Source organism: Streptomyces sp. NPDC111656, from assembly GCF_055656965.1.
In genome coordinates this window covers 170,109-282,053 of record NZ_JBVKCA010000008.1, presented here as the reverse complement: position 1 = coordinate 282,053, position 111,945 = coordinate 170,109, and the positions used below count along the sequence as shown (strand labels likewise).

General features: G+C 71.6%; 104 protein-coding genes (2 of these 104 running past the window's edge). 50 read left to right on the top strand and 54 right to left on the bottom strand.

All coding sequences use genetic code 11. The features are described from left to right. Positions 1-229, top strand: the end of a protein-coding gene (locus tag ACZ7M3_RS24995; RefSeq protein ID WP_472065749.1) for a universal stress protein. Its footprint begins 308 nt before the window's first position; the window shows 229 of its 537 coding nt (coding positions 309-537); its start codon lies beyond the left edge, outside the window; its stop codon occupies positions 227-229. 44 nt (positions 230-273) lie between these two features. Here ACZ7M3_RS24995 and ACZ7M3_RS24990 read toward each other — a convergent pair whose 3' ends face one another. Both ACZ7M3_RS24990 and ACZ7M3_RS24985 read right to left on the bottom strand, forming a co-directional pair. After that, positions 274-1,800 carry a serine/threonine-protein kinase gene (locus ACZ7M3_RS24990; RefSeq protein WP_472065748.1) on the bottom strand — a complete coding sequence of 509 codons (1,527 nt, stop codon included), beginning with the start codon at positions 1,798-1,800 and terminating at the stop codon, positions 274-276. Positions 1,801-1,907: 107 nt separating this feature from the next. Next, entirely contained in the window at positions 1,908-3,404 is a 1,497-nt protein-coding gene (locus ACZ7M3_RS24985; RefSeq protein ID WP_472065747.1) for an esterase/lipase family protein, read from the bottom strand. Between the two features lie 106 nt (positions 3,405-3,510). On the opposite strand from ACZ7M3_RS24985, the gene ACZ7M3_RS24980 reads away from it, so the two are divergent. The 5 genes from ACZ7M3_RS24980 to ACZ7M3_RS24960 all read left to right on the top strand — a co-directional run bounded on the left by ACZ7M3_RS24980 (position 3,511) and on the right by ACZ7M3_RS24960 (position 10,268). Further along, positions 3,511-5,586 carry an AAA family ATPase gene (locus tag ACZ7M3_RS24980; RefSeq protein ID WP_472065746.1) on the top strand — a complete coding sequence of 692 codons (2,076 nt, stop codon included), beginning with the start codon at positions 3,511-3,513 and terminating at the stop codon, positions 5,584-5,586. Beyond that, positions 5,583-8,021 carry a WD40 repeat domain-containing protein gene (locus tag ACZ7M3_RS24975; RefSeq protein WP_472065745.1) on the top strand — a complete coding sequence of 813 codons (2,439 nt, stop codon included), beginning with the start codon at positions 5,583-5,585 and terminating at the stop codon, positions 8,019-8,021. The genes ACZ7M3_RS24980 and ACZ7M3_RS24975 overlap by 4 nt, the downstream gene beginning before the upstream one ends. Before the next feature lie 355 nt (positions 8,022-8,376). After that, positions 8,377-9,084, top strand: a complete 708-nt coding sequence (locus tag ACZ7M3_RS24970; protein WP_472065744.1) for an RES domain-containing protein — start codon at positions 8,377-8,379, stop codon at positions 9,082-9,084. Positions 9,085-9,397: 313 nt separating this feature from the next. Then, positions 9,398-9,817 (top strand): XRE family transcriptional regulator, encoded by a 420-nt coding sequence (locus tag ACZ7M3_RS24965; protein WP_452963179.1) that lies wholly within the window; start codon positions 9,398-9,400, stop codon positions 9,815-9,817. Between the two features lie 55 nt (positions 9,818-9,872). After that, positions 9,873-10,268: a TOBE domain-containing protein gene (locus tag ACZ7M3_RS24960; protein ID WP_054234136.1), complete on the top strand. Its 396-nt coding sequence runs from the start codon at positions 9,873-9,875 to the stop codon at positions 10,266-10,268. A gap of 355 nt (positions 10,269-10,623) precedes the next feature. Here the strand turns inward: ACZ7M3_RS24960 and ACZ7M3_RS24955 are convergent, their stop codons facing one another. After that, positions 10,624-11,556: a LysR family transcriptional regulator gene (locus ACZ7M3_RS24955; protein ID WP_472065743.1), complete on the bottom strand. Its 933-nt coding sequence runs from the start codon at positions 11,554-11,556 to the stop codon at positions 10,624-10,626. Positions 11,557-11,619: 63 nt separating this feature from the next. Continuing rightward, entirely contained in the window at positions 11,620-12,096 is a 477-nt protein-coding gene (locus ACZ7M3_RS24950) for a molybdopterin-dependent oxidoreductase (protein ID WP_351294665.1), read from the bottom strand. Positions 12,097-12,271: 175 nt separating this feature from the next. On the opposite strand from ACZ7M3_RS24950, the gene modA reads away from it, so the two are divergent. Genes modA through ACZ7M3_RS24935 form a run of 3 tightly spaced genes read left to right on the top strand, consistent with a single transcriptional unit; the run spans position 12,272 to position 15,053 of the window. Continuing rightward, the gene (modA, locus tag ACZ7M3_RS24945; protein ID WP_472065742.1) at positions 12,272-13,108 is read left to right on the top strand and encodes a molybdate ABC transporter substrate-binding protein; all 837 of its coding nucleotides are present in this window, start codon (positions 12,272-12,274) and stop codon (positions 13,106-13,108) included. Beyond that, complete coding sequence (gene modB / locus ACZ7M3_RS24940) at positions 13,105-13,971, top strand: molybdate ABC transporter permease subunit (protein ID WP_472065741.1); 867 nt, start codon at positions 13,105-13,107, stop codon at positions 13,969-13,971. Before modA ends, modB begins: the two co-directional genes overlap by 4 nt. Then, positions 13,968-15,053, top strand: coding sequence for an ABC transporter ATP-binding protein (locus ACZ7M3_RS24935; RefSeq protein WP_472065740.1), 1,086 nt, complete (start codon positions 13,968-13,970; stop codon positions 15,051-15,053). The genes modB and ACZ7M3_RS24935 overlap by 4 nt, the downstream gene beginning before the upstream one ends. A 49-nt stretch (positions 15,054-15,102) precedes the next feature. On the opposite strand, the gene ACZ7M3_RS24930 is transcribed toward ACZ7M3_RS24935, so the two are convergent. Then, the gene (locus ACZ7M3_RS24930) at positions 15,103-15,246 is read right to left on the bottom strand and encodes a hypothetical protein (RefSeq protein WP_472065739.1); all 144 of its coding nucleotides are present in this window, start codon (positions 15,244-15,246) and stop codon (positions 15,103-15,105) included. Between the two features lie 399 nt (positions 15,247-15,645). Here ACZ7M3_RS24930 and ACZ7M3_RS24925 point away from each other — a divergent pair, with 399 nt between their 5' ends. The 3 genes from ACZ7M3_RS24925 to ACZ7M3_RS24915 all read left to right on the top strand — a co-directional run bounded on the left by ACZ7M3_RS24925 (position 15,646) and on the right by ACZ7M3_RS24915 (position 17,713). Continuing rightward, positions 15,646-16,107: a cupin domain-containing protein gene (locus tag ACZ7M3_RS24925; RefSeq protein WP_472065738.1), complete on the top strand. Its 462-nt coding sequence runs from the start codon at positions 15,646-15,648 to the stop codon at positions 16,105-16,107. A gap of 200 nt (positions 16,108-16,307) precedes the next feature. Next, positions 16,308-16,730, top strand: a complete 423-nt coding sequence (locus ACZ7M3_RS24920) for an ATP-binding protein (protein WP_229889357.1) — start codon at positions 16,308-16,310, stop codon at positions 16,728-16,730. Positions 16,731-16,855: 125 nt separating this feature from the next. Beyond that, entirely contained in the window at positions 16,856-17,713 is an 858-nt protein-coding gene (locus tag ACZ7M3_RS24915; protein ID WP_472065737.1) for a hypothetical protein, read from the top strand. Between the two features lie 72 nt (positions 17,714-17,785). On the opposite strand, the gene ACZ7M3_RS24910 is transcribed toward ACZ7M3_RS24915, so the two are convergent. Together ACZ7M3_RS24910 and ACZ7M3_RS24905 are read right to left on the bottom strand one after the other, a co-directional pair. Continuing rightward, positions 17,786-18,064, bottom strand: a complete 279-nt coding sequence (locus ACZ7M3_RS24910) for an SCO5918 family protein (protein ID WP_095853580.1) — start codon at positions 18,062-18,064, stop codon at positions 17,786-17,788. A 246-nt stretch (positions 18,065-18,310) separates the two neighbouring features. Next, positions 18,311-18,514 carry a cold-shock protein gene (locus ACZ7M3_RS24905; protein WP_010986199.1) on the bottom strand — a complete coding sequence of 68 codons (204 nt, stop codon included), beginning with the start codon at positions 18,512-18,514 and terminating at the stop codon, positions 18,311-18,313. 433 nt (positions 18,515-18,947) lie between these two features. Here ACZ7M3_RS24905 and ACZ7M3_RS24900 point away from each other — a divergent pair, with 433 nt between their 5' ends. Next, complete coding sequence (locus ACZ7M3_RS24900) at positions 18,948-20,066, top strand: hypothetical protein (protein WP_472065736.1); 1,119 nt, start codon at positions 18,948-18,950, stop codon at positions 20,064-20,066. Positions 20,067-20,391: 325 nt separating this feature from the next. On the opposite strand, the gene ACZ7M3_RS24895 is transcribed toward ACZ7M3_RS24900, so the two are convergent. The 3 genes from ACZ7M3_RS24895 to ACZ7M3_RS24885 are packed head-to-tail and all read right to left on the bottom strand — an operon-like array spanning position 20,392 to position 22,122. Then, complete coding sequence (locus ACZ7M3_RS24895) at positions 20,392-20,670, bottom strand: ribosomal protein L7/L12 (RefSeq protein ID WP_472065735.1); 279 nt, start codon at positions 20,668-20,670, stop codon at positions 20,392-20,394. A 59-nt stretch (positions 20,671-20,729) separates the two neighbouring features. Beyond that, positions 20,730-21,512 carry a L,D-transpeptidase gene (locus ACZ7M3_RS24890; protein ID WP_472065734.1) on the bottom strand — a complete coding sequence of 261 codons (783 nt, stop codon included), beginning with the start codon at positions 21,510-21,512 and terminating at the stop codon, positions 20,730-20,732. Beyond that, complete coding sequence (locus ACZ7M3_RS24885) at positions 21,502-22,122, bottom strand: SigE family RNA polymerase sigma factor (protein WP_472065733.1); 621 nt, start codon at positions 22,120-22,122, stop codon at positions 21,502-21,504. Before ACZ7M3_RS24885 ends, ACZ7M3_RS24890 begins: the two co-directional genes overlap by 11 nt. Before the next feature lie 134 nt (positions 22,123-22,256). On the opposite strand from ACZ7M3_RS24885, the gene ACZ7M3_RS24880 reads away from it, so the two are divergent. The 7 genes from ACZ7M3_RS24880 (at position 22,257) to ACZ7M3_RS24850 (ending at position 29,318) form a co-directional block, all read left to right on the top strand. Beyond that, on the top strand, positions 22,257-23,195 hold the full coding sequence (locus ACZ7M3_RS24880) for a L,D-transpeptidase (RefSeq protein WP_472065732.1): 939 nt from the start codon (positions 22,257-22,259) through the stop codon (positions 23,193-23,195). An 89-nt stretch (positions 23,196-23,284) separates the two neighbouring features. Further along, positions 23,285-23,899 (top strand): SigE family RNA polymerase sigma factor, encoded by a 615-nt coding sequence (locus ACZ7M3_RS24875; protein WP_472065731.1) that lies wholly within the window; start codon positions 23,285-23,287, stop codon positions 23,897-23,899. Beyond that, positions 23,896-24,597 (top strand): hypothetical protein, encoded by a 702-nt coding sequence (locus ACZ7M3_RS24870; protein WP_472065730.1) that lies wholly within the window; start codon positions 23,896-23,898, stop codon positions 24,595-24,597. The genes ACZ7M3_RS24875 and ACZ7M3_RS24870 overlap by 4 nt, the downstream gene beginning before the upstream one ends. Positions 24,598-24,740: 143 nt before the next feature. Next, positions 24,741-26,522 (top strand): transglycosylase domain-containing protein, encoded by a 1,782-nt coding sequence (locus ACZ7M3_RS24865; protein ID WP_472065924.1) that lies wholly within the window; start codon positions 24,741-24,743, stop codon positions 26,520-26,522. Further along, positions 26,519-26,740, top strand: a complete 222-nt coding sequence (locus ACZ7M3_RS24860; RefSeq protein WP_054234148.1) for a hypothetical protein — start codon at positions 26,519-26,521, stop codon at positions 26,738-26,740. Before ACZ7M3_RS24865 ends, ACZ7M3_RS24860 begins: the two co-directional genes overlap by 4 nt. A 91-nt stretch (positions 26,741-26,831) precedes the next feature. Further along, a complete protein-coding gene (locus ACZ7M3_RS24855; RefSeq protein WP_472065729.1) occupies positions 26,832-28,670 on the top strand; it encodes an alkyl/aryl-sulfatase in 1,839 nt (612 codons plus the stop codon). 69 nt (positions 28,671-28,739) lie between these two features. Continuing rightward, positions 28,740-29,318: a GNAT family N-acetyltransferase gene (locus tag ACZ7M3_RS24850; RefSeq protein ID WP_472065728.1), complete on the top strand. Its 579-nt coding sequence runs from the start codon at positions 28,740-28,742 to the stop codon at positions 29,316-29,318. A 193-nt stretch (positions 29,319-29,511) separates the two neighbouring features. On the opposite strand, the gene ACZ7M3_RS24845 is transcribed toward ACZ7M3_RS24850, so the two are convergent. Then, on the bottom strand, positions 29,512-30,855 hold the full coding sequence (locus ACZ7M3_RS24845) for a helix-turn-helix domain-containing protein (RefSeq protein ID WP_095853584.1): 1,344 nt from the start codon (positions 30,853-30,855) through the stop codon (positions 29,512-29,514). A gap of 152 nt (positions 30,856-31,007) precedes the next feature. On the opposite strand from ACZ7M3_RS24845, the gene ACZ7M3_RS24840 reads away from it, so the two are divergent. Continuing rightward, positions 31,008-31,169: a hypothetical protein gene (locus tag ACZ7M3_RS24840; protein WP_472065727.1), complete on the top strand. Its 162-nt coding sequence runs from the start codon at positions 31,008-31,010 to the stop codon at positions 31,167-31,169. Between the two features lie 54 nt (positions 31,170-31,223). Further along, a complete protein-coding gene (locus ACZ7M3_RS24835; RefSeq protein WP_472065726.1) occupies positions 31,224-32,477 on the top strand; it encodes an amidohydrolase in 1,254 nt (417 codons plus the stop codon). On the opposite strand, the gene ACZ7M3_RS24830 is transcribed toward ACZ7M3_RS24835, so the two are convergent. Genes ACZ7M3_RS24830 through ACZ7M3_RS24820 form a run of 3 tightly spaced genes read right to left on the bottom strand, consistent with a single transcriptional unit; the run spans position 32,455 to position 36,993 of the window. Then, a complete protein-coding gene (locus ACZ7M3_RS24830) occupies positions 32,455-33,918 on the bottom strand; it encodes an extracellular solute-binding protein (RefSeq protein ID WP_472065725.1) in 1,464 nt (487 codons plus the stop codon). The two genes, ACZ7M3_RS24835 and ACZ7M3_RS24830, sit on opposite strands and share 23 nt — an antisense overlap. Next, positions 33,918-36,623 (bottom strand): caspase family protein, encoded by a 2,706-nt coding sequence (locus ACZ7M3_RS24825; protein WP_472065724.1) that lies wholly within the window; start codon positions 36,621-36,623, stop codon positions 33,918-33,920. Before ACZ7M3_RS24825 ends, ACZ7M3_RS24830 begins: the two co-directional genes overlap by 1 nt. Positions 36,624-36,627: 4 nt before the next feature. Continuing rightward, positions 36,628-36,993 (bottom strand): hypothetical protein, encoded by a 366-nt coding sequence (locus ACZ7M3_RS24820; RefSeq protein WP_211179035.1) that lies wholly within the window; start codon positions 36,991-36,993, stop codon positions 36,628-36,630. Between ACZ7M3_RS24820 and ACZ7M3_RS24815 the strand changes: the two genes are divergently transcribed. Further along, positions 36,992-37,156, top strand: a complete 165-nt coding sequence (locus tag ACZ7M3_RS24815; protein WP_472065723.1) for a hypothetical protein — start codon at positions 36,992-36,994, stop codon at positions 37,154-37,156. The two genes, ACZ7M3_RS24820 and ACZ7M3_RS24815, sit on opposite strands and share 2 nt — an antisense overlap. A gap of 9 nt (positions 37,157-37,165) precedes the next feature. Here the strand turns inward: ACZ7M3_RS24815 and ACZ7M3_RS24810 are convergent, their stop codons facing one another. The 3 genes from ACZ7M3_RS24810 to ACZ7M3_RS24800 form a co-directional block, all read right to left on the bottom strand. Then, on the bottom strand, positions 37,166-38,233 hold the full coding sequence (locus ACZ7M3_RS24810; RefSeq protein ID WP_472065722.1) for a hypothetical protein: 1,068 nt from the start codon (positions 38,231-38,233) through the stop codon (positions 37,166-37,168). Between the two features lie 86 nt (positions 38,234-38,319). Further along, on the bottom strand, positions 38,320-39,474 hold the full coding sequence (locus ACZ7M3_RS24805; protein ID WP_472065922.1) for a PP2C family protein-serine/threonine phosphatase: 1,155 nt from the start codon (positions 39,472-39,474) through the stop codon (positions 38,320-38,322). Between the two features lie 113 nt (positions 39,475-39,587). Then, the gene (locus ACZ7M3_RS24800) at positions 39,588-40,223 is read right to left on the bottom strand and encodes an NAD(P)-dependent oxidoreductase (RefSeq protein WP_472065721.1); all 636 of its coding nucleotides are present in this window, start codon (positions 40,221-40,223) and stop codon (positions 39,588-39,590) included. A 154-nt stretch (positions 40,224-40,377) separates the two neighbouring features. On the opposite strand from ACZ7M3_RS24800, the gene ACZ7M3_RS24795 reads away from it, so the two are divergent. Together ACZ7M3_RS24795 and ACZ7M3_RS24790 are read left to right on the top strand one after the other, a co-directional pair. After that, a complete protein-coding gene (locus ACZ7M3_RS24795) occupies positions 40,378-40,836 on the top strand; it encodes a hypothetical protein (protein WP_472065720.1) in 459 nt (152 codons plus the stop codon). Positions 40,837-41,061: 225 nt separating this feature from the next. After that, the gene (locus ACZ7M3_RS24790) at positions 41,062-41,961 is read left to right on the top strand and encodes a hypothetical protein (protein ID WP_472065719.1); all 900 of its coding nucleotides are present in this window, start codon (positions 41,062-41,064) and stop codon (positions 41,959-41,961) included. On the opposite strand, the gene ACZ7M3_RS24785 is transcribed toward ACZ7M3_RS24790, so the two are convergent. Next, positions 41,876-43,216, bottom strand: a complete 1,341-nt coding sequence (locus ACZ7M3_RS24785) for an aminotransferase-like domain-containing protein (RefSeq protein ID WP_472065920.1) — start codon at positions 43,214-43,216, stop codon at positions 41,876-41,878. The two genes, ACZ7M3_RS24790 and ACZ7M3_RS24785, sit on opposite strands and share 86 nt — an antisense overlap. 142 nt (positions 43,217-43,358) lie before the next feature. On the opposite strand from ACZ7M3_RS24785, the gene ACZ7M3_RS24780 reads away from it, so the two are divergent. From ACZ7M3_RS24780 to ACZ7M3_RS24770, 3 genes are all read left to right on the top strand, one after another. Next, positions 43,359-44,144, top strand: coding sequence for an alpha/beta fold hydrolase (locus ACZ7M3_RS24780; protein ID WP_472065718.1), 786 nt, complete (start codon positions 43,359-43,361; stop codon positions 44,142-44,144). A 92-nt stretch (positions 44,145-44,236) separates the two neighbouring features. Then, positions 44,237-45,232: an endonuclease/exonuclease/phosphatase family protein gene (locus ACZ7M3_RS24775; protein ID WP_472065717.1), complete on the top strand. Its 996-nt coding sequence runs from the start codon at positions 44,237-44,239 to the stop codon at positions 45,230-45,232. Positions 45,233-45,271: 39 nt separating this feature from the next. Continuing rightward, positions 45,272-47,254, top strand: coding sequence for an FUSC family protein (locus ACZ7M3_RS24770; protein ID WP_472065716.1), 1,983 nt, complete (start codon positions 45,272-45,274; stop codon positions 47,252-47,254). A 117-nt stretch (positions 47,255-47,371) separates the two neighbouring features. On the opposite strand, the gene snpA is transcribed toward ACZ7M3_RS24770, so the two are convergent. Continuing rightward, complete coding sequence (gene snpA / locus ACZ7M3_RS24765; protein ID WP_472065715.1) at positions 47,372-48,052, bottom strand: snapalysin; 681 nt, start codon at positions 48,050-48,052, stop codon at positions 47,372-47,374. Between the two features lie 199 nt (positions 48,053-48,251). On the opposite strand from snpA, the gene ACZ7M3_RS24760 reads away from it, so the two are divergent. Next, entirely contained in the window at positions 48,252-49,193 is a 942-nt protein-coding gene (locus tag ACZ7M3_RS24760) for a LysR family transcriptional regulator (protein WP_452963208.1), read from the top strand. A gap of 38 nt (positions 49,194-49,231) precedes the next feature. Here ACZ7M3_RS24760 and ACZ7M3_RS24755 read toward each other — a convergent pair whose 3' ends face one another. Further along, positions 49,232-51,316 carry a PhoX family protein gene (locus tag ACZ7M3_RS24755; protein WP_472065714.1) on the bottom strand — a complete coding sequence of 695 codons (2,085 nt, stop codon included), beginning with the start codon at positions 51,314-51,316 and terminating at the stop codon, positions 49,232-49,234. Positions 51,317-51,558: 242 nt separating this feature from the next. Between ACZ7M3_RS24755 and ACZ7M3_RS24750 the strand changes: the two genes are divergently transcribed. From ACZ7M3_RS24750 to ACZ7M3_RS24740, 3 genes are all read left to right on the top strand, one after another. Continuing rightward, positions 51,559-53,241 carry a VWA domain-containing protein gene (locus tag ACZ7M3_RS24750; RefSeq protein WP_472065713.1) on the top strand — a complete coding sequence of 561 codons (1,683 nt, stop codon included), beginning with the start codon at positions 51,559-51,561 and terminating at the stop codon, positions 53,239-53,241. A 180-nt stretch (positions 53,242-53,421) separates the two neighbouring features. After that, positions 53,422-55,146: a methionine--tRNA ligase gene (metG, locus tag ACZ7M3_RS24745; protein ID WP_472065712.1), complete on the top strand. Its 1,725-nt coding sequence runs from the start codon at positions 53,422-53,424 to the stop codon at positions 55,144-55,146. Between the two features lie 130 nt (positions 55,147-55,276). Next, positions 55,277-55,753: a hypothetical protein gene (locus ACZ7M3_RS24740; RefSeq protein WP_472065711.1), complete on the top strand. Its 477-nt coding sequence runs from the start codon at positions 55,277-55,279 to the stop codon at positions 55,751-55,753. A gap of 66 nt (positions 55,754-55,819) precedes the next feature. On the opposite strand, the gene ACZ7M3_RS24735 is transcribed toward ACZ7M3_RS24740, so the two are convergent. The 4 genes from ACZ7M3_RS24735 to ACZ7M3_RS24720 form a co-directional block, all read right to left on the bottom strand. Next, positions 55,820-57,166, bottom strand: coding sequence for a pectate lyase family protein (locus ACZ7M3_RS24735; protein ID WP_472065710.1), 1,347 nt, complete (start codon positions 57,164-57,166; stop codon positions 55,820-55,822). Positions 57,167-57,307: 141 nt separating this feature from the next. Then, the gene (locus ACZ7M3_RS24730) at positions 57,308-57,685 is read right to left on the bottom strand and encodes a hypothetical protein (protein ID WP_472065709.1); all 378 of its coding nucleotides are present in this window, start codon (positions 57,683-57,685) and stop codon (positions 57,308-57,310) included. Then, positions 57,682-57,864 (bottom strand): DUF397 domain-containing protein, encoded by a 183-nt coding sequence (locus ACZ7M3_RS24725; protein WP_472065708.1) that lies wholly within the window; start codon positions 57,862-57,864, stop codon positions 57,682-57,684. Before ACZ7M3_RS24725 ends, ACZ7M3_RS24730 begins: the two co-directional genes overlap by 4 nt. 3 nt (positions 57,865-57,867) lie before the next feature. Then, positions 57,868-58,710, bottom strand: coding sequence for a helix-turn-helix domain-containing protein (locus ACZ7M3_RS24720; RefSeq protein ID WP_472065707.1), 843 nt, complete (start codon positions 58,708-58,710; stop codon positions 57,868-57,870). A 203-nt stretch (positions 58,711-58,913) separates the two neighbouring features. Between ACZ7M3_RS24720 and ACZ7M3_RS24715 the strand changes: the two genes are divergently transcribed. Beyond that, positions 58,914-59,339 carry an ATP-binding protein gene (locus ACZ7M3_RS24715; RefSeq protein WP_358734885.1) on the top strand — a complete coding sequence of 142 codons (426 nt, stop codon included), beginning with the start codon at positions 58,914-58,916 and terminating at the stop codon, positions 59,337-59,339. A gap of 79 nt (positions 59,340-59,418) precedes the next feature. Next, a complete protein-coding gene (locus tag ACZ7M3_RS24710) occupies positions 59,419-60,333 on the top strand; it encodes a hypothetical protein (RefSeq protein ID WP_472065706.1) in 915 nt (304 codons plus the stop codon). Positions 60,334-60,363: 30 nt separating this feature from the next. Here the strand turns inward: ACZ7M3_RS24710 and ACZ7M3_RS24705 are convergent, their stop codons facing one another. The 3 genes from ACZ7M3_RS24705 to aspS form a co-directional block, all read right to left on the bottom strand. Continuing rightward, on the bottom strand, positions 60,364-61,017 hold the full coding sequence (locus tag ACZ7M3_RS24705; RefSeq protein ID WP_472065705.1) for a hypothetical protein: 654 nt from the start codon (positions 61,015-61,017) through the stop codon (positions 60,364-60,366). A gap of 207 nt (positions 61,018-61,224) precedes the next feature. Continuing rightward, the gene (locus tag ACZ7M3_RS24700) at positions 61,225-62,151 is read right to left on the bottom strand and encodes an intradiol ring-cleavage dioxygenase (protein ID WP_472065704.1); all 927 of its coding nucleotides are present in this window, start codon (positions 62,149-62,151) and stop codon (positions 61,225-61,227) included. Between the two features lie 128 nt (positions 62,152-62,279). Continuing rightward, complete coding sequence (aspS, locus tag ACZ7M3_RS24695; protein ID WP_054234171.1) at positions 62,280-64,043, bottom strand: aspartate--tRNA ligase; 1,764 nt, start codon at positions 64,041-64,043, stop codon at positions 62,280-62,282. A gap of 173 nt (positions 64,044-64,216) precedes the next feature. Here aspS and ACZ7M3_RS24690 point away from each other — a divergent pair, with 173 nt between their 5' ends. After that, on the top strand, positions 64,217-66,430 hold the full coding sequence (locus ACZ7M3_RS24690; RefSeq protein ID WP_472065703.1) for a SpoIIE family protein phosphatase: 2,214 nt from the start codon (positions 64,217-64,219) through the stop codon (positions 66,428-66,430). Here ACZ7M3_RS24690 and ACZ7M3_RS24685 read toward each other — a convergent pair. The 3 genes from ACZ7M3_RS24685 to ACZ7M3_RS24675 form a co-directional block, all read right to left on the bottom strand. Then, entirely contained in the window at positions 66,337-67,446 is a 1,110-nt protein-coding gene (locus tag ACZ7M3_RS24685) for an AI-2E family transporter (RefSeq protein ID WP_472065702.1), read from the bottom strand. The two genes, ACZ7M3_RS24690 and ACZ7M3_RS24685, sit on opposite strands and share 94 nt — an antisense overlap. Positions 67,447-67,593: 147 nt before the next feature. Beyond that, positions 67,594-68,565 carry a pirin family protein gene (locus ACZ7M3_RS24680; protein WP_351294532.1) on the bottom strand — a complete coding sequence of 324 codons (972 nt, stop codon included), beginning with the start codon at positions 68,563-68,565 and terminating at the stop codon, positions 67,594-67,596. A gap of 151 nt (positions 68,566-68,716) precedes the next feature. Next, positions 68,717-69,181 (bottom strand): SseB family protein, encoded by a 465-nt coding sequence (locus ACZ7M3_RS24675; protein ID WP_054234175.1) that lies wholly within the window; start codon positions 69,179-69,181, stop codon positions 68,717-68,719. 143 nt (positions 69,182-69,324) lie between these two features. Between ACZ7M3_RS24675 and ACZ7M3_RS24670 the strand changes: the two genes are divergently transcribed. The 3 genes from ACZ7M3_RS24670 to ACZ7M3_RS24660 all read left to right on the top strand — a co-directional run bounded on the left by ACZ7M3_RS24670 (position 69,325) and on the right by ACZ7M3_RS24660 (position 73,137). Further along, on the top strand, positions 69,325-71,151 hold the full coding sequence (locus tag ACZ7M3_RS24670; RefSeq protein WP_472065701.1) for an acyl-CoA dehydrogenase: 1,827 nt from the start codon (positions 69,325-69,327) through the stop codon (positions 71,149-71,151). Between the two features lie 304 nt (positions 71,152-71,455). Then, on the top strand, positions 71,456-72,805 hold the full coding sequence (locus tag ACZ7M3_RS24665) for a M18 family aminopeptidase (protein ID WP_472065700.1): 1,350 nt from the start codon (positions 71,456-71,458) through the stop codon (positions 72,803-72,805). A gap of 98 nt (positions 72,806-72,903) precedes the next feature. Continuing rightward, positions 72,904-73,137, top strand: coding sequence for a hypothetical protein (locus tag ACZ7M3_RS24660; RefSeq protein WP_095853611.1), 234 nt, complete (start codon positions 72,904-72,906; stop codon positions 73,135-73,137). A gap of 23 nt (positions 73,138-73,160) precedes the next feature. Here the strand turns inward: ACZ7M3_RS24660 and ACZ7M3_RS24655 are convergent, their stop codons facing one another. Then, positions 73,161-75,029: a thioredoxin-like domain-containing protein gene (locus tag ACZ7M3_RS24655; protein ID WP_472065699.1), complete on the bottom strand. Its 1,869-nt coding sequence runs from the start codon at positions 75,027-75,029 to the stop codon at positions 73,161-73,163. A gap of 30 nt (positions 75,030-75,059) precedes the next feature. Then, positions 75,060-75,491, bottom strand: coding sequence for a cupin domain-containing protein (locus tag ACZ7M3_RS24650; RefSeq protein WP_355620023.1), 432 nt, complete (start codon positions 75,489-75,491; stop codon positions 75,060-75,062). Between the two features lie 52 nt (positions 75,492-75,543). On the opposite strand from ACZ7M3_RS24650, the gene ACZ7M3_RS24645 reads away from it, so the two are divergent. After that, positions 75,544-76,620 carry a GlxA family transcriptional regulator gene (locus ACZ7M3_RS24645; RefSeq protein WP_472065698.1) on the top strand — a complete coding sequence of 359 codons (1,077 nt, stop codon included), beginning with the start codon at positions 75,544-75,546 and terminating at the stop codon, positions 76,618-76,620. A gap of 62 nt (positions 76,621-76,682) precedes the next feature. On the opposite strand, the gene ACZ7M3_RS24640 is transcribed toward ACZ7M3_RS24645, so the two are convergent. Beyond that, positions 76,683-77,000, bottom strand: coding sequence for a hypothetical protein (locus ACZ7M3_RS24640; RefSeq protein WP_472065697.1), 318 nt, complete (start codon positions 76,998-77,000; stop codon positions 76,683-76,685). A gap of 74 nt (positions 77,001-77,074) precedes the next feature. Here ACZ7M3_RS24640 and ACZ7M3_RS24635 point away from each other — a divergent pair, with 74 nt between their 5' ends. Next, positions 77,075-77,569, top strand: coding sequence for an LURP-one-related/scramblase family protein (locus ACZ7M3_RS24635; RefSeq protein ID WP_472065696.1), 495 nt, complete (start codon positions 77,075-77,077; stop codon positions 77,567-77,569). Between the two features lies 1 nt (position 77,570). Here ACZ7M3_RS24635 and ACZ7M3_RS24630 read toward each other — a convergent pair whose 3' ends face one another. Next, the gene (locus ACZ7M3_RS24630) at positions 77,571-78,365 is read right to left on the bottom strand and encodes a carbon-nitrogen family hydrolase (RefSeq protein ID WP_472065695.1); all 795 of its coding nucleotides are present in this window, start codon (positions 78,363-78,365) and stop codon (positions 77,571-77,573) included. A gap of 154 nt (positions 78,366-78,519) precedes the next feature. On the opposite strand from ACZ7M3_RS24630, the gene ACZ7M3_RS24625 reads away from it, so the two are divergent. Further along, positions 78,520-79,344, top strand: a complete 825-nt coding sequence (locus ACZ7M3_RS24625; RefSeq protein ID WP_472065694.1) for a maleylpyruvate isomerase family mycothiol-dependent enzyme — start codon at positions 78,520-78,522, stop codon at positions 79,342-79,344. A gap of 84 nt (positions 79,345-79,428) precedes the next feature. Here the strand turns inward: ACZ7M3_RS24625 and ACZ7M3_RS24620 are convergent, their stop codons facing one another. Together ACZ7M3_RS24620 and ACZ7M3_RS24615 are read right to left on the bottom strand one after the other, a co-directional pair. Next, the gene (locus tag ACZ7M3_RS24620; RefSeq protein WP_472065693.1) at positions 79,429-80,733 is read right to left on the bottom strand and encodes an MFS transporter; all 1,305 of its coding nucleotides are present in this window, start codon (positions 80,731-80,733) and stop codon (positions 79,429-79,431) included. Beyond that, positions 80,730-81,404, bottom strand: coding sequence for a GntR family transcriptional regulator (locus ACZ7M3_RS24615; protein WP_472065692.1), 675 nt, complete (start codon positions 81,402-81,404; stop codon positions 80,730-80,732). The genes ACZ7M3_RS24620 and ACZ7M3_RS24615 overlap by 4 nt, the downstream gene beginning before the upstream one ends. Positions 81,405-81,625: 221 nt before the next feature. On the opposite strand from ACZ7M3_RS24615, the gene ACZ7M3_RS24610 reads away from it, so the two are divergent. Beyond that, positions 81,626-82,522: a D-alanyl-D-alanine carboxypeptidase family protein gene (locus ACZ7M3_RS24610; protein WP_382116323.1), complete on the top strand. Its 897-nt coding sequence runs from the start codon at positions 81,626-81,628 to the stop codon at positions 82,520-82,522. A gap of 102 nt (positions 82,523-82,624) precedes the next feature. Here ACZ7M3_RS24610 and ACZ7M3_RS24605 read toward each other — a convergent pair whose 3' ends face one another. Genes ACZ7M3_RS24605 through pdhA (ACZ7M3_RS24595) form a run of 3 tightly spaced genes read right to left on the bottom strand, consistent with a single transcriptional unit; the run spans position 82,625 to position 86,329 of the window. After that, the gene (locus ACZ7M3_RS24605; protein WP_472065691.1) at positions 82,625-84,085 is read right to left on the bottom strand and encodes a dihydrolipoamide acetyltransferase family protein; all 1,461 of its coding nucleotides are present in this window, start codon (positions 84,083-84,085) and stop codon (positions 82,625-82,627) included. A 10-nt stretch (positions 84,086-84,095) separates the two neighbouring features. Then, positions 84,096-85,076 (bottom strand): alpha-ketoacid dehydrogenase subunit beta, encoded by a 981-nt coding sequence (locus tag ACZ7M3_RS24600; RefSeq protein WP_095853619.1) that lies wholly within the window; start codon positions 85,074-85,076, stop codon positions 84,096-84,098. Between the two features lie 2 nt (positions 85,077-85,078). Next, positions 85,079-86,329 carry a pyruvate dehydrogenase (acetyl-transferring) E1 component subunit alpha gene (gene pdhA, locus ACZ7M3_RS24595; RefSeq protein WP_355309905.1) on the bottom strand — a complete coding sequence of 417 codons (1,251 nt, stop codon included), beginning with the start codon at positions 86,327-86,329 and terminating at the stop codon, positions 85,079-85,081. A 380-nt stretch (positions 86,330-86,709) separates the two neighbouring features. Between pdhA (ACZ7M3_RS24595) and ACZ7M3_RS24590 the strand changes: the two genes are divergently transcribed. From ACZ7M3_RS24590 to ACZ7M3_RS24580, 3 genes are all read left to right on the top strand, one after another. Further along, on the top strand, positions 86,710-87,375 hold the full coding sequence (locus ACZ7M3_RS24590; RefSeq protein WP_472065690.1) for a response regulator transcription factor: 666 nt from the start codon (positions 86,710-86,712) through the stop codon (positions 87,373-87,375). 156 nt (positions 87,376-87,531) lie between these two features. Beyond that, a complete protein-coding gene (locus tag ACZ7M3_RS24585; protein ID WP_472065689.1) occupies positions 87,532-87,954 on the top strand; it encodes a pyridoxamine 5'-phosphate oxidase family protein in 423 nt (140 codons plus the stop codon). A gap of 103 nt (positions 87,955-88,057) precedes the next feature. Then, a complete protein-coding gene (locus ACZ7M3_RS24580) occupies positions 88,058-89,158 on the top strand; it encodes a phosphotransferase (RefSeq protein WP_472065918.1) in 1,101 nt (366 codons plus the stop codon). A 131-nt stretch (positions 89,159-89,289) separates the two neighbouring features. Here the strand turns inward: ACZ7M3_RS24580 and ACZ7M3_RS24575 are convergent, their stop codons facing one another. Next, the gene (locus ACZ7M3_RS24575) at positions 89,290-90,861 is read right to left on the bottom strand and encodes a protein kinase domain-containing protein (protein WP_472065688.1); all 1,572 of its coding nucleotides are present in this window, start codon (positions 90,859-90,861) and stop codon (positions 89,290-89,292) included. Positions 90,862-91,296: 435 nt separating this feature from the next. Between ACZ7M3_RS24575 and ACZ7M3_RS24570 the strand changes: the two genes are divergently transcribed. Next, on the top strand, positions 91,297-92,937 hold the full coding sequence (locus ACZ7M3_RS24570; RefSeq protein WP_472065687.1) for a protein kinase domain-containing protein: 1,641 nt from the start codon (positions 91,297-91,299) through the stop codon (positions 92,935-92,937). Positions 92,938-93,042: 105 nt separating this feature from the next. On the opposite strand, the gene ACZ7M3_RS24565 is transcribed toward ACZ7M3_RS24570, so the two are convergent. Beyond that, the gene (locus ACZ7M3_RS24565; RefSeq protein ID WP_054234194.1) at positions 93,043-93,585 is read right to left on the bottom strand and encodes a bacterial proteasome activator family protein; all 543 of its coding nucleotides are present in this window, start codon (positions 93,583-93,585) and stop codon (positions 93,043-93,045) included. A gap of 156 nt (positions 93,586-93,741) precedes the next feature. Between ACZ7M3_RS24565 and ACZ7M3_RS24560 the strand changes: the two genes are divergently transcribed. After that, positions 93,742-94,215, top strand: a complete 474-nt coding sequence (locus ACZ7M3_RS24560; RefSeq protein ID WP_472065686.1) for a hypothetical protein — start codon at positions 93,742-93,744, stop codon at positions 94,213-94,215. Between the two features lie 39 nt (positions 94,216-94,254). On the opposite strand, the gene ACZ7M3_RS24555 is transcribed toward ACZ7M3_RS24560, so the two are convergent. The 7 genes from ACZ7M3_RS24555 to pdhA (ACZ7M3_RS24525) form a co-directional block, all read right to left on the bottom strand. Beyond that, a complete protein-coding gene (locus ACZ7M3_RS24555; protein ID WP_472065685.1) occupies positions 94,255-95,244 on the bottom strand; it encodes an NAD(P)H-quinone oxidoreductase in 990 nt (329 codons plus the stop codon). 185 nt (positions 95,245-95,429) lie between these two features. Continuing rightward, a complete protein-coding gene (locus ACZ7M3_RS24550; protein WP_472065684.1) occupies positions 95,430-96,536 on the bottom strand; it encodes a potassium channel family protein in 1,107 nt (368 codons plus the stop codon). Positions 96,537-96,578: 42 nt separating this feature from the next. Beyond that, positions 96,579-97,988: a molybdopterin molybdotransferase MoeA gene (locus ACZ7M3_RS24545; RefSeq protein WP_472065683.1), complete on the bottom strand. Its 1,410-nt coding sequence runs from the start codon at positions 97,986-97,988 to the stop codon at positions 96,579-96,581. After that, positions 97,985-98,938 (bottom strand): NTP transferase domain-containing protein, encoded by a 954-nt coding sequence (locus tag ACZ7M3_RS24540; protein WP_472065682.1) that lies wholly within the window; start codon positions 98,936-98,938, stop codon positions 97,985-97,987. Before ACZ7M3_RS24540 ends, ACZ7M3_RS24545 begins: the two co-directional genes overlap by 4 nt. 25 nt (positions 98,939-98,963) lie before the next feature. Continuing rightward, on the bottom strand, positions 98,964-100,340 hold the full coding sequence (locus tag ACZ7M3_RS24535) for a dihydrolipoamide acetyltransferase family protein (RefSeq protein WP_472065681.1): 1,377 nt from the start codon (positions 100,338-100,340) through the stop codon (positions 98,964-98,966). Continuing rightward, a complete protein-coding gene (locus ACZ7M3_RS24530) occupies positions 100,340-101,344 on the bottom strand; it encodes an alpha-ketoacid dehydrogenase subunit beta (RefSeq protein ID WP_054234200.1) in 1,005 nt (334 codons plus the stop codon). The genes ACZ7M3_RS24535 and ACZ7M3_RS24530 overlap by 1 nt, the downstream gene beginning before the upstream one ends. Further along, on the bottom strand, positions 101,341-102,483 hold the full coding sequence (pdhA, locus tag ACZ7M3_RS24525; protein WP_472065680.1) for a pyruvate dehydrogenase (acetyl-transferring) E1 component subunit alpha: 1,143 nt from the start codon (positions 102,481-102,483) through the stop codon (positions 101,341-101,343). Before pdhA (ACZ7M3_RS24525) ends, ACZ7M3_RS24530 begins: the two co-directional genes overlap by 4 nt. 173 nt (positions 102,484-102,656) lie before the next feature. Between pdhA (ACZ7M3_RS24525) and ACZ7M3_RS24520 the strand changes: the two genes are divergently transcribed. Beyond that, the gene (locus ACZ7M3_RS24520) at positions 102,657-103,157 is read left to right on the top strand and encodes an Lrp/AsnC family transcriptional regulator (protein ID WP_472065679.1); all 501 of its coding nucleotides are present in this window, start codon (positions 102,657-102,659) and stop codon (positions 103,155-103,157) included. 12 nt (positions 103,158-103,169) lie between these two features. Here the strand turns inward: ACZ7M3_RS24520 and ACZ7M3_RS24515 are convergent, their stop codons facing one another. Together ACZ7M3_RS24515 and ACZ7M3_RS24510 are read right to left on the bottom strand one after the other, a co-directional pair. Beyond that, the gene (locus ACZ7M3_RS24515) at positions 103,170-103,760 is read right to left on the bottom strand and encodes a TetR/AcrR family transcriptional regulator (RefSeq protein ID WP_352049495.1); all 591 of its coding nucleotides are present in this window, start codon (positions 103,758-103,760) and stop codon (positions 103,170-103,172) included. Next, positions 103,757-105,271, bottom strand: coding sequence for a 3-hydroxyacyl-CoA dehydrogenase (locus ACZ7M3_RS24510; RefSeq protein ID WP_261691391.1), 1,515 nt, complete (start codon positions 105,269-105,271; stop codon positions 103,757-103,759). Before ACZ7M3_RS24510 ends, ACZ7M3_RS24515 begins: the two co-directional genes overlap by 4 nt. 148 nt (positions 105,272-105,419) lie before the next feature. Here ACZ7M3_RS24510 and paaN point away from each other — a divergent pair, with 148 nt between their 5' ends. Continuing rightward, a complete protein-coding gene (paaN, locus tag ACZ7M3_RS24505) occupies positions 105,420-107,120 on the top strand; it encodes a phenylacetic acid degradation protein PaaN (RefSeq protein WP_472065678.1) in 1,701 nt (566 codons plus the stop codon). Positions 107,121-107,211: 91 nt separating this feature from the next. On the opposite strand, the gene ACZ7M3_RS24500 is transcribed toward paaN, so the two are convergent. Genes ACZ7M3_RS24500 through ACZ7M3_RS24490 form a run of 3 tightly spaced genes read right to left on the bottom strand, consistent with a single transcriptional unit; the run spans position 107,212 to position 110,149 of the window. Further along, on the bottom strand, positions 107,212-108,018 hold the full coding sequence (locus tag ACZ7M3_RS24500) for a TrmH family RNA methyltransferase (protein ID WP_472065677.1): 807 nt from the start codon (positions 108,016-108,018) through the stop codon (positions 107,212-107,214). Next, entirely contained in the window at positions 108,015-109,244 is a 1,230-nt protein-coding gene (locus ACZ7M3_RS24495; RefSeq protein ID WP_472065676.1) for an HTTM domain-containing protein, read from the bottom strand. Before ACZ7M3_RS24495 ends, ACZ7M3_RS24500 begins: the two co-directional genes overlap by 4 nt. Next, positions 109,241-110,149, bottom strand: a complete 909-nt coding sequence (locus ACZ7M3_RS24490; RefSeq protein WP_472065675.1) for a DUF5819 family protein — start codon at positions 110,147-110,149, stop codon at positions 109,241-109,243. Before ACZ7M3_RS24490 ends, ACZ7M3_RS24495 begins: the two co-directional genes overlap by 4 nt. 365 nt (positions 110,150-110,514) lie before the next feature. Between ACZ7M3_RS24490 and ACZ7M3_RS24485 the strand changes: the two genes are divergently transcribed. Further along, entirely contained in the window at positions 110,515-111,648 is a 1,134-nt protein-coding gene (locus tag ACZ7M3_RS24485; RefSeq protein ID WP_472065674.1) for an acyl-CoA dehydrogenase family protein, read from the top strand. A gap of 94 nt (positions 111,649-111,742) precedes the next feature. On the opposite strand, the gene ACZ7M3_RS24480 is transcribed toward ACZ7M3_RS24485, so the two are convergent. Next, on the bottom strand, positions 111,743-111,945 hold the 3' portion of the coding sequence (locus ACZ7M3_RS24480; RefSeq protein WP_261691411.1) for a rhodanese-like domain-containing protein. Its footprint extends 127 nt past the window's final position; the window shows 203 of its 330 coding nt (coding positions 128-330); the start codon falls outside the window, past its right edge — the gene reads right to left on this strand; its stop codon occupies positions 111,743-111,745.

Here is a 111,945-nt window from a genome sequence, read left to right as displayed (position 1 = left end):
GCGGACCGCCGACCGGCGCGGCGACCTCCTGGTGATCGGCGGCGGACGACGCGGCCGGATGCGCCGGGCGCTGTTCCCGTCCGTCGCGCGCTACTGCCTCGCGCACGCCGCCTGCCCGGTGCTGGCCGTACCGCGCTCACCGCTGCACCGCGAACTCGCCTCCGTACGCCGCCGGGTCAGCCTGCGCCTGCCGCTCGACGCCAGCGAACTGACGGACGGCAGGTCCTGAACCACTGCCCCGACCCGCCGCCGTCCCGATCCCGCCGTCCGGGCTCAGCCGACCCGGAAGCCCGCCGAGACCGTGTCGAAGACCGGGCGGAAGGTGTCCCACTTGAGGTCCGGAGCCGAGAGGTAGATGTCGTACTCCCGGCCGCCCTCCTGTCCGAAGCCCAGGTCGATGGCCCGGAACGCCCGGACCCGGCCCTTGAAGGTGAACTCCCACACGGCCGCGGGCTTCTCCTGGAACGTGGTGCGCTGCATGCGCAGCTTCCGGTACGAGGAGGGGTAGTTGAGCTTGGTGTTCGCCTCGATGTTCGTGAAGTGCGACTCGGGGTTCGCGCCCGCCGGCTCGACCATGCCGATCGTGAGGCCCACGAGACCGGTCTCGTCGGCGTAGGTGACCTGTTCGGAGCTCGCCTTGCCGCGCTTCCAGCCGTCCGGGACCGGGAAGGAGACGCCCAGCTTCTTTTCCGTGACCAGGTGATAGCCCGCGGGAACGGCCGGGGGCGTGGAGGCGGAAGCGGCGGCTTTGTGGTGGGTGCCGCCGCTCTTGCCGTCCCGGGTCATGGACCACCCGCCCGCCACCGTCGCGGCCGCCAGCACCACCGCCACCGCGCTCCACACGGCCACGCGGCGACCACGGGCCCGGGGCGGTACGTCTTCCCGCGCCGGTGCCACCGTCGTAGCGGTCTCCGGAGACTGCGCCGGCGCTGGTATCGGTGCCGGTATCGGTACCGGGCGCGTGGGCGTCAGCTGCGTCGGTACCCCCGACACCACTTCCCTCAGAACCCGCTCCACCTCCTCCGCCGACGGCCGCTCCTGCGGTTCCTTCGCGAGCAGCGCGTCGATGAGGGGTTCCAGCGGCCCGGCCTGCTTCATGGGGTCGACCGGGTCGACGGCGATGGCGTACGCCGTCTCCACGGCCGTGGCCTTGCGGAACGGGGGCCGCCCCTCGACGGACTGGTAGAGGGTCGCCCCGAGCGCCCACAGGTCCGCGGCGGGTCCGGGCTTCTTGCCCCGCATCCGTTCGGGCGCGATGTAGTCGATCGAGCCGATGATCTCGCCGGTCTTGGTCAGCGTCGAGGTGCCGGTCGCCATGGCGATGCCGAAGTCGGTGAGGACGACGCGACCGTCGGCGCCGAGCAGGACGTTGCCCGGCTTGACGTCACGATGCAGCACCCCGGCGGCATGCGCGGCCCGCAACGCGGCGACCATGCCGAGGCCGATCCGGGCGGCCTCGGTGGGCGGCACCGCGCCACCGTCCGTGAGCAGGGCGGCGAGGGTCGTGGAGTGCACGTACTCCATGACGATGCAGGGCAGCCCCTCGTCGTCCACCACGTCATGCACGACGACCACGTGGGGATGGGCGATACGGGCGGCGCTGCGCGCCTCGCGGCGGGTGCGCTCGTGCAGGGTGGCGAGCTCGTCGTCGGTCAGGTGCCGCTGGACATGCAGCCGCTTGACCGCGACCTCCCGGCTGAGGACCTCGTCCTCGGCACGCCACACCGTGCCCATGCCGCCACGGCCGATCTGTTCGATCAGCCGGTAGCGCCCGGCGACCAGCCGCCCCTCGTCCGCCACCGCGTGCCCCTTGCCGTTCCTTCCGGAGCGCTCGCTCCGGACCGGTTCGAACCATTCCGCGTTCGATTCGTGTCGACACCATAGTCGGCGCAGGTTGCGGGGCAGTCTCAACCGTCGTCCCGCTCGTCGGGGGCCGCGAGGACGAGTTGGGTCAGCGGAGTCGGGTCGCCCGTGTCCAGGGTGACCCGGTAGAGGCCGGGCGCGGGCACGGTGACACGGGCCGCGAGGTGGTCGTCGTCGCCGTACAGCCGGGCGGGTCCGGCGAAGGCCCCGCCGACCTCCTCGACCGCGCAGTCCAGTCCCGCGGGACTGTCGACGCCGCGTACCCGGACCGTCCAGGGCGTTCCCGGGGCGACGAGGTCCGGGACCTCGATGCCGACCCGTGCCCCGGCCTGCGGGGGACCGAGGTGCTCGTCCTCCTCCAGGAACGAGGTCACCGCCTCCAACGCGGCCTCCCCCTGGGCCAGCGCACCGTGCTGCAGCGCGAGGGGCACGATGGCACGGTGCGAGGGCGAGGCGGCGGACTCCTTGTGTACGGTGCCGTCGCCGCCCACGTCGAAGCGGCGCGGGGCGCCGGTCTCGTCGCGCATCAGCTCGCCGTCGCTGTGCTCGCGGTAGCAGTGCTCGGAGGCGGTCACCACGCCTTGACCGAGGGTCAGGGACTGGAGGGTGGGCTGGCTGATGCCCACCAGCGCCCGGTGCCCCGGCAGCGCCCGCCCGCGCAGCGTGTCGTGCAGGGTCTGGGAGTCGACGGCCAGATCCTTGTCGCCGCCCAGGTCGGCGATGTCCGTGGGGCTGAGCCGGCGGATGTTCAGGCCCTCGTCGAGACAGGGGAACGTCGGGAGCAGGTCGTGCAGGCCCGGCATGGTGTACGCGAGCCTCCTGAGCCTGCCGTGCGGCAGCGGAACCGGCGCGCCCTGCCCGGTGTTGAGGATCGCGGCGGCGGCCACCGCCCCCTGGAAAGGCGTACCGAGGGTGATCACCCCACGGGTGTCCGCCGCGAGGTCGCCGTCGGGGCCGTCGGTGAGAGCGGCGAGGGTGAGCAGTCCGCCCATGGAGTGCGCGACGAAGACGAGCCGGCCCTCCCGTTCGTCGACCCGGTGCTTGCGGGCGAGCGCGTGTGCGGGGTGGAGCCGCCACCGCTCCAGGTGTTCGCGCGCCGCCTCGGCGAGGAACCGGGCGTTCGTGGCGACGGACAGCCGCCAGTCGTAGGCGAAGGGCAGCACGGCCTCCGGGTCGGCCACGCTCCGGGTGACGGTCGCGACCAGGTCGTTGTAGGGCTCGATGCCGCGCAGGAACGGGCTCCAGGCGGGGGTGCGCAGCAGGCGCCGGGCCCGGATGCGGCCGAGGCGGCCCTCGCGTTCGTCGGACGTGAGGCGCAGGGCGCGTAAGCCCCGGGGCGCCGTCCACGCCTTCAGCAGCCATCCGGCGTTCGCGAGGCCCCAGACGACGTCGCCGGACTCGGTGTCGTACAACTCGCTCCCCATGATGCCGGGAACGACGACGACGGCGTCCTGCGTCGTGTTCGGGGAGAGGCCGGGGAGGCTGTAGGGCCGCTCGTCCATGCGGCGGCCTGCGGTATTGGGCTGCGACGGCTCGGTCATGGCGGGAAGAATAGAGAGCATGCGAGGGCGGGCGGGCGGGCTTGTCAGGATCGGGGAGCCGGGGGACGCCGGCGATACGGGGCGGGCCACGGCGGGCCGAGCGTCGGTGAACACCGTGGAGGAGGACTCCGCGCGGCGCACCCTGTTGACCCTCGCGGTCCGTGACTACGGCGACGGGGACGCGGAGTTCACCGCCGGCATCGACGAGCAGCTCTCGGTCGTGGCCGACTGGTGGTGCGCCCCGGGAGCGCCGGAGCCCTTCACCCACGTGCCCGCGCCGGAGCTGCGTGAGCGCTACGACGTGGAGCGCTTCCTGCACGAGAGCAAGGTGCGCGAGATGCGCGGCCGCGCCCTGGTCGTCTTCATCACGGGACACGGCCAACTGGGCGCCTCCCGCACCCACTTCCTCCAGTTACCGAGGACCGAACCCCGGCGCCAGCTGGCCACGGCCATCCGCACCAGCGAGATCGTCGCCGCCGCCCTCGACTCCCGCGCCGAACACGTCCTGGTCGTCATCAACACCTGCTACGCGGCCGGGATCGCCGAGGAGCTGGAGAAGCTGCACCAGGAGATCCTGCCGAGCCGGCGCACCGGCGGCAGCCTGGACGTCGTCGCCACCTGCGCCCACGACCAGCTGGTCCAGGTACGGCAGTTCCCCTCGGTGATGCGCCGTGTGCTGGAGCGGCTGCGCACCACCGCCCAGATCACCACGCCCTGGCTGAGCGTCGCCCATCTGATGACGGAGTTCGAGAGCGAACTCGGCACCGACACCGAGCGGCGCAAGCACCGGCTCAAGCGGGTCCTGGACGGCGGCGGCCAGACCGCCCTGACGCCCTGTCTGCCGAACCCCGGCTACCGGCCCGTACGGGAACTGGTGGGGCCCGCGCGCCGCCAGGTCGCCACCCCGGCCGACGAGGTCGACCACTGGCTCGACCGCGCCAGCGGCCGCCCCCAGGAGACCGACCCCGGCTGGTACTTCAGCGGTCGCAAGGGACTGGGCCGCGCCGTCACCGCGTTCCTCGGCCGTCCCCGCGGTGTCCTGCTGCTGACCGGAACCGCCGGGAGCGGCAAGTCGGCCGTGCTGGCGCGGGCCGTGACGCTCAGCGACCCGCTGTTCCGCGACGACCCGCGCTACGGCCGCGCGCTGCGCTCGGCCGCGCCCGAGACCGTCCCGCCCGAGGGCTCCGTCACCGCCGCGGTACTGGCCCGCCACCGCACCGCCTCCGACGTGCTCGGCGACCTGCTGCGCGCCCTGGAACTGCCACCGCGCCCGGCCGGGCCGACCGACGACCCGGTGGAACTGCGCCGCGCCCAGCTGCTGGCCCATCTGGACGAGCCGGGCGATCCGGTCACGCTCGTCCTCGACGGCCTGGACGAGTCCGTCGAACCCTTCCGCGTGGTCAGGGACGTCCTCGCCCCGCTCACCGCCCACTGCGGCCCCGCCCCCGCCCTGCCCGGCCAGCGCCGTCCTGAGCGGCAGCGGTCCCTGCGGCTGCTGATCGGCGTACGCAGCAGCCGTCCCCGTGCGGACCGCGCCGCCCCTCCCGGCCCCGCGGGGCCGGAGGCAGGGCTGCTCGGCGCGCTCCGGGAGGTCTTTCCCACGGCGTCGGTGCTGCGTACCGACGAGACGGACAGCGAGAGCGACATCGCCGACTACGTCCAGGCACTGGTCGGCGCCGAGACGTCCGGCGGCGACAGCACCCGGCATGCGGCCGAGACCGTCGCCAAGCGGGTCTGGCCGTCGTTCCTGGACGCCCGGCTGGCCGGCGAGCAGCTGCACCACGCGTCCGACCCCGACGCGCTGGCGGGCAACCCCGACTGGCTCGACCTGCTGCAGGCGGGCACCGTCGGTCTGCTCCGGCGCGATCTGGCGCTCGTCGAGGACGAGGGGCTGCCCGCGGAGGTCGCCCTCGCGCTGCTGCGGGCCGCCGCGTTCGCGCTCGGCGCGGGCATCCCCTGGTCAGACGTGTGGCCTGCCGTCGCCGGGGCGCTGCTCGGCCGGCCGGTCGAGGAGCCGGACCGGATGATCGAGAATCTGCTGAAGAGCAGGCTCGCCGGATATCTGGCCCACGACGACGAGGACGACCGGCTGGTGTACCGGCCGGCCCACGAAGCCCTGGCCGAGCTCCTGCGGGATCCCCGCCAGGACCTGCTGGCCGGCCTCGGGGGCGACGCCGTATGAGCGACGCGGACGGCCCGTACCGCGCGCCCCGTCCGGGCCGCTCCGACACGGGCGACTCGAAGACATGGGCCGACGACTCGAAGGCGTGGGCCGATACGAAGGACGCGCACCGGCTCATCGCCGAGGCGCTGTCCCGGCTCGTCGCCGCGGACCCGACGATCCCGCCCCACCCGTATCTCAGCCGTCACCTGGCCCAGCACGCGGCCCGGGGCGAGGTCCTCAACGACGCCCATGTACCGCTCGCCGTACTGCCCTGGGAGTCCAGCGCGAACGTGCGCACCCTGCTGCGGCAGAGCGACGCGGTGAGCGCCGCGCGACGCCAGGAGTGGCTGGAGGCGTGGGCCCGCATCGAGCCCTTCATCGGCGGCGCCGGTCCGGACTCCCGGCTGACGAGTCTGCACCTGGCCCATCACGCGGCGACCCGCCCGCGCACCCCGCTCGACACGTCCGCCGCGCGGGTGTCCGGTTCGCGCGTCACTCCGCTGTGGAGCGACTGGACGGCGCAGGACAACGTGCTGGCGGTCTCCGAGACCCGCCTCGAATCGCTGACCCGCACCACGACCACCGACGGCCGCTCCCTGCTGGTCAGCGGCGACAACCACGGCACGATCCGCATGTGGGAGCCGCACGGCGTACCGGCGATGGCGCCGCTGCACACGTACGGCGGCGCGGTCCAGCATCTGCTGCCGCTCCCGGGCGATCTGCTGCTCTCCGCGGGCACCGACGGTTCGGTGCGCGTCTGGCACCTCACCCGGGGCCGGCTGCTCGCCGAACCCGTCCACCGCCCCGGTACCTGGGTCAGCGCCCTCACCCTCTTCGCGGCGAAGGACGCCCCGGAGGTCGTCCTCGTCGCCCACAGCGACGGCCGCCTCGGCGCGCTGGATCCCGTCACCTTCCGGCCCGTCGACACCCCGCTGCCCTCCCTCGATCCCGCGCCGGCCCTGTTGAGCGGGGTCGGTCTGGGCGGGGCGGAGGGGATGGCGCTGGCCGTGGCCCAGGGCCGGCGGGTGCGCGTCTGGGATCCGCGGAGAGCCGGCGGGTACACGCACGAGCACGAGCACGAGGGGGCGGTGCGGGCCCTGGTGGACCTAGCGGCGCCGGGGGGGTACGGCCTCTGCGACGACTCGGGGTACATCGGTTTCCGGGACGCCTCGACGGGCCGGGAGACGGCCGTCTCGCCCGCTCCGCCCGCGGGGCCCGTCGTCGCCCTGACCGCCCTGACCGTGGCGGGCCGGGCGGCGGTGGCGTCCGGGGGCAGCGACCACACCCTGCGGGTCTGGGACGCGCGGACGGGCGCGGCGATCGGCGGCCCGCTGGAAGGGCACACCGCTCCTCCCGTGGCTCTGACCACCCTGCCGGGCACCTCGCGGGAACTTCCCGCCCCGGCCGGGCAGGAGGTCCTCGTCTCGGCCGGCGCGGACCACACCCTGCGGCGCTGGAAGCCGGGCGGCCCGGGCGTCGGCGCCGGGCGCGCGGTCCGGCGGCCCGTCACCGCGGCGGCGCTGTCCGGTCCGGGGTCCACCGCCGGGGCGCCGCTGATCGCCGTGGCCGACGAGTCCGGTACGGCGCTGTGGGACACCGGAACCGGCCGCCCGGTCCCCCTCCCCGCGGGCCACGCCACGGTGACCGCCTTCGCCTCGGCGCTCGTCCGGGGCGAACCCCTGCTGGTGACCGCGCACAGCGACGCCGGGGTCCAGCTGTGGTCCCTGGAGCGGGGCGCCCACGCCGCCCCCGCACGGCTCGCCGGACTACTCGGCCACAGCCTGCCGGTGGGGTCGATGGCCGCCTTCCCGCACGACGGGCGGACCCTGCTGGTCACCGGGGGCGCCGACGGCACCGTACGCCTCTGGGACCTCGACCGGGTGTGTGCGCTGGCCTGCCGGGAGGACCATCTGCTCAGCGTCCGGGACGTCGCCGTACTCGACACGGCGCAGGGTCCACGGATCGTCTCGGCGGGCACCGACGGGACCGTCCGGCTCTGGGATCCGGTCACGCTGCGGCCCGTGGGAGCGCCGCTCCACTGCGAGCAGCGGGTCGTCAACGCCGTAGCCGCCGTGCCCGTCGACGAGCCGGACGGTGCCGTCCTCGTCGCGTCCGGCGGGGAGGACGGCACGATCCGGCTCTGGGATCCCGGCACCGGGCGGCCGGTCGGGCGGCGGCTGGACATCGGCGACGGGCCGGTGGCCGCGCTGGCGTTCTTCCGGACCGCGACCGGCCGTCCCTGCCTCGCGGCGACGGGCCCCGGCGGAACCATCCACCTGTGGGACACCGACACCGGCTCGCACCTGCTGCGGATCGTGACGGGCAGCCCGCTCGGGGCCCTCGACGTGCTCGACGCCCGGCAGCCGGGCGGCCCGCGCCTCGCGCACCCCGTCCTCCTCGCGGCCGGAGTCGCGGGCGTATGCGTGTTCGACATCCGAATGGAGGGGCGCTGATCCGGCGCCCGCCGGACCGCCGAATGTGGGCGTGCGCCTCCCACGTGCCCCAGCGCCCCCCTCTCGCGCCCCCGCCACGGCGTGGAAGCGGTCATCCCGGGGCGCGCGCTACGGGAGAATGATCGCCCGCATGTTCCAGCGGAACCTGCGGGCGACAGACACGTACGCCACAGGAACGTACGGACACGGGAACCCGCGGGACACAGGGACACGCGCCTCGTGCGGACCGCGCGGCGTCTTCCGCACGGCACGCGGGCCGCGCGGGCCACCCGAGCCCGGGCCCCTCGGCCCGCCGGGCGGCGCCCCGGCAGTGCGGCAGCGACCGCAGACCATCGGCTCAGCAGCGAGGACCAGGATGAACAACAGCCCTTCGGCGGTGACCACAGCCCACTTACCGTCCCTCGTCCCCGCTCCGGAACGCGGAGTGTGGCGGCTGGGCAAGAGGGACCACCCGAAGGAGTACAACCAGCTCGAACCCGAGACCAGCCAGGGCTCCAGCGCGGGCCGCTTCAGCCTCGCCACCTACGGAATGCTGTACTGCGCCAGCGATCCGGCCGGCTGTTACGCCGAGGCGCTCGCGCCCTTCCGCGTCCATCCCAAACTGCGCGGGCTCATCGGCCACGAGTGGGACGAGCGGCCCAGCCACATGAGGCTCGGCCACCTGGCCTCGGGCTGGCGCGAGGACCACATCCTGGTCCGGCTCGAACCCGCCAAGGACGCCCAGTTCCTCGACGTCGACGCCGAGGCCACCCGGGCCGTCCTCGCGCGCGAACTCCGGGGCGAGCTGGCGGCGTGGGACATCGAGCCCCCGCTCACCGACCTGCACATCCACGGGCGCGACCGCAGGCTCGCCCGGCAGATCGCGGCCTGGACGGTCGCCCAGCGCAACGAAGCCGGCCACCGGCTGGCCCAGGGCATCGCCTACCGCTCCGGATACGGCGGGCGCACCTGCTGGGCCATCTTCCACGACGTCGATCTCGTCGAGGCCGAGCGGCGCCCCATCCAGCCGGAGTCCCCCGAACTGCGCGCGGTCGCGGCGGAGTACGGCCTGCGTGTCTTCTGAACGGGGTCTTCGGGTCCGCCGAACGGCGCCCGCGCCCCGAGCGTTCGGCCGCACCCGCGTCGCCCGATCGAGCGGTGCTCCGTCCCGTACCCACCGGCGGCATCGGAGAAAATCCCTGGTCAAACCCCTCACGCCACTTTCGAGGTGGGATTTCACAGGGGATCGAAGGGGGGAAAACGGTGGAGTGAGAGACCCTCACACGGGTAGACTTCCCTCAACACAACTGAGGAGACGCCATGTTGACACCCCGTCTGTCACCCCTCGCGCCATCCCGCGTCTTACCCGTTTCATGACCGCCAGGAAGCGAGGAATCATGCAGCCACTGCGAGAGCCCGCGGCCAAGACGGTCACCACGAGCGTCACCGACAAGGTCACCGAGACCACCGCGCACGCCAACACGGTCCAGAAGTCGATCGCCGACATAGCGCGCTTCCTCCAGGACAACTTCGGGCAGAAGCTCACCGCGTTCATCGCCGGTATCGAGGACCCGAAGCAGGTCGGCAAGTGGTCCAACGCCCAGAACAGCCCGAGAATCGACTCCGAGTTGCGCCTGCGGGCGGCCTACCAGGTGTTCCAGATCATCGAGCTCCAGGAGAACTGCCACACGGCACGCGCCTGGATGATCGGCATGAATCCGCAGCTGGAGGACGACTCACCGCTGCAGGCCATCGCCGAGGACCGACACAAGGACGTCATGGCGGCGGCCCGCTCGTACGTCAAGGGCGATCTCTGACGCGCCCCAAGGGCTTGCTTGCATATGCAAGGATCTCGCGCCTATCTTGGCGCGCATGCAGTCCTACACCATCGGTCAGGCGGCCCGGCTGCTCGGCGTGAGCCCGGACACCGCACGGCGGTGGGCGGACGCCGGGCGGATGGCGACGCACCGGGACGAGGGCGGGCGGCGGCTGATCGACGGGCGGGATCTGGCCGCGTTCTCCGTCGAGCTCGCCAAGGGCGGCAGTGGTGAGGAGGACGCCTCCTACACCTCTGTGCGCAACGCGTTCCCGGGCATCGTCACCGCCGTGAAGCTCGGCGACGTGGCGGCCCAGGTGGAGATCCAGGCCGGACCGCACCGGTTGGTCTCCCTGCTGACCCGGGAAGCCGTGGAGGAACTCGGCCTCGAGGTCGGCATGGAGGCCACCGCCCGCGTGAAGTCGACGAACGTGCACATCGACCGGGTCTGAACGGGCAGCGGCCGATCCCTGATCGGGGTCCCGTCGAGCCAGGACCGAGTTCGCCGCCCACGCTGCCGAGGAGGTGGCCGGGGGTGAAGTCGATCGCCTTCGGGGTGGGCGTGGTCCGGCCGCCGGGACAGTGGTCGATGACGGGGAGATCGTCCCGGGCGTACGTCGTGGGGTATCCGTCGGCCGGGTCGTCGTACAGCACGCAGAGCACCTTGGCCATGCCGCGGCTCTCCTCAACTCCGTTGATCGCGAGCTCCGTTGAACGGACGGTGCTGTCACCATCCTCGGAGCCGATCGCGCTGGTCACAGCGAACGTCGCCATGCCCGGACAGACGGCGGCCATCAACTCCCGCCGTCAGCCGCGCTCGCCCAGATAGGTGTGGAGCAGAGTGTCCAGCGCGTCCCTCACCCGCGCCTCCCGCGCCACCGTCAACAGCGCCTCCGCGAGGACGGACGGAGGATCGTCCCGCGCCACGACCAGCCCCACCCTCGGCCCGTGCGCGGGCCCCTCCAACGGAACCACCCGCATCCCGTCCGGCACCCCGAACATGTGCAGCCAGGCGTGGGAGATCACGCTGGACCAGCGGCCACTGGGCAGATGCGCGTACAGCCCGGCGACACTGTCCGACTCGATCGCCGGGGTCGCCTGCGCGCCGTCCGCCGCGAAGCACTCGTCGATGATCCGCCGGTTGCGCATCCGGGGACTCAGCAGGCACAGGGGCAGGGCGGCCGCGTGCGCCCAGCGGGCGGTCGTCGCCGCGCCGAGCGGCCCGGTCACCGGGGTGAGGAGCACATACCGTTCCTCGTACAGCGGGAAGCGGCGTACGTGACGGAGCTCTTCGTCGTCGAGATACGTCATCGCCGCGTCGAGCTCGAACTCGGCGAGCCCCTGGGTGATCTCGGCCGACGACAGGGACTCCAGGCCGACGCGGGCCCCCGGGTGGCGTTCGCAGAACGGGGTGGTGAGGAGGGAGGCGGCGGGCAGCGCGGTGGGGACGATACCCAGGCGCAGGGTGCCGGTGAGGCCGCCGCGCAGCGCCGACAACTCCTGGTGCAGGGCGTCGCGTTCGGCGAGGATGCGGTGCGCCCAGGCGAGTACCACCTCCCCCTCCGGGGTCAGCCCCTCGTACCGTCTTCCCCGGCGCACGATCGGCACGTCCAGCTCGTGTTCGAGACGGCGGATCGCGGCGGACAACGAGGGCTGCGAGACGAAGCAGGCGGCCGCCGCACGGGCGAAGTGCCGCTCCCTGGCCAGCGCGACCAGGTACTCCAGCTGACGCAGCAGCATCCACGACCTCCCCGGCGGGTCAGGCTCGCAGACGCGTACGCGCGCCGTCCATGCCCTGCCCGTCTACGTCCACGAGGGATAGCGCCCGTCCACGCGGATCGCGTTGATGCCGCTGATGTGCCGGGCGCCGCAGCGGTCCTGGGGCAGCACGAGCTGGGGGCCCGCCCGGTCCAGCGGGGTGTCGTCGATGCCGACCGCGAGGAGGACCGGGGCGTGCCCGAAGTCCGGGTCGATCTCGGCCCAGGTGAGGAGCGCGTGATGGCCGTCCGCCCCGGCCACCGCGATGAGGAAGCGCAGCCGGTCCTTGCGGCGGGCGGGGTCGAAACCCGGTCCGGCGTCGTGCAGGACGTCGTGCAGCAGGGGCCCCTCGAAGCGGTGGTGCTGTACGCCGCTGGTGGCGCACTCGAAGCTGACCCGGGCCCGGTGCTGGGGCCAGGCCAACAGGTCGGGCACGGTCAGCCGGACCGGGCGGGCGAGGTCTCCGGTCAGGGTGAGCGACGCGAGCGGGTGAGCGGGCGACTGAGTCGGGGACTGCCCCACTGGGCACCACCTCCCGCATGTCCGTACCCAGGAGGCGGTCCCGTACAAACGCACATGCGTATATACAGGCAACGATTGTGCAGCTCATGCGATGCGACAGGAGACTTCCGGCTTGCATCTGCGGAAGTATGATCGGCGTAGGCATGCCTGAGGCTTCCGAGGGAGTAGACCCGTGATGACCCGATCCACGCGCCGGACCCGCACGCGCACTCTGCGGGTGGCCGGCGTCGGTGCCGCCGCGCTGCTGGCCCTGAGCGCCTGCTCGTCCTCCGACTCCGGCTCCTCCTCCACCTCCTCCCCGAAGTCGGACACCTCGGCCTCCTCCTCGCCGAAGCTCTCCGGCACGGTGACCGTCTTCGCCGCCGCCTCGCTCAAGGAGAGCTTCACGACCCTGGGCAAGGAGTTCGAGAAGGCCAACCCGGGCACGAAGGTCACCTTCAACTTCGGCGGCAGCGACACGCTCGCCGCCAGCATCACCGGGGGCGCCCCGGCCGACGTGTTCGCCGCCGCCAGCCCCAAGACGATGGCGATCGTGACGGACAAGAAGGACGCCGCGACCACGCCCGCGACCTTCGTGCGCAACCAGCTGGAGATCGCGACCCTGCCCGGCAACCCTGACAAGGTCGCCTCCCTGAAGGACCTGACCAAGTCCGGCCTCAAGGTCGTGCTCTGCGACAAGACGGTGCCGTGCGGTGCCGCCGCGCAGAAGGCGCTGGACGCGAGCAAGCTGAAGCTCACCCCGGCCTCCTACGAACAGGACGTCAAGAGCGCCCTGACGAAGGTGGAGCTGAAGGAGGCCGACGCCGCCGTCGTCTACAAGACCGACGTGAAGGCGGCGGGTGACAAGGTGGAGGGCGTGGAGTTCCCCGAGTCGGCCAAGGCCGTCAACGACTACCCGATCGCCCTGCTCAAGGACGCGCCCAACGCGGAGGCGGCGAAGGCGTTCATCGCGCTCGTGCAGTCCACCGAGGGACAGAAGGTGCTCACCGCCGCGGGGTTCCTGCAGCCGTGACCGAGCTGGACGCCTCCGACGCCGCGGCCGACACCCTCACCGGTGGGCCGCGGCGTCGGCGCGTCCGGACGGGCGGCCGGTCGCGCGGGGTCCCGCTCCCCCTCCTCCTCCCCGCCCTGGTCGGCCTGGTCTTCCTCCTGCTCCCCCTGCTCGCCCTGCTCGTACGAGCCCCCTGGCGGGACCTCCCGAACCAGCTGACCAGTACGGCGGTCTGGCAGGCGCTCCAGCTGTCCCTGGTCTGCGCCACGGCGGCGACCGGGGTGAGCCTGGTGCTGGGCGTGCCGCTGGCCTGGCTCCTCGCCCGTACGGACTTCCCCGGCCGGGGCTTCGTGCGGGCCCTGGTGACGCTGCCCCTCGTGCTGCCTCCGGTGGTGGGCGGTGTGGCGCTGCTGCTGGCGCTCGGGCGCAACGGCGTCGTCGGGCAGTGGCTGGACTCGTGGTTCGGGATCACGCTGCCGTTCACCACGGCGGGCGTCGTCGTCGCGGAGGCGTTCGTGGCGATGCCGTTCCTGGTCATCAGCGTGGAGGGCACGCTCCGGGCGGCCGATCCGCGCTACGAGGAGGCCGCCGCGACGCTCGGCGCCTCCCGGTTCACCGCGTTCCGCCGGGTCACCCTGCCGTTGATCGCGCCCGGGATCGCCGCCGGTGCCGTACTGGCGTGGGCGCGCGCCCTGGGCGAGTTCGGGGCGACGATCACCTTCGCCGGCAACTTCCCCGGCCGCACCCAGACCATGCCGCTCGCCGTCTACCTGGCCCTCCAGAACGACCCGGACGCCGCGATCGCCCTGAGCCTGGTCCTGCTGGCGGTGTCGATCGCGGTCCTGGCGGGCCTGCGGGACCGCTGGATGACGGCAGCGTCATGACGGACCCGGCGCTCCCCCCGGGCAGGCCCCCCGCCTCCGACAAGGGCCTCGACGCCCACCTGGTCGTCCACCGCGACACCTTCCGTCTCGACATCGCGCTGGCCGCCGCGCCCGGTGACGTCGTCGCGCTGCTCGGGCCGAACGGGGCGGGCAAGAGCACCGCGCTGCGGGCGCTGGCGGGGCTCACGCCGTTGTCCGACGGCGGCCGGATCCGGCTGGACGGCACGGACCTGGGGCGTACGCCGCCCGAGGCCCGCCCGGTCGGCGTCGTCTTCCAGGACTATCTGCTCTTCCCGCACCTGTCCGCCCTGGACAACGTGGCGTTCGGGCCGCGCTGCCAGGGCGTACCGAAGGCGGCGGCGCGGGAGCGGGCCGCGCAGTGGCTGGAGCGGATGGGGCTGACCGAGCACGCGTCCGCCAAACCGCGCCGGCTGTCCGGCGGACAGGCGCAGCGCGTCGCGCTCGCCCGCGCGCTGGCCACCCACCCCCGGCTGCTCCTGCTCGACGAGCCGCTCGCCGCGCTGGACGCCCGCACCCGCCTCGATGTGCGCTCCCAACTCCGGCGTCACCTCAGCGACTTCGAGGCCGTCGCCGTCCTCGTGACGCACGACCCGCTGGACGCGATGGTGCTCGCCGACCGACTGGTCGTCGTCGAACACGGCCGGGTGGTCCAGGAAGGGACACCGTCGGACATCGCCCGCCACCCGCGCACGGACTACATCGCCCAGCTCGTCGGCCTCAACCTCTACCGGGGCGCGGCCGAGGGCCACACCGTACGACTGGACACGGGTCCGGCGATCACCACGACCGAGGACCTCGCCGGTCCCGTCTTCGTGGCGTTCCCGCCCAGTGCCGTCACGCTGTACCGCGACCGTCCCACCGGCTCCAGCGCGCGCAACCTGTGGCGGTGCGAGGTCGCGGGCCTGGAGACGCACGGCGACCAGATCCGCGCGGACCTCACCGGAGAGCTCGCGCTCGCCGCGGACCTGACGACGGTCGCCGCGGCCGAGCTCGACCTGCACACCGGGGCGCCGGTCTGGGCGACGGTGAAGGCCGCCCAGACACACGCGTATCCGGCCTGACGAGGCCTGAGAAGGGGGAGGGGCCACTCCTCCCGGTCACACCTCCCGGTCACTCCTCCTTGGGTACGGCTTGCGCGCGGACCATCACGCAGTCGAACTCGACGACCCGGCCGGTGCTCTCCTCGCGCGTCACCGGGTACATCCCCGAGATCTCGAACCCGCTGCCCTCGTACGTGGCGATCGACTCGCTCATCCGACTGCATGCCCACGAAGTCCGCGATCCGCTCACCGGCCCCCGCGAACACCTCCAGTTCATGGTGTTCCAGCCCACGTGGATGGACTGGGCGGAGTCCTCGCGGCCGAGCCCGACGTCGTACACCCACCAGTCGTCGAGACACTGCCCCAGACGTCACCGGGCGACGAGGGCTCCCGGGCGACCACCCACATGTCGCCTTCGCCTCCGCGCCCACCGGTGTGACCACGTACTGTCCGCTGCCGCGGGCGATCAGATCGGCGGCGCGCCCCAAGGGGACGCGGGTACGTTTGCCGCGCCGGTAGACCACCGCCGCACCCGAACCGAGATCAAGAACCCGCACCCCGACCCTGTGGGACACGGGAGTGGTCGGAGAACTTTCGAGCGGAAGGACGGAAAGTGAACACGAGTACCGATCCGGAGAAGCCGGCGACGGCCGCCGCACTGGGCATGCGGAGGCATCCCGAGGGCGGCTGGTTCGTGGAGACGTGGAGGGCGGCGCGGGACTTCCACCCCGACGGCTACCCGGGTCCCCGGGCCGTCGCCACCGCCATCTACTTCCTGCTGACCCCCGGGGAGACCAGCGCCTGGCACACGGTCCGCTCCGACGAACTGTGGCTGTGGCACCGCGGCGGCCCCCTCGACCTGCTCCTCGGCGGCGACGGCGAAGCCCCGGACGCGGAGCCGGCGGTCCTACGTCTGGGCCCCGCTCTGGAAAGCGGCGCGCGCCCGCAGATCCTGGTCCCTGGCCACGTCTGGCAGTCCGCCCGCCCGGCCGGCGACCAAGAAGTCCTGGTCAGCTGTGTGGTGGCCCCCGGCTTCGACTACGCGGACTTCCGCCTCCTCGGCAACGGGCCGTGAACCACCGGCGACTCTGCCGTGAACCACCAGCAACCCGGTGCATCCTTAGCGGCTTTGTGACGTCCGCCCCTGGTTGCCGATCGCCGGGGGCGGGCATCACCCGAGGGCAGGACCGGCCGCGCACCGTTTCGCGCGGGTCCCGGTCGGCGGGGGTCCGGTCGCCGGGTACCGGTTGTCCTGGGAGGGGAAGTGAGGTTGTCATGCGTGCGCAGCAGCGCGCCGTCCGACTGACCGCCCGCGTGGAGTACACACTGCCGCGCGCGGCCGTTTCGGCAGGCAGGGCCCGCAGGTTGACCTCGGCGTTCCTGACCCGTCCGCGTCCGCGGACGGCGGCGCCGACCGCCGACCAGGTCGACGACGCCACGCTCATCGCTTCGGAGCTCGTCGCCAACGCCGTCCGGCACGGCCGTACGGGCTGCCGGCTGCGGCTGCAGCTGGGACAGGGCGGCGAGGTGACCGTCGAGGTCCATGACGACAGCCCCGGCCGCCCCCGGGTCGGCCTGGTGGACACCGACGCCGAAAGCGGTCGCGGCCTCGCGATGGTCCAGCAGCTCGCCCACCGCTTCGAGGTCGTCAACACGGGCGTCGGCGGCAAGACGGTCCGGGCGATCCTGGCGGTGTAGCCCCGCCCGCCTCACCCGGGAGAGTGACCCGGGGCGGCCCGTCCAGCGGAGTCGACCGGTGGAGAGCGCACCCGCAGGTAGAGACAAGCATGCGCTTCTCTCCTCCCGAGCCTCACGAGCTCCCAGTGCCGCAACCGCCGGGCAAGCCGCGCGAGCCGCGCGGGCCGCGCAAGAAGATCTGGGTGACGGCGGTAGCGGCCACGACAGCGCTGGCGGGCGCCCTGACCGCCCTCCTGCTGCTGCTCTCCGGCACCACAGGCGCGTCCCCGCACCCGGTCTCGGCGGACGAGGCCCTGCGCATGGCGATGGCCCGGTTCCGCGCGTACGAGGCGAGTCCTGCGGAGGTGACGGTGCGGCTGCCCGCGGCGGAGGCGGGGGACGGGACGATCACGGTGCGTGCGGTGGTCGACCACCATGTGCACCGGGCCGTGGGCGCGTACGAGATCGTCGACGACACCCGGACCGTGCAGGGCCTGCTCGCCTGGGACCTGGAGGGCATCGCCGTGGCCCGCCCGCCGGCTGCCGCACCCGGCGCCGAGCCCGGCCGAACGACGGCCAGGCCTCCCGCCCCGGACATCGTGACGACCGCCGCGCAGGCCGCCCGCAGGGCCGGCACCCTCAAGCGTGAGGAGTGGACCCGCCGCCCCTACTCCACGGCGCCCCTGGACCGAGCCCTGCGCCTGGTGGTGTCCGTGGCCGCGGACCGGCCCGACAACGCGGCACTCCTCGCCCGTTCGGGTCCGCTGTGGCTGCGCGACGAACGCCTGGACGGCCACGGTTACGGCGTCTTCTCCGGCCCGCGCCCTGCCCCGAGCGCCTCCGCGAGCCCCGCCGACGACTCCACTCTCACCTACTGGATCGACACCGACGGCAATCTCCGCCGTGTCACGGCGCGGATGTCGCCGGGCCGCTACGCGACGGTGGACTTCGTGGCGACGAGAGTGCGGACGCGCGTCCCCGGCGCCCCGTGGATGAAGGGCTGAGGAGATCTTCTTCGACTGCGCCGGTCCGGCCGGTCCGGAAAAGGGCCCTGGGCTACTGGGCCGAACGGGGTGTTACGCGGTCTCGGCCCAGCTCGGGACGGCGGAGCGGGCCGGGGTGACGGTCGGGTGGCAGACGAAACCCAGACGGGTGAGGGCGCGGGCGACCTCGACCTCGGTGAAGTCACGGCGGTCCTGCTTGGTGATGACCTCCCCGACCTGCTTGACGGGGTAGGTCTGCGGGCCGATGACCACGGACGCGCTGGTGACGGGTTCGGGCTCGCGGCCCGCCATCGAGTGCTCGACCTCACTCTTGATGAGGTCGAAGGGGAAACGGGCGATCACACAACGCATGGTGTCTCCGCGGGATGAAGTTTCACGGCGCCGGAAGGTGGGCACGGCGTACCGGAAAGTGGGCAGAGCGGCCAGAAAATTCGCCGGAAATTCAATCCGGAACGACCGGGAACGGCGGGGACTGAACCGGGGCCGAACCGGACGGAAGAAAAAAAGCAGGTGGCCGGGGCCCGCACCTGATGGTGCAGGTCCCGGCCACCTGTAAGCGTCGGCCGACTCAGAAGTCAGGCGTCAGCGGGTCCCGGACTAGGCGGGGACGATGTTCTCCGCCTGCGGGCCCTTCTGGCCCTGCGTGACGTCGAAGGTCACCTTCTGGCCTTCCTGGAGCTCACGGAAGCCCTGGGTGGCGATGTTCGAGTAGTGGGCGAAGACGTCGGCGCCGCCGCCGTCCTGCTCGATGAAGCCGAAGCCCTTTTCCGCGTTGAACCACTTCACGGTGCCAGTAGCCATGTCAAATCTCCTTCGGGGCAAAGCTCGAGGACCCACACTGTGCGGGTCCGCGTCGCCGCAATGATTGCCCCATCCGGAAAAACTTCCGGATAATTCAGAAGCGACCGACCGGTACGGACCGGAAAGTACGCTCCAAGACTTTGGGAACCACAACTGCAACTGATATCGACACTAGCACGTGCGGCCCCCGAAGGGCGGCGCACTATCTCACCCCACCCCGGGGAATAAAAAAACCGCCCGGACGGCGGCCCATTTTCTACCACGGCCATGACAGATATGTGCCCGCAGAGCCTTGCCGGGGCGGTCCTGCGGGCTGTGTCGGGGTGATCGGCCGGGCCGCTCACCCGGACGGCCCGGTACTGCTGGTGGGCCGCCGGGCCCGGTGGTGGCGTGGGAAGGACACTCGCGCGTCCGCCCCCTGGAGGCCCCCGCCATGAAGGTTCCGACCGGTCCGAGCGGTCCGTACCGTCTCCTCGCCCGCGCCCTGACCGCGGGCGTCCTGGTGTCGGCGTCCGCGTGCTCGTTGCCCGGCGTCATGAGACACGCGGACGCGCCGCCCATCGTGCCGCCCGCCACCTCCGCCACCCCCTCCCTCACCGACGCCCAGGCCTCGGCCGCGCTGATCACCCAGGGCGAGCTGGGCGGTCGCTGGTCCGCGACACAGGGCGGGGCGACCTGGCGGGACGGACTCCTCAAGACCAGGACGGACGCCCCGGACTGTCAGCGACTGCTCGACGGTCTGTACGCCGAGGATCTGCTGGGCGAGCCGACGGGGGCCCGGGCCGTCGTGGGCCTCGACGAGAGCGGCAACGCGGCGCAACTGCGCTACCAGGTCGCCGCGTACGCCGCTCCTTCGGAGGTGGACGCCAAGCTGGCCTGGTTGCGGACACTGCCCTCGAAGTGCGCGCAGTTCACGTCCACGGACGTGCGGGGTGGGCAGCTCAACGTGACGGTCGTACCGGCGGTGTTGCCCGGGGTGGGCGATGCGCGGGAGGGACTGCGGCTGACGATGAGCGGTGCGTCGCCCGCCGACGCCGCTTCCGGCGCGGCGCCGATACTGACGCTGGACTTCGCCGCCGTGCGGGTCGGGGACCGGGCGGTCTCCCTCACCAACGGCGGGCTCGGCGGGGCGGCGCAGGACTCCACCCAGCAGGCGGTCCAAGTCGGTACGCAACGACTCCAGGACGTCCTGGCGGGCCGACCTCCCACCACCGCGCCGGCCATCCCCACCACCGCGCCGACCACCCCCTCCAGCGTGCCGGCCGCCCCCACCTCTGTGCCGGCCGCCCCCACATCTGCGCCTCGCGCCCCCCGCACCGCGCCGGTCGCCCCCCGCACCGCGCCGCACGCCCCCCGCACCGCGCCGGTCGCCCCCCGCACCGCGCCGGTCGCCCCCCGCACCGCGCCGGTCGCCCCCCGCACCGCGCCGGTCGCGCCCCGCACCAGCAGGCCCACGGAACCCCTCACCGAAAGCCCCGCCGACACCACCGACGACGACAGCATCGCCGACACCACCACGGCCGACACCGCCGACACCGTTCAGGAGGGCTGACCCCGGGGCCCGACACCGAGACGGGGCTCCGCCCCGAACCCCTGCCATCCGAAGTGCCTTACCCGCGGGCCGGTGGGGGCTGGTCGCGCAGTTCCCCGCGCCCCTAAGACGGGGCTCCGCCCCGCCCCCCGCCCGAAGTGCCTTACCCGCGGGCCGGTGGGGGCTGGGCGCGCAGTTCCCCGCGCCCCTGAGGCGGGGCTGCGCCCCGAACCCCCGCCCGCCCGAAGTGCCTTGCCCGCGGGCCCGTGGGGGCCGGGCGCGCAGTTCCCCGGGCTCTCAAGGGCCCTGGCTCGTCCGGTGTTTGAGAATGGGGGCGCGGCGGCGGTCAGATCAGCCGGTCGACCGCGTCCTTCGCCTCCTTGAGGCCCGCGCCCGTGACCTCCCGGTACGCCTTGATCGCCTGGATCTTCCTGCCGTCGCGCGCGAGCGCGGCGACCTGTTCGAGCTCCGGGTCGGCCTCCGCCAGGCCCAGGTGGTCGAGGATCCGGTCGAGCTTCTTCTCGACGCGGGCGATTCTGCGGTCGTTGCGGCTCAGTCTGCCTTCCAGGCCCGCGTAGCACGCGAAGACGATCATGGCGAGGACGAAGGAGCCTAGTGTTCCCATGGGGTCAGATCCTAGGGAAGCGCGTCTCCCCGGACTCCCGTTCGGCGCAACGACGGCACCTACTCGGCCGGTACCGCCACCACGGACGGCGTCGCGGACACCGACGGCAGGGGCGTGTCGGCGGTCCGATCGGGAGAGGTCACGGCGCCGCCGGTGCCGCCCGGCAGGACCGTGCCCTCGGTCGCCGACGGCGACAGGTCCACCGCCGGGGTCGGGGTGGTCGCGCCCCTGATCTCGATCACCGCGCCCGGCTCCAACTGCTTGTACAGCCATAGCGCGTCCGCGCGGCGCAGGCCGATCCAGCCGGTCGTGATGTCGTAGTTCCCGGGGGCCTTCTCGTCGGCCGTGAGGGTTCCGACGAAGTTCGTCGTCCCGTCGGCGGCGCGCAGACCGATCACCCAGGCCACCTTCTCCAAGTACTTTCCCCCGAACATGGGCAGCGCCTTGACGCTGTCCTTCGAGACGACCATCGTCCGTCCGCCGGCCGTGGGGTAGCGGACGGAACCGGAGGAGATCGGCAGCTCGCGGCCCGCGACCGTCAGCATGCGCCGCGAGAGGTCGACGGTGGCGTCGGGCGCGGCCGGGGAGGGGGTGCTGGGCGGGGTGGTGGGGCTCGCGGCCGGGGAGGGGCGGTCCTCGCGGTCGCCGCCGGTCGGGTTCAGGACCACGACCAGGGCCACGCTCGCGGCGGCGCAGGCACCTGCGACGGTCACGGCGGTCCATCGAAAACGCCGACGTCTGCGGCGTACGGCCCGCAGCCGGATCTCGGCGCCGGACGCCGACGGGGGAGTCTCGGCGTCCTGGGCCAACTCTCGCAGGCCGGAGGCGAGTTCATCGGACACGGTCGTCCTCCCTCTTCCCCTCGTCCGTCGGATTCAGCGAGCGCGCGGAACCCGGCGAGTCCGGGGAGCCCGCGGAACCCGCGGACGGCTTCCCCCTGTCCGCGCTCTTCTTGCCCCCGTCGACGGTCTCCCACTCGTCCGCCGTCGCCAGCGTCTGCGCCAGCGCCGCCCGGCCGCGGGACAACCGGGCCTTGACCGTGCCCACGGGGGCACCGGTTTCGGAGGCTACCTGCTCGACACTGAGGTCGCACAGATGGTGCAGGACCAGCGCCATCCGCTGCGCCTCGGGCAGCGTGCGCAACGCGGCGACCAGCGCGGTGCGCTCGGGGTCGGGGCCCGGCGTGTGCTCGGGCGGCGGGGTGCGGCGGACGAGTTCCAGCCAGCGGCGCGCGCGGCGCCAGCGGCTCACCGCGAGCCGCATCGCCACGGTCCGTATCCACGCCTCCGGCGCCCCTTCGGCGAGGAACTCCCGCCGCCGGTCCCAGGCGCGGACGAACGCCTCCTGGACGACGTCCTGCGCCTCGCCGTGGTCCCCGGTGAACGCGTACAGCTGACCGGTCAGCCGGGGGAACGCGGCGGCGTAGAACGCGTCGAACTCTTCCTCGGTCATGCCCCCCGTCTCTTCCTCGGTCGTGCCCCCGCCGAAGACTTCGGATTTTCCCCTGCCCCGTGCAACCCGGCGGTCCGTGCCGTGCGTACAGGTCCCGTACGCCGCACATCGAAACACACCGCAGGGGGATCAGGATGACCAGGAGAGCCAGGAGCCGTCGTATCGCGGCCGGTTGGACGGCGGCCGCCGTGTGCGCGCTCGCGCTGGCCGGCTGCTCGAAGGGGGCGGTGGCGGGGGGCGCGGGCACCGAGGTGGACACGGCGGCGAGACCGAACGCGACGGTCGGTCAGCAGCCGACCCCCCGGCCCGTCACGACCGAACCCCTCGCGAAGCTGACCGGCGCGCACGTCAACATCGCCGACGGGCAGACCGTGGGCGTCGGCATTCCGATATCCGTGACCTTCGACCACGCGATACCGGCCGGCGAACGGGCCGAGGTGGAGCGGCAGTTGAAGGTCGACACCGATGTCGAGGGCTCCTGGAGCTGGGTGAAGGACCGCGATCTGCTGGAGGGGCAGCGGGTGGACTTCCGGCCGCGCGCGTACTGGAGTCCGGGCACCGAGGTCACGGTACGGGCGGGCTCGGGCATCACCCGGCACTTCACCGTGGGCCGTTCGCTCATCGCCACCGTAGACGTGCGCACGCACATGATGAGAGTCGTCAAGGACGGGCGGACCCGGAGCGTGCCCATCACCGCGGGCGCCCCGGGCATGGACACCTGGAACGGCACGATGGTCGTCTCCGACAAGGCGACCAAGGTCTTCATGAACTCGCAGACCGTCGGCTACGGCGACGCCTACGCGGGCTATTACTACTACGCCGTCCACCTCACCACCTCCGGGACCTACCTCCACCAGAACCCGAAGGCCAATACGTACGCCGGGCACCAGAACGTCACCCACGGGTGCGTCGGACTCGCGACGGACGGCACCGCCAAGAAGTTCTACGACGAGGTCATCCCCGGCGACGTCATCACCGTCGTCGGCTCCAAGGACACCGTGGCCGTGGGCAACGGCTACGGCGACTGGAACGCGGACTGGGCCCAGTGGCGGGCCGGCAGCGCGCTGAAGTGAGCGTGCGGGCGGGAGAGCCGGGTGTTCAGGTCCCGGCTCCCCCGCCCGCCCGCACCCCCCACGTACCCGACTCCGAGGGACCGCAGGCCGTGCCTCACACCTCCTCCCCCGCTTCCTCCGAAACCGCCGCCGCGCCTGCCCGGAACGGCGAGTTCGCCCCGTACGCCACCGCGGCCTGGCCCCGTCTGGTCCGCACCGCGCACCTGCTCACCGGTGACCTCCGCGAGGCCGAGGATCTCGTGCGGGCCACGCTGGCCCGGGTTCGCGCCCGCTGGCGGCGCATCCCGCGCGACGACGTCGACTTCTACGTACGGCGCTCGCTGGTCAGAACCCACCTCGGCCGGACGCGGAGGAGACGCGCCGCCCGTCTGCTGACGCCGCTCCTGCCCGAGCGGGCGCGCCGGGCCCTGGCCGCTCCCGCGGGGGCCGTCGGCCGTGGGGACGCGCTCGGCCGGGCGCTGGCCGCGCTGCCCGCGCGGCGGCGGGCCGTGGTGGTGCTGCGCCACTGGGAGGGACTGGGCGAGGCCGAGATCGGGCAGCTGCTCGGCTGCTCGGCCGGCACGGTCAAGGCGCATGCCCGGCGCGGTCTTGCGGCCCTGCGCGCCCATCCCTCCCTGGGCCCTGTCGTCACCGCCCGCCTCGCCGCCCCCTCCGTCGCCCCGTCCCCCGCTCGCCGACACCCCGTCTCCGGAGCCCGCTCATGAAACGTCACCGCAAGTTCCCGCGTCCCTCGGCCGAGTCCGAGCGGCTGCGCGAGGTGTTCGCCGAAGCCGCCTACGACGTCACCCCCTCGGCCGTGCCGCTGGCCGCCATCGAGCGCGCGGGCCGGCGGCGCGGGCGGCGCCGTACGGCCGCGGTGGCGGGGTCCGCGTGCGCGCTGCTCGTGGTTCCGCTGGCCGTGGTCGCCCTGCGCGCGGCCGTGTCCCCGGGGTCGGGCGCCGAGCGGGGGGCGTCCCCCTCCGGTACGCCCATGGCCACGGTGCGGGTCGTGACCGCCGGTGAACGGGTCGAGGTCGCGCACGGCATCAAGATCTGGCTCACCGAGGACGGCGCGCACTGGTCCTCGGCCGCCGGCTCCGGGCCGCTGTTCAGCAGTGTGAAGGACGGCGTCGACAAGCCAGGCGTCACCGTCCAGCAGGAGGGCGCGGGGGACCAGGGGTACTTCCTCTCCGGTGTCTACCGCGGCAAGCGCGAGGCGGCGCGGGTCGAGATCGAGACCACCGCGGGCCGGATCGCGGGCACGGCCCTCACCCTCGCGGGCGGACCGCACTGGGGAGTCTGGTACGCGATGGTGAGCGCACCGAAGTCGGTTGCCCCCGGCAGGCCCGTCGATGTGACCAGGAGAGTCACGGTGTACGACTCGGCGGGCGGGGTGACAGCGAGTACGGGGGCCGGCCGGTGAACGGCGCGGACGTGGACACGGGCGCCGGCGTCGGCGTCGGCGGCACCGGCGTCGCTGCGACCGCCGAGGACCACGGCAGGGGCGGCAGCCCGAGCCGCGGGCCCGGCGGCGGACGCCACGGCGCCGGTGGGCGCGGCCGGCTCCTGGCGGGCCTGCGACGCAGGCTCGTCAAGCGGCGGATCCGTATCCGTCGCACCCGCGGGCGCCGGCTGCGCCGCGCGCTCGTCGTGCTGCTCGCGCTCCTCGCGAACCTCGTCGGCGCGGCCGTGGTGGCGTACCACCTGACGAAGATCCCCGAGCCGCACCCGGAGACGGCCATGCAGAGCACGGTCTTCGTCGACGACCACGGCGACTACCTGGGCCGGCGCGGCCCCGTGGACCGGCAGGAGATCCCGCTCTCGCAGGTCCCCCGCTATGTGCAGGAGGCGGTGATCGCGGCGGAGAACCGGTCCTTCCGCACGGACACCGGGATCTCCCCGAAGGCGATCGCCCGGGCGGCCTGGGCGACGGTGAGCGGGGGCGACCGGCAGGGCGGGTCCACGATCACCCAGCAGTACGTGAAGAACGCCCTGCTCAGCCCGGAGCAGACGCTGTCCCGCAAGGCACGCGAGGCCTTGATCTCGATCAAGCTGGACCGCACCCGTTCGAAGGACGAGATCCTGCAGGGCTACCTCAACACGGTGTACTTCGGCCGGGGCGCGGCCGGCATCCAGTCCGCCGCCAGGAACTACTTCGGCGTCGACGCCAAGGACCTCACGGTGAGCCAGGGCGCGGCGCTCGCGTCCGTCATCAACATTCCCTCGTACTACGAGAAGGCCGGCTCCGACCCGAAGGTGACGGCCAAGCTGGTGGACCGCTGGGAGTGGGTGCTGGACGCGATGGCGGACAGCGGCGCGATCACGTCCGCGCAGCGGGCCGGGGCCCGTTTCCCGGCCTTCCGCTTCTATCCGCCGGGCGACACGGACGGTCAGCGCCAGTACCTCATCGACGCGGCCGCCTCGGAGGCCGCCGACCGGCTCGGCATCACCGAGGACCAGCTCGCCCGCGGTGGTTACACGGTCCGTACGACCTTCGACCTGACGGCGCAGGACGCGACGGCGGAGCTGGCGGCCGACGGCACCGACGAGAAGACCGGAGGGAAGACCGGAGGGAAGACCGGGGAGAAGACGGCCGAGGCGAAGGCGGCCGAGGCGAAGGCGGCCGAGGCGAAGGCAGGTGGAAACAAGCAGGCCGAGGTGAAGACGACCGGGGACGTCCGGGTCCACACGGCCGTGGTCGCGCTGGTCCCCGGCGACGGCGCGGTCCGCGTGCTGTACGGCGGCGCGGACTACGCCAGTCAGCCCTTCAACGACGCGCGGGACGGAGCGGTGGAGGCGGGCACCGCGCTCCAGCCGTTCTCCGGCATGAAGCTGCTCGCCCCCCTCACGGACCTCACCCGCACCGCGGCGCCGACCCCGCTCCGGCTCGCCTCCGCGTACGCCACGGCGGCGGCGCACGGTGTCTACGCCACGCCGTACACGGTCGCGAAGATCACCCGCGCGGGCCGCACCCTCTACGAGGCCCACGCCCGCACCCGTACGGCCATGACACGCGCCGACGCGGGGACGGTCGCCAAGTTCCTGTACGGCCGGTCGGACGCTCCTCTGGCCACCCAGACCGGCGCCGCGGGTCTGCGCACGCTGTGGCAGACGACCTACGACGAACGTCTCACCCTCACCGTCGCCCTCTTCGCGGAACACCCGGCCAAGGGCAAGAAGGCGGCCCTGCCCGCACCCCTCCCGTACACGGCCGGGAGCCGTTCACTGTCCGTCGCCGAGGGCGTCTGGTCCAAGATCGTCGGCACCGCCGAAGGCCACGATCCGGCTGCGGAACCAAATCCGGGGCTTCCAACCGGCCAAACAAAGCCCATACTGGCTACACGATGACGAAACCCTCCGCGCCCCGGCGCCACCTGCCCACCAGCCCCTTCGCCGCCCCGGTCGTCCCCGTGGCCAAGGAATTCAGCCTCGGAGACCGGGTCACCCACGACCAGTTCGGCCTGGGCACGATCATCGGTGTCGAAGAGGGCATCGCCATGCTCGTCGACTTCGGCTCCCGCCAGGCCCGCATCCTCAGCCCCTACACCCGGATGGACCGGCTCTGACGCACGTCACGAGCCCTCACCTCGCGACCGCGCACGTCACGAACGGCCCACTCCACTAGCCGCTCGCCGCTCGTCGGCAGAGGCTGGACGTATGACCGTCCCGGCGCGTGATGACCTTCCCTTCGACGATCTCACGGACTTCGAGAACGCCGATCGGGGGTTCATCGCGGCGTTGGACCCGCCCGTGATCACCGACGCCGAGGCACAGATCGTCTACGACGGGAACGCGTACGCGTTCCTGGACGAGGACTGCCCCGACACCGCGCACCCCAGCCTGTGGCGACAGTCACAGCTGTGCGCGCGCCATGGCCTGTACGAGGTCACCGAGGGCGTGTACCAGGTGCGCGGCCTCGATCTCTCGAACATGACCCTCGTCGAGGGCAAGCACGGTGTGATCGTGATCGATCCGCTGATCTCGGCGGAGTGCGCCGCTGCCGCGCTCGGGCTCTACCACGAACACCGGGGCTCACGGCCCGTGACCGGGCTCGTCTACACCCATTCCCACGTCGACCACTTCGGTGGCGCCCGCGGAGTGGTGGCGCACGGCAGCGAGAGCGGGCTGCCCGTCCTCGCACCCGAGGGATTCCTCGAGCACGCGGTCAGCGAGAGCGTCTTCGCCGGCAACGCGATGCTGCGCCGGTCGTCGTTCATGTACGGCTCCCGGCTGCCGAGGGCCCCGCGCGGCCAGATCGGTACCGGGCTCGGCACCATCACCTCGACCGGCACCGTCACGCTCATCGCCCCGAACGTGGACATCACCCGGACGGGGCAGGAGGAGACCGTCGACGGGGTGCGGTTCGTCTTCCAGCTCACGCCCGGGACCGAGGCGCCCGCCGAGATGAACTTCCTGCTCCCCGAGCAGCGCGCCCTGTGCGTGGCCGAGAACGCCAGCCACACCCTGCACAACGTGCTCACCCTGCGCGGGGCCCCGGTCCGCGACGCGCACGTGTGGGCCCGCTACCTCGACGAGACGATCGACGTGTTCGGTGACACCTACGACGTGGCGTTCGCCTCCCACCACTGGCCGATCTGGGGCCGGGCGAACGTCGTCAGGTTCCTCGGCGAACAACGGGACCTGTACGCCTACCTTCACGACCAGACCCTCCGCATGCTCAACCGGGGCCTGACCGGCACCGAGATCGCCGAGGAACTGCTGCTGCCGCCCGCCCTGGAGAGGGCCTGGCACGCCCGCGGCTACTACGGCTCGGTCAGCCACAACGTCAAGGCCGTCTACCAGCGGTACATGGGCTGGTACGACGGCAACCCCGCCCACCTCTGGGAGCATCCGCCGGTCGAACTCGGACGGCGGTACGTGGAGTTGGCGGGCGGCCAGACGGAGACCCTGGTCAAGGCGCGGGCGTACATCGACTCCGGTGACCTGCGGTTCGCCGCCACCCTCCTCAACCACCTGGTGTTCTCCGACCCGTCGAACAACGCGGCCAAGGACACCCTCGCGGGCGTCTACGAACGGCTCGGGTACGGCGCGGAGAACGGGACCTGGCGCAACGCCTACCTCACGGCCGCCCTGGAACTGCGCGCGGGCACCGCCGACATCCCCGTCGACACCACGAGCCCCGAACTGACGTCCGCACTGACGGTGAGCATGCTCCTCGACTCGCTCGCCGTCCGTATCGAGGGCCCCCGCGCCTGGAACGAACACCTCACCCTCGACCTCGTCGTCATCGACGAGCAGCGCCGCCACCGCGTGAACCTCCACAACGGCGCCCTCACCCACCGCGCCATGCCGGTCCATCACACCCCGAAGCCCCACGCGGACCTGACCCTGACCCTCACCCGCCCGGAACTGCTCGGGGTCGTGTCGGGCCGGGGCCTCGCGGGCATCGAGTCGGACGGCGACACCACCGTGCTGGCCCGGCTGCTGTCGTACGTCTCCGAGCCGGACAAGGCATTCCCGATCGTGACGCCGTAAAGGCCCCGGGAGAGCGTGCCGGGGAAAACCGTTCGACAGGTCCGGCTCCCCCCGATGAGGATCCGCGCTGTGACAGACAACGCTGCAAGAGACAACGTCGAGCGACCCGCCATCCCCGCCGGCCCGAAGTCGGTGCGATTCGTCGAGGTGACGAGCGCGGCCATGACCGCGCTGCTGGACTCCGACCTCGACCGGGCCGGCGGGGAGGTGGGGGCCGAACTCACCGAGTACTTCCTCAGCGACAGCGCGCGCTGGCTCTGGCGCTACCGGCTGAACCAGCTGACCGCGCACCCCGAGAGCGCGGGATGGCTGTCCAAGGTCGTGATCGCCGAACCGGAGGGTACGGTCGTCGGCTTCGCCGGATTCCACGGACCGCCGGACGAGACGGGCATGGTGGAGATCGGCTACTCCGTGGACCCCGCCCACCGCCGCCGGGGCTACGCACGGGCGATCCTGGCCGCGTTGATGCGCCGGGCCACCGCCGACGCCCGGGTCCGGACCCTGCGCGTGACGATCAGTCCCGACAACGCCGCGTCCCTGGCCACGATCGCCGGGTTCGGCTTCACGGAGGTCGGCGAACAGTGGGACGAGGAGGACGGCCTCGAAACCATCTTCGAGATCCCCGCCTCCGAGATATCCGCCTCCTAGACACCGGTCGGGGTGCGGGCCGGGCCGGGGTGGGTGGGGTGCGGCCTCCGGCTTCGCCTGCAGACGCCGGCTGGGTCGAGGCTTTTGGGGGCGCGGGGAACTGCGCGGCCGGCCCCCACCGGCCCGCGGCCGAGGAACCACCCCGAGGGGCAGCGCCCCTTCAAGGGCGCGGGGAACTGCGCGAACGGCTCCGTTACAGCGGGGGCTGGGCCGGGGCCGGGCCCAGGGTGGTGGTGCCGGGGGCCGTGCGGTGGCCGAGGCCCGTGCGGTAGGCGTCGAGGGCCGCTTCCACCCGTCCCGTGCGGCGCAACAGGTCCCCGAGGAGCCGGCACAGGTCGGCGAGATCCCCCGCCGCCCCCGCCCGCTCGAGAAGACTCAGCGCCCGCACGTAGTGCTCCTCGGCGGACTCCGTGTCGCGGGCGTCCTCGGCGATGATGCCGAGCAGGCGGTGCGCGCCGGCCGAGTGCACGGCGCCGCGCTCGGGACTGAGGTCACCGAGCACCTCGTGGAGGAGGACGGCGGCCTCGGCCGACTTCCCCCGCCGGTGCAGTACGTCCGCGAGCTCCACGTTGACCTGGCTCGTGTACAGCGCGGCGCGCTTCGCGGAGAGCATCGCCTGCGCCTCCCGCAACTCGCCCTCCGCCCGCTCCAGTTCACCGTTCTGTGCATACAAGTAGCCGCGCATCCAGTGACAGTTGGCGAGCTCGGTACGGATCTGGAGCTGCCGGTAGAGCTCGGAGGCCTTGGCCAGGGAGGCGTCCGCCTCGGCGACCCGGCCCTCGGCGATCATCGTGCGGGCGACGGACCGGTGCATCCGGGCGACGAGGGCCGGATCACCCACCTGGGGCGCCAGGGCGAGCGCGAACTCCGCCGCCTGTGCGGCCCGCGCATGGGCGCCCATGTCCATGTACGGGGCGATGACGCCCGTGTAGAGGAGCAGCAGCGCGTCCGGGTCGTGCATCCCCGTGCGGTTGAGCTCGTCGAGGGTGGACTCGAACAGATAGCAGGCGTAACGGAGTTCACCGGCGAGGTAGTGGGACACGGCCCGGCCGCGCAGGGCGGGCACCCGGTTCGGGAGGGGCGCGTCGCCGAGGCGCTGTTCCGAGGCCTCGAAACGTTCCCGCGCGGTCTCCAGGTTCCCGGTCTCCAGGGCGCATTCGCCGAGCCCGAGCAGCGCCGCGGCCTGCTCGGCGACAAGCCCGTGCGCGTCCGCTTCCGCGAGGAGCGCGTCGTACTGCTCCGCCGCGACCTCCGCCTCGCCGGTGGCGAGCGTGCGTTGGGCGTCGGTGAGCCGCAGCCGCAGATCGGTGGCGAGGTGGGCGGGGCGCCCGGTCGCGATCTCCTCGTACGCCACCCCGAGCCGCTCGGCGATGTGCCGCAGCGCGGGCTCGGAGGCCCGCACCCGCCCGGCCTCCAGGGTGGAGATGTACGCGGGCGTGTACGCCGGTTCCGCCAACTGTTTCTGCGTCAGTCCGCGTTCCGTACGCAACTGCTGAACCCTGCGCCCGATGACCTCCGGGCCGTCACGCTCCGCCATGGATTAAGCATGCCATTAACCCGACTTACACTCGGCCAACTTTTGACTATTGTCCAACTCCCCTTGCGCCCCTTGCCCTTTGATGCTTCTAACCCCTACGTTAAGCGGCGGATTAAGCCTGCTTAATACGCCGCTGTTGTTGCGAGGTCGCCATGCTCCGACGTATTTCCGCGCGCTACTTCAGAGGATTCGGTGCGGCCGTCGTCGCCGTCGCCGCCCTGGTCCTGGCAGCGAACGCCGGCCCCGCCCGGGCGGCCGAAGCCACCACCCCGCACCTCCAGCACCTCGTGGGCCACACGCAGGCCCTTCGATAGACCGGCCGCCGACGGGAACTCCCCCGTCCCGTCGGCGGCCCCTACGCTGGCCCCGTGATCTCGCCTGCCGCACGCATCGCACTGGACCTCACCGCCGACCTCCCGGTTCCCGACCTGGAGGACTTCTACCGGGCCCTGCACCGGCACCCGGAGCTGTCGTTGCGGGAACACCGCACGGCCGCCGCGCTCGCCGACCGGCTGCGCACGTCCGGGTTCGACACGGCCACCGGCGTCGGCGGCACCGGAGTCGTCGGCGTCCTGCGCAACGGTCCCGGGCCGACCGTGCTGCTGCGCGCCGACATGGACGCGCTGCCGGTACAGGAGGAGACCGGACTGCCGTACGCCTCCCGGGTGCCCGGCCTGATGCACGCCTGCGGGCACGATCTGCACGTCACCTGGCTGGCGGGCGCGGCCCGGGCGCTCGCCGCCGGACGCGACGCCTGGTCCGGCACGCTCCTCGTGCTCGGGCAGCCCGCCGAGGAGACCGGCGAGGGCGCCTCGGCGATGGTCGCGGACGGGCTGTACGAGAGGTTCCCGCGGCCGGACGTCCTGCTCGCCCAGCACGCGGCCCCCGGTCCCGCCGGGCTCTACGCCCACTCGCCCGGACTGATCATGTCCGCCTCCACCGACGTGGACATCGTCGTGCACGGGCGGGGCGGGCACGGTTCGCGTCCGGAGTCGACCGTCGATCCGGTCGTCACCGCCGCGTACCTCGTGACCCGGCTGCAGACCGTCGTCAGCCGGGAGCTCGCGGCGCGCGAGTCGGCCGTGCTGAGCGTGGGACGGATCGAGGCGGGCACCCGGCACAACATCATCCCCGCCGAGGCCCGGATCGCCCTCAACATCCGTACGCAGTCGGACGAGGTCCGTGAGCGGATGATCGCGGCGATCCGGCGGATCGCGGCGGGCGAGTGCCTGGCCGCCGGCTGCCCGCGCGAGCCGGACGTCGTCGTCGGCAACAGCTTCCCGGTCACCGTCAACGACCCGGAGACCGACCGCCGGGTCGCGGCCGTGCACGGCGAGGTCTTCGGCGCCGGGACGCTCCTCGACCCGGGCCCGGCGATGGGCAGCGAGGACTTCCCCCGGCTCGCGGAGGGGAAGATCCCGTACTCCTACTGGTTCGTGACCAGCACCCCGGCCGAGGTGTGGGACGCGGCCCCGGGCGACGACCTCATGGAGAAGTTCGCGGCCGTGCCCAGCAATCACAGCCCGCAGTTCGCGCCCGACCTGGGGACGCTCGCGCCGGGCGTGCGGACGCTGGTGTCGGGGGCCCTCGCGTATCTCGTCAGCCCGGGAGAGCCCTCCTGAGTTCCTTGTCCAGTTCGGCGGCCAACTCCGCGTCGCCCGGCGGGTCGTCGCTGAACAGCCTGCCCAGCTCGGTGGCGAACGTCTGGGTGAACGCGCCGTACAAGGGGGTGCGGGGGCGCTGGACGGCGCGCCGGAGCGCGGGGAGCAGGATCGTCCGGGCGTACGCGGGGCGCCCGTGGTCGTCGCGCGGCATGCGGTCGGCGCTCTCGCCGGAGGGCGAGGCCGAGGGGGAGGCCGCTCCGGGCGTCCTCGCCACGCCGCAGGTCACGTCGTCGGCCGTGTACGCGGACTCCCGGGTGGCCGCGAACCCCGCGTCGAGCAGACAGCGTTCGCTCTCCTTGCTGGTGAGGAACCGTATCAACTCCCTCGCCTTGTCGGCCTGTTGGGACGATCCGGCCAGCGCCAGGTTCTGGCCGCCGAGCACCGCCCGGCCGGGCAGCGGAGCGACGCCGAGCTGCGCCTCGCTCAGGGACTGGTGCAGGGTGCGGTAGGCGTAGGGCCAGTGACGCAGGAACGCCGTACGCCCGTCCGCGAAGTCGGTGAGCGACTCGCCCTCGTCCGAGCGGACCGCGTCCCCGAGCGTGTACGCGCCCTGGGTACGGGCGCGCAGCTCCGCGATCCCGTCCGTCAACTGCTGGACGGTGGCGGTGTAACGGCCGCTCTCGTCGGTGAGGCCCGCGCCGTCGGTGGCGGACAGGAACGCCTCGATCCCGTTGACCGTGCGGCCCTCGTACGGGCCGAGCTGGGTGGTCCAGCCCTTCTCGTACCCCTTCGGCCGCGACCGGCCCGGCGCCTCGACGGCGTCGATGAGGTCCCGCAGCTGCCGCCAGGTGATCCCCTTGCTCAGGTCGGTGTCCTGGACGTGCGCCTGCTTGAGGTGGTCGCGGCGGTAGTAGAGCAGGCCGACGTCGCTGTTGAAGGGGACGGCGTAGAGCTTTCCGCCCCAACGGGCCGTGCTCGCGACCGACCTGATGACGTCCGCGTCGACCAGGGCGTCCGGCAGGGGGCGGATGAGGTGCGCGGCGGCGAACTCCGGCACCCAGGTGACGTCCAGGTTGACGACGTCGTACTGGGCGCTGCCGGACTGGAGCGCGCCGAGCAGCTGGCTGCGCTGCTGGTCGGCGGAGCCCGGGAGTTCGACGAGGCGGGCGTGGACGTCGCTGTGTTCCCTGTCCTGCCGGGCGTTCCACGCGTCGATCAGCTGCTGGCGGATGCCGCCCTTGCCGGTCACGTCCCGCCCGCTGGCCACGACGATGTCCCCGGAGGCGCCGGGGGAGACCGTGGCGCCGGGTCCGGGTCCGGCCTGCCCGCCGCCGGTGCAGGCGGTCAGCAGCAGAGCGAGGGCCAGCCCGTATCCGTAGACCCGTCCGTGGACCCGCCCATGGACTCGTCCGTGGACCCGCCCAGGGCCCCGCCCGGATGTCCGCCGCCGTCGCCGCATCACTCGTCCCCCGTTCCGGTGCGCGCGACCTCGTCCCGCAGGCCCGCCACGAGGTCGCCCTTGGTGTCCAGGCAGCGCCCGCCGCTCGCGTCGGAGATCCGTTGGTCGAGCCTGCCTTTGGCGCAGCCGCCGCTGTCGAGGGCCGCCATGACCACCGGGACACGCTTCTCGCGGGCCGAGGTGAGCAGCTCGTCCAAGTGGCCCTTCGCCGTGAGGTGGTCGTCGTCCTCGTCGTCCGTGAGGAAGACGATCAGCTCGGGGCGGTCGTCGTCCCTGCCCTTCCGGTCCATGGTGTCCAGCGCCGCCTTCAGCGCGCCGTACGGGTCGGCCTCCGCGTCCTTGACCGCGGCCCGGTCGAGGGCCCGCTCGGCGTCGCCGCGCTTGTGGGGTCCGAAGGGCAGCAGTTCGGCGTACGGGCTCCGGCCCGGGGAGGCCACGGACCAGACGCCGTACTCGTCCTGTGTGCCGAGTCCGCCGAGGGACTGCTTGAGGATGCCGGGGGCGCCGCCCGGCCCCTGCCACAGGCCGGCCATCGAGCCGGAGCTGTCCAGCAGGAAGAGCACCCGTCCGGGGCCCTTGGCGTTGCGGTACTGGTTCAGGGCCGTGTCCATCGCCTCGGCGCCCGCGGCCCCGGCGGGCCGGCCGGGGTCGGAGATCAGACCGGTGGCCGAGTCGTGGGCGGCGAGGAAGGCGCGGGCGCCGGAAGGGGCGCGGAAGCCGTCCTGCCCGAAGACCGCGAGACCGGTGCCCGTGAGCCAGTCGTGGAAACGCCGCACCGCGTCGTCCCGGGCCGCCTCGTCCTTGTCGCCGCCCGTCCAGCGGACACGGACGAAGGTGGGCGTCAGGCCCGGCACGTCGTCGGGGTACTCGGCCATCCGCGGGGTGCGCGTCGTCCGGTCGCAGCCGACCCCGCTGACCATCAGGAACTCCGGTACGAGGGCCGCGGTGCTCCGGTCGGTGTCCGCGTTGTCGGGCAGGGTGCACAGCAGGTCACCGGCGGTGGACGCGGGCGGTCCCGTCTGGGCCACGCTCCCCTCCGCCCGGCCCACGTCGGCCTTGCCCGGGCCGTAGAGGCCGACCGTGGCCAGCAGCGCGGAGTCGGTGTACTCCGGGTCCGGGCGCCGTACGGAGACGCTCTTGTCCCGGCGCGCCAGCTTCGCCCGCAGGCCCGCGAGCGAGTCGCCGGTCCGCTCGCGCTGCGAGTCCTCGGCGATGCCCTGCGGCAGCGACAGCACCATCGGGGAGTACGCGAACGGCGCCGCGTCCGGCTCCAGCGTCACGTAGGTCCGCGCCACCCCCAAGGAGCGCGCCCTGGCCGCGGTCGCGAGCGTGCCCGGGATCCAGACGTCCGGCTGAGGCCCGATGTCGCGCTGCGGGTCGGTGTCGTCGCTCACCGGCCGTTGCCAGGGGTCCGACTGGTCGCGCAGGCCCGCCACCACGGCCGCCGAGCCCGCGCCGTACACCGTGATCCCACTGCGCCGGCAGCCGCCGCCCGTGGTGTTCGCCGCCGACGTGAGATAGGTGTCGGCCGCCTTGCGGACGGTGGATTCGAGATCGGGGTCCGTGAGCAGCCGCAGTTCCACGGGCGGGCCGCAGGCGGACCGGTCGGAGGCCGCGTTGTCGACGACGAAGTAGCCGACGAGACCGAGGGCGGCGGCGAGGACGAGGAGGACGACGGCAGCACGGCGGGTCGATCGACCGCCGGGGGCCTGGCCGGGGGGCCGGTTCGGGGCGGGAGCCGAGGGCCGGAGCGCGCCCGGGCCCACGGCCCCGGACCGTAACCGGGCCACCGCCGCCCGCACCCGGGCGACGAAGGCGCGCCGCCGACGGCGGCCGGACGTGGGGCGGCGCGCCGCGCCCCCTGCGACGGCCTCCGCCCTGGAGCCGACGGGTCTCCCGGCCCCCGCCCGGATCCCCAGCACCACGTCCACCGGAGGGTTCTCCGTGCGGCTCTGCGGTTCCCAGGCTTCCCCGCGTTCGGTCCGGTGGTGGGTGGACATGTAGGCCCTGAGCGCCTCCGCGAGGGCCAGGAAGTGAACCTCGTCGCCCCGCCCCTCGTCGCCGCCCTGCCCCTCGCCCTGCCGATCCTCGATGCCCGATGTCAGCAGGTCCACCAGCCGGGCGGTGAACGGCGTGGGGGTGTCGGCGTCGCCCGCGTCGATGCGGTGGTTGGCCTGCACGCTCATCAGCACCGAGACGCGCCGTCGCACGTCGGGGCGCTCCACGGCCTCCCACACCCGGGCGGCATTGCCCGCGTTGCAGCAGTCGAGGACGACCACGATCCGCTCCGCGTGGCTGTTGGCGAGGATGCGCAGCACGTTGGTGAACCGGGCCGCGCCCTCGAACCCCGCCGTCTCGCCCCGGACGACCTCGGCGTCGCGCATCTGCAGCCACAGTTCGTCGCCCGCGCTGGGCACGGCGCCGTGTCCGGCGAAGTAGAGCAGGAGCAGCCCCTCTGCGGAGCCGGCGGCCGCGCGCAGGGAGTGGCGGAAGTCGGCCAGCCGCGGTGAGCGCGCGACGGTGATCTCCAGGGGCCGCAGGACTCCGCCCCGCTCCAGGGCCCGTACGAGCACGGCGAGGTTGTGGGCGACGGCGGGCAGCTGGCCCGGGACGCCGTCGCGGTGCTTCGGCCGCGTGAACTCGTACTCGGACACACCGACCAGCAGCGCCCGGTTCACCTTTCCCCGCGGGTCGAAGCGGTCCACCCGGCTACCTCTCGTCGGGACCCAGGGGATCGACACGGGCCTCCGGCGGATCGCCGTTCTCCACGGAGCCGCGGTTGTCGCTCCAGGCCCGCACCGCGCTCTTGACCTGTGCGAGCAGTTCCTTGAAGAGCGTCTCGGCGCCCGCCCCGATCAGCACCAGCACGATGTCCATGCCGACGCCCATGGGCGTGCCCTGCTCATCGGTCCCGGCGCGCTCCTCGATCCTGAGATCGCCCCGCTTGACCAGCTGCTCCAGCGGCCTCTCCCGCTCCAGCCACTTCTTCAGGGCGCCGACATCGCTGTCGCTCGCCGTCCCGTCCAGACGCACGCGGATGGCCCGGGCTGCCACACCCTCCCCCTCAGCAGTCATGACTCACCATCATGGCACCGGAGTTGACGCCGGGGGAGGCTCTCGACAGGGGCGGAACGGCAGCATCGTCGCGGCGATCGCGGCGGCGCACGGCGGCACGGTGACGCTCGAACCCTCCGCCAGCGGCACCTGGTTCAGGGTCAGACTGCCCGCCGGGCCCTGAACGCGAGCATCACACCCGCGCCTGGAGCCTGCTGAGGTGCCGCTGCACGTGGTCGAGGGCGCCCCGTCGGCGTCCGGGCACCCGCAGCCTCAACTCGGCCAGCGCGGAGCCGAGTTCGACGGCCCGTGCGGAGTCGCGGATCTGCCCCCACTGGTGGTGGGCCCGGTCCACGGCCGACTCGACGGTCGGGGCGTCGGCGGGCTGGCCCACGTCCAGCCGGTGTCCGGCGATCGCCAGCCAGGTGCGGCAGCTGCCGACCGGGTCGCCCGCGAGCATCGCCAGGTCCGCGCGGACCTCCGCCCAGTGCAGGGCCTGTTCGGAGGCGACGCCCCAGGTGCGGGCCGCCTCCTGCTCCCAGCGCGCGGCCAGTGCCGCGGCCTCGCCGTGCCGGCCCGCCTGCGCGGCGGCGGTGATCGCGGCGTGCGGGTCCGGGACCACGGGTATCCGCGCGGGAGCCGCCAGCACGATCCCCGACGGCCCGCTCTCGGCCTCGGCCCGTGCCAGCGACTGCTGGTGCAGCAGCGGGAGTTCGGGCCGCAGGCCGCTGCGCAGGATCGTGGCGAGGGCCTTCATGTACGCCGGTGAAGCCACCGTGCGCCGGGGCGGCGGCGGGGCGACGCGCCCGTACAGGCCGACCCCCGTGCCCGCGGTGAGCGGGCTCGTCGCGAGGTGCTCCCAGGTCTCCGCGTCGGCGTGCAGGTCGACCAGGAGCTCGGTGGTGCCCGGCGCGCGCAGCCGGAGCTCCTCGGTGATCCAGTGCCAGGGGAAGGCCGTGTAGCGGACGGTCGACGGGGTGGTGCGGGCCAGCGCGAGGTGCGGCAGGCGCTGGCGGCGGTCCAGTTGGAGCTGGCCCGTCACGAACATCGTCAGAGGGCCAGGAGCCGTGGCGGCCGCGCGCAGCCGGGTCAGCACGGCCTGCGGCTCCAACGGGTCGGCCAGTTCCACCACGTTCGCGGTGTCCGTGCCGGACAGCACCGCGGGGGACACCGCCGCGAGCACGGGGAGCACGGACGCCGCGTCCACCAGACACCCCTTGCCCACCGGTGAGGCCGCGAGCAGCAGCACGGTTCCGGGCATGGTTCCCTCCCTCCCCATCGATCACGTACGCCAGCACCGTAACCGCTGTGCTGCGAAGGGGGGACGGCAGCCGGGCAAACGCCCGCCTATGGCTGGGTTGTACCCCCGCCCGTGCCCTCCGGGACCACGTTCGGCGACACCACCGGCCTGGGGTCCCCCCGTCGTCGTACCGCGAAGATCGTGGTGTCGTCGGCCAGCCGCCCGCCGCAGTGCCGCAGTGTGCCGTCGCGGACGAGTTCGACGAGGCGCTGCGGCTCGACGGTGCGCGGGTCCTCGGTCAGGGCGTGCGTCACCCGGTCGAGGAGCGGGAAGAACGCTCCGTCGGCGTCGCGGGCCTCGGTCACCCCGTCCGTGACGAGGAGCAGGGTCTCGCCGGGGACCAGTACGGCGGTCAGGACGAGCGGCTGGTCGGAGGTCAGCTCGGCGAGACCCAGCGGGAGTCCGTGGCCCGGCGGCAGGGTGCGTACGCCGTCGGGCGCGACCACGAGGGGCGGCTCGTGGCCGAAGTTGACGAACTCGACGGTGTCCCGGACGACGTCGGGGAAGCCCACCAGGACGGCGGTGGCGAAGCGGTCGTGGTCGTCGTGGCCGACCGCCTTGCGGTAGCCGATGTGCCGGCGCATCCGCACCTCCAGACGGTCGGCGACCGTCCGCAGGAGGGGTTCGTGGTACGCCGCCTCGCGGAACGTGCCGAGCAGCACGGCCGCCGCCTCCACCGCTCCCAGCCCCTTGCCCTGCACGTCGCCGAGGAGCAGCCGGGTGCCGCTGGGGCCCGGCTGGATGTCGAAGAAGTCCCCGCCCACCCGGGCCTCGCTGTCGGCGGCGAGGTACACGGCCGCGTGGTCGAGGCCGCCCCAGCCCTGCGGCATCGGGCGCAGCACCGTGCGCCGGGTGGTCTCGGCGACGTCCATCATGTGCAGCATGCGCCGCTCGCCGCGGACCCGCACCGCACAGGCCAGGATCGCGAGGACGCCGCCCACGCTGACGAGGATGAAGTCGGGAAGGCCGGTCTGGTACTGGTGCTCCCAGGACGCGTCCACCTCGACGTAGGTGACGACCGCCAGGCAGGCGAAGACCGCCGTGGTCCACACCCCGCAGATCGCCGCCGCGATGCCGGGGACGACGACGATCCAGGAGATGATCCGGAACTCGCCGGAGGTGTTCCAGTCGGCCAGTCCGATGGCGATGAGCAGGAGCAGCGGCGGCACCCAGGCGACGCTCCGGCCACGCAGCCGCAGCATCTTCTGCCGCTGGACGGAGTCGTCGCGCTCCTCCGGGGGCACCGGGCCGAGCAGCGGCGACAGGTCTCGGATGCGTCGCAGGGCGCCCACGTCGCCGTGCCACCCCTTCCTCGTCAGTACGCCACCGACATCCGGGCGCGCGGGTGGGCGGGCGTCTCCAGCTCGTCGACGAGGGCGATGGCGTAGTCCTCGGCACTGATCCGGCTGTTGCCGTGGTCGTCGGTGAGCAGCTGGTCGCCGCCCAGGCGGAAGACGCCGGTACGGGCGCCGGGGGCGATGTCGGCGGCGGGCGAGATGTACGTCCAGTCGAGGTCGTCGACCGTGCGGTAGAAGTCGAGGGCGTCGCTGTGGGCGCGCGCCTCCGCCAGGACGGCCTCCGGGAAGCCGGGCTGGTCCACGACCGCCTGTCCGGGCGCGACCTCCAGACTGCCCGCCCCGCCCACGATCACCAGCCGCCGCACCCCGGCCGCCCGGGCGGCCTCCACCAGCGCCGCGTTCAGCGCCACAAACGGCCCACGGGGATCCGTCCCGTCCCTCGGCGGTACGCAGGCCGAGACCACCACGTCCGCGCCCGCCACCAGCTCGGTCACCTTCGCCGTGTCCGAGGCGTCCGCGGCGGTCGCCGTGACCCCGGGGACCGGCGACTGCCCGGAGCGGCTCACCGCCAGGACCTGGTGCCCGCGCGCCGATGCCTCCGTTGCGATGCGGCTGCCGATCATTCCAGTGGCGCCGAAGAGTACGACCTTCATGGAGTTCAGCGAAACACGAGGCCAAAACCCCCGCATCCCGACTTGCCAGCCACCCGGCCGGGGTGTGACCTGGAAGGCGGGACGAGGAGAGAGGAGTGCTCCCATGACTCACGCGGCACCAGTCTCGAAGGCGTCAGGGGCACGACACGGAGCGGTGACAGGGCGTACGGCGGGCACGGCGGGAATCGCGGGTTCGACCTGGGCGGCGCGGACGCACCGCGCACCCGACGTCTTCGACGAGCGCACCCACGCCGTCGCGAAGTGGGCGCTGCCCGTCGTCGGCGGGCTGCTCTACGGGTACTGGGCGGCGGCCAACGTGCGCGACGCCGGACCGATCACGGGCTGGAACGTCCTGTTCGGGTTCGTGTGCGCGATCGTGTTCGCGGCCGCCTACATCGGCGTGCGCATGCTGGCGCCGGTGCTGAGGCGTGAACTGCACGCGCTGGTGTGGACCGCGTTCGCGGGCATCGCGTTCGGGTTCCTCTTCAGCACGACCGGTGAGTCCGTGCTGCGCTCCACGTTCATGGGGCTTGGGGCCTCGGTGCTCGTGTTCGCGGCGAGCTTCTACCACTACTACACGCACGAGGACGCGGCGGGCCATCCGGTGAACTGACGCGACGCCACGGCATGGTGCACGAGGCCCCGGCAGGCTGCCGGGGTCTCGTGCACCTCCCTCACTCACCTACCCCCTGGGACCAGGTCCCAGGAGTCTGGGGAAGAGCCGCTACAACCAGGTAACACCCGTTCGGGTGAGCTCTCCACCCGAGCGGCTCGTCGTTTGCACCCATATGGAGTCACACCGCTCGCGCCCGCCGCCCACGCGGCCTTGCCTGGTGAGGTGTCCCCTCGTGTGCGCAGCACCCTGTCGGCCGTCCTGATCACCCTCGCCTGCCTGTTCGCGCCGCTCGGCGCACTGTCGACCTGGGCGGCGTACGGGATCGGCGACGACGAGCGCTACGCGGCCGCGATGGAGCCGCTCGCCGCCGACACGGACGTACGGGAGGCGATCGCCGCGGCCGTCACGACCGGGATCCTGCGCGAAGTCCATGTGCGGGCACCGCTCCAGGGGCCGGTGAACCACTTCGTACGGGACGCGGTGCGCTCGTTCACGCTGACACCGGCGTTCCACACGGCGTGGCAGGCGGCGAACCGGGCCGCGCACGAGGCGGTGATGCGGGCGCTGCGCAGTGACCGGGAGGAGGCCGTGACGATCGACCTCGCCCCGGTCGCCGAACAGGTCAGGAGTCAACTCACCCACGCGCACGTGCCGTTGGCGAACCGTATCCACGTCGAGCACACCGAGATCACGGTGTTGCCCTCGAAGAATCTGGCCGAGCTCCGGAAGGGGTTCCACGTGCTTGAAGTCGCCGGACTCTGGCTGCCCGTCTCGGCGGCCGTTTTCGCCGTGACGGGCATCCTCGTCGCGGTGTGCCGCAGACGGGCGGTGCTGGCCACCGGGCTCGGCACGGCGCTGGGCGCCGCGCTGCTCGGCGTCGCGGTCACCGTCGGCCGCCGGCTCACCCTCGCCGACCTGCCGCCCGACGTGTCCCCCGCGGCGGTGGGCGCGGTCTACGACGCCCTCACCGACACCTTGCGCCTGGTCTCCTGGGCGCTGCTCGTCCTCGGCCTCACGGTGGCGCTGACCGCCCTGCTCACGGCCGTGTACGCGCGACGTCGGCGAGCGTCCCGAGCGCCCGGGCCAGCTCCGACGGAGCCACCGACCCGAGTCCGAGCCTGACGGCGTCCGCCCCGGCCGCCGAGGCGGCAGGGGCGGCGGCGAAGGCCGAGCCCGGGGTCACCGCTATCCCGCGCGCCGCTGCCGCCGCCGTGAACGTGTCCGCCCGCCACGGCGCGGGCAGCTCCCACCAGACCTGGTACGCCCGCGGATCGGCCCGCACACGGAACCCGGCGAGGTGCTCGGCGACCAGCCCCTGCCGCAGCCGCGCGTCCGCCCGCTTGGCGGTGACCAGCCGGGCGACCGTGCCGTCCCCCAGCCAGCGCACCGCGGCCTCCAGCGCGAACCGTCCCGCGCTCCAGGCACCGGAGCGCAGCGCCGCCGCCACGTCCTCGACCCGGTCCTCGGGCACGACGAGAAAGCCGACGGTGAGGCCGGGCGCGACCCGCTTGGAGAGGCCGTCGACGAGGTAGGTGCGTTCGGGGGCGTGGGCGGCGAGGGGGGCCCGGCCGGTGTGCAGGAAGGACCAGATGCGGTCCTCGACGAGCGGGAGGTCCAGATCGCGTGCGGTGTCGGCCAGTTGCCGGCGGCGCGCGTCCCCCATCGTCGCGCCGGTCGGATTGTGCAGGGTGGGCTGCACGTACACGGCGGACAGGGGCGCCGAGCGGTGGGCCGCGGTGACCGCCTCGGGCCGCAGCCCTTCGTCGTCCATGGCCAGCGGGACCAGAGTGATGCCGAGCCGGGTCGCGATCTCCTTGACCAGGGGGTACGTCAGTGCCTCGACGCCGACGCGGCCGCCCGGCCGGACGAGGGAGGCGAACGCGGCGGCGATGGCCTGGCGGGCGTTGCCCGCGAAGGCCAGCCGGGACGGGGCCGGACGCCAGCCCGGGGTGGCGAGGAGGTCGGCGGCGGCCTCGCGGGCGGCGGGCGTACCGGTGGCGGGAGCGGTGCGCAGGGACTCGGTGAGGACGTCGGGGCGCAGCAGCGGGGCGAGAGCGGGCGTGAGCAGCTCCGACTGGCCCGGCACGGACGGGTAGTTGAGCTCCAGATTCACGAGCGGGGCCGGGGATTCGGGGGACGGCTCGGCGAGGGCACGTCCCGAGGGGACCGGGGCGGCCCGGACGAAGGTGCCGCGCCCGACCTCGCCGACCACCAGTCCGCGCCGCACCAGTTCGGCGTAGACGCGTCCGGCCGTAGATCCGGCGATCCCGCGCCGCCGGGCGAACGCCCGCTGCGGGGGCAGTCGTTCGCCGGGCCTGAGCCGCCCGGCGGCGATGTCGTCGGCGAGCCGGTCGGCGATGCGCCGGTAGTCGTCCACCACGTGAAGTTCCCCCCTGTTCACGTTTGTTCGCGTTCTGGGTCGCGTCATCGGGTCGCGGCATCGGGTCGCGCGGTCCGGATTGCACCGAGGGCAAAGATCCTATTGCACCGAGCAGTTGGCCGGACCTAGGGTCGTGACCATGGCACCCTTCCTCTCAAACGAGGACAAAGGGGGCGACGCCGATGCCACGGCGCTCCCTCTCGTCCTGATCCACGGCCACCCCTTCGACCACACGATGTGGACCCCTCAGATCGCCGCGTTCTCCTCGCGACGGCGAGTGATCGCCCCGGACCTGCGCGGCTACGGCGCGTCTGTGGTGGTCCCCGGCGTCACGCCCCTCGCCACCTTCGCCGAGGACATCGCGGCGCTGCTGGACCACCTCGGGGTGGACCGGTTCATCCTCGCCGGACTCTCCATGGGCGGCCAGATCGCGATGGAGTGCTACCGGCTGTTCCCGGAGCGGATCCGGGGGCTGGTGCTGGCCGACACGTTCCCGACGGCCGAGACCCCGCAGGGCAGGAAGGCGCGCGCCGCGACGGCGGATCGTCTGCTGCGCGAGGGCATGGCCGGCTACGCCGACGAGGTGCTGTACAAGATGGTCGCCCCGTACGCGGACGCCGAGGTCGCGGCGCATGTGCGCCGCATGATGACCGCTACGCCGCCCGAGGGCGCGGCGGCGGCCCTGCGCGGACGGGCCGAGCGCCCCGACTACCGCGACCTGCTGACCCGCGTCACCGTGCCCGCCCTCGTCGTCGTGGGCGCCGACGACGAGTACACCCCGGTCGCGGACGCGGAGGCGATGCACGCGGCGCTGCCGCACTCGACGCTCCGCGTGATCGCCTCGGCGGCCCATCTGCCGAACCTGGAGCGACCGAAGGAGTTCAACGGGGCACTGGCGGACTTCCTGGACGGACTCGACGCCTGAGCAGACGCCCCACCCGTCGGTGAGGGAGGATTCGGGCACCCCACGCGAACGAGCGGAAGGCGGGCCGAGACGTTGAGACTGCTGAGACCGCGGTGACTGCCCCGGCGGGGTCCGAGGACCGGCCGACGCGGTCCGGGGGCCGACGGGCCGCGGCCTGGGCGAGCGGGCTGCTGCTGGCCGGGGTGAGCGTGGCGGTCGGATGCCGGGCCGCCGACAGCGACGGCATCACCCCCGTGCCCCAGCTGCTCGCCTTCCTGCCCTGGCTCCTCGCGCCCACCGGCCTCGCACTCCTGCTCGCCCTGTTCGCCCGCCGACTCATCGGCATGGTGTGGGGTGTGCTGGTGCTGGGCGCGCTCGCCTGGTACATCGAGCCCTACGGCAGGACCAGTGAGCCGACCGGGAGTCCGGTCGCCGAACTGCGGGTGATGACGTCGAACGTGCAGTTCGGAAGAGGCGCCCGCGCGCTCGTCGCCGCCGTCGAACAGCGCCGGCCCGACATCGTGTTCGTGGAGGAGTGCGAGTACACGTGCTCCGCCGCGCTCAAGAAGGCCTTCCAGGGCCCGGGGGGCGCCTATCCGTACCGCGTGTCCGTCGAGGGCGCCGGATCCGACGGCTCCGTGATCATCAGCCGGTTCCCGCTCGCGGCGGCGGACGGCGTACGCGGGACGATGGGCATGCCGGGGGCCGTGGCCGACGTACAGGGGCACGCCGTACGGCTCCAGCTCGCGCACCCCATGCCGCCGCTGCCGGGGCAGGTCGGACTGTGGCGGCACGAGCTCGGCGAACTGCGCGACTACGCCGCCGGGGGCAAGGACAGCTCCACCATCCTCGCCGGGGACTTCAACGCCTCCCAGGACCACGCCGCGTTCCGCCGCATCCTCGACACCGGACTGCGCGACAGCGCCCGCCTGGCCGGCTCCCCGCGCACCCCCAGCTGGCCCGCCCGCACCGCCCCCACCCTCGGCGCCCAGATCGACCACGTCCTCGTCTCCCGGGACTTCTCCGCGAACGCGGCCACCTTCCTCGGCATCGCCGGCAGCGACCATCGCGCACTCGTCGTCGATATCACCCTTCACCAGCACGAATGAGCCCCCGGAGCGGTGGTGCGATGCGGTCATAATGGGTCCATGCCCCGCCAGTTGCCCAGTGTTCTCACCCCTCCCGACTGGCTGGTCAGGAACCTCCGACCGCAGCAGGCCCCCATGCCCTGGGCCGCCGCCGCGCGCGCCGCGATCGCGCTGGCCCTGCCGCTGGCGATCGGCCTCGCGGCGGGCGAACCCGCGTACGGCGCCCTCGCCTCCATGGGCGCCCTGTCCGGCGTCATCGGCGACACCGCGGACGCCTACCGCATGCGCATCTTCAACATCGCGGTCCCCCAGCTCTTCGGCGCGATCGGCGTCACCATCGGCTCGCTCGTCCACGGCCACGGCTGGGTCGCCGTCGGCGCGGTCACCGGCGTCGCGCTCGTCTCCGGGATGATCTCGACGATCGGCGCCGTGGCGTCCGTGTCCGGCCTGCTGCTCCTGCTCAACTGCTCCATCGGCGCCGGACTTCCCCTGCCGGGATCCTGGTGGCTCGCGCCCGTGCTGATGTCCGGCGGCGGCCTCCTCGTCCTGGCCCTGGCCCTGCTCGCCTGGCCGCTGCGCTCGGGCATCCCCGAACGGGCCGCCGTCGCCCACACCTACCGGACCGTCGCCGACCTGCTCGCCGCGACCGGCACCGAGCGGTACGTCGACATCCGCCTCGCCGTCACCCAGTCCCTCAACCAGTCCTACGACCTCGCCCTCGCCCGGCGCGCCTTCCACCACGGCCGCAACCCCGAACTCGCCCGGCTGCTCGCCCAGCTCAACGCCATCACGCCCGTCGTCGAAGCCGCCCCGGCGGCCCACCAGTTCGACGAGCCGCTGGCCCCCGAGGTCCCGGACGCCCTGCGCCACCTCGCCGACGCCGTCGAGACCGGATACACCGGCCCCATAGCACTCGGCCTTCCGGTCCCCACCAACGAGACCGCTCGCGCCGTCGACCACGCCCTGCGGCACGCCGCCGGCGTCGTCAGCGACGGGTCCACCGGCAAGGCGTCCCCCCGCAATGTCGACGACCGTCTCGGCAGGCCCGCCGCCAAGCTCTCGGCTTCGCTCGACCAGGGGGGACCCCCATCCCTGCGCGTCCGCGCCACCCGCGCCTCCCGCAACGTCCTGCTGTCCGCCGCCTCCTGGCGCTACGGCCTGCGCCTCGCCCTCTGCATCGGCCTCGCCCAGGCCCTGGTCTCCCTCGTCCCGGTGCCCCGCTCGTACTGGGTCGCCCTCACCATCACCTTCGTCATGAAGCCCGACTTCGGCTCGGTCTTCTCCCGGGCGCTGCTGCGCGCGCTCGGCACGGTGGCCGGCCTCGTCGTCGCGGCCGTCGTCCTCGCCCTGGTGCCGCTCGGCTGGTGGGACGTGACGGTCATGTTCGTCCTCGGCCCGCTCATCCCGGTCCTCGGCCGACGCGGCTACGGCTACCAGACCGCCGCCGTCACCCCGGTGATCCTCCTCCTCTCCGACGTCCTCAACCAGCTGGGCACCGCCCTGCTCGTGCCACGCCTCGTCGACTCCCTCATCGGCTGCGCGATCGCCCTCGTCGCCGGCTATCTGCTGTGGCCGGAGAGCTGGCACACCCGGGTCGGCGACCGCCTCGCGGACGCGGTCGCGGACACCGCCCGCTATGTGGAGTACGCCTTCGGGGCGGACGTCGACCCCGCCGCCCGCGCCCGGATGCGCCGCCGCCTCTACCGCGACCTGTCCGCCGTCCGCACGGAGTTCCAGCGCGCCCTGAGCGAACCGCCGCCCAGCGGCCGACGCGCCGCCGCCTGGCTGCCGCTGGTCGTCGCGGTAGAGCGGATTGTCGACGCGACCACGGCCGCCGGGGTACGGATCCGGCACGGCGCCCAGTTCCCCTCCCCGGCCGAGATCTCCCACGTCGCGCTGCAGCTGCGGGAGTTGTCGGACGGGCTGCGCGAGACCGACACCCTCGTCGCGGTCCGTACGGATCTCACCGGGCCGGCCGGCAGTGTGCTGGAGCCACTGCGCCAGGAGGTCGCGGCGGCCCGCGCCATCGCGTCACCGCACTGACCGCCCGGAGACGGCAGCCACGCCGTCCGGTCCGGAAACAGGGGGGTGCGGGCCGCCCGTGCAGGGGACGGCCCGCACCTGTGGGGGGTGGGGACTGGCTGTAGACGGGTCAGGTGATCAGCGGGCGTTGCTCTTGCTCAGGGCCTTGTCCAGCGCCTGTGCGAGACCGTTGGCCCAGAGCTGGTTGACGCGCGAGCGCTCGGTCGCGTTGGGGATCGCGTTGGTGCAGGACGGGCCGGGGCCACCGCCCGACATCAGCTCGCTGCACGGACCGGAGTAGTGGTCGGGCAGACCGAGCACATGGCCGGTCTCGTGCGCGGTGATGCGGATCGGGTCGTACTGCTCGCTCTGCGCGTAGTCGAGGAAGACGTACCCGCTGCCGTGGCCGTCCGTGGAGGCGTAGGAGCCACGCGAGTCGTTGCCCTCGCGGTAGGTGAAGTCGGCGCTCGACGCCGAACCCGACTGGAGCTTGACGTTCGAGACCGCGCTGTTCCATATCTGGGTGCTGCGGGCTATCTCCGCGCTGAAGGACGGCGCGCGGGAGGCGTTGTAGACGACCGTGACGGCGGCGGCGCTGCTCGGGTTCGCGGCGCGCTTCTCGGCGACGGACCTGATGACCGCCTGGAAGAACGCCTGGTTCGCCTTGGCCTCCGCGGCCGATCCGGAGTAGCCGGCGTACGGGGCCGACACGGAGGCGGAAGCGGAGGCGGGGGCCGCCGTGGCCGGAACCGCGCCGAACGTGGCGGCCGTGAGGCCCAACCCGACCGCGGCCGAGAGCATGGGCAGGGAGAATCGCACGATGACTCCTTGTGTGGGGGTGGAAGTCGTCATCGGTGAGTGTCGATGCCTGTGCGTCCGCTGTGATGATGGCAATCGGCGATAGGACAGCCCTATCGGGACGAGCTGCCCGCACCGTCCCGGAGCGCCCAACTCGCCTGCCTTGCAAGGGATTTGTGCGTCTGGTGCAACCCACGCTTCCGACTTAGGCTCCGGCGGCATGGAGCTTGAGGTCCGGCATCTCCGCGCGTTGTGCGCCATCGCCGACACCGGCAGCCTGCACCGCGCCGCGCGCCTGCTCGGCGTTGCCCAGCCCTCGTTGAGCACCCAGCTGCGGCGGATCGAACAGGAGCTGGGCGGGGAGCTGTTCACCCGCGAACGTACCGGCTGCCGACCCACCCCGCTCGGCCGGGTCGTGCTCGGCCGGGCCCGCCCGCTGGTGGCCGAAATGCGGTCCCTGGTCGCGGAGGCCCGCGCCGCCGCCGCGGACGACCCCCAACTGCGCATCGGCTCCACCGCGAGCCGTGCCCTCGCGGGCTGGCTGCGCCGACTGCGCGAACGCCGCCAGGAACCGGTCCTCCAGATGGACGTGTCCGCGAACGCCCTGCTCAACCTGGTCGCCGAGGGCCGGCTCGACGTGGCCTTCGTGCACGAGGTCGAGGGCTGCCCGCTGCGCATCCCCAGCGGACTGCGGCTGCGCGTCCTGGTCGAGCGCGAGCCCCAGTTCGTGTCCCTGCCGCACGACCACCCGGCCGCCGCACGCTCCGTCGTACGCCTCTCCGACCTGGCCGAGGACCGCTGGATGATCGATCCGACGGTCGACGGCGAGTGGGACGCGGTGCACCGGATGCTGCGCTCGGCCGGGCTCAACCCCCGTGTCCTGCACGGCGATTACCACACGACGGCGTCCCTGGTGGCGACCGGTGAGGTCATCACGGTCTGCCAGCCGACCCGCCAGTCCGGCCCCGAGACGGTGGTACGCAGACTGTACGGCGACCCCCTCGGCGTACGCCTGCTGCTCGCGGCCCGCACCGAGGCCGAGCTGGACGGCGTCTATCCGGACCTGGCGGAGGCGTACCGGGAGACGGCACAGCAGTCCCCGGCGTACCGGGAGTGGCTGGAACGCAGCGGCGTGGACAACCCCGTCCCAGCCCTCCCCTGAGCCCCGAGATTCCCGAGGCGACGTTCGCGACCGCGGCCTTAGACCCCGATGTCGCAGCCGTCCGTGCGCCACACCGAGACGACCGCCGGGCGCACGATCTTCCCGGGTCCGTCGGGCCAGTCGCTCGCCGGTTTCTCCACCGACGCGCCGTCGATCTCGCCCGGGTGCTGGACCGCGACGAGCACCCGCCGGTCCTGGATGATCGGCCCGCAGGTCTCCGCGCCGGTCGGCACCGTCAGGAACTGCTTCAGCTCACCGCGCCGCTCGCCCTTCGTCGCCACGCCCAGCAGGCCGTCGTGCGAGCCGAGCTGGTTGCCGTCCGTGGAGATCCACAGGTTGCCGTGCGGATCGAAGGCCACGTTGTCCGGGCAGGAGATCGGGCTGACCCTGTCCTTCGGGAAGCCCGCGAAGTAGGTCGCGGGGTCGGCCGGGTCGCCCGCGACGAGGAACAGCGACCAGCCGAAGGTGGTCGCCTCGGCGCGGCCTCGGCGCTCGGTGAGCTCCAGAATGTGTCCGTGCTTGTTGGCGTTGCGCGGATTGGCCTCGTCGGCGGCCGCGGACCCGGCCTTTCCGCGGTTGGTGTTGTTGGTCAGAACGACATAGACCTTGCCGGTGTGCGGGGAGGGCTGGATGTCCTCGGGCCGGTCCATCTTGGTGGCGCCGACCTTGTCACCGGCGAGCCGCGTGAAGACGAGGACCTCCTCGACCGTCATCCCGTCCACGTGCGAGACGGCCCCGCGGGCGGTCGCGGTGACCAGTGGAATCCACTCACCACCGCCGTCGAACTCCCCGTCGGCCGGAAGCTTCCCGCTCCCGTCGATCTCGGCGGCGGGGGAGTCGCCGGTCAGCCGGGCCACGTAGAGCGTCCCCTCGTCGAGGAGGGAGAGGTTGTGCTCCCGGACGGAGCGCGAGGAACCGTGCCGCATCCGCTTGCTGCCGACGAACTTGTAGAAGTAGTCGAAACGCTCGTCGTCGCCGGTGTAGACGACGGGCCGCCCGTCGTCCGTCAGCCGCACGGTCGCGGCCTCGTGCTTGAAGCGGCCCAGCGCGGTGTGCTTGCGGGGCGTCGAGGAAGGGTCGTACGGGTCGAACTCGACGACGTATCCGAAGCGGTGCGACTCGTTGGGCTCCTGCGCCACGTCGAACCGCTTGTCGAACCGCTCCCACTTGCGCTCGGTCGCGCCCGTCCCGAGCCCGTACCGCTTGTCGGTGTCACGGCTCGCGCCCGCGAAGTACTGGTTGAAGTTCTCCTCGCCGTGCAGCGTGGTGCCCCAGGGGGTGGTGCCGCCGGAGCAGTTGTTGAGCGTGCCGAGCACCTTGCGGCCGGTCGGGTCCGCGGAGGTCTTGAGCAGGTCGGACCCGGCGGCGGGGCCGGTGAGCCGGAACTCGGTGGTGGCGGTGACACGACGGTTGAGGGCGTGCCGGGTGACGGCGGTGAGCCGGCCGGTCCTGCGGTCCTCCTCGACCACGACGGCGGACAGACCGTGGGCCGCCCACGCCACCTCGACCTGCTCACGGGTGGGGTTCGCGGGGTCGTAGCCGCGGAACATCAGTACCTCGTCGGTGTACTCGTGGTTCGCCACGAGCAGCTGCCGGCCGCGCTCACCGGGCAGCGGGAGGAGAGCGAGGAAGTCGTTGTTGTAACCGAACTGGCCGGCCTGGGCCTTGGCGGTCTGGTGCTCCGGGTCGAAGGCGGGAGCGCCGCGCAGGATGGGCTCTCCCCAACGGATGACGACATTCTGGCCATATCCACCGGGGACGGTGACGGCGTCGGCGGTGTTCGGCGCGACGGGGCTGAACCGGAGCCCGCGCGCGGCCTTGTCGACCGTGTGTCCGGTACGGGCCGCGACGCCCCCTTCCACCGCCTGAGCGGCCCGCGCGTCCTGGGCGCCGGTGCCGACGACCGCCGCACCCGTCGCCGTGGCGACCGTGACGACGGCCGCGGCCCGCATCATCGAACGGCGGCCGATGGCACCGGCGATGACATCACCGACGTACGCGTTGTCGCTGGTGTTGGGCACCTCGTGGAAACAGGCGTCACCACAGCGGAACCGACAGGTCAGGGCGGATCGCCCACCGGGATGCGAACCGGGCGTTCCGATCAACGGCAGCAGTCTGCGCACTTTACTCTCCCCATACGAACCCTTGGTGTGAGCGTGACGCTAGGGGGGTGCGGGTGCAAGCACCCTGCGGCCGGGTGAACAGAGTGTGAACCTCCCGCTCTCGCAGGGGTCTTGATAACGCTCTTGACACCGCTACCTGTCGGTACCCGACCCTGCCCAAGATCGCCGGAGACGGCCGCTAACCTTACGTGTCCGTCCTGGCCAGGGATTGACGGCTTCAACTCATGCGAAGGGTTGCGCACATGGGCATTCTCACTCTCCTGCGGAACGCGTTCGGCCGCTCACGCCAGGGGCGTGACGCCGACGCGGAGACCTCGCCGACGGAGGCTACGGCCCCCACGGTCCCGGCCCCTGCCACCGAGCCGGAGCCCGCACCGGCTCCTGCTCAGGAGGCCGAGCCGAAGATCCCCGCACCTTCGTCGGAGCCGTCCGTGGTGGACGAGCTGGTGTCGGCGGCCTTCGACAACGTCACGGTCCCCAAGCCGGCGGAGCCGGTATTGGAGGAGAAGGCGACCGAGGCGACGGAGGAGACGGAGGAGGAGCCCGAGACGGAGCCGACTCCGACTTCCGCTTCCGCTTCCGCTTCTGCTTCCGCTTCGATTCCGTCTCCGGCTCCGGATCCCGAGCCGGTGAGCGCCGCCGAGGTCGAGACCGAGGTCGCGGCGGAGCTCGAGGCCGAGCCGGTGGCCGAGCCCGAGGTCGAGGTTCCGGCCGAGGCTGAGGTCGAGGCGGAGGCCGTGGTCGAGGCGCCCGCGCCCGAGCCGGAGCCCGTGGTCGAATCGGAGCCGGTCGCCGAAACCCCCGAGGTGTCCGCCCCGGAGCCCGAGCCCGTGGCCGAAGAGGCTCCCGAGCCCGTGGCCGAGGAGGTCTCCGAGCCCGAGCCGGAACCCGTCATCGAAGAGGCCCCCGCTCCCGTCGCCGAGGAGACCCCGGAACCGGTCGCCTCGGAGGCCTCCGAGCCCGTGGCCGAAGAGGCTCCCGAGCCCGTGGCCGAGGAGGAGCCCTCGGAGCCGGTCGCCGAGGAGACCCCCGCCCCGGTCACCGCCGAGGAAATCCCCACCGAACCGACCGCGGAACCGGTCACCGAACCGGTCGCGGAACCAGTCGCGGAACCGGTCGCGGCCTCGGCGAACGAGCCGGTCGCCGCCGACGGCGATCAGCCCCCGGCGGGGCCACCCGCACCCGACGACGAGAGCGTCACGGGTGGTGCGGGCGGGGAAGAAGACCCGGCCGAAGGCGAAGCCGAGGCCGGAACGACCGGCACCCCCGCCACCGCCCTCACCCAGGTCAAGACCCACGCCCCCGACCTCGCCACCGCCTACGAACAAGCAGGAACGGCCCTCGCGAAGAGGGACCTCACCGGCACCCGGGCCAAGGTCTACCTCGTCCTCGACCGCTCCGCGTCCATGCGCCCGTACTACAAGGACGGCTCCGCCCAGGCCCTCGGCGAGCAGGCCCTCGCCCTCGCCGCCCACCTCGACCCCGAGGCCAAGGTCCAGGTCGTCTTCTTCTCCACGGAACTGGACGGCACCGGCGAGCTCACCCTCTCCGAGCACGAGAACAAGATCGACGACCTCCACGCCGGCCTCGGCCGCATGGGCCGTACGAGCTACCACATCGCGGTGGAAGAAGTCGTCACGCACCACCAGAAGTCCGGCACCACCGACCCGGCCCTGGTGATCTTCCAGACGGACGGCGCCCCGGACGCCAAGACCCCCGCCACCCAGTCCCTCACGGACGCGGCGAAGGACCACCCCACCGTGTTCTTCTCGTTCGTCGCGTTCGGCGAGCAGGACAACAAGGCGTTCGACTACCTCCGCAAGCTGAAGACCGACAACACGGCCTTCTTCCACGCGGGCCCGACCCCGCGTGAGCTGACCGACGCGGAGGTCTACGAGGGCGTACTGGAGAACTGGCGCCCGTAGCACTCCGTAGGCCCAACAAGAACAATCCGAGGCCGCCCGTTTCCCACCCCTTGAAAAGGGAAACGGGCGGCCCACCCATGTCGGCTACGATTTCAAGGTTCGCAAGACGACCGACGGTACGACCAACACCGACGATCGTCACCCCACGTAACGACACGTAACGACTTGGGAGCAGCCGCGATGGCTCGACACCTCATCACCAGCGCCCTTCCGTACATCAACGGGATCAAGCACCTGGGCAACATGGTGGGGTCCATGCTCCCGGCGGACGTGTACTCCCGGTACCTCCGCCAGCGCGGCCACGACGTCCTCTACATCTGCGCGACCGACGAGCACGGCACCCCGGCCGAGCTGGCGGCCAAGGAGCAGGGTCTGCCGGTCGACGAGTTCTGCGCACAGGCGCACGACGCGCAGAAGGCGGTGTACGACGGCTTCGAGCTGGCCTTCGACTACTTCGGCCGCAGCTCCAGCCCGCAGAACCGCGAGATCACCCAGCACTTCGCGCGCCGCCTGAACGAGAACGGCTTCATCGAGGAGCGCGCGATCCGCCAGGTGTACTCCCCGGCGGACGGCCGCTTCCTCCCGGACCGCTATGTGGAGGGCACCTGCCCCCACTGCGGCTACGACAAGGCCCGCGGCGACCAGTGCGAGAACTGCACCCGCGTCCTGGACCCGACCGACCTGATCAACCCGCGCAGCGCGATCTCCGGCTCGACGGATCTTGAGGTCCGCGAGACCAAGCACCTCTTCCTCCTCCAGTCGAAGCTCCAGAGCGAGGTCTCGGAGTGGGTGGCACGCCACGAGCACGAGTGGCCGCAGCTCGCCTCCTCCATCGCCCGCAAGTGGCTGACGGAGGGCCTGCACGACCGGGCGATCACCCGTGACCTGGACTGGGGCGTCCCGGTCCCGGCCGACATCTGGCCGGAACTGGCGGCGGAGGGCAAGGTCTTCTACGTCTGGTTCGACGCGCCGATCGAGTACATCGGGGCGACGAAGGAGTGGGCCGACCAGGACCCGGAGAACCGCGACTGGAAGTCCTGGTGGTACGAGGCGGACACCGGCGAGAACCCGGTCCGCTACACGGAGTTCATGGCCAAGGACAACGTCCCCTTCCACACCGTCATGTTCCCGGCCACCGAGCTGGGCGTGCGCGAGCCGTGGAAGAAGGTCGACTACGTCAAGGCCTTCAACTGGCTGACGTACTACGGCGGGAAGTTCTCCACGTCCCAGAAGCGCGGTGTCTTCACCGACCACGCGCTGGACATCCTGCCCGCGGACTACTGGCGCTACTTCCTGATCGCCAACGCCCCCGAGTCGGACGACTCGTCCTTCACCTGGGAGCACTTCACCGCCACGGTGAACAAGGACCTGGCCGACACCCTCGGCAACTTCGTCAACCGCGTCCTGTCCTTCTCCAAGAAGCGCTTCGGCGAGGAGGTCCCGGCGGGCGCCGAGGCGGGCGAGGCGGAGGCGAAGCTCGGCGAGGAGATCGCGGGCCTGCTGGCCGAATACGAGACCCAGATGGAGGCCCTCCAGTTCCGCAAAGCCGCGGCGGCGCTGCGCGCCCTGTGGTCGGCGGGCAACTCCTACCTGGAGGAGAAGGCCCCCTGGCTGGAGATCAAGACCGACCCCGACGGCGCGGCCCTGACCCTGCGCACGGCGATGAACCTGATCCACCTCTACTCGGTGGTCTCGGAGCCCTTCATCCCCGCGTCCTCCCGCGCGATGCGCTCGGCGTTCGCGCTGACGGACGACACGGCGGTGTGGGTGTCGGCGGACGAGGCGAGGTCCCTGTCCTCCGTCCCCGCGGGCACCCCCTTCACGGTTCCCCCGGTCCTGTTCGCCAAGATCACGGACGAGGACCTGGAGTCGTACAAGGAGCGCTTCGGCGGCGCACCGGAGTAGTGAAGGCGTAGCGCGGGGCCCGGCACCGAAGAGGTGCCGGGCCCCGCGCTTTTCCCGTCCTGCGTCTCACTCCTCGGCCGGAAACCGACCCCGCTGGTGACATGCTCTTGACCACCCGTATGGTTTCGCCATGGCAGTCCCTCCGGTCATCCCGATCGCCTACGAGCCGAAGTCCCGCACCGAGAGCATCGGTCGCTACGCGGACGGCCAGTTCCTGGCGTCGATCACGTACGCCTTCCCCGAGGGCTACCGTCCCGACGATGGCTGGGAACAGCACAAACGCCTCTACACGGTGCTGCACACCTTCGACGCCGAGGGCCGCTACCGCGACTCGGAGATCTGGTGCGCGGGCACCTGGGCCGAACAACAACTCGCGCCGGACGGACCGGACTCGGTGCTCTCCCGGGCCAGGGCCCATCTCGCGAAACTCCTGCGGAGCCTGCCCCGCCGCTCCTACACGGACATCGCGATCCGTCCCTTCCAACGCACTGTCGACGGCATCCTGTTCGGCCTGGTGATCAGGGAGGACGAGGAGGAGGCCTGGGCCGAGCTCTACCCGGACCGTCTCGCGTTCGCCGAGCCGTGGAACGGCCAGTACGACACCTGAGCCGCGCGGCGGCATCCGAGGACCTGGCACCCGGGACTTTCCGACCCCGGGCGCCCTTGGCGTCCCCTACGAGGTCAGGACCGCACCGGTGGTGGTGGCCAGCTCGGTGGGCAGGTTCTTCGCGGAGGACTGGATCCCGGCGTTCAGGGTCGGCGTCCAGTTCACCGTCGTCTTCAGCTTCTTCGAGTTCGCGGCGTTGTACGCGGCGACGAGGTCGGTCGAGGTGCCGTTGACCAGGTTGCCGCCGCCGGCGATCGAGCCGGTGCCGTCGCCGCTGAGCAGCTTGGAGATCTTCCCGCCCGTCGGGACCTTCCAGTAGTTGTCCTCGGCGACGACCTGGGCCTTGGCACGGGAGTTGATGCTGTAGAGGGGCGCGTACCCGTTGACGGTCGTGGTGTCGAAGTAGTTGTTGTAGATGTGCACCTGCCCGATCCGGGTCAGGGGAGCCCGCTGAACGATCCCCTTCCACACGTTGTGGTGGATGGAGACGCGCAGCTTGCCGACGCTGTCGGTGTCGCTGCTGCCGATCAGCATGGTCTTGTCGTGGTTGGTGAACTGGTTGCGCTCGACGGTCACCAGGTCCGAGCCCTTGGTGATGTCGAGGTCACCGTCGTGGATCTGGTACTCGCGGCCGTAGTACTTCGGGTTGGCGCTGTCGAAGTGCGGCGCGTCGGTGAAGGTGTTGTGGTCGGCCCACACGTGCGTCGCTCCGCGCAGGGTGACGGCGTCGTACGCGGAGTTCCAGTTGCCGCTGTCGCCGTCGGTCGGGTCCCACTGCGGGAAGCAGTCCTCGGTGGCGGAGAAGGTCAGATTGCGGATGATGACGTTGTCGACGCTCTGCACCTGCAGACTGCCACCGGTGATCCCGGCCTTGGTGCCCGGCACACCCACGACGGTGGTGTTGGCGGGCACCTTGAAGACGATGTTCTTCGCCTGCTTCTGCTGCGCGGCGTCGCGGGCCTTCTCCTGCGTGCCGGAGGGCAGCTTGGAGGTGCCGTACGTGGCCGGGTCGTAGGCCTTCAGATAGGTGGCCGTCGCATACCCCGTACCGGCGGAGTAGTCGGCGCAGGTCAGCTTCTTGCCCGAGTCGTCGGTGTTGGCGTCGATGACGCCCTTGACCTGAATGATCTTCGGCGTGGAGTTGTCGGCCTTGCCCAGTGCCTTCACGAGCTGGGCGCGGGTGCTGACGGTGTAGACGTGCGAGGAGTCGGCCTGCGAGCCGCCGGTCGTCCCGGATCCGGACGCCGCCCAGCCGTCCTTGGCGGGCAGCACCTGGTGCGCGAGGTCGACCGTACCCGCGTTCGCGTTCATCACGAATGCGACGGCGCCGAGACCCGCGGCCGTGACGGCGGCGGCGGAAACGATGACGACGCGACGCTTGCGGAGGGACCTGCGGTGCGAGGGGGATGCCACGGATGAGTCCTTACGTGGTGGTGGAGCACGTGTCGTGGTGCGCGAAGCCCCGCTGAACGGTGCTTCTGACTCATCAGTGGCCGCGGAGATCGGAAAGGTTGCCGCTCTTTTCTCAACTCGTCGCGCGGATGATGCCGTCACCTACCCCTTCGCGTCACGCGGCGGCAGCTCACCGATGCGATACAGGGGCACCGCGCCCTCCTTGGGACAGACCCACACCGCCGCCCCCTCGACGACCGCGGCACTCAATGGATGCGAGTCCGGGTGCACGGAACATTCGGGCCACACCGCCGGCTTTCCGTCCCCCCACAGCGCTTCCACGGCCCAGTCCTGCACCCCGTCCGCGACCTCGGCGAGCCCCACCCCGTACACACCCTGACCAGAGCCGTCGGGGGCGTAGAGCATGAGCCCCGGGTAGTCGTCCTCGGGCTCACGGACATCGGGCTGCACGGAACACTGGGCCCGAAGGTCGCGCAGCACGGCATCCAGGTCGCGCCTGAACGCGTCGTCGGCCGTCACGACGTACGGTCCGCACGGATCCGGGTGAGCAGCGCGGCGAGGCCGACCGCGGATACGGGAAGTATTCGGTCGGGGTCGTCGCTTTCGCGGAGGAGCAACGTGTCGTTGTGGTGAGCGAGTTCGACGCAGTTACTTCCGTCGCTGCCGCTGGAATAGGTCGACTTCTGCCACTGGATCACGTGCTACAGCTCCTTCGCCAGACGGTGGATGTAGTCCCGGGAACGGGAGGGGTCGAGGGACACCGTCTCCACCTTACGAAAGAGCGTTCGCATGGACAGGAGTTGTGCGGCCGCGTCCATGAATGCCGAACCCTGCGGGGTGTCGCGCTGAGCCGTGTCCAGCTCGGGAACCCTGCCGCCCGCGTAGAGAATCTCCGCGCTGGCTCCCGCGAAGCCGTCCACGTCGAACGGGATCACTCGTACCGTGACACCGGGAGCCTCCGACTGCTTCAGGACCACGTCGAGTTGGGCTCGCGCCGCGCGACGGTCGGCGACGCGTGTGCGCAGCACGGGCTCGTGCAGCACGACCGTGTATGGAGTCGTCCCGAGGACCGCCTTCCGGCGCATCCGGTGCTCCACCCTCAGCGTGAGCTCGCTCTCGGGCAGCTCCGGGCGCCAGTACGCGATGACGGCACGCGCGTAGTCCTCGGTCTGGAGCAGACCCGGGACATGCGCGGTCGAGATCTCTTCGATGAACTTCGCGTGGTGCTCCAACTCGGCCAGGTCCAGAAACACCGGCGGTAGCGCCTTCCGGTACTCCTCCCACCAGCCGCGCGTACGGTCCGTCGCCAACGTGACCAGCGCGTCAATCAACTCCGGGTCCGTGCAGGTGTAGTGAGCGGCGAGCCTGCGCACCCGCTCCTCACTCACCCCGGCGATCCCCGCCTCCATCTGGCTCATCTGGGCCGAGGTCGACCCCAGGAACTCGGCCACCTGCCGGGCCGTCAGGCCCGCGGCGTCCCGCAACCGCCGCAGCTCGGTACCGAGACGGACCTGACGCGCGGTCGGCTGGCTCCTCGGCGGCATACGGACCTCTCCTCTCCACGCCCCTCGTCCGGGGTCAGATTACGCGAGCGGCTTGCGATGGCAGAAATTAATGCCCTACCGTCAGTGACGCAACGCACACTCTGCGAAACCCCGGGGCACCGGAAGCGCACCGCACCGTCATGCCACGACGGCCGCGACATGCCACCGCCATCCCCCTCCCCCCTCACCCCCAGGAGTCCCGCATGCCCGAACCCCGAACAGCCCCCGCCCCCTGGGAGTACACCCTCTACATCCCCAACGACCCCCGTGCCGTGACGATCTGCCGCCGCACCCTCCGCCTGATCCTCGCCGCCCATGACCTCCCCCAGTTCACGGAAGCCGCCGAACTGCTGGCGACGGAGCTGGTCACCAACGCCGTACAGCACACGAAGGGCCCCGCCGCCCTACGCCTCCGCGCGGAGAACGGAACGCTCCGCATCGGAGTGTGGGACGCGGACCCCACGCCACCCCACCCGCCCCGACACCCCGCCCCGGACGCCGAATCAGGCCGCGGCCTCGCACTTGTCCACAGCTGTGCAAACACCTGGGGGTGGGTACGCCAACGGGACGTCAGAAACCTCATCGGCACCGGCAAGTACATCTGGTGCGAACTGACCGCGGCGGCGTGAACGTTTCATCGACCCCCGAAAGAGTGATCCCATCCCGTCCGCCGAACACCCGGCCCAAGATCCCCCTAGGTTCCGCCACATGGTCACATCAACCCACGAGGTCTCGCACCGGATCTTCGCCAAGCATCCAGAGACCCTCACGCCCGTCTTCGAGGCGCTCGGTGTCCCGCCACCGACGAAGTCGGACATCAGGGAGATCACCCCCGACGCGACGGAGATCCGGCCGCTGGAACGCCGGGTGGACACCGTGCTCAAGGTCGAGCCGCCCGAGGGGGAGCACTATCTGCTCGCCATCGAGGCCCAGACCAAACGAGCACCGGACAAGGCCACGAACTGGGCGTATTACGTCGCCTATCTGCGCGCGACGTACGACCTGCCGGTACTGCTCGTTGTCGTCTGCCGGGACCGCTCCACCGCGGACTGGGCCGCCGGGCCCTTCGAGTGCGGGGTGGGCCCTTGGACGACACAGGTCACACGCCCGTTCGTACTCGGTCCCCGGACGGTTTCGGAGATCACGGATCCATCGACCGCGGCCCGGCGGCCAGGGCTTGCAGTGCTCTCGGCCATCGTTCACAGCGACAGCAGGAGAAGCGCCGCCATACTGGACGCGGTGGCCGACGGATGGCGGTCCTTCGACAAGGACACTCAGGCGTACTGGTTCGAGACAATGGAAATCGCCCTGGCGAACACCCCCGCCAAGGCGAAGTGGAGGGAGTTGCAAATGCCGGTCGGCAGTTACTACCCGGGCCAGGGAACCCTCATCGAGGAGAAGTACCTGGAGGGCAAGGCCAAAGGCGAGGCCAAGGACCGCGCCACGCTGATCCTGCGCGTGCTGGAGAAGCATGCTGTCGACGTCCCCGAGGACATCCGGGAACGCGTCACCTCATGCACCGACCTCGACACCCTCATGCTCTGGTTCGACCGGTCCCTGACCGCCACCACGGCCGAGGAACTGTTCACCGAGGATCCTGAGGACACCGCCGACCGGACCTGAACGCCGAAACCCGAGGCCTGGGCCCGATCTTCAGAAGCGCCCGCCGAATGCACCGGGCCCGCCCATCGGGCCGCCCCCGTGCGGGCGGCTGAGGCCGTCGAGGAGGGCGTCGGCCAGGATCACCCCGCCGGCTCCGGCCGCGCCGACGACGAGGGCTGTTTTCCACCAGGGGGCGCTGTACCAACCGCCCGGCATCCGCCGGCCGCCCACGACCCCGCCGGGGTAGTAGTACGGCGTCGCGTCGCCGGGGCGGGGCGAGGCGGCGTAGGTCCGGCCGTCGATCGTGACGTGGCCGTCCCGGGCGGTGACCGAGCCCGTGCCCAGGTCGGGGAGGGCGGGGCCGGGGTCGAGGCCGAGCGAGGTGCGGGCGGCGCGGAGGTAGTGCAGGCCCTCCAGGGCCGTCTGCGAGGCCATCGCGTACTGCGCGCCGGAGCGAGCCGTGGCCAACTGACCCTGCGCGGCCCGGTGGCGCTCGGCGGCGTCGGTCAGCGCCTGCGCCGCCGTCGCGTCGCCCCGGTCGTCGAGCGTCGACAGGCTTCCGCCGAGCCGCTCCACCCAGCGGTGGGCCTCCGCCTCCGCGTCCAGGTCGGACACCGCGCCGTACGGCTGCGACAGCCGTCGCTGGTAGGCGACCGCGGCCACCGCTCCGACGATCAGCAACAGTGCGACCAGTACGACTCCCATGGCTTCCTCCGGCGCTTGCGATGTCCCGGTACGGCGCGAGGTGGCCTCGCCCGCCTCCCCCCATCACACGCTCCGCCACTGTGCACCCCCGCCGAACCGCCTGTGCGTCCACGGTGAACCTCGCCATACGCCCAGTCCCGGCGCCCGTACGGCCCAAAGGGCCCGGAACCAGTGGAGTTCCGGGCCCGGGTCGAGCGAGCCGGTGGGTCAGCTCGCCGAGGGCGACGCCGACGGGCTCGGCTGCGTGTCCGAGCTGTCGTGCGTCTCGTCCGGGGCCACGCCCATCGTCAAATGGGCGCGAACTCCCTTCGCGATGTTCCTCTTGTCGTACTTCAGGTACAGGAGGCCGCCCGTGTGGCCGTTCTGGGGGTAGATCGTGTCCTCGGTGAGCGTGGTGCGCGTGCTGGTGTTGGTGGAGTACGGGGCGACCTCCGCCGACGCCAGCACCGACTTCTCGTCGAAGAAGAACTGGCCCGTGTGGCAGGTGTGCCCGCCCTCGTAGCCCGCGTCGGTCCAGGTGCCGTCCACGTGCACCTTCGTGTGGATGTGGACGGCGCGGCCCTGGTACCAGCCCGGGAAGATCGTCTTGAAGGTGACATGGCCGTGCCGGTCCGTGTGCCAGGTGCCGCGCAGGAAGCGGTCGTCGTCGGTCGGCTCCTGATGGCCCCCGCCACCACCGCCCGGGCCGCCGGTCGGAGGCTCGCCGGTCGGGGTGCCGGAGGGCGGCGGGCCCGTCGGGGCCGGGCCGCCACCGCCGTTGCCGCTCGACTCGTAGCCCGAGTAGACGCCCGTCGCGCTGCAGTGCCAGATGTCCACGGCCGCGTTCCTGAGCGGCTTGCAGGTGTCCGCGTCGATCACCTTGAGTTCGAGGGTGAGCGGAATGCCCTCCTGGTCCTCGGTGATGTCCCGGCGGATCTTGTCGGCGTCTATGTAGTACGGGCCCTCGACGAGCTCCGAAGTGAGCGTGTAGCACGTTTCCGCCGAAGCGGGCGTCTTCGGAGCGGCCTCCTCCGCCGAGGCGTTCACCGACAGCGCGCCACCGACCCCCACCGCGGTCACCGCCGCGCCACTCGCCATCAGGACCGTACGGCGAGCCAATTTCCCTCTGTTTTCGGGTACTTGAGAATCCGTCATGACCCGGGACGGTAGAGGTGGGAAGCCTGGGAGAATATTGGAATGCGCTGTGAAACGTGGTGCGCAAGGGAAAGGGCTCGAAACCGGCGTCGGTTTCGAGCCCTTCGGCCTGGCTGAGGCCGCACTGCCTACTTCGGCTGCGGCTTCCGCACCGACAGGTGCAGCTCGCGCAGCCGCGTCTCGTCCAGCTCCGTCGGCGCGCCCATCATCAGGTCCTGCGCGTTGCCGTTGAGCGGGAACGCGATCGTCTCGCGGATGTTCGGCTCGTCCGCGAGGAGCATGACGATGCGGTCGACGCCCGGGGCGATCCCGCCGTGCGGCGGGGCGCCGAAGCGGAAGGCGCGCAGCATGCCGGCGAACTGCTCCTCGACGGTGTCACGGTCGTAGCCCGCGATCTCGAAGGCCTTGAGCATGATCTCGGGCTCGTGGTTGCGGATCGCGCCGGAGGACAGCTCGACGCCGTTGCAGACGATGTCGTACTGCCAGCCCAGGATGTCCAGCGGGTCCTGGGACTCCAGGGCCTCCAGGCCGCCCTGCGGCATCGAGAACGGGTTGTGCGAGAAGTCGATCTTCCCGGTGTCCTCGTCTTTCTCGTACATCGGGAAGTCGACGATCCAGCAGAACCGGAAGACGTTTTCCTCGAAGTTGCCCGAGCGCTTCGCGGCCTCGACCCGCACCGCGCCCATGATCTTCGAGACCTCGTCGAACTCGCCCGCGCCGAAGAACACCGCGTGGCCGGGGGCCAGGGAGAGGCGCTTGGTCAGCTCGGCGACGTTGTCCTCGGTGAGGAACTTGGCGATCGGGCCCGTCAGTGAGCCGTCCTCACCCACCCGGACCCAGGCCAGGCCCTTCGCGCCCTGCTCGACCGCGTAGTCGCCGAGGCCGTCGAAGAACTTCCGGGTCTGACCGGCGACGTCCGGCACCGGCAGGGCGCGTACGTGCTTGCCGGCGAAGGCCTTGAACTCCGAGCCCTCGAAGATGTCGGTGATGTCGACCAGCTCCAGCTGGGCGCGCAGGTCCGGCTTGTCGGAGCCGTACTTCAGCATCGCCTCGCGGAACGGGATGCGCGGGAAGGGGGAGGTGACATGACGGCCACCGCCGAACTCCTCGAACAGCTCCGTCATCAGCTTCTCGATGGGCTGGAAGACGTCCTCCTGCTCGACGAAGGACATCTCCACGTCGAGCTGGTAGAACTCGCCCGGCGAGCGGTCCGCGCGCGCGTCCTCGTCGCGGAAGCAGGGCGCGATCTGGAAGTAGCGGTCGAAGCCGGAGATCATCAGCAGCTGCTTGAACTGCTGCGGCGCCTGCGGCAGGGCGTAGAACTTGCCCGGGTTCAGACGGGAGGGGACCACGAAGTCGCGCGCGCCCTCGGGGGAGGTGGCGCTGAGGATCGGGGTCGCCATCTCGTTGAAGCCCAGCGCCGTCATCTTGTGACGGATCGCGGAGATCACGGCCGTACGCAGCAGGATGTTGCGGTGCATGCGCTCGCGGCGCAGGTCGAGGAAGCGGTACTCCAGGCGCCGCTCCTCGTTGACGCCGTCCTCGGCGTTGATCGTGAACGGCAGCGGGGCGGCGGCGCCGAGCAGCTCGACCTCGCTCACCTCGACCTCGATCTCACCGGTGGGCAGGTCCGGGTTGACGTTCTCCGCGCCACGCGAGACGACCTTGCCGTCGACGCGGACCGTCGACTCCTTGGAGACCTTGTCGAGGGCCTCGTAGGCGGGCGTGCCGGGGCGGGCGACGAGCTGCGTGATGCCGTAGTGATCGCGCAGATCGATGAAGAGGATGCCGCCCAGGTCTCGGCGATTGTGCAGCCAGCCGCTCAGCCGGACGTCGCTGCCGACGTCAGAGGCGCGGAGCTCGCCGCAGGTGTGGGACCTGTACCGATGCATCGTCGTTCATCCAGTCTTCGCGGATCGGGGTCTGTTTCACATGAGCTTGGGTCTGTTTCACGTGAAACTTCCGGGCCGACGCCCGGATCCCCCAAGGGTACCGGCCGCCCAAAGATCACCACCCCGAATACTCTCGGTGGCACCTTCCGATCACCTCTTCATAGAGTGGGTCAATGCGCACTGGTGAGCCCCTGCCCGCCGTGGGGGACGTACTGGCCGCCCTTGCGACCGGCGTGTGGCGCTGGGACAACGCACACGGGCAGGTCACCATCGACGCCGAGGCCGCCCGGCTCCTCGGGTTGCCCGCGGAAAGGACGACGGTCACCGAGGTGGCCATGCGCTCCCGGTTCCACCCGGCCGACTGGAACGAGGTCGTCAGCGTCGTACAGCTCGCCGTCGCCGAGGACACGCTCGCCGAGGTCCGGCTGCGGATCATGGACGAGCACGGGCGGGTGATCCGTACCGTGCGCAGCCGCTCCAAGCCGACCGTCGACCCCGAGACCGGGGAGTTCATGCTGTTCGGCACCCTCCAGGAGGTCACCGAGACCTCGGGGGCCACCGCGGCGCGCACCCCGCTCACCGGCGACTGGCGACGCTCGCGCGAGGCGTTCCTGCTGGACGCGGGGCGGGCGCTGGCCGAGGCGCGGTCCACGGCGGAGGTACTGCGGGTCGCGGCGGGGCTGTCGATGCCGGGGTTCACACCGGACGGGCTGGCCGTCTTCGGCGTGGACGGAGATCGGCTCACCGTCGTCGGCCACCACGGGCAGAAGCCGGGAGACGAGGGCCCCTTCACCCATATGTCCCTGGCCACCGACTACCCGGCCGCGGAGGTCGTCCGCACGGGCCGCGCCGTCTATCTCTCCTCCCCGAACGACTACAAGGAGCGCTACCCGGTCTCCTGGCCGCTCGCCGAACACTTCAAGCGGGAGTCCTGGGCCTTTCTGCCGCTGACCGTCGCCGGGCGCACGATGGGCGCGTGGATGGCGGCCTTCACCTACCCCGTCAGCTTCACGCCCGACGAGCGTTCCGTACTGACGACCGTGGCCCGGATGCTCGCACAGGCCCTCTCCCGGGCCGTGGCCGCCGAGACGGAGCGGGAGCTCACCGACGGCCTGCAGCGCTCGATGATGCCCACCCTCGGCCCGCAGATGCCGGGCATGGGGGTCGCTGCGCGCTATGTCCCCACCGGCGGCGGCCTCCAGGTCGGCGGCGACTGGTACGACGTGATCCCGCTGCCGAGCGGCCGCTTCGCCCTGGTCATCGGGGACGTCCAGGGCCACGACGTGCGCGCCGCCGGGCTGATGGGCCAGCTCCGTATCGCCCTGCGCGCGTACGCCTCCGAGGGCCACCGGCCCGACGCGGTCCTCTCCCGGGCCTCGCGGTTCCTGTGCGGGATCACGGACTCGGTGACGTACGGCTCCACCGGCGAGAGCGGCGGCAACACCTCGGACCCGCGCTTCGCGACCTGTCTGTACGTCGAGGTGGACCCGGCGACCGGCATCCTGGACTTCGCCCGTGCGGGCCACCCGGACCCCGCGATACGCATGGCGGACGGGACGGTGCTGATACGGCCCACGGCGGGCGGACTGCCGCTCGGCATCGACCCGGACGCCGACTACCCCACGACCCGGCTCGCCCTGGAACCCGGCGAGACCATGCTGCTGTGCACCGATGGGCTGATCGAGACCGGCGGCCACGACCTCGACACCGGATGGCGCCGTATCCGCCACATCCTGGAGTCCCACGACGGCGACCTGGAGGAGCTCGCCGACGCGCTGGTCCAGGGCGTGCACGGGCCCTCCTCGCACCACACCCCCGGGCCGCTGGCCGACCGGCGCGAGGACGACATAGCCGTGCTGCTGCTGAGCCGGCAGGGCAAGGAGGACGGCGACACGGTCGAGGCCCCGCTCTCACTCTCGGTGCGACGCACCGCGCTGACCGTGGCGCAGGCCGAGCCCGAGCGGATCTCGGGGGCCCGCCAGCAGCTGCGCGAGATGCTGCACGACTGGGCCTCCGACGACCAGCGCGACTCGGCGGTCCTCCTCGTCTCCGAGATGCTGACCAACGTCCTCGTCCACACCGACGCCGACGCGCTGCTCGTCGCCGAGGTGGCCGGCGGTGCGGACGACCGCCGGATGCGGGTCGAGGTCACCGACGCCAGCGACGACCTGCCGCACCGCCGCCACCCGGGCGAACTGGCGTCCTCCGGGCGCGGGCTGATGCTCGTGGAATTCCTCGCCGACGCCTGGGGCGTCGACCCACGGGGCGAGGGCAAGAGCATCTGGTTCGAGTTCTACGAGGCGTCCGGTGGGGACGAGGCGTCCGGTGGGGACGGGGAGGCCGGTGCAGACGAGGCGTTCGGTGGAGACGGGGCGGCCGACTCGTAGTGGGTCCGTAGCTCCGCGAGGACCCCGAACCCGGCGGCCGTCAGCGGTACGGCGAGCAGCATGCCCAGGATGCCCGCGACGGACGCGCCCGCCGTGATCGCCAGCATCACCACCGCCGGATGCATCTGCACGGTCCGGCTCTGGATCACCGGCTGCAGCACATGCCCTTCGAGGACCTGCACGGCGAGCACGACCCCGAGTGCCCACAGCGCGATCACGAACCCCCGGTCGGCGAGCGCGACCAGCACGGCCACCGCGCCGGAGAGGAACGCGCCGAGGTAGGGGATGTACGCCCCCACGAAGACCAGCGCACCGAGCCCGACCGCGCCCGGGACGCGCAGGATCAGCAGGCCGATCGTGATGCACAGGGCGTCGATCAGGGCGATCACCGTGGTCCCGCGCATGAAGCCCTGGACGCCGTCGAAGGCGCGGCGGGCCATGGCCTCCACCGTGTCCGCGGTGCCGTGCGGCGCCAGCGAGCGCAGCAGCCCGACGACGCGGTGGGAGTCGCGGAGGAAGAAGAAGACGAGCAACAGGGCCAGTACGGCCATGGCGATGGACTCGCCCACCACGCTCACGCCACTGATGACGTTGGACGCGGCCGTCCCGCCGAACTTGGTCAGCAGGTCCTTGGCATGGGCGGCGAGGTCGTCGAGCGAGGTGCCCGCCGCACCGAAGTGCTGGGTGACGGACCGCGCGGCCAGCCTGAGCGAGGCGATGATCTGGTCCCCGCTGTCGATGAGCGCGGCGACCACGATGTAGACGGCGCCGCCGACGACCACGACCACCGCGACACAGGTGAGCCCCGCGGCCAGCGACCGGTTGACCCCGACGTCCACCAGCCGCCGGTGCATCGGCCCGAGCAGCGCGGTGCCGAGGAGCGCGAGCAGCACGGGCACGACCGCCGTGCGGAACTCCCCGCACAGCCGGATCCCGACCCACGCCACACCGGCGACGAGCAGGATCACGGCGCACCAGGCGGCCAGCCGCCGGGCGCCCTCGGGGAGTAGCTGCACGCTTCCACCCGACCACGCGAGGGCCGGGCCGTCCCGCCGGGACGGCCCGGCCGGGTGACACGGCGTCAACGCGAAAAACCCTGCCCGCCGCGCGAAAGGCCCCGTCCGAGGTGCGGACGGGGCCTTTCGCGGTCGAGCGGAAGGGGGTCAGATCCCGCCCTCGGACATTCCGTGCACCGCCGGAACGGTGCCCAGGCGGCCCTTCTGGAAGTCCTCGAAGGCCTGCTGCAGCTCCTCGCGGGTGTTCATCACGAAGGGGCCGTAGTGGGCCATGGGCTCGCGGATCGGCTGTCCGCCGAGCAGGACGACCTCGAGGTCCGGCGTGTTCGCGTCCTGCTTCTCGTCCGCGCGGACGGTCAGCGAGCCGCCCGCGCCGAAGACGGCGGTCTGGCCGGTGTGGACCGGTCGACGGCCCGTACCGACGCTGCCGCGTCCGGCGAGGACGTACGCGAGACCGTTGAAGTCCTCGCGCCACGGGAGGGTCATCTCGGCCCCGGGCGCCAGGGTCGCGTGGACCATGGTGATCGGCGTGTGCGTGATGCCGGGACCCTGGTGGCCGTCGAGCTCACCGGCGATGACGCGCAGCAGCGCGCCGCCGTCGGGGGTGCTCAGCAACTGGACCGAGCCGCCGCGGATGTCCTGGTACCGGGGGGCCATCATCTTGTCCTTGGCCGGGAGGTTCACCCACAACTGGAGACCGTGGAAGAGGCCGCCGGACATGACGAGCGACTCCGGCGGGGCCTCGATGTGCAGGAGGCCGGCGCCCGCGGTCATCCACTGGGTGTCACCGTTGGTGATGGTGCCACCACCACCGTTGGAGTCCTGGTGGTCGAAGATGCCGTCGATGATGTAGGTCACGGTCTCGAAGCCACGGTGGGGGTGCCAGGGGGTGCCCTTGGGCTCGCCCGGCGCGTACTCCACCTCGCCCATCTGGTCCATCATGATGAACGGGTCGAGGTGGCGGTAGTTGATCCCGGCGAACGCACGGCGAACCGGGAAGCCCTCACCCTCGAAGCCGCTGGGCGCGGTCGTCACGGTGAGCACGGGACGGTCCACGGCGTCGGACGGCGCGACCACACGGGGAAGGGTCAGCGGGTTCTCGACGGTCACTGCAGGCATGTCGGTACCTCCTTGTGCTTCGAGTTTAGTTGATTGTTGAACTTTCTGCCACCCACAACGACGGACGCCCGGAGGGCATTCCCTCCGGGCGTCCGGACTGTCGTAGGGGGGTGGGCACCACTCGTAGTGGTTCGCCACCCGTGGTGGTTCGCTACCCGTACATACGGCGCATGGCGAAGTCCACCATCTGCTCCACGGCCTTCGCGTCGAAGACCATACGGTGCTCCCCCTCCATGTCGAGGACGAAGCCGTAGCCGGTGGGGAGCAGATCGATCACCTCGGCGCCGGTGATCACGAAGTACTTGGACTCCTTGCCGGCGTACCGGCGCAGCTCCTTGAGCGAGGTGAACATCGGGATGACCGGCTGCTGGGTGTTGTGCAGCGCCAGGAATCCGGGGTTGTCGCCGCGTGGGCAGTAGACCTTCGACGTCGCGAAGACCTGCTGAAAGTCCTCCGCGGACATCGATCCCGTGGTGAACGCCCGCACCGCGTCCGCCAGCGAGGGCGGGGACGGCTCGGGGTAGAGCGGCGGCTGCTGGCCGTAACCGCCGGGCATCTGCTGCTGCGGCGGGGCGTACTGCTGCTGGGCGCCCGCATTCTGGTCGTAGCCGTACATGGGTCAAAGAGTAGTCGGCCACATATGGGCCATCAGGGGTTGATTCTTATTACCGACGGGTAGCATCATCGTAGCTACTTGCCAGTACGTGTAACGAGGCTGCGAGTACCTCCACCTCCCCGATCCCTTACGGAGCCGTCGCCATGGGGCACTACAAGTCGAATCTCCGCGACATCGAGTTCAACCTCTTCGAGGTGCTCGGGCGCGACAAGCTGTACGGCACCGGACCGTTCGCGGAGATGGACGTCGACACCGCCAAGAGCGTCCTCGACGAGCTGGCCCGTCTCTCGGAGAACGAGCTGGCGGAGTCCTTCGCGGACGCCGACCGCAACCCGCCGGTCTTCGACCCGGAGACCAACACGGCTCCCGTACCGGCTTCCTTCAAGAAGTCGTACAAGGCCTTCATGGACTCCGAGTACTGGCGCCTGGGCCTGCCCGAGGAGCTCGGCGGCACCACCTCGCCCCGCTCCCTGATCTGGGCGTACGCGGAGCTGGTGCTCGGCGCCAACCCGGCGGTCTGGATGTACTCCTCCGGCCCCGCCTTCGCGGGCATCCTCTTCGAGGAGGGCACCGAGGTCCAGAAGCACATCGCGAAGATCGCCGTCGACAAGCAGTGGGGTTCCACCATGGTGCTCACCGAGCCGGACGCCGGCTCGGACGTGGGCGCGGGCCGCACCAAGGCGGTCCAGCAGGAGGACGGCTCCTGGCACATCGAGGGCGTGAAGCGCTTCATCACGTCCGGTGAGCACGACATGTCGGAGAACATCCTCCACTACGTGCTCGCCCGTCCCGAGGGCGCCGGCCCCGGCACCAAGGGCCTGTCCCTCTTCCTCGTCCCGAAGTACGAGTTCGACTTCGAGACCGGCGAGCTGGGCGAGCGCAACGGCGCGTACGCGACGAACGTCGAGCACAAGATGGGCCTCAAGGCGTCCAACACCTGCGAGATGACCTTCGGCGACCGCCACCCCGCCAAGGGCTGGCTGATCGGCGACAAGCACGACGGCATCCGCCAGATGTTCCGGATCATCGAGTTCGCCCGCATGATGGTCGGCACGAAGGCGATCTCCACGCTCTCGACCGGCTACCTGAACGCGCTGGAGTACGCCAAGGAGCGCGTCCAGGGCCCGGACCTCGCGAACTTCATGGACAAGACCGCGCCCAAGGTCACCATCACGCACCACCCCGACGTGCGCCGCTCGCTGATGACGCAGAAGGCGTACGCCGAGGGCATGCGCGCCCTGGTGCTGCACACCGCCGCGATCCAGGACGAGATCCAGGTCAAGGAGGCCGCCGGCGAGGACGCCGCCGCCCTGGAGGCCCTCAACGACCTGCTCCTGCCGATCGTGAAGGGCTACGGCTCCGAGAAGGGCTACGAGCAGCTCGCCCAGTCGCTGCAGACCTTCGGCGGCTCCGGCTTCCTGCAGGAGTACCCGATCGAGCAGTACATCCGCGACGCCAAGATCGACACCCTGTACGAGGGCACCACCGCGATCCAGGGCCAGGACTTCTTCTTCCGGAAGATCGTCCGCAACCAGGGCGCGGCGCTGAACTCCCTCGCCGAGGACATCAAGAAGTTCCTGGCGCTCGGCACGGGCGGCGAGGACCTGTCCGCGGCCCGCGAGCAGCTCGCCAAGGCGGCCGTCGAGCTGGAGGCCATCGTCGGCCTCATGCTCACGGACCTGGCGGCCACCGAGCAGGACGTCAAGAACATCTACAAGGTCGGCCTCAACACCACCCGCCTGCTGCTGGCCTCCGGCGACGTGGTCGTCGGATACCTGCTGCTGCGCGGTGCCGCCGTGGCCGCCGAGAAGCTGGAGACGGCCTCGGCGAAGGACAGGCCCTTCTACACCGGCAAGATCGCCGCGGCGAAGTTCTTCGCCGCCAACGTCCTGCCCGGCGTCACCGGCGCCCGCAAGCTCGCCGAGGGCGTGGACCTGGACCTGATGGAGCTGGACGAGGCGGCGTTCTGATCCTCGTGATCCTCGTGGTCTGAGGGCATCGTCGTCGGCGGCCCGTTCCCGGAGCGAATCTCCGGGGGCGGGCCGCCGCCGTATGCGGCCACAGGGGGCTGGCGGCAGCCCGCTCCTCGCGTGGATGTCCCACATGGCCCCGCTCGGATTTCCCGCACGGCCCCGCACGGATTCGAAGCCCGCGGGGCGCGGGGAGCGAACCGGAACCTGCCCCTCCAGTCAGATGTCCGTCCTTCACATCCCCCTTACGAGGGGCCGTCCCCATCGCCGAGAGCGGGCCCTCGGGCGTCGTTAAGGTGAACCCATGAGCACAAGCGCCCGCTTCGACCGCGGCCACACCGACGACCTCATGACCTTTCTGGCGGCGAGCCCGACGCCGTACCACGCCGTGGCGAACGCCGCCGAGCGGCTGGAGAAGGCCGGATTCCGTCAGGTCGCCGAGACCGATGCCTGGGAGGGGACGAGCGGCGGCAAGTACGTGCTGCGCGGCGGCGCGATCGTCGCCTGGTACGTGCCCGAGGGTGCCGAGCCGCACACCCCGTTCCGGATCGTGGGCGCGCACACCGACTCCCCCAATCTGCGGGTGAAGCCGCAGCCGGACAGCGGGGCGCACGGCTGGCGCCAGGTCGCCGTGGAGATCTACGGCGGCCCGCTGATGAACTCCTGGCTGGACCGGGACCTGGGGCTGGCGGGACGGCTGACGCTGAAGGACGGCTCCTCGCGCCTGGTGAACATCGACCGGCCCCTGCTGCGCGTGCCCCAGCTCGCCGTGCACCTCGACCGTTCCGTCACCACCGACGGCCTCAAGCTCGACAAGCAGCGTCATCTGCAGCCCGTCTGGGGTCTGGGCGACCCCGGCGAGGGCGATCTGATCGCCTTCCTGGAGGAGGAGTCGGGGCTGCCGGCGGGTGAGGTCACCGGCTGGGACCTGATGACCCACTCCGTCGAGCGGCCCGCGTACCTGGGCCGCGACAAGGAGCTGGTGGCCGGACCGCGCATGGACAACCTGCTGTCCGTGCACGCCGGTACGGCGGCGCTGATCGCGGCGGCGACGGGCGAGGGCTCCCCCTCCGGTTCAGATTCCGGTTCGGGTTCGGGTTCGGGTTCCGGCTCGGGGCTTTCGTACATCCCCGTCCTCGCGGCCTTCGACCACGAGGAGAGCGGCTCGCAGAGCGACACCGGCGCCGACGGTCCGCTGCTCGGCGGCGTGCTGGAACGCTCGGTGTTCGCGCGGGGCGGCTCGTACGAGGACCGGGCGCGCGCCTTCGCGGGCACCATCTGTCTCTCCTCCGACACCGGCCACGCGGTCCACCCCAACTACGCGGAGCGGCACGACCCGACGCACCACCCGCGGGCGGGCGGCGGCCCCATCCTCAAGGTGAACGTCAACAACCGCTACGCCACGGACGGTTCGGGCCGTGCGGTCTTCGCCGCCGCCTGCGCGAAGGCCGGCGTGCCCTTCCAGTCCTTCGTCTCCAACAACTCGATGCCCTGCGGCACCACCATCGGCCCGATCACCGCGGCCCGCCACGGCATCAGGACCGTCGACATCGGCGTGGCCATCCTCTCGATGCACAGCGTCCGCGAACTCTGCGGCGCTGACGACCCGTTCCTGCTGGCCAACGCGCTGGTGGCGTTCCTGGAGGGTTGGTAGTGGCCTTCCTGGAGGGTTGGTTCCGCATGCCCGGCGCGCCGCCGGGTACCCGGTCCGGGCCTGAGAGAAGCCGAGTTGGTTACAAGGAGGCGACACCCATGAGCCTGGGCGGATGCATCATCCTGATCGCAGCGGGGGCGGTCCTCACATTCGCGACCGACTGGCACATGAAGGGGGTCAACCTCGACCTGGTCGGCCTCATCTTCATGATCGTCGGGCTGATCGGCGTGGTGACGTTCAGCAGCATCGCCAGGAGGCGCCGGGTGGTCATGCCGCCCAGCACCCCGGTGATCGAGGAGGAGCGGCACCACCGGGGCGGCTACGGCGTGTAGCCGCCGCACGAAAGTGGGGACGGTCAGTCGGCCGTGCCCGCCAGCACCAGCGGCAGCCGGTCCGTGCCACCCTCGGTGAGGCGGACCGGCACGCCCCAGTCCTGCTGGTGGACATGGCAGGCCGGGTGCTCTCCCCCAGTCTTCGACCGGGAGGTGCCCCCAGCCGGGTCGTCGTCGCAGGACGCCGCCATCGCGGAGACGTGCAGGACGCCCTCCGTGACGGCCGGGTTCAGCTCCAGGGCGCGGAAGAGATCGGTTCCCGCGCCCTCGCCCGTGAGCAGCAGCTCGGGCGGGGTCGAGGAGACCAAAAGCCTGGTGGACGGGCCGTAGCGCATGTCGAGCTTCTGGCCGGCCGGCGCCTGGAAGATCACGTCCAACCGGAGCCCTCCCGGCGCGACTTCGGTCGCCGCGCGCTGGGTGCGGTGGGCCACCGACTCCACCCGCACGGCCTCCTCCGGGAGCCGCAGCCGGGTCAGCCGGTGTCGCGCCGACTCCACGACCACGATGTCGTCCCCGACGAGAACCGCGTCGCTGGGCTCCCTCAAGTCGGTCGCCAGCGTGGTCACCTCGCCCGTCGCGGGGTCGTAGCGGCGCAGTGCGTGGTTGTACGTGTCGCTGACCGCGACCGAGCCGTCGGGGAGGGCCGTGACACCCAACAAGTGCTGGAACAGGGCCTGTTCGGCGGCTCCGTCTCGGTGCCCGAAGTCGAAAAGACCGGTGCCGACGGCGGTGTGCACGCTCCCGTCGACGTCCACCCAGCGCAGGGCGCTCGTCTCGGAGTCGGCGACCCAGAGCCGGTCGGCGGTGGCGGCGAGCCCGGACGGCTGCGCGAACCAGGCCTCGGCCCCCGGCCCGTCCACGAGCCCCTCGTTCGTCGTACCGGCGGCGACCCCGACGGTGGCGCCCTCCGGGTCGTACGCCCACAACTGGTGCACCCCGGCCATGGCGATCCAGACCTTCCCACCGAACAGCGCCACGTCCCACGGCGAGGACAGGTCCATCTCGCGCGCCGGGCCGGACGTCGGCGAGCCCCGCCACCACTGGCGTCCCGTCCCCGCGAGGGTGCTGACCTCGCCGGTCACGAGGTCCAGGCGGCGCAGCGCGTGGTTCACGGTGTCCGCGACGACGACCGAACCGTCGTCGAGCAGCGCCAGCCCCTGCGGCTCGCTGAACCCGGCCTCCTCGGCCGACCCGTCCACGAACCCCCGCACCCCGGAGCCGATCCGCCGTACGACGCTCTCCCCGTCGCCCTCCAGCTCGACGAGCTGGTGCCGGGTCGTGTCGCTGACCAGGAGGTTCCCGCTCGGCAGGGCGAGGGCCTTGCCGGGGAAGCGGAGCGCCGTGGGCTCGGGCTCGGGTGCCACGTACGGCCCGTCGCCACGGCGCAGCGTCCCCTTGGCCGCGTGCTCGGCCTCCAGCTCCTCCACCAGGCGGGCGATCGCGTGCGCGTGCCCCTCACCGGCGTGCTGCGCGACCACGTATCCCTCGGGGTCGATCACGACGAGCGTCGGCCAGGCACGCACGGCGTACTGCTTCCAGGTCGCGAGCTCGGGATCGTCGAGCACCGGGTGCTCGACCCCGTACCGCTCCACCGCGTCCACGACCGCCTGGTGCTCGGCCTCGTGCACGAACTTCGGCGAGTGCACCCCGATGATCACCACCGTGTCCCGGTGCTTCTCCTCCAGCTCCCGCAGCTCATCCAGGACATGCAGACAGTTGATGCAGCAGAAGGTCCAAAAATCGAGGATGACGATGCGTCCTCGCAGGTCGGCGAGGGTGTACTGCTGCTCCCCCGTGTTCAACCAGCCGCCCTTGCCGATCAGCTCGGGGGCGCGGACACGGACGCGACGGGGGGTGGGTGCCGAGGCTGCGGTCGGGGCGGAGTCGTTCATGGAAACAAGGGTGCCACCCGCCACCGACAGTCAGGTCAGGGCATGCCCCGTGGTGGCGTCCACGTGGTCCGGGATCTCGTCGTGGCGGTCGCCGACGGTGACGGTTCCGGTGGGCTCGAAGAGCAGGATCGCGGCGCCGGTCGGGGCGGCCGGCCTGTGTTCGGTGCCGCGGGGGACGGTGAAGACGGAGCCCTTGGGGAGGACGACGGTCCGCTCGCCCGCCGTCTCCCGGAGCGCGATGGTCAACTCGCCCTCCAGGACCAGGAAGAACTCGTCCGTGTGGTCGTGCACGTGCCACACGTGCTCGCCCTCGACCTTGGCGATGCGCACGTCGTAGTCGTTGACGGCGGCGACGATACGGGGGCTCCAGAGGTCGGAGAAGGAGGCGAGGGCGGTGGAGAGGGCGATGGGCTCACTGCCGCTGTTCGAAGAGGTCGCGTGGGTGCTGCTCGAAGAAGCCATGTGGGCATCCTCGGCGGTGGTGCGGCAAGGGCACGAGTGCTAGAAATCGCATATGGCGCAAGAATCCTCTCATCGTGTCGTGCTGGTCGTCGACGAGAACTCGAACCCGTTCGAGATGAGCTGCGCCATCGAGGTCTTCGGGCTGCCCCGGCCCGAACTGGGGCGGGAGCTGTACGACTTCCGGCTCTGTGCCGCCGGTCCGCTGACGCGGATGCGGGACGGCTTCTTCACACTTACCGGAGTCGCCGGGCTGGAGGCGGCCGAGGAGGCGGACACGCTGATCGTGCCGAACCGGCCGGACACCGAGGCCCCGCGCTCACCCCGAGTGCTGGACGTCGTACGCCGGGCACACGCGCGCGGCGCACGGCTGCTCGGCTTCTGCTCGGGCGCGTTCACGATCGCGGAGGCCGGGCTGCTCGACGGGCGGCGGGCGGCCTGCCACTGGATGTGGGCGGACTCCTTCCGGGAACGGTTCCCGGCGGTGCGCCTGGAGCCGGACGTCCTCTTCGTGGACGACGGCGACATCCTCACGGCGTCCGGCAGCGCCTCCGCGCTCGACCTGGGCCTGCACGTCGTACGGCGGGACCACGGCGCCGAGATCGCCAACGCGGTCAGCCGAAGGCTCGTGTTCGCGGCGCACCGGGACGGAGGTCAACGGCAGTTCGTGGAGCGGCCGGTGCCCGACGTGCCGGACGAGTCGCTGGGTCCGCTGCTCGCGTGGGTGCAGGAACGGCTGGGCGAGCCGATGACGGTGGCGGACCTCGCAGCCCGCGCGGCCGTCTCCCCCGCCACGCTCCACCGCCGTTTCCGAACCCAACTGGGCACCACGCCACTGGCCTGGCTCACCGGGGAACGCGTCGCCGTCGCCTGCCGGTTGATCGAGCGGGGAGAGGAACGGCTGGACGTCGTGGCCGAGCGGAGCGGCCTGGGTACGGCGGCCAATCTACGGGCACGGCTACGGCGGGAGACCGGACTGAGCCCGTCGGCGTACCGGAGACGGTTCGGGCCGGCCCCTGGAGAAGCGGTGACACCCGGCCCCTTCGTGAGGAAGGAGCCGGGCGCGGGGCCTCCGGCCTCAGGAGGCGCGGGTCTTCCGGCTTCAGGAGGACGGAGAGGGATCGGGCTGTGAAGGGGCCCGGGATCCGACCTGCTTGCCCCAGGCCTCCGACACCGCCTTCGGGATCTTCGTCGTCAGGCCCCCCTCCTGGGTGAAGGCGAGCCCTCGGCCGTAGTCGCCACCGCCACAGCCGGGAGACTCACGTCCGAGATGCCCTCCTGCCGCAGCTCACCCTTCGCGCACGTGCCCCGCGCGCACAGCTCGAAGGAGGCGCCCCCGAGCTCGCCGTAGCCCTTGTGGACGAACAGCACGCCGACACTGGAGACAGTGCCCACGCCGGCGCGGCCCTCCGTAGAGGAGCACCCGGACGCGACCGCGAGCAGGACGTCCACGCCGACGAGGGCACGCGGTCCGGTTGCGGACGTTTCCTCGATCGCCTGTCTTTCCGTCATCGCTCGCCCCGGCCCCCGCCATCGGAGAGGGTGAACGCGTGATGATCTTGCGGTTGCCGGGAACCGGTACCGGTATGAGATTCCTCGTACGCGACCGGCTCCTCGGCTTCGGTGACGACTACTGGATCGAGGACGACCAGGGCAACAAGGTGTTCCTCGTCGACGGCAAGGCGATGCGACTGCGGGACACCTTCGAGCTGAAGGACACCCGCGGGCGTGTCCTCATCGACATCCACCAGAAGATGTTCGCCCTGCGGGACACGATGGCGATCGGGCGGGACGGGGAACCGCTGGCGACGATCAGACGCAAGCGGCTGTCCCTGCTCCGCAACCACTACCGGGTGTCCCTGGTGGACGGTACGGAACTCGACGTCAGCGGCAAGATCCTCGACCGCGAGTTCGCCGTCGAGTACGAGGGTGAGCTGCTGGCGGTGATCTCGCGCCGTTGGCTGCACGTACGGGAGACGTACGGCGTCGACGTCGTCCGCGAGGACGCGGACCCCGCGCTGCTGATCGCGGTGGCGGTGTGCGTGATCCACCTGGCGGAGAAGGAGCGGGGCGAGGATTGACTCAGCGGCGCGGTGCCGTCAGGCCCAGCATCCGGTCCTTCAGCGCCGGGAACTGCTCCCGCGTGGTCGCGACCTTGCCGGGGTCGAAGTCCACCGTGAGCACCTGCTCCCCGGCCCCGGCCTCCGCCAGGACCTCCCCCCACGGATCGACCACGATCGAGTGACCGGCCTGGGGAACGCCCGCGTGCGTGCCGGCCGTTCCACAGGCAAGAACGAACGCCTGGTTCTCGACCGCGCGGGCCTGCGCGAGCAGCGTCCAGTGGGAGCGGCGCCGCTCGGGCCAGCCGGCCGAGAGGACGAGGGTCTCGGCGCCGGCGTCGACGAGCCCGCGGAAGAGCTCGGGGAAGCGGAGGTCGTAGCAGGTGGCGATGCCGACGGTGGTCTCCGGCAGACGGACCGTCACCAGTTCGCCGCCCGCACCCATCAGTACGGCCTCGCCCTTGTCGAAGCCGAAGCGGTGGATCTTGCGGTAGGCGGCGGCCAGGTCGCCGGAGGGGGTGAAGACGAGGGAGGTGTTGTAGAGCGTGCCGTCGGCGTCCCGCTCGGGGATCGACCCGGCGTGCAGCCAGGTGCCCGCGTCGCTCGCCGCCTTCGCCATGGCCTCGAACGTCGGCCCTTCGAGGGACTCCGCCTCCGTACCGAACGCCTCGTAGGCGAACGCGCCGGTGGTCCACAGCTCCGGCAGCACGATCAGATCGACTCCGGCTTGTTCTCGTACCAGAGTTGCCACACGCCGCCGACGCGAATCGACCGTTTCGCCGTCGTTTACGTCGATCTGGAGGAGAGAGGCGCGCACACTACCACCGTCCTGGCATTCGAGCCGTCCATACAGGCCTACGATCGTCACACGAAAGCACTGCCGGGGTGCCTCACAGCAGCGTAACTTAGCGTCCCAAGACACCCGCCACCTGAGCACTGCCCGCGTCCAACCGCCCGAGGGGTCCCGTTCCGTGAGTCTGCATCCCAGCCTTCAGTCCTACGCCGACGCCTGGACCCACTCCGTCGATGCGATATCCGAGTTGGTGTCGCCGCTGGTGGAAGGCGAGTGGAACCGGCGCACGCCCTGCCCCGGCTGGTCGGTGCGGGATCTCGTCTCGCATGTCATCGGGCTCGACTGCGAGATGCTGGGCGATCCGCGGCCCATCCACACGCTCCCCCGCGACCTGTACCACGTGACGAACGAACACCAGCGGTACATGGAGATGCAGGTCGACGTGCGCCGCCACCACACGGCGCCGGAGATGACCTCCGAACTGGAGTACACGATCATCCGCCGCAACCGTCAGCTGCGGAACGAGTCGCGGCAGCCGGACGCCAAGGTGCGCGGGCCGCTCGGGACCGAGATCACCCTCGAACAGGCGATGCGCAGGCGTGCGTTCGACGTATGGGTGCACGAGCAGGACCTGCGGGTGGCCCTCGGCGTGCCCGCCAACCTCGACTCTCCCGGCGCACACATCGTCCGCGACAAGCTCCTCGGGGCCCTGCCGAAGGTCGTCGCCAAGGACGCGGGGGCGCCCGCGAACTCGGCGGTCGTCTTCGACATCCACGGGCCGCTGGAGTTCCTGCGGACGGTGCGGGTCGATGCGGACGGACGCGGCTCGATAGACGGTGCCCCCTCGCTCGGCCCGGCCGCCACCCTCAGCCTCGACTGGGAGACGTACTTCCGTCTCGCCTGCGGCCGCGTCACGGCCGACGCCGTCTCCGACCGCATCAAGACGGAGGGCGACCCGGAACTGACCACGGCCATCCTGAGGAACTTCGCGGTCACCCCGTAGCGCGGGGTTCTTCGACTGCGGGTGAAGGGGAGCCTGCGGGTGGGCGGGGGCTGGTCAGGCAGTTCCCCGCGCTCCTGAAGGGCGCTACGCGGGGACGTGTACCGTCTCCACGCGGCTGGCCACCAGCCGCTCACGCTCCCTGCGCGCCGCCTGCTTCCGCAACCGGAAGATCTGACTCAGCCCCAGCGACTGAAGGACGAACACGGCGGAGAAGGCGACGCGATAGTTGTCCCCGGTCGCGTCCAGCAGCACGCCGATCGCGAACAACGTCGTCATGGAGGCGACGAAACCACCCATGTTGGTGATCCCGGACGCGGTGCCCTGCCGCTCCGGCGGATTCGCGGGCCGCGCGAAGTCGAACCCGATCATGGAAGCCGGCCCACACGCCCCGAGCACCGCGCACAGCACGACCAGCAGCCACATGGGATCCCGGTCACCGGGATACGCCAGCGCACTCGCCCAGACCACGGCCGTCGCCGTCACCGTCCCGAGCGCCAGCGGAAGCCGCGCCGCGTGATGCCGGGCGACGATCTGCCCGTAGACAAGACCCACGAACATGTTGGACAGCACCACGAGGGTGAGCAGTTCACCGGCCGTCGCCCGCGACAGCCCCTGCGCCTGGACCAGGAAGGGCATGCCCCACAGGAGCAGGAAGACCATCGCCGGGAACTGTGTCGTGAAGTGCACCCACATCCCCAGTCGCGTACCGGGCTCCCGCCACGACGCCGCGATCTGCCGCCGCACATACGCGGCCCCCTGGTGCGGGAACGGCTCCGGCTCGTGCCCCTCGGGGTGGTCCTTCAGGAAGAGAAGAAGGAGTACGAGGACGACGACTCCGGCGAACGCGCTGCCCGCGAACGCCGTCGTCCACCCCACCCCGTGCAGCAATCGCGCGATGACGAGGGTGGAGACCAGGTTGCCCGCCATGCCCACCAGACCGGCGAGCTGCGCGACCAACGGCCCCCGCCGCGCCGGGAACCACCGCGTGCCCAGCCGCAGCACGCTGATGAACGTCATCGCGTCCCCGCAGCCCAGCAGCGCGCGCGAGGCCAGGGCCATCCCGTACGTGGAGGAGAACGCGAAGCCCAACTGGCCCGCGGTGAAGAGCAGTACGCCGATGGTCAGCACCTTCTTGGTGCCGAGTCCGTCGACCAGCAGTCCCACGGGTATCTGCATGCCCGCGTAGACGAGGAGTTGCAGGATCGAGAAGGTGGAGAGGGCGGAGGCGTTCACATGGAAGCGGTCCGCGGCGTCGAGCCCGGCCACTCCCAGCGAGGTACGGAAGATGACGGCGACGAAATAGACGGAGACGCCGATGCCCCAGACGCCGATCGCGCGGCGACCGCCGGGCGGGTCTCCGGGGAGCGAGACGGCCGAGTGGGAGCTCATCGGACCTCTCCCCGCGCCAGGTTCGAGAACCAGTTGACGTGACTGTGGACGATATCGACCGCCGCCTGCGCGTCGCCGGACCGCAGTGCTTCGAGGATCGCCTCGTGCTCGGTGAGCGTCTTGGTGATCCGGTCGGGGTGCGCGTGCATGACGGCGACGCCCATCCGCAACTGCCGGTCGCGCAACTGGTCGTAGAGCCGGGAGAGGATCTCGTTGCCGCCACTGCGGACGATCTCGGCGTGGAAGCAGCGGTCGGTGACGGCGGCGCCGGCCAGGTCTCCCGCGGCTGCCTGCTCCTTCTGCTGCGCGAGAAGTTCCTCCAGGCGCGCGATGAGATGCGGCGACGCGGGTACGGCCTTGCGGACCGAGTGTTCCTCCACGAGCTGCCGTGTCTCGACCACGTCCGCGATCTCCTGCGCGGAGACGGGCAGGACGAGCGCGCCCTTCTTCGGGTAGAGCTTGATCAGGCCCTCGACCTCGAGCCGGAGCAACGCCTCGCGCACCGGCGTCCGCGAGACCCCCACGGCCTCGGCGAGCTCGCCCTCGGTGAGCAGCGTCCCACCCTCGTAACGACGTTCCAGGACGCCCCGCTTGACGTGGGCGTAGACGCGGTCGGCGGCGGGGGGTTGCTTGGTGGCGGGAGGAGCGGTCACGGACGGCGCGGCAGGCATGCGCACATCATAGATACAACACGTACACATGGTCGTGCGTCGTCCAGGATGCGGACCGGTAGCCTTCACGCGGTCAACGCCCGCCCCTTGGCGTAACCCACGTCACACAATTCCACCCCCTCTTCCGTGCATCCCTTTGGGCCCCTCGCTAGTCCGTACGTAAGACGGCACTGCCATGTGCCGTTCTCCCAGGGGCATTTCGCGCATTCGGAGCGTTCATTTTGATTACCGGCATTAAGGGCACGCGTTTCCGTCGAGCCGCCGCTGTCACCGTTACCACCGGCGCCGTACTGGCGGCCGGAGCCTTCGGGGCCGCCCCCGCAGGGGCCGTCACGACGCCCACCATCGCCGCCGCCGGCGGCTACGTGATGAACAACGGCACGGCCAAGACCTTGTACACCAAGGCTGCGGACACCAAGCGTTCCACCGGTTCCACCACCAAGATCATGACCGCGAAGGTCGTGCTCTCGCAGCCGAACCTCAACCTCGACGCCAAGGTCACGATCCAGAAGGCGTACAGCGACTACATCGTCGCGAACACCGCGTCCTCCGCCCACCTGATCGTCGGCGACAAGGTCACCGTCCGTCAGCTCCTCTACGGTCTGATGCTGCCGTCCGGCTGTGACGCCGCCTACGCGCTCGCCGACAAGTTCGGCTCGGGCTCCACCCGTGCCGCCCGTGTGAAGTCGTTCATCGGCAAGATGAACACCACCGCGCGGAGCCTCGGCATGACGAACACGAAGTTCGACTCGTTCGACGGCATCGGCAACGGCAACAACTACTCGACGCCGCGCGACCTGACGAAGCTCGCCAGCAGCGCGATGAAGAGCACCACGTTCAAGACGGTCGTGAAGACCAAGTCGTACACGGCGAAGACCGTCACGAAGACCGGCAGCACCCGCACCATGGCGGCGTGGACCAACACGAACACGCTGCTCAGCAGCTACAGCGGCACCATCGGCGTGAAGACCGGCTCCGGCCCCGAGGCCAAGTACTGCCTCGTCTTCGCCGCCACCCGCAACGGCAAGACGATCATCGGCACGGTCCTCGCGTCGACCTCGATCACCCAGCGCGCCACGGACGCCACCAAGCTCCTGAACTACGGCTTCGCCAGGTAGTTCCCGGACGGAGTGGTTCCCGCACACCACAGCCGAAGGGGGCCCGTCGCCGAACGCGACGGGCCCCCTTCGTCGTGCCGCGCGCCGACTGCGCGCCGGCGCTCACGCCCAGGTGATCAGGCGCTTCGGCTGTTCCAGGATCGCCGCCACGTCGGCCAGGACCTTGGAGCCCAGTTCGCCGTCGACCAGGCGGTGGTCGAAGCTCAGCGCGAGCGTCGTCACCTGGCGGGGCTTGACCTTGCCCTTGTGGACCCAGGGCTGGAGCTTGATCGCGCCGATCGCGAGGATCGCCGACTCGCCGGGGTTGAGGATCGGCGTGCCGGTGTCGACGCCGAAGACGCCGACGTTCGTGATCGTGACCGTGCCGCCCTGCATCGCGGCGGGTGAGGTCTTGCCCTCGCGGGCCGTGGCCACCAGCTCGCCCAGGGACCCGGCGAGTTGGGGGAGCGTCTTGGTGTGGGCGTCCTTGATGTTCGGGACGATCAGACCACGCGGGGTGGCGGCGGCGATGCCCAGGTTCACGTAGTGCTTGAGCACGATCTCCTGGGCCGCCTCGTCCCAGGACGCGTTGACGTCCGGGTTGCGCTTGATGGCGACCAGCAGGGCCTTGGCGATGAGCAGGAGCGGGTTGACCCGCAGGCCCTGCATCTCCTTGTCCTGCTTGAGCTCCTCGACGAGCTTCATCGTGCGCGTCACGTCGACCGTCACGAACTCCGTGACGTGCGGCGCGGTGAACGCCGAGCCGATCATCGCGGCGGCCGTGGCCTTGCGGACCCCCTTGATCGGGATACGCGTCTCACGCGCCGTGTCGTACGTCACGACCGGAGCGGGAGCCTGGGCCTGGGCGGGAACCGGCGGCGCCGTCACCGCCGTCACCGACGGCTGCTCGGGGGCCGGAGCCGGTGCGACCGCCGCGTGCACGTCCTCGCGCGTGATGATGCCGTCCGGGCCCGAAGGCGTGATCGTGGCCAGATCGACGCCGAGGTCCTTGGCCAGCTTGCGGACCGGGGGCTTGGCGAGGGGGCGCTGCCCGACCACCACGGACGCGTGGCCGTTGAGCTCGCCCTGGATCGCGGTCGCCGCCAGGAACGTCTCGGGCTGCTGGGCCGGGACCTCGGTGCCCTTGCGGGGGCGGCGCTTCGTGGAGGCCTCGGCCACCCCGTACCCGACGAGGACCGGTGTGCGGCCCTCGGGCTTGGGTTCCTCGGCGACCGGTGCCTGGGGGGTGGGGGCGGCGGGCGCCTCGGCCACAGGCGCTTCCTCGGCGAGGGGAGCCTGCCCGGTGGGTGCCGATCCGCCGGCCACGTCGACCGCGATGATCACCTGGCCCACGTCCACCGTCGTCCCCTCGGGGAAGTGGAGTTCGCGCACCACGCCGTCGTACGGGATGGGCAGTTCCACGGCGGCCTTGGCGGTCTCGACCTCGCAGACGACCTGGCCGTCGGTGACCGTGTCACCGGGCTGGACGTACCACTTGAGGATCTCCGCCTCGGTGAGCCCCTCGCCCACGTCGGGCATCTTGAACTCGCGGAGCCCCGACGCGTTCTCAGTCATCGTCGTCACGACCCTCTCCTCAGTACGCCAGTGAGCGGTCGACGGCGTCGAGCACCCGGTCCAGGCCCGGAAGGTACTCCTCCTCCAGGCGCGCCGGCGGATAGGGGGCGTGATAGCCGCCCACCCGCAGGACGGGTGCCTCCAGGTGGTAGAAGCACCGCTCCGTGATGCGGGCGGCGATCTCCGCGCCCGTACCGAGGAAGACCGGGGCCTCGTGCACCACGACCAGGCGGCGGGTCTTCTCCACCGAGGCCTGGACGGAGTCGAAGTCGATCGGGGACATCGAGCGCAGGTCCAGGACCTCGATCGACTTGCCCTCCTCCTGAGCGGCCGCGGCCGCCTCCAGGCAGACCTTCACCATCGGGCCGTAGGCGGCGAGCGTCAGATCGCTGCCCTCGCGCGCCACGACCGCCTTGTGCAGCGGTCCGGGAATCGCGTCGGTGGTGACCTCGCCCTTGTCCCAGTAGCGCCGCTTCGGCTCGAAGAAGATCACCGGGTCGTCGCTCTGGATGGCCTGCTGCATCATCCAGTAGGCGTCCGACGCGTTCGACGGGGAGACCACCTTCAGGCCCGCCACGTGCGCGAACAGCGCCTCGGGGGACTCGGAGTGGTGCTCGACCGCGCCGATGCCACCGCCGTACGGAATCCGGATCACGACGGGAAGCTTGATCTTGCCCAGCGCCCGCGCGTGCATCTTCGCGAGCTGCGTGACGATCTGGTCGTACGCCGGGAAGACGAAACCGTCGAACTGGATCTCCACCACCGGCCGGTAGCCGCGCAGCGCGAGACCGATCGCCGTGCCGACGATGCCCGACTCCGCGAGCGGGGTGTCGATGACCCGGTCCTCGCCGAAGTCCTTCTGGAGCCCGTCGGTGACCCGGAAGACACCGCCGAGCTTGCCGACGTCCTCACCCATGATCAGGACCTTGGGGTCGGCGTCGAGGGCCGTACGCAGCGACTCGTTGATCGCCTTGGCCAACGCCATCTTTTCCGCAGCCATCGCTACTTGCCCTCCCCTTCATCCGCGAACGACGCCTGGTAGGCGGCGAACTGGGCCCTCTCCTCGTCGACGAGCGCGTGCCCGTCGGCGTACACGTTCTCGAAGATGGCGAAGTGGTCCGGGTCCGGCATGGCGCGGACGACTTCGCGTACTCGTTTGCCCAACGCCTCGCTCTCGGCCTCAAGTTCCGCGAAGAATCCCTCGTCCGCGTGGTTTGAAGCCTCCAGGTACGTGCGCAGGCGCAGGATCGGGTCCTTCGCCTCCCACGACTCGCGCTCCTCGTCGGCCCGGTACTTGGTCGGGTCGTCGGAGGTGGTGTGCGCGCCCATGCGGTAGGTGTACGCCTCCACGAGGGTGGGGCCCTCGCCGCGGCGGGCACGCTCCAGCGCCCACTTGGTGACCGCCAGGCAGGCGAGGACGTCGTTGCCGTCGACCCGGACGCCCGGGAAGCCGTAGCCCTGCGCGCGCTGGTAGAGCGGGACGCGGGTCTGCTTCTCGGTCGGCTCGGAGATCGCCCACTGGTTGTTCTGGCAGAAGAACACGACCGGGGCGTTGTAGACCGCGGAGAAGGTGAACGATTCAGCGACGTCGCCCTGGCTGGAGGCGCCGTCCCCGAAGTACGCGATCACGGCCGAGTCCGCGCCGTCCTTGGCGACGCCCATGGCGTAGCCGGTGGCGTGCAGCGTCTGCGAGCCGATGACGATCGTGTACAGGTGGAAGTTGTTGCTGTTCGGGTCCCAGCCGCCGTTGTTCACACCCCGGAACATGCCGAGCAGGTTGGTCGGGTCGACCCCGCGGCACCAGGCGACGCCGTGCTCACGGTAGGTCGGGAAGACGTAGTCGTCCTCGCGGGTGGCCCGCCCGGAGCCGATCTGGGCGGCCTCCTGGCCGAGCAGCGAGGCCCACAAACCCAGCTCGCCCTGGCGCTGCAGGGAGGTGGCCTCGGCGTCGAAGCGACGGGTCAGCACCATGTCCCGGTACAGACCGCGCAGGTCTTCGGGCGTGATGTCGGCGACGTACGGGTCGTACGTGGCGTCCTTGACCCGCTCGCCCTCCGGCGTCAGCAGCTGGACGAGCTCGGGACCGGGGCCCGATGCGCCAGGTGCGCCGGGTACGCCCGGTGACTTCTTGCCGGCCGCGCTGGTGCGCTTGCTCGCGGCGCTCTTCGTACCGGTCGTACCGGCGCCGCTTTTCGCAGCGGTCGTACCGGCGCTGCGTCGCGGCTTGCGCGCGGCAGTGCTCTCCACGGTCACGTGTGCTCCTCCGTCGGTCCGGCCCCCGGGGTTGCCGGGTGGCCAGTGCGGCTCGCCTGTTCCAAGTACCCGTGCACGGGGTGGGTGCACTCGGCCGGGAACAGGCGTGACAGGTGCCCCGGCGAGCGCCCTGCAACGGCCACGTTACCCAGTGCTCCACAATTCTGTGAAACCCCTCCTGACCTGCGTTTTTGCTTGGACTTCCCACTATTTATTAGTCGGATTTCCAAGTAATGCACGCAGGTCGGGAACAGTCGCTGGTCACAGCACTGGTCACAGCCTCGCAGGGGGCCGGAACACGGGCACGTTATCCCGGTCACCCCAGCCACGGGAAGAGTTCACCCCGGGCAGGACCAAGGGTGGCGTGTGACACTGACTTTGTGCCCGAAAGCGGAAAAATTACCGTATTTCTCCTCGACGATCACGAAGTGGTACGCCGCGGTGTCCATGAGTTGCTTTCGGGCGAGGACGACATCGAGGTCGTCGGCGAGGCCGGTACGGCGGCCGACGCGCTGGCGCGGATCCCGGCCACGGCCCCGGACGTCGCGGTCCTGGACGTACGGCTCCCGGACGGCAGCGGAGTGGAGGTCTGCCGCGAGGTCCGGTCGCGGAACGAGAACATCAAATGCCTGATGCTGACCTCCTTCGCGGACGACGAGGCGCTTTTCGACGCGATCATGGCGGGCGCGTCGGGCTATGTGCTGAAAGCGATCCGCGGCGCCGAACTGCTGTCGGCCGTGCGCGATGTCGCGGCCGGCAGGTCGCTGCTCGACCCCGTGGCCACCGCCCAGGTCCTGAATCGGCTGCGACACGGCGGCGGTGCCAGGAACGGCGACAAGCTCGGGCACCTCACCGAGCAGGAGCGCAAGGTCCTCGACCTGATCGGCGAGGGGCTCACCAACCGCGTGATCGGCGAGCGGCTGCATCTCGCCGAAAAGACGATCAAGAATTACGTGTCGAGCCTGCTGTCCAAACTGGGCATGGAACGGCGTTCCCAGGCCGCCGCCTATGTGGCGCGCATCCAGGCGGAGAAGCAGCACCACTGAGTGCGGTACCAAGAAACTGAGTGCGGTACCAAGAACACGGGTCACTGAGTGCGGCGCCGCAGATACCGCCCTACTTGCATTTTGGGACCTTCGGCCCCCTCTTCAAGGGGCGGGTGCCTCTTTTCCGGGGCCTTCAGGGTGTCGGAAATTGGGGGCATGCCCATCGACGAAGAGCTCGCCGTGGAACTCCTCGGCCGCAGCGACCACGGCCGGTTGGCCGCCAGCCTGCGCGCCATGCCCTTCCTCGCCCTCGCCCACCACGTCGTGGTGGACGGCCGCGTCCTGCTGCGCCTGCACCGGGGCTGCGGCTACCACCGGGCCTGCCTCGGGAGCGTCGTCGCCTACGGCACCGACAACGTGGCTTCGGCAGGGCCCGGCGAGAGCGTGTGGTCCGTGCAGATCGTGGGCCGGTGCGAGGCCGTGGAGCCGACCGCGGCCCACCGCGAGCTGTTCGGGCCCGCGCCGCGGTTCATGGACGGCGAGCCCTTCGACCCGGTCCATCTGAGCATCGAGCCCCAATTCTCCACCGTCCATTCCGCGGACGATGCCAGGGAACGCCAGTTCCGGCGCACCCTGTGACTGTCCCGTGATCGAAGACGACTGTCTGTGACAAACCCGAGGTCAGAGGCCCGGATCGTGCCCTAGCATCTGGCGCGTGCCGCACCTATCCGCACCACCCCCGGTGTCTCACGCGCCCCCTCTGGGCGCCCTCCTCCGCCAGTACGCCGCCGGGTCCGTGCTGACCTGCGACCCCGTCGAACAGGGGCTGCTCAACCGCGGTTACCGGCTGCGCACCACCCGCGGCCGCTACTTCCTCAAGCACCATTTCGACCCCGAGACCGCCGACCCGGTCGCGATCGCCCGCCAGCACCGGGCGACCCAGCGTCTCGCCGACCTCGGCGTCCCCGTCGCCCCGCCGCTGACCGGCACCGACGGGCGCACCGTCGCCGTCATCGGAGGCCACGCGTACGCGCTGCACCCCTGGATCGACGGCCGGCACCGGCACGGCGGCCAGCTCACCACGCAGCAGTGCGCACGGCTGGGGGCGCTCCTGGGCGTCGTCCACGCGAGCCTGGAGCGGGTGATGCCGACGCAGGGCCGCACCCCGGCGAGACCGAGCGACGTCACCGGGGCGACGGACGGCTCGGCGGGGGCGAGAGGCTCGGCCAGGGCCGACGCGGGAGGCTCAGCGGAGGCGGAAGGGGTCGATCCGGCCCGGGGAGCCGACCCCGCCGACACCTTCGCGCTCATCGACCGCCTGCTCGCCCAGGTACGCCGCCACCGCCCGAACGACGCCTTCGACGAGCTGGCCCGGCACCGGCTCCTGGAGCGGCGCGCCCTCCTGGAGCGCCATGCCGACCGACGGCCCCCGCAGGGCGGCTCGGTGGGCTGGGTGCACGGCGACTTCCATCCCTTCAACCTGCTCTACCGCGACGGCGAACCGGCCGCGATCGTCGACTGGGACCGGCTGGGCGTCCATCCCCGCGCCGAGGAGGCCGTACGCGCCGCGGTGATCTTCTTCGTACGCCCCGTCGGCGCGCTGGACCTGGCGAAGGTACGGGCCTACGCGCGCGCGTACCGGCGTACCGCGGGCGCCGGTCCCGCCCAGCTGGCGGCGGCCGTGCACCGGGTGTGGTGGGAGCGCCTCAACGACTTCTGGATGCTGCGCTGGCACTACGAGCGCGGCGACACCCGCGCCGATCCGCAGTTCCCGGCGGCCTCGGCGCTGGCGGTGTGGTGGACGAGGGAGTACGACACGGTGTGCGAGGCGTTCGCGGGCTGATCGCCGACACCGGTCGAGGAAGACGCAGCGGCCGGGGCGCGAACACCGCGACCGGGGGAGGGAAACACCACGCGCGCGTGGCGCCCGTTCCGGGCTTCACGCGCGCGTGGAGGACGTTTCCGTCGGTGTCCTCAAGGGTTCTGCGAGCTGCCCTGGCTGCCGCCGCCGCCGTCGCCGCCGTCCGTCGGATCGACCGGCGTCGGCGGGTCCTGGCTCTCGGTCGCCGGGTCCGAAGGCGTCGTGTCCGTCGGCGTCGTGTCCGTGGCCGTGTTCGACGGCTGGTTCGACGGCTGGCTGCTGTAGCTCGGGGACGGCGTGTAGGACGGCGTGTAGTCCGAACCACCGCCCGAGCTGGTGTTGTCGTCCGTGGAGTCGTCCGTCGCGGTGTCCGTGGGGCTGTCGCTGGGACTCTCGCTGGGCTCCTCGTCCTTGGCGGACGGCGTGGTGGTCGGCGACTGGGTCGTACCGCTCCCGCCGCTCCCGCCGCCACCGGTGTTGTGGAGCGCGAGTGCGACGCCCGCCGCGATCGCGATCACCGCGAGGACCGCGAGGATCCACAGCTTGCCGCGGCCACTGCCGTGGTTGCCGTGCCCCTCGAAGCCGCCGTCGTCCCCGCCGTTGCCGTACGGCGGGATGAGCGGCGCCGGAATCTGCGTGGTGCCGGACTCACCGGGGTGCGGCAGCGCGGTCGTACCCGCGAAGCCGGACGCCGGGGTGTGGAACCCCTCGTGCAGGGCGACGGGGCCGGTGTTCCAGGTGCCGGTGTGCCCGCCCTGGTCGTACAGCATCTGCAGCCCGTACTGGACAAGGCCGCGCATCTCCTCGGCGGTCTGGAACCGGTCGTCCGGCTCCTTCGCGAGGGAGCGCATGACGAGCCCGTCGAGCTCCGGCGGCGCGCCCTGCGCGACCTCGGAGGGGGGCACCGGGATGTCCTGGACGTGCTGGTAGACCACCGACAGCGGCGTCTCGCCGGTGAACGGGGGCCGCAGCGCGAGCAGTTCGTACAGCAGACAGCCGGTCGCGTACAGGTCGGAGCGGTGGTCGACGGCCTTGCCGAGGGCCTGCTCCGGGGAGAGGTACTGCGGTGTGCCCATGACCATGCCGGTCTGGGTCATCGTCGACTGCGCGCCGTGCAGGGCGCGCGCGATGCCGAAGTCCATCACCTTCACCGCACCGGTGTTCGTGATGATCACGTTCGCCGGCTTGATGTCGCGGTGCACGATGCCGTGCTGGTGCGAGTAGGCGAGCGCCTCCAGGACACCGGACACGATGATCAGCGCCTGCTCGGGCCCGGGGGCCTCGGCGTTGATCAGCAGGTCGCGGATCGTGCGGCCCTCGACGAGCTCCATCACGATGTACGGCACGGTCGCGTGGCCGACGACGTCCTCGCCCGAGTCGTACACGGCGACGACGGCGTGGTGGTTGAGCCCGGCCACCGACTGCGCCTCACGCGTGAAGCGGGCCTTGGACACCGGGTCCTCGGCCAGGTCGGAGCGGAGCAGTTTGACCGCGACGGTGCGCCCGAGGCGCACGTCCTCGGCCGCAAACACCTCGGCCATGCCGCCCCGGCCTAGTCTGTGGGTCAGCCGGTATCGGCCGTCCCCCACAAGTCCGCCGTTACCCCACATCTCCGGCGCATCTGACATACCGCCGCCAGTCGCCTCGGGGTCGGACGGGCCCTGAGCGCGCTGCTGCTGTGCCATCAGTCCTCGCCGTCGTTTCTGCCCGCGGTCTGCGCGGTGGTTGTTACGGTCTCCGTCGGGCCACGCTACAGGCTTCGCGCAAGGCTCCGGCCCGAGATGGAAGTGAGATGGACCGGCCATGAAACCCGTCCAGGGTGTCGGCGTGCAAATTCTGTGTACCGCCCGTACGGCACCTGTAACGCTTCCGCGACGCTTCTTTCGCAGACGGTCACGGAACGGGCACCGCGCTTGACGTGTCAGTGCCCTACGGCAGACTTGGCCGGGAATCAGCCAATCGATCACTGAGACACAGATCGATCACAGCACGGACTCGGACGGACTCAGTGCGGATCAGAGCGCAGTTCACCGCGCGGATCACCGCACGACCGCGTGGAGCACGTGCAGGACGGCTCGCAGCACAGGCAGAGCAATCCGCGCCAATGGGGGACGCAGAACATGAGCCAGGACGGCGCACAGGGCCGGTACGCGGGACGCGCGGTCGCCGGCGGCCGCTACCAGCTGCGTGATCTGCTCGGCGAAGGCGGCATGGCCTCGGTGCACCTCGCCTACGACTCGGTGCTCGACCGCCAGGTCGCGATCAAGACGCTGCACACCGAGCTCGGCCGCGAGCAGGCCTTCCGCGAGCGCTTCCGCCGCGAGGCCCAGGCGGTGGCGAAACTCACGCACACGAACATCGTCTCGGTCTTCGACACCGGCGAGGACGAACTGGGCGGCATGACGACGCCGTACATCGTCATGGAGTACGTCGAGGGCCGCCCGCTCGGCTCCGTGCTCGACCAGGACATCGCGCAGTACGGCGCCATGCCCGCCGACAAGGCCCTGAAGATCACCGCGGACGTGCTGGCGGCCCTGGAGATCAGCCACGAGATGGGCCTGGTCCACCGGGACATCAAGCCGGGCAACGTGATGATGACGAAGCGGGGCGTCGTCAAGGTGATGGACTTCGGCATCGCCCGCGCCATGCAGTCCGGCGTCACGTCGATGACGCAGACCGGCATGGTCGTCGGCACCCCGCAGTACCTCTCCCCGGAGCAGGCGCTCGGCCGGGGCGTGGACGCCCGGTCCGACCTCTACTCCGTCGGCATCATGCTGTTCCAACTGGTCACCGGGCGGCTGCCGTTCGAGGCCGACTCGCCGCTGGCCATCGCGTACGCGCATGTCCAGGAGGAGCCGGTCACACCCTCCTCGATCAACCGCTCACTGCCCCCGGCGGTGGACGCGCTGATCGCCCGCGCGCTGAAGAAGAACCCGAACGAGCGTTTCCCGAGCGCTGAGACCATGCGCGACGAGTGTCTGCGGGTGTCCCAGTCGCTGCAGGCCGCCGCGCCGAGCATCGTGCCGGGGGCCAGGACGTCGAGCGGCGCGGGCGTCGGCTCGGCCGTCTTCCCGCCCGTCGACCAGGCGATGCCGGCCCCGGGTCCCGTGCAGACGCCGTACCAGCCCCATCCCTACGGGGCACCGACCCCGCCGCCCGCGCCGTCCCAGGCGTACGGGTATCCGCAGCAGGGGGGCTACCCGACCCCGGGGGTCCCGGCGTACGCCCCCCAGCAGGGCATGTCGACCCCGCCGCCGTACCACCTCGCTCCCCAGCCCCAGACCTCCGTTCCGGGCGGCCCGGGCGGTTCCGGTGGCCGCAAGGGCAACAAGGCGGTCGTCGTCGGCTCGATCGTGGTCGCGCTCGTCGCGATCGGCGGTCTGATCATCGCCCTCGCGCTGAACAACGGTGGCGGCGGCGACCACCAGGGAGGCGGCGGCAGCAGCCCCTCGCCGTCCGTGGTGGCGGGGCACAAGGGTCCGGACACCTCGAAGACGATCGACGAGGAGAAGTGCACGTCTCCGCAGGAGTCGTACAACGACCCGAACAAGATCAAGATCCCGGACTTCCAGTACAAGAACCTGACGTCCGTGAAGTCCTGCTTCCAGGCCGCGGGCTGGCAGATGAAGATCAAGCGCGTCGACGAGAACACCTACGGCCAGGACACGATCATGGATCAGTTCCCGTCCGCGGACGAGGACGTCGATCCCAAGAACATGCCGCAGATCGAGCTGAGCGTCTCTTCGGGCAACCCGTCCTGAACCTCCGCCTCCACACATAAGCGCCCGTAACACCCACAAGCGCCTATAAGACAGGCCCGGCACTTCACGTGCCGGGCCCGTTTCGTGAGAAGGGATCGCCCGGGGCTACAGGTACGGTCCGCCAGAGCGGCCACCCGCGCGCGGGTCCTCGTCGCCGTCCAGGCCGCCGACGCCCGGCGGGAGCGCGCGGCGCATCTGCTCCAGCTGGGCCCTGGCCGCCATCTGCTGGGCGAACAGGGTCGTCTGGATCCCGTGGAAGAGGCCCTCGAGCCAGCCCACCAGCTGGGCCTGCGCGATGCGCAGCTCGGCGTCGCTGGGGGTCGCGTCGTGCGTGAAGGGCAGCGAGAGCCGCTCCAGCTCCTCTACCAGCTCGGGCGCCAGGCCGTCCTCGAGCTCCTTCACGGAGCTGGCATGGATCTCCTTGAGCCGGACCCGGCTCGCCTCGTCCAGAGGTGCGGCGCGCACCTCTTCGAGAAGTTGCTTGATCATGCTCCCGATACGCATGACCTTGGCGGGCTGTTCGACCATCTCTGTCACCGGGACCTCGCGGGAGTCCTCGTCACCGGTGCCGCCGAGAGCCATCCCGTCCTGGCCCACGACCAGGATCTGAGGGTTCTCCGGCGACCTTTCGTTCCTCGGCATCTCCATGCCGCCATTCTCTCGCACACCTCCACCCCATCACGGTGGTGCCCCCCATACAGCGTGATCCACCGTCCAGGTGACCGTCGAGATGCCGGGAAGGAGGGGTCATGTGAGGCTTGCCCCATTGATCATGGGACTCCTCACCGGGAGGGGGTCACCCACGTGACTCCACGGCTCAGTGCGCTCCGTGTGACCGGGCTGCTGCTCGTCCTGACGACCGGCGCGATATCCCCTTCGTACGCCGTCTCGCGCGCCGTCCCGTACGCGGTGTCGTACGCCGCCGATCCCGCTCCGAGCGCCCGCGCCTCCCACGCGGGAAGCAGCGCGGGCGAGGGCCGTACGCGGCCGGGGCGCGAGGAGCCCCCGGCGCGGGACGAGGACGGGAGCCGCGAGGACACCGTGCCGACGTACACGGACCGCGACCCCGCCGGGGAGAACGCCGCGTCGGACCGCCCGGACGCGACCGGCGCCCCCGAGCCGTCGCGGCCCGCGGCCGTGCCCGTCCAGCACAACGAGGTCGGCCCGGCGACCACCCCCGAACCGGTCCTCAAGATCCTGCCCCTCGGCGGCGGGCTGATCCTCATCGGTCTCGGCCTGGGCCTCGCCTTCCTCGCCCTGCGCCTGCGACGCGGCTGAGCGGGTCGCCCGAGGACCCGGTCCTTTCCTGGTGCTTTCCTACTTCTCGCCCGGGACCACGAGGAGGACCTTGCCGATGTGACCGCTCTCCTCCAGGACCTGGTGCGCCGTCGCCGCCTCGTCCATCGGCAGCTCGCGGTCGACGACCGGCCGCACGTGGCCGGAGGCGATCAGCGGCCACACGTGCTCGCGCACGGCCGAGACGATCGCCGCCTTCTCGCCGAGCGGGCGGGCGCGCAGCGAGGTGGCGCTGATCGCGGCACGCTTCGTGAGGAGCGCGCCGATGTTCAGCTCCCCCTTGGCGCCGCCCTGCAGACCGATGATCGCGAGCCGCCCGTTCACCGCGAGGGCCCGCACGTTCCGGTCGAGGTACTTGGCTCCCATGTTGTCGAGGATGACGTCGGCGCCCGAGCCGCCCGTGGCCCGCTCGATCTCCTCGACGAAGTCCTGCTCGCGGTAGTTGATGAGGATGTCCGCGCCGAGCTCGGCGCAGAAGTCGAGCTTCTCCTTGGTACCGGCCGTGACGGCGACCTTCGCACCGACGGCCTTCGCCAGCTGGATCGCCATGGTGCCGATGCCGCTGGAGCCGCCGTGCACGAGCAGGGTCTCGCCCGGGCGCAGGTGGGAGACCATGAAGACGTTGGACCAGACGGTGCAGGTCACCTCGGGCAGCGCGGCCGCCCGCTTGAGGTCCAGGCCCTCGGGAACGGGCAGCAGCTGTCCGGCCGGGACGGCGACCTTCTCGCCGTATCCGCCGCCCGCGAGCAGCGCGCAGACCTCGTCGCCGACGGCCCATCCGGAGACTCCGGGGCCGATCTCGACGATCCGGCCCGAGCATTCGAGTCCGGGGTACGGGGAGGCGCCGGGCGGCGGGTAGTAGAAGCCCTGCCGTTGCATCAGATCGGCGCGGTTGACGGCGCTGGCCACTACTTCGACGAGAACTTCCCCGTCACCGGGAACGGGATCCGGCACATCCGTCCAGGTGAGCACTTCAGGTCCGCCGGGCTGGGTGATCGTCACTGCCTTCATGGAGCTGACGCTACCCCTGTCACACGGTGAGACGCCCGCGGGCACCGTCCGCGGCGCGCTGCCGGCGCTACACCTTGCGGACGACGACGAGGGGGGCGCGTGGTCCCCGCACGCTGGGTGGATGTCTGCGGGAGTCCGAGGATCCGGTCCTGGGGATCCGGTCTCGAGGATTCGGTCCCGAGGATTCAGTCCTGGGGCAGCGGTCGGCTGTGCGGTGCCACCCGGGTGCCCGGCGTGGCCCGCACGATGGTGATGAGCCGGTCGGTCAACTGGAGCTTCCCGATGGCCGGATCGTCGTAGCCGAGCACGCGATGCCCCCGTACGACGCTGACCACCAGGTCGTCCGTCTCGCGTACACCCTTGCCCACCTCGGCCTTCACGACCGGCCGTTCCACGATGTCGAGCCCGCTGCCCTGCTGGATGAGGTCTTCCATGACCATGCCGGCGCTGGGGCTGAGCACGGAGAGCCCGAGGAGCCGTCCGGCCGCGCTGGCACTGGTGATGACGGCGTCGGCACCCGACTGCTTGAGCAGCGGCGCGTTCTCCTCCTCGCGCACCGCGGCGACGATCTTCGCCTGCCGGTTGAGCTGACGTGCGGTCAACGTGACCAGCACGGCCGTGTCGTCGCGCTGGGTCGCGATGATGATCTGCCGCGCCTTGTGGACCTCGGCCCCCATCAGCACATCGCTGCGCGTCGCGTCCCCTATGACCCCGGCGTACCCCTCGGCCGTCGCCGCGTCGACCGCCTTGGCACTGGGGTCGACGACCACGACCTGCTCCTTCTTCAGCCCGGTCGCACAGACGGTCTGCACCGCCGACCGCCCCTTGGTCCCGAACCCGACAACGACGGTGTGGTCGCGCAAAGCCGCCCTCCAGCGGTTGAATCGCCACTCCTCGCGGGTGCGTTCCGTGAGGACCTCGAGCGTGGTGCCGACCAGGATGATCAGGAACAGCACGCGCAGCGGTGTGATGACGAAGATGTTGGTGAGCCGGGCGGCGTCGCTGACCGGGGTGATGTCGCCGTATCCGGTGGTCGAGAGGGTGACGGTCGCGTAGTAGAGGGAGTCGAGGAAGTCGACGCCGTCACCCGCGTTGTCGTGGTAGCCATCGCGGTCGACCCAGACGATGAAGGCGGTCGCGGCGAGCAAGAACAAGGCCATCGCCAGGCGTTTGACGACCTGGCGGATGGGGCGTTCCACCACTTTTCTCGGGAGTTTCACCCGGCGGGTCACGAGATGCTCGTCCGCTTGGCGGGCGATCGCATCATGGCCCGGCAGTTTCACGTGAAACACTCCCCGATCCGGCTCACCGTCCGGTAAATGCCCCCACTCATCTCAGACATTCCCCATCCCGGCCAACGCCCAGGGTAGATCGAGGAGTTCCAACTCCTGCCCCGGACGGGCGCCGCCGGGTGGTACGACCGCGAGGGCGTCGGACGCCGCGATGCCCCGCAGCATGGCCGGACCGTTGTAGTGCAGCGGCATGGCCCGGTCGGCACGCACCACGACGGGGATGAGCCGGGTGTCGTACGGGTGCCCGTGGACCGCGTCCCCGAGGGGCAGCGTGTACGGCTCCGGGGCCGCCCGGCCTGCCAGGACGCGCAGGAGGGGCTCCGCGAGCGTCAGCAGGCCGGAGACGGCCGCCAAGGGGTTGCCGGGCAGGCCGACGAGGTGCTGGTTCTCCTTGGTGCGGGCCAGGACCATGGGGTGGCCCGGGCGGACCTCGACGCCGTCCACGAGGAGTTGGGCGCCGATGCGGCTCAGGGTGGGGTGGACGTGGTCGACGGGGCCCGAGGCGGTGCCCCCGGTCGTGACGATCAGGTCGGCTTCGGAGCGGGTGATCGCCTTGTGCAGGGCCTTGGCGTCGTCGCCCAGCCTGCGTACCGCGAGGACCTCGGCACCGAGCGAGCGCAGCCACGGCGGCAGCATCGGCCCGAGCGCGTCCCGGATCAGGCCCTCCTGGGGGAGCCCCTCGGTGAGCAGTTCGTCGCCGAGGACGAGGACTTCGGCGCGGGGGCGGGGGATCACGGTGAGGGTGTCGTATCCGGCGGCCGCGGCGAGGCCCAGCACGGCGGGGGTGACCAGGGCGCCGGTCGGCAGGAGTTGGTCGCCGCTGCGGCACTCCTGGCCACGGGGCCGGATGTCCTGCCCGTGCACGGCCTCCCGGGTGGCGTGCAGCCGCCCCTTGTCGTCGAGGTGCCCGTGCTCGCTGCGCAGCACGGCGGTGGCGTCCTGCGGGATGCGCGCGCCGGTGGCGATCCGCACCGCCTCGCCGTCGATGAGCGGCTCCGGCTTCGTGTGGCCCGCGAGTACCCGTTCCTCGCGGAGGTCCCAGGGGCCGGGTCCGGCGACCGCGTAGCCGTCCATCGCGGAGGTGTCGAAGGAGGGGAGGTCGGTGAGCGCGGCGAGCGGGGCGGCGAGGACCAGACCGAGGGCCGCGTCCAGGGACACGGAGACGGGGGCGCGCCGCGGGACGGAACGGGCGGCCCGCTCGGCGGTCGTACGGGCCTGGGGCCAGGGGGTGGCCCTGTGCCCGTCGCCCTTGCCGTCGCCCTTGCCCTCGGCGCTGTCGGGGGCGTGGGTGCGGCTCTCGCCCTCCGATGTGGGCGAGGGAACCGCGGGGGTGCCGTGGCCGTGCCGGGGGCCGGACGTGCCTCGCCGGGGGTCCTTGACCAAGGCCAGGGCCTCCTCCACGTCGAGGTCGTCGGCGTCCTGACCGAGGGGCCGGGCGCGGGGCGCGTTCATCCGGCGTCGGGGGTCGGCTTGGCTTCGGCAGTCGGGTTGGCGTCCGAGGCCGATTGGGCGTCGGGGGTGTCCTCGGCCGCCCAGCGGAGCGCGAGCGCCGTAGCCTTGCGGGATGCCTCCGCGACGGCCTCGGGGCCGCCCCCGGCCTGTGCGGCGGCGTACCCCACGAGGAACGTGGTCAGCGGCGCCGCGGGCCGGGCCACACCGTGCGCGGCGTCGCGGGCCACGTCGAGCAGGCCACCGGTGTCGACGTCCAGGTCGATGCCCAGCTCGTCCTTGACTGCGGAAATCCATTCATCCAACACGTTCCCATGCTCCCTGATGCGGGCCCGGGCGGCGGCGATGTCGTCCCAGGTGTCGCAGTCGAAGGACGCGACGGGGTCGGAGATGCGGGTGAGGTCGAGCGCGGCGGTGAGCCGCCGCAGCGGCAGCCCGGTGACTCCGCCGTGGGCGACGGCGAGCGCGGCCAGCTCCCGGCGCAGGGCGTCCGCACGGTAGGCGGCCACGAGCGGCTGGTCGCGGCCGTCGAGGTCGGTGAGCAGCACGCCGTCCGGTCGCGCCGGACCCTGGGGGGCGTCGCCCGTCCGCAGGGCGTCCAGCAGGCGCCGTACCGTCGACTGGTCCAGGAACGGCAGGTCGGCGGAGAGCACCACGACGTGTTCCGCCGAAATGTGCCGCAGGCCGGCGTCGAGCGCGGCGAGCGGCCCCCCGCCGGGCGGCTCCTCGCGCGCCCACTCCACGGGGCGCACGGTCTCTCTGGGCGCGGCGACGACCACCGTGGTGGTGGCGGTGGCGCAGGCGGCGAGCACCCGGTCGAGCAGTGGGCGCCCGCCCACGCGCAGACCGGGCTTGTCCGCTCCGCCGAGCCGGCGGGCGGCGCCGCCCGCGAGGACGACGGCGTCGTACGGGGCGGCGGGGCCGGGGGTGCCCGGTGGCTCGTACGCGGTCATCCCCCGAGTATGCGGGCCGCCGCGATCACAGGGAACGCAGGAGCACCGCCGGCTGTTCGACGCAGTCCGCGACATGGCGCAGGAAGCCGCCCGCCGTGCCGCCGTCGCACACCCGGTGGTCGAAGGTGAGCGAGAGCTGGACGACCTGGCGCACGGCCAGCTCGCCCTCGTACACCCAGGGCTTGGGGACGATCCGGCCGACGCCGAGCATGGCGGCCTCGGGGTGGTTGATGATCGGTGTGGAACCGTCGACGCCGAACACTCCGTAGTTGTTCAACGTGAAGGTGCCGCCCGTGAGGTCCGCGGGTGTCAGCGTGCCGGTACGTGCGGCCTCGGTCAGCCGGGCGAACTCCGCGCTCAGCGATTCCGCGTCGCGCGTGTGGGCGTCCCGGACGACGGGGACGACGAGACCGCGCTCGGTCTGCGCCGCGAAGCCCAGGTGGATGTGGTCAAGGCGGACGATCTCGCGGGCGTCCGTGTCGACCGTGGAGTTGAGCTCCGGGTAGCGGGCCAGTGCGGCGGTGCAGATGCGGGCGAGCAGCGCCAGCAGGGAGATCTTGGGACCGCCGGTGGCGTTCATCGCCCGGCGCGCGTGCAGGAGTTCCGTCGCGTCGGCGTCCACCCAGCAGGTCGCGTCGGGGATCTCGCGACGGCTGCGGGAGAGTTTGTCGGCGACCGTGCCGCGGATGCCGCGGAGGGGGATACGGGTGCCGGCCGTGGCAGGTGCGGGGGTGGGTTCGGGGGTGTGCGGGGCGAGCGGGATTTCCGGCTGCCGGACCGGGGTGCCGGCCGAGCGCAACGCGTGCTCCACGTCCGACCGCAGGATCAGCCCGTCGGGGCCGGAGCCCACCAGGGTCCGCAGGTCCAGGCCGTTCTCCCGGGCGAGCCTGCGGACGAGCGGGGAGATCACCGGTACGGGGCCGTCGGCGCGTACCGCCGCCGCGATGTGGTCGCGGGCCGGCCCGGGTTCGCGCGCCGGAGCGCCCGGGTGGCCGTCCGTGGCGGGTTGGTGCGCGGGCCGGGTCCGTGTGTGCGCCCCGGGCGGTGTGGTTGCCCCGGTGGTCGGCCGTACCCTTCTGCGGCGCGCCGGCGGCGCGCCGGTGCCGTACCCCACCAGCACGTTGCCGGAGCCCTCGGTCTCTTCGCCGGAGGTCGGCTCGCCGACCGCGACGGTCAACAGGGGGGATCCCACGGGCAGTTCCGTGCCCTCCTCGCCGAAGCGTGCGGTGACCACGCCTCCGTAGGGGCAGGGGACCTCGACCATCGCCTTGGCCGTCTCGACCTCGACGACGGGCTGGTCGACGGCGACGACGTCGCCGACCTCCACCAGCCAGCGGACGATCTCCGCCTCGGTGAGACCCTCACCGAGGTCGGGGAGCTTGAACTCGAGCACCTGGGCCATCAGCTGTCCGCCTCCCATTGCAGGCGCCCCACGGCGTCCAGGATCCGGTCGACGCCGGGCAGGTGGTGCCGCTCCAGCATCGGCGGCGGGTACGGGATGTCGAATCCGGCGACGCGCAGCACCGGTGCCTCCAGGTGGTGGAAGCAGCGCTCGGTGACGCGGGCCGCGATCTCGCCGCCCGGGCCGCCGTAACCACCGGCCTCGTGCACGACGACCGCGCGTCCGGTCCGCCGCACCGATGCCGCCACGGTCTCGTCGTCGAAGGGCACGAGCGAGCGCAGGTCGACGACCTCGAGGTCCCAGCCCTCGGCCCGCGCCGCCTCGGCCGCCTCCAGGCAGACGGGTACGGACGGCCCGTAGGTGATGAGCGTGGCGCTGCGGCCCGGGCGCCGCACCACCGCGCGGCCTATCGGGTCGACGGCCGTCGGCTCGTCGGGGTTCCAGGAGTCCTTCGACCAGTACAGGCGCTTGGGCTCCAGGAAGACGACCGGGTCGTCGGAGGCGATGGCGGCGCGCAGCAGCCCGTAGGCGTCGGCGACGGTCGCGGGCGTGACGACATGGAGTCCCGGAGTCGCCATGTAGTACGCCTCGGAGGAGTCGCTGTGGTGCTCGACTCCGCCGATGCCGCCGCCGTACGGGACCCGGATGGTGATCGGGAGCGGCATGGCACCGCGGGTGCGGTTGCGCATCCGTGCCACGTGCGAGATCAGCTGCTCGAACGCCGGGTAGGCGAACGCGTCGAACTGCATCTCGACGACCGGCCTGAGCCCGTACATGGCCATGCCGACGGCCGTCCCCAGGATGCCCGCCTCGGCGAGCGGGGTGTCCGTGCAGCGGTCCTCGCCGAACTCCTTGGCGAGCCCGTCGGTGACGCGGAAGACGCCGCCCAGGGTGCCGACGTCCTCGCCCATGACATGGACGGTCGGGTCGGCGGCCATGGCGTCGCGGAGCGCGCGGGTCAGGGCCTGCGCCATGGTGGCGGGTTTGAGCGCGACGGTGGTCATCGGGCCGTACCCTCCGACTCGGCCTCGGCCGCGAGCTCGGCGCGCAACAGCGCCTCCTGCTCGCGCAGTTGTGGTGTGGGCTCGGCATACACGTGGGCGAAGAGGTCCATGGGGTCGAGCACCGGGTCCTGGTTCATGCGGGCGCGCAGGTCGGCGGCCATGATCTCGGCGGCCTCGCGGGCCTCCCGTATGCCGTCGGCGTCGAGCAGGCCGCGCTCGGTCAACTCGTGCTCCAGGAGGGCGATGGGGTCGTGCGCCCGCCAGGTCTCGACCTCGGAGTCGCCGCGGTAGCGGGTGGCGTCGTCGGCGTTCGTGTGGGCTTCCATGCGGTACGTCACGGCCTCGACCAGCGTCGGGCCGCCGCCCGCGCGCGCGTGGCGCACGGCGTCGCTCAGGACCTCGTGCACGGCCGCCGCGTCGTTGCCGTCGACCAGTCGGCCGGGCATTCCGTAGCCCACGGCCTTGTGGGCCAGCGAGGGGGCGGCGGTCTGCTTGGCGAGCGGGACGGAGATGGCGAAGCCGTTGTTCTGGACGAGGAAGACGACCGGGGCCTGCCAGACCGCCGCGAAGTTCAGCGCCTCGTGGAAGTCGCCCTCGCTGGTGCCGCCGTCGCCGACCAGGGCGAGCGCGACCACGTCGTCGCCCTTGAGGCGGGCGGCGTGCGCGAGGCCTACGGCGTGCGGGAGCTGGGTGGCGAGGGGGGTGCACAGGGGTGCGATGCGGTGCTCGTGGGGGTCGTAGCCGGTGTGCCAGTCGCCGCGCAGGAGGGTGAGGGCCTGGACGGGGTCGAGGCCGCGGGCGACGGCGGCGAGGGTGTCGCGGTAGCTCGGGAAGAGCCAGTCGCGCTCCTCGAGGACGAGTGCGGCGGCGACCTCGCAGGCCTCCTGGCCGGTGCTGGACGGGTAGACGGCGAGGCGGCCCTGCTTGGTGAGGGCGGTGGCCTGCGCGTTGTAGCGACGACCGCGCACCAGCTCCGCGTACAGACGGCGCAGCAGGCCCGGATCGACCTGCGCGGCGGCTTCGGTGCCGAGGACGCGGTGGGGCAGCGCGTCGGGCAGCAGCGGCGCGGGGTCGGTGCGGGGCTGCCAGGCGGGCGGCGGCGTGGGCCGGTAAGCGCCTCGCTGCTCCATGACCGTCATGACGGCACCTCCTCGTGGGAGCGGCTTGGGCGCTGCACGGGTGTGAGGCGCCTCACCTACCGATTGTTCGGTCGTCGGCACATTTTGGCTACAGGCAGCGCCAGGCTGTGGACAAACGGTTCTGCACAGCCTGAGATGGACGCAGTACGTCCATGGTAGGGAGGCGGGGGGACATGGCACCTGAACAAATGGCCGAGCCGCCGGAGGCCGGCCCCGTCCCGCCGCCCGCCCGTCCGCTCGACGCCATCGATCAGGACATCCTGCAGATGCTCCAGGCGGACGGCCGCGCCTCGATACGCTCCGTGGCCGAACGGGTCCATGTGTCCCGCGCCAACGCCTACGCGCGGATCAACCGGCTCATCGAGGACGGTGTGATCCGCGGCTTCGGGGCGCGCGTCGACCACGAACGCGCGGGGCAGGGCACGTCCGCGTACATCACCCTCAAGATCGTGCAGAACTCCTGGCGCACGGTCCGTGAGCAGCTCAGGGTGCTGCCCGGCGCCTCCCACATCGCCCTGGTGGGCGGCGACTTCGATGTCCTGCTCCTGGTGCACACTCCCGACAACCGAGCCCTCCGCGAACTGGTCCTCACCCGCCTCCAGGCCATCCCCGAGGTCCTCAGCACCCGCACACTCCTGGTCTTCGAGGAGGAGGACCTGGAACCGGAGGAGTGAAGGGGCGGAAGGTCAGCGTTCCTCTCTGAGGCCGCTGAAGACCAGTTGCGCCACCGCGTCGGCGACCTCGCGTTCGCCCATTCCCCGGCTGTCGGGGCGGTACCACTCGACGAGCGAGTTGATCATTCCGAAGACCAGGCGGGTCGCGAGGCGGACCTCGATGTCGCCGCGTACGTCCCCGTCGGCAGCCGCGGCCTTCAGGAGTTCGGCCACCTGGTGGTCGAACTCGCGGCGCCGCTCCAGGGCCCAGCGCTCGGTGTCCGTGTTGCCGCGCACGCGCAGCAACAGGGTCACGTACGGGAGTTCCGCGGTGAGCACCTCGACCATGCGCCGGACGACGTACTCCAGGCGCTCCACCGCACGCCCCACACGCGCGTGCTCCTCGTCGAGGATGCCGAAGAGGCCGTCCAGGGCCCGGCTGACGGCGCGGCGCAGCAGCTCCTCCTTGCCCGTGACGTGGTGGTATATCGACGATTTGGAGATGCCGGCCGCCTTGGAGAGGTGCTCCATGGAGGTGCCGTCGTAGCCACGCTCGTTGAAGACCTGGACGGCGACGGAGAGCAGGCTCTCGGGGGTGTACGTGTCGCGCTTGGCGGTGGTCATGAGGTTCCCTCGCGCTTCTCGGTGGCGTACGCGTGGCGGTAGAGCGCGAGAGAGGGCGCGTAGCGCCCGGAGGGATCGCGCTGGTGCAGGTCGTCCAGAAGGGAGCAGGCCCAGCTCCGGCCGAGCCTGCGGCTCCACTCGAAGGGGCCCAGGGGGTAGTTGACCCCGAGCCGCATCGCGGTGTCGATGTCCTCCTCGGTGGCGACGCCCTTGGCGACGGCGTCGTGCGCCAGATCGACGATCCTCGCCACGGTCCGGGCGACGATCATGCCGGGTGCGTCCCCGATGACGCTGACGGTCTTGCCCAGCGCCTGGAACAGGCCGACCGCCTCGGAGAGGGTCTGCGGGGCGGTGTCCTGAGAGGCGGAGAGGGCGATCCTGGTCGCCCGGCGGTAGTCGAGCGCCAGGTCGAAGTAGACGACGTCGCGGAACTCGACCGACGTCTGGCCGTCGGCGAGGACCAGCTGGCCGCCGCTGGGCAGCACCAGGCGGGTCCCGTGGTCCTCCTCGTCCTCGCGGACCTGGATGCCCGCCTCACGGATCAGCGTGAGCAGTTCGGAGGCCGGACCCAGATCACCCTCGGCGACGACGTACGCGGGTGCCTGCGCCTTCTCCGCGGTGTGCGGCTCCGGGCGCTCGGCGTCGGCCCCGTGGTCGTACCAGCCGTACCCCGTCTTGCGGCCGAGCCGGCCGGACTCGACGAGCCGCCGCTGGGCGAGCGAGGGCGTGAAGCGCACGTCCTGGAAGAAGGACTGCCACACGGAGTGCGTCACGGACTCGTTGACGTCCTGGCCGATCAGGTCGGTCAGCTCGAAGGCCCCCATCCGGAAGCCGCCGCACTCGCGCAGGACGGCGTCGATCGTCGCGGGGTCGGCGGCCTGCGCCTCGTACACCGCGAAGGCCTCGGCGTAGAAGGGCCTGGCGATGCGGTTGACGATGAAGCCGGGGGTGTCGGCGCAGGCGACCGGCGTCTTGCCCCAGGCGCGTGCCGTCTCGTACGCGCGCGTGGCCGACGAGAAGTCGCTCGCGTACCCGGAGACGACCTCCACCAGCGGCAGCAGCGGCGCCGGGTTGAAGAAGTGCAGTCCGACCAGCCGGCCGGGGTTGCGCAGGGCGCCGCCGATGGCCGTGACGGACAGCGACGAGGTGTTGGTGGCGAGCAGACAGTCGTGCTCGACGATGTCCTCGAGCTCGCGGAACAGCTGCTGTTTCGCCTCGAGTTGTTCGAGCACCGCCTCGACGACGAGCGCGCAGTCCGCCAGCTCGGCGAGGCTGTGCGCGGGGTGCAGCCGGGCGCGTGCCGCATCCCGGTCGGCGGCGGCGAGCCTGTCCTTCTCGACGAGCCGGTCGAGGCGCGCGCCGATCGCTTCGGCCGCCGCGTCGGCACGCCCGGGAACCGTGTCGTAGAGCCGCACGGGGTGGCCCGCGACGAGCGCGACCTGGGCGATGCCCTGGCCCATGGTGCCGGTGCCGACGACGGCCACGGGGCTGCTGAGGTCGAGTGCTGTCATGTGCGCGATCCTCCCGCACGGGGTTTTCCACAGATGCGGCGGACCCCCTTGTCCCGACCGATCGTTCGGTTACTCTAACTCTGTCCGGCTATTTCTGCCCAGGTCATGAGCTCAGCGAAGAGTTCTTGAGACGAGGAGATGGTCCCGCATGGCCGCCGAACTGACCGCGCACGAGCTGACCGCCCAGCACCGGCCCACGCTCGACCAGGCGCTGGAAGCGATCCGTACGCGCGCGTACTGGTCCCCGCACCCCGAGCACCCGAAGGCCTACGGGGAGAACGGCAGCCTGAGCATGGCCGAGGGCAAGGCCGCCTTCGACGCCCTCCTCGGCAGCCGCCTCGACCTCGGCCAGCCCGGCACCGACGACTGGGTGGGCGCCGAGACCTCCCCGTACGGCATCGAGCTGGGCGTCACCTACCCGCACGCGGACGTCGACGTGCTGCTGCCCGCCATGCGGGCCGGACAGCGGGCCTGGCGCGACGCGGGCGCGGAGATGCGCGCGATGGTCTGTCTGGAGATCCTCAAGCGGATCGCCGACCGCACGCACGAGTTCGCGCACGCGGTCATGCACACCAGCGGCCAGGCCTTCATGATGGCGTTCCAGGCGGGCGGCCCGCACGCGCAGGACCGCGGCCTGGAGGCGGTGGCGTACGCGTATGTGGAGCAGGTCCGCACGCCCGACACCGCGGAGTGGACCAAGCCCCAGGGCAAGCGCGACCCGCTCGCGATGACCAAGCAGTTCACGCCGGTGCCGCGCGGTATCGCGCTGATGATCGGCTGCAACACCTTCCCGACGTGGAACGGCTATCCGGGCCTGTTCGCCTCCCTGGCCACCGGTAACGCCGTGCTCGTCAAGCCGCACCCGCGCGCGGTGCTGCCGCTCGCGCTCACCGTGCAGGTCGCGCGCGAGGTGCTCGCCGCGGCGGGCTTCGACCCGAACCTGGTGGCGCTGGCCGCCGAGCGGCCCGGGGAGGGCATCGCCAAGACCCTGGCCGTGCGCCCCGAGATCCGGATCATCGACTACACCGGGTCGACGGCGTTCGGCGACTGGCTGGAGACCCACGCCCGCCAGGCGCAGGTCTACACGGAGAAGGCCGGCGTCAACACGGTGATCGTGGAGTCGACCGACGACTATAAGGGGATGCTGTCCAACCTGGCCTTCTCCTTGTCCCTGTACAGCGGCCAGATGTGCACGACCCCGCAGAACCTCCTCATCCCCCGCGACGGCATCCGTACGGAGGAGGGCTCCAAGTCGTACGACGAGGTGGTCGCCGACCTCGCCCGGTCGGTCGACGGACTCCTCGGGGACGACGCGCGTGCCAACGGGCTGCTGGGCGCGATCGTGAACCCGGACGTCAAGGCGCGTCTGGAGGCCGCGGCAGGACTCGGCGAGGTCGCCCTCGCGTCGCGTGAGGTGGGCAACGCGGAGTTCCCGGACGCGGTCGTCCGCACCCCGGTGATCGTCAAGCTCGACGGTGCCCGGAAGTACTGGGAGGGTGCCGACGACGAGGCCGCCTACATGAACGAGTGCTTCGGACCGGTGTCCTTCGCGGTCGCGGTCGACTCGGCGGGGGACGCGGTGGAGCTGCTGCGGCGGACCGTCCGGGAGAAGGGGGCGATGACCGTCGGGGCGTACACCACCGACGAGACCGTCGAGGAAGCCGTACGGGAGGCCTGTCTGGAGGAGTGTGCCCAGCTGTCCCTGAACCTGACGGGCGGCGTGTACGTCAACCAGACGGCGGCGTTCTCGGACTTCCACGGGTCGGGCGGCAACCCGGCGGCGAACGCCGCGCTGTGCGACGGGGGCTTCGTGGCCAACCGGTTCCGGGTGGTGGAGGTCCGGCGCTAGGACCTGATCCGCCGGACACCCCCTAGGTCCTGTCGTCACATTCCCGTCTGCCCCACCCTCCGGGCGGACGACGGGAATGTGACGGCAGGACCTAGCCCCCTTGCGGGGCGCTCCAGTGGAACAGGGTCATGGCCACGCTCGTCGCCAGGTTGTAGCTGGAGACCTGGGGGCGCATCGGGAGCGACACCAAGTGGTCGGCACGCGCGCGCAGGTCGGTGGAAAGGCCACTGCGCTCGGAGCCGAAGGCGAGCACGGCGTCGTCCGGGACCTTCAGTCCCCGGATGTCCTCGCCGTCCGGGTCGAGGGCGAACACCGGCCCGGACGGCAGCTCGGCCACCGTCAGCCGCTCCACGGCGGTCGCGAAGTGCAGGCCCGCCCCGCCCCGCACCACCGTGGGGTGCCAGGGGTCGAGGGTGCCCGTGGTGACGACGCCGGTCGCCCCGAAGCCGGCCGCCAGGCGGATCACGGCGCCGGCGTTGCCGAGGTTGCGCGGATGGTCGAGGACGACCACGGGGGCGGTGCGGGGCGTGCGGGCCAGCGCCCGCAGATTGGCCTCGCGGGAGGGACGTACCGCCAGCGCGGCCACCGCCGTCGGGTGCGGACGCGGGACGAGGGAGCGGTACGTGGCCTCCGGGACCTCCACCAGAAGGGCGTCCAGGGTGTCGCGTACGTCCGAGGCCAGCTCGTCGGTGAGGGCGAGCGCCGCCTGCCGGTCGCTGGTGACCGCCACCAGGACCTCGGCCCGGAAGCGCACGGCGTGCTTCAGGGCGTGGAAGCCGTCGAGCAGGACGGAGGTGTCGGCGAGGCGGTGCCAGGCGCGCACGGGGTCGTGGTCCTGCCGGCGGTCGCCCACCGGGTCCTGCACACGGTCCGTGGGGTCGCTTGCGGGGTCCTTCATGCGGTGAAGCCTACGTGCGGGTCCTCGGCCGGCTCCGGGGTGCGCGGCCCCTGAGCGCGCTGGCCCGGCAGCTTGCGGGCGCCGGGCGGAAACAGTCGTCCCCGCGCGCGTACCGCCCATCCGCCGAGGCGCCGCAGGAACGACGTCGGCAGGAACACCGCGTCGGCGGCGATCATCGCGAGCGAGAAGAACGGCAGCCCGAGGACCACGGCGATCACGGCGTGCTCGGTCATCATGGCGGCCAGCAGGACGTTCTTGACGCGCCGGTTGATCAGGGTGAAGGGGAAGGCGACCTGCACGGCGACCGTCCCGTAGGTCACCAGCATCACGATCGTGCCGTGTGAGGCCAGCAGGTCGGACAGGGCGGGCCAGGGGGAGAAGTAGTCCAGGTGGAGCGGGTAGTAGACGGCCGTGCCGTCCTGCCAGCGCGAGCCCTGGATCTTGTACCAGCCGGCGGTCGCGTAGATCAGACATGCCTCGGCCATGATCACGAGCAGGGCCGCGTTGTGCACGGCGTTGGCGATGACGTCGAGCAGGACCCGAGGCTCCGCGGTGCGCGCCAGGCGGCCGACGGCCCACCACAGCGCCTGGACCGCCCACAGCCCCCAGAAGATCATCGACCAGCCGGGGCTGAGCCGCCCCGCGCCCGTCGCCGTGGCCAGCAGCAGGCCGAGCGCCGCCCACAGCACGAGACCGACCCGGTCCTGGGCCCCGGCCCGTGGAAGGTCCCCCCGCGCGCGAGCCTCTCGCGCGAGCCGGGCCCGCCGGGCGTCCAGCGACCACACCTGTCCACAGCGCGTGAACACCAGATAGATCGCCATGAGGTGGATGACGTTGTCGCCGCCGTCCCCCATGAAGATGCTGCGGTTCTGCAGCGAGAGCACGCCGACCATGAAGAGCACGGACATCGTGCGGGTCCGCCAGCCCACCAGCAGCAGGAGAGCGGAGAGGACGGCCAGGGCGTAGACGATCTCGAACCACACCCGGCTGTCGGACCACATCAGGATCGTGAAGGCGTGGTTGTCCGCGACGAGCTGCTGGGCGAGGTCCCACTTCCACGGTCCGTCGGGGCCGTACATCTCTTGGCGGTGCGAGAACTCGCGCAGCAGGAACAGCAGCCAGGTGGCGGCGAAGCCGATGCGGATCACGGCCGTCTGGTACGGGCCGAGGACGGCGTCGGTGACCCGGGCGATACCGCGCGAGATCGACACTGCGATGCGGTTCATCCGGCGCTCGCCTCCGTCCGCGCGTCCGTGACGTCCTCCTCGGGAACGGTCCACCAGGGCAGCTCGCGCAGGACGGGCGTGTCGGACACCTTCTCCTCGCTCCATTTCGGGGGCGGCACGTTGGTCGTACGGGAACGGACCTGGACGCTTTCGACGACGGCGCCCTTGTCGCCGGCCCCCTCGCGGTCGAGACGCAGCACGACGATCCGGCGCAGATAGCGCTGGGAGAGGTCGCCGCGCAGGCCCACCGGGCGGTTCTCGTTGTCGTGCGTGCCGATGTAGAAGTCCCAGGCCCGGCGCAGTTCGTTCTGCTGGGTGTGGCTCGGCAGCAGATTGCCGTCGATCGCCGCGCCGTCCAGCGCGGACAGGTCGTACCAGCCGGTCTCGGTGATGGCACCGTCCGCGCCGCGGACCTGCGCACGGACCTGGACGTCGATGTTCTGCTGCAGCGGGTTGGGGGCGAAGAGCTTCCAGTTCTGCTCGAACTCCGGGTAGATCCAGTCGTCGATCGCCCGGCCGTGCTGCTTGGTGACCGTGTTCGAGGGCGCGACGTGCAGGAACACCATGCCGAGGTGCACACAGGCGACCACCGCGACCACCGCGAGGGCGAGCGCGGCGACAACCTGGGAGCGGAGGGGGAGGGAGGCTATGCCGGTGGGGGTGGGGGTGGGGACGAGGGGATCGACGGTGGGTGCCTGCGGGTCGGGTGCCAGGGCGTCGGGTGCCTGAGCGGTGGGCGCCTGGGAAGCGGGTTGCTGGGGAACGGATTCCTGGTCGGTGGATTCCTGCTCGGTGGAGGGAATGCCGTCGGGGGTGGGATCGGCGGAGGCGGGGCCCTCGGGCAGGGAGCCGTCAGGGCCGTCCGGCAGATGCCGGGCCGCCGAGCCCTCGTCATACGCGTCCATTCCGCCCCGATTCCCGATCCCGGTCCGATTCCCGCCGCCGGACCGCGCTGCGCCGTGCGCCCGCGCGCACCACACCGCGGCGTGCGCACGGGAACGGTACTCAGGCCGGGCCGCCCCGCACAGCCCCATTCGTCACAGCGGGCACAACAGCGACACAACAGCGACCCTGAGGTTATCCACAGCGGTGGACACCCTACGGCCGCCCGTCCCGCCATGTGGCGAGAAAGACCGAACGTTCGGTCTGTCGAGGCGTCGGGCCTTCCGCGGCCGGACCGTTCCCTTCTTGTAGAACCTGTTCTATCTTGACGCTCCGTCAGATCCGGTGTCCGCCGGGTCGGTGGATCGGTGCGTGGGAGGACAGGGACGTGGACTTCACCTTCACCGAGGAGCAGCAGGCGGCGGTCGAGGCGGCGAAGGCGGTGTTCGGCGGGGTCGCGCCGGACGGAGTGCCCAGCCCCGCGATCACCGCGGGCGCCGTCGCTGACGACTTCGACCGGGCGCTGTGGACGAAGCTCGCCGATGCGGATCTGTTGAGTCTGTTGCTCGCCGCGGAGTACGGCGGGGCGGGCCTGGACGCGATCGCGCTGTGCCTGGTGCTGCGCGAGGCGGCGAAGGTGCTGGCGCGGGTGCCGTTGCTGGAGAGCAGTGCGGCGGCGGTGGCCGTACAGGCGTACGGCGGCGAGGAGTTGAAGGCGGAGCTGCTCGCGCGGGCGGGCCGGGGCGAGGTCGTGCTGACCGTCGCGGCGAACGGGCGGACCGGGCACGACCCGGCCGAACTCGCCGTGACCGCACGACGGGACGGTGACGCGTGGGTGCTGGACGGGGTACAGACGGCGGTTCCGTGGGCGGAGAACGCCGACTTCACCGTCGTACCCGCGCACACGGGCGGCGGCCGGACCGTCCTCGCGCTGGTACCCCGGGTTCATGAGGGCGTCGTCCTCGGCGAGCAGATCTCCACGACCGGGGAACGGCTCGGCGAGCTGCGTCTGGAGTCCGCGCGGATCACCGCCCGGGATGTCATCGACGCGGACGGGGCGTGGGAGTGGCTGCGGGAGCTGTTGGCCACCGGGACGTGCGCGCTGGCGCTCGGGCTCGGTGAGCGGGTGCTCGCGATGACGAGCGCGTACACGGGCAAGCGGGAGCAGTTCGGGTTCCCGGTCGCCACGTTCCAGGCCGTCGCCGTGCAGGCCGCCGACCGCTATATCGACCTGCGGGCGATGGAGGCGACGCTGTGGCAGGCCGCGTGGCGGATCAGTACGGGGGCGGGGGGTGCGCTTCCGGCGTCCGGGGACGTGGCCGTCGCCAAGATCTGGGCGTCGGAAGGGGTACGGCGGGTCGTGCAGACCGCGCAGCATCTGCACGGGGGGGTCGGCGCCGACGTCGACTACCCGCTGCACCGGTACCACGCCTGGGCGAAGCAGCTTGAGCTGTCGCTGGGACCGGCGGCGGCGCACGAGGAGGCACTGGGGGATCTGCTCGCGGCCCATCCCCTGGGCTGAACGCCCACGCCCACGGCACCCCCTCGCCTCTCCAGGCGTGGGCAAGCCCCGGGCAGCGGTGATGAACGCCGCTCGGCGGAACCCTCGCCGGTGGCTACAGGACGAAGCCGGGGGTGCCCTTGTCGTCCACGACCGGGCGGCCGGCGGCGGCCCAGACCTGCATGCCACCGTCGACGTTCACGGCGTCGATGCCCTGCTGGACCAGATACATCGTGACCTGCGCCGAACGGCCCCCGGAGCGGCAGATCACATGGACCTTGCCGTCCTGCGGCGCCGCCTCGGTCAGCTCGCCGTAGC

Bases quoted from the DNA above. Each gene is read 5' to 3' on its own strand.
- ACZ7M3_RS24985 (WP_472065747.1), bottom strand. From the start codon at position 3,404: ATGACCGAGCCGTCGCAGCCCAATACCGCAGGCCGCCGCATGGACGAG.
- ACZ7M3_RS24975 (WP_472065745.1), top strand. From the start codon at position 5,583: ATGAGCGACGCGGACGGCCCGTACCGCGCGCCCCGTCCGGGCCGCTCC.
- ACZ7M3_RS24970 (WP_472065744.1), top strand. From the start codon at position 8,377: ATGAACAACAGCCCTTCGGCGGTGACCACAGCCCACTTACCGTCCCTC.
- ACZ7M3_RS24965 (WP_452963179.1), top strand. From the start codon at position 9,398: ATGCAGCCACTGCGAGAGCCCGCGGCCAAGACGGTCACCACGAGCGTC.
- ACZ7M3_RS24960 (WP_054234136.1), top strand. From the start codon at position 9,873: ATGCAGTCCTACACCATCGGTCAGGCGGCCCGGCTGCTCGGCGTGAGC.
- ACZ7M3_RS24955 (WP_472065743.1), bottom strand. From the start codon at position 11,556: ATGCTGCTGCGTCAGCTGGAGTACCTGGTCGCGCTGGCCAGGGAGCGG.
- modA (WP_472065742.1), top strand. From the start codon at position 12,272: ATGACCCGATCCACGCGCCGGACCCGCACGCGCACTCTGCGGGTGGCC.
- ACZ7M3_RS24935 (WP_472065740.1), top strand. From the start codon at position 13,968: ATGACGGACCCGGCGCTCCCCCCGGGCAGGCCCCCCGCCTCCGACAAG.
- ACZ7M3_RS24930 (WP_472065739.1), bottom strand. From the start codon at position 15,246: ATGAGCGAGTCGATCGCCACGTACGAGGGCAGCGGGTTCGAGATCTCG.
- ACZ7M3_RS24920 (WP_229889357.1), top strand. From the start codon at position 16,308: ATGCGTGCGCAGCAGCGCGCCGTCCGACTGACCGCCCGCGTGGAGTAC.
- ACZ7M3_RS24910 (WP_095853580.1), bottom strand. From the start codon at position 18,064: ATGCGTTGTGTGATCGCCCGTTTCCCCTTCGACCTCATCAAGAGTGAG.
- ACZ7M3_RS24905 (WP_010986199.1), bottom strand. From the start codon at position 18,514: ATGGCTACTGGCACCGTGAAGTGGTTCAACGCGGAAAAGGGCTTCGGC.
- ACZ7M3_RS24900 (WP_472065736.1), top strand. From the start codon at position 18,948: ATGAAGGTTCCGACCGGTCCGAGCGGTCCGTACCGTCTCCTCGCCCGC.
- ACZ7M3_RS24895 (WP_472065735.1), bottom strand. From the start codon at position 20,670: ATGGGAACACTAGGCTCCTTCGTCCTCGCCATGATCGTCTTCGCGTGC.
- ACZ7M3_RS24885 (WP_472065733.1), bottom strand. From the start codon at position 22,122: ATGACCGAGGAAGAGTTCGACGCGTTCTACGCCGCCGCGTTCCCCCGG.
- ACZ7M3_RS24880 (WP_472065732.1), top strand. From the start codon at position 22,257: ATGACCAGGAGAGCCAGGAGCCGTCGTATCGCGGCCGGTTGGACGGCG.
- ACZ7M3_RS24870 (WP_472065730.1), top strand. From the start codon at position 23,896: ATGAAACGTCACCGCAAGTTCCCGCGTCCCTCGGCCGAGTCCGAGCGG.
- ACZ7M3_RS24860 (WP_054234148.1), top strand. From the start codon at position 26,519: ATGACGAAACCCTCCGCGCCCCGGCGCCACCTGCCCACCAGCCCCTTC.
- ACZ7M3_RS24855 (WP_472065729.1), top strand. From the start codon at position 26,832: ATGACCGTCCCGGCGCGTGATGACCTTCCCTTCGACGATCTCACGGAC.
- ACZ7M3_RS24845 (WP_095853584.1), bottom strand. From the start codon at position 30,855: ATGGCGGAGCGTGACGGCCCGGAGGTCATCGGGCGCAGGGTTCAGCAG.
- ACZ7M3_RS24840 (WP_472065727.1), top strand. From the start codon at position 31,008: ATGCTCCGACGTATTTCCGCGCGCTACTTCAGAGGATTCGGTGCGGCC.
- ACZ7M3_RS24830 (WP_472065725.1), bottom strand. From the start codon at position 33,918: ATGCGGCGACGGCGGCGGACATCCGGGCGGGGCCCTGGGCGGGTCCAC.
- ACZ7M3_RS24815 (WP_472065723.1), top strand. From the start codon at position 36,992: ATGACTCACCATCATGGCACCGGAGTTGACGCCGGGGGAGGCTCTCGA.
- ACZ7M3_RS24820 (WP_211179035.1), bottom strand. From the start codon at position 36,993: ATGACTGCTGAGGGGGAGGGTGTGGCAGCCCGGGCCATCCGCGTGCGT.
- ACZ7M3_RS24810 (WP_472065722.1), bottom strand. From the start codon at position 38,233: ATGCCCGGAACCGTGCTGCTGCTCGCGGCCTCACCGGTGGGCAAGGGG.
- ACZ7M3_RS24805 (WP_472065922.1), bottom strand. From the start codon at position 39,474: ATGCTGCGGCTGCGTGGCCGGAGCGTCGCCTGGGTGCCGCCGCTGCTC.
- ACZ7M3_RS24800 (WP_472065721.1), bottom strand. From the start codon at position 40,223: ATGAAGGTCGTACTCTTCGGCGCCACTGGAATGATCGGCAGCCGCATC.
- ACZ7M3_RS24780 (WP_472065718.1), top strand. From the start codon at position 43,359: ATGGCACCCTTCCTCTCAAACGAGGACAAAGGGGGCGACGCCGATGCC.
- ACZ7M3_RS24770 (WP_472065716.1), top strand. From the start codon at position 45,272: ATGCCCCGCCAGTTGCCCAGTGTTCTCACCCCTCCCGACTGGCTGGTC.
- ACZ7M3_RS24760 (WP_452963208.1), top strand. From the start codon at position 48,252: ATGGAGCTTGAGGTCCGGCATCTCCGCGCGTTGTGCGCCATCGCCGAC.
- ACZ7M3_RS24750 (WP_472065713.1), top strand. From the start codon at position 51,559: ATGGGCATTCTCACTCTCCTGCGGAACGCGTTCGGCCGCTCACGCCAG.
- metG (WP_472065712.1), top strand. From the start codon at position 53,422: ATGGCTCGACACCTCATCACCAGCGCCCTTCCGTACATCAACGGGATC.
- ACZ7M3_RS24740 (WP_472065711.1), top strand. From the start codon at position 55,277: ATGGCAGTCCCTCCGGTCATCCCGATCGCCTACGAGCCGAAGTCCCGC.
- ACZ7M3_RS24720 (WP_472065707.1), bottom strand. From the start codon at position 58,710: ATGCCGCCGAGGAGCCAGCCGACCGCGCGTCAGGTCCGTCTCGGTACC.
- ACZ7M3_RS24715 (WP_358734885.1), top strand. From the start codon at position 58,914: ATGCCCGAACCCCGAACAGCCCCCGCCCCCTGGGAGTACACCCTCTAC.
- ACZ7M3_RS24710 (WP_472065706.1), top strand. From the start codon at position 59,419: ATGGTCACATCAACCCACGAGGTCTCGCACCGGATCTTCGCCAAGCAT.
- ACZ7M3_RS24705 (WP_472065705.1), bottom strand. From the start codon at position 61,017: ATGGGAGTCGTACTGGTCGCACTGTTGCTGATCGTCGGAGCGGTGGCC.
- ACZ7M3_RS24700 (WP_472065704.1), bottom strand. From the start codon at position 62,151: ATGACGGATTCTCAAGTACCCGAAAACAGAGGGAAATTGGCTCGCCGT.
- aspS (WP_054234171.1), bottom strand. From the start codon at position 64,043: ATGCATCGGTACAGGTCCCACACCTGCGGCGAGCTCCGCGCCTCTGAC.
- ACZ7M3_RS24690 (WP_472065703.1), top strand. From the start codon at position 64,217: ATGCGCACTGGTGAGCCCCTGCCCGCCGTGGGGGACGTACTGGCCGCC.
- ACZ7M3_RS24680 (WP_351294532.1), bottom strand. From the start codon at position 68,565: ATGCCTGCAGTGACCGTCGAGAACCCGCTGACCCTTCCCCGTGTGGTC.
- ACZ7M3_RS24675 (WP_054234175.1), bottom strand. From the start codon at position 69,181: ATGTACGGCTACGACCAGAATGCGGGCGCCCAGCAGCAGTACGCCCCG.
- ACZ7M3_RS24670 (WP_472065701.1), top strand. From the start codon at position 69,325: ATGGGGCACTACAAGTCGAATCTCCGCGACATCGAGTTCAACCTCTTC.
- ACZ7M3_RS24665 (WP_472065700.1), top strand. From the start codon at position 71,456: ATGAGCACAAGCGCCCGCTTCGACCGCGGCCACACCGACGACCTCATG.
- ACZ7M3_RS24660 (WP_095853611.1), top strand. From the start codon at position 72,904: ATGAGCCTGGGCGGATGCATCATCCTGATCGCAGCGGGGGCGGTCCTC.
- ACZ7M3_RS24655 (WP_472065699.1), bottom strand. From the start codon at position 75,029: ATGAACGACTCCGCCCCGACCGCAGCCTCGGCACCCACCCCCCGTCGC.
- ACZ7M3_RS24650 (WP_355620023.1), bottom strand. From the start codon at position 75,491: ATGGCTTCTTCGAGCAGCACCCACGCGACCTCTTCGAACAGCGGCAGT.
- ACZ7M3_RS24645 (WP_472065698.1), top strand. From the start codon at position 75,544: ATGGCGCAAGAATCCTCTCATCGTGTCGTGCTGGTCGTCGACGAGAAC.
- ACZ7M3_RS24640 (WP_472065697.1), bottom strand. From the start codon at position 77,000: ATGACGGAAAGACAGGCGATCGAGGAAACGTCCGCAACCGGACCGCGT.
- ACZ7M3_RS24635 (WP_472065696.1), top strand. From the start codon at position 77,075: ATGAGATTCCTCGTACGCGACCGGCTCCTCGGCTTCGGTGACGACTAC.
- ACZ7M3_RS24620 (WP_472065693.1), bottom strand. From the start codon at position 80,733: ATGAGCTCCCACTCGGCCGTCTCGCTCCCCGGAGACCCGCCCGGCGGT.
- ACZ7M3_RS24615 (WP_472065692.1), bottom strand. From the start codon at position 81,404: ATGCCTGCCGCGCCGTCCGTGACCGCTCCTCCCGCCACCAAGCAACCC.
- ACZ7M3_RS24600 (WP_095853619.1), bottom strand. From the start codon at position 85,076: ATGGCTGCGGAAAAGATGGCGTTGGCCAAGGCGATCAACGAGTCGCTG.
- ACZ7M3_RS24585 (WP_472065689.1), top strand. From the start codon at position 87,532: ATGCCCATCGACGAAGAGCTCGCCGTGGAACTCCTCGGCCGCAGCGAC.
- ACZ7M3_RS24575 (WP_472065688.1), bottom strand. From the start codon at position 90,861: ATGGCACAGCAGCAGCGCGCTCAGGGCCCGTCCGACCCCGAGGCGACT.
- ACZ7M3_RS24570 (WP_472065687.1), top strand. From the start codon at position 91,297: ATGAGCCAGGACGGCGCACAGGGCCGGTACGCGGGACGCGCGGTCGCC.
- ACZ7M3_RS24565 (WP_054234194.1), bottom strand. From the start codon at position 93,585: ATGGAGATGCCGAGGAACGAAAGGTCGCCGGAGAACCCTCAGATCCTG.
- ACZ7M3_RS24555 (WP_472065685.1), bottom strand. From the start codon at position 95,244: ATGAAGGCAGTGACGATCACCCAGCCCGGCGGACCTGAAGTGCTCACC.
- ACZ7M3_RS24545 (WP_472065683.1), bottom strand. From the start codon at position 97,988: ATGAACGCGCCCCGCGCCCGGCCCCTCGGTCAGGACGCCGACGACCTC.
- ACZ7M3_RS24540 (WP_472065682.1), bottom strand. From the start codon at position 98,938: ATGACCGCGTACGAGCCACCGGGCACCCCCGGCCCCGCCGCCCCGTAC.
- ACZ7M3_RS24535 (WP_472065681.1), bottom strand. From the start codon at position 100,340: ATGGCCCAGGTGCTCGAGTTCAAGCTCCCCGACCTCGGTGAGGGTCTC.
- ACZ7M3_RS24530 (WP_054234200.1), bottom strand. From the start codon at position 101,344: ATGACCACCGTCGCGCTCAAACCCGCCACCATGGCGCAGGCCCTGACC.
- pdhA (WP_472065680.1), bottom strand. From the start codon at position 102,483: ATGACGGTCATGGAGCAGCGAGGCGCTTACCGGCCCACGCCGCCGCCC.
- ACZ7M3_RS24520 (WP_472065679.1), top strand. From the start codon at position 102,657: ATGGCACCTGAACAAATGGCCGAGCCGCCGGAGGCCGGCCCCGTCCCG.
- ACZ7M3_RS24515 (WP_352049495.1), bottom strand. From the start codon at position 103,760: ATGACCACCGCCAAGCGCGACACGTACACCCCCGAGAGCCTGCTCTCC.
- ACZ7M3_RS24510 (WP_261691391.1), bottom strand. From the start codon at position 105,271: ATGACAGCACTCGACCTCAGCAGCCCCGTGGCCGTCGTCGGCACCGGC.
- paaN (WP_472065678.1), top strand. From the start codon at position 105,420: ATGGCCGCCGAACTGACCGCGCACGAGCTGACCGCCCAGCACCGGCCC.
- ACZ7M3_RS24500 (WP_472065677.1), bottom strand. From the start codon at position 108,018: ATGAAGGACCCCGCAAGCGACCCCACGGACCGTGTGCAGGACCCGGTG.
- ACZ7M3_RS24495 (WP_472065676.1), bottom strand. From the start codon at position 109,244: ATGAACCGCATCGCAGTGTCGATCTCGCGCGGTATCGCCCGGGTCACC.
- ACZ7M3_RS24490 (WP_472065675.1), bottom strand. From the start codon at position 110,149: ATGGACGCGTATGACGAGGGCTCGGCGGCCCGGCATCTGCCGGACGGC.